Raw genomic sequence first — 114,448 nt, forward strand, 5'->3', positions numbered from 1 at the left:
GGGTCGGGAATGACGCTCACATGGGCCGCCACGACCCGCCAGCCCTCGGGAAAGCGCACCCAGGTCTGCTGCTGGCGACCAATCTTGCCGGGCGCACTCTCGCGCACGAAAAGCGTGGAGGCCACGGCCATGTCATGGCCATAAGCGGTGATGACGGTGCGCTGGCGCTCACGCATGAGCCCCACCGGCGAGCGGGCGCGGCGGAAGGCGCGGATTTCGTCCATGCCGTAGAGGTTCTCTCCCCCGCCATAGCGGATGGTGGCGGAGTGGTCGTGGAAGAGCGCCTCCAGCGTCTCCACGTCATTGGTCACAAGGGCTTGTTCGTATCGCTCGAAGGCGGCCGTGACCTCGGCCACCACGTCGGGAAGGTTGATTTCCACGCTTGTCCTCACAGCTTGGCCACCGGAGCCCGGCAGACACCCGCCTGCCAGAGCGCCTCGGCAACACGCAACACGACATCCTCGCGCCAGGGCGCGCCGATCACCTGCACCCCGAGCGGCAGCCCCTCGTCCAGCCACACCGGCACCGCCGCCACCGGCAGGCCGATGAAGGAGATGGGCTGGGTGAAAATCCCGAGATTGGGACGCACCAGCATGGTCTCGCCATCCAGAACGAACATCCTCTGCCCGAGTTCCGGCGCCCGGCACGGCGTCGAGGGGGCAAGGATCACATCCACCTCCTCGAACAGCTTGAGCACCTGCGCCCGATAGACCCGCCGGAACTTCTGGGCCGCCGTCGTCCAGGCAGCGGGAATGGCAAGGCCCGCAATCAGCCGGTCGCGCACGGCGGGGTCATAGTCGCCCGCGCGCGCGTGAAGACGGCCGGCATGAAGGGCGGCGCCGTCCGCCGCTGTGATCACATAGGCGGCAGCCCGGGCGCGCGCCGCCTCGGCGATCTCCACGGTGCGGGTGGCACCAAGAACGGCCGCCACCGCATCCACGGCGGCAAAGGCTTCCGGCATCCCCTTGGCGCGAAAATAGCCACCGGCCACCGCCACCTTGAGCCCGCCCAGGCCCTCCGAAAGACGCGTGGCGGTGGGCTCGAAGGGCCGGGGCGTGAGGCACGGATCGGCCGGGTCCTCCCCCTGCATGGCATCATAGGCCAGCGCCAGGTCCTGCGGGCAGCGGGCGAAGGGGCCGAGATGATCGAAAGCCGAGACGAAGGGAAAGGTGCGGGCGCGGGAGAGGCGGCCATAGGTGGGCTTCAGCCCGAAGATGCCGCACAGGGCCGAGGGCACCCGGATGGAGCCGTTGGTGTCGGACCCAAGTGCCAGCGGCACTTCGCCCGCCGCCACGGCCGCCCCCGAACCGCCGGAGGAGCCGCCGGACATATGGCCCAGCGAATGCGGATTGCGAGACGGGCCGTCATGGGCATTTTCACCCGTAAAATCATAGGCATATTCGCCCATATTCAAGCCACCAACGAGGATGGCGTCCGCCGCCTCGAGACGCTCCACCAAGGTGGAATCCTGGGTGGCCGGAGCGTGGGTACGGTTGATGAGCGACCCGGCGCGGGTGGGCAGGCCGGCAATGTCGAACAGGTTCTTCACCGCAAAGGGCACGCCCGCGAGGCGCCCCAGTTCGCGACCGGCGGCGCGGGCGGCATCCACAGCATCCGCCTTGGCGCGGGCGCGCTCCATGGTGACGTCGGTGAAGGCATTCACCTGCGGCTCCAGCGCGGCGATGCGCTGGAGGCTCGCCTCCAGCACCGCGCGGGCGCTGACCTGGCCGGATTTCACTGCGGCCGCGATCTCATGGGCGGGCGCGGTGGCGAAGGCGGACGCATCCGTCTGGGGCGGCGCGGGTGCGGCCGCATCGAAAGGCTCAAGCATCAGGGCGCTCCGCTCTCAGGACCGATAAACCGGCGCGGGATCGCACTCATCGCCCACGTCATAGGCCATGACGAAGGCGGCGGCGTCCGCAATGTTGCGCAGATAGGCCATGGCTTCCCGGTGCCATTCCGGCTCCACGGAAAGGGCGAAGACCCCGATGGCGCCATCCAGGAGGCGCTCCAGATCGCGCTCCTCGACGACGCTCTCCTTGGTGGCTGGCACGGGCGTGAGGGGATCGGACATCCGCGTCTCCTTGGGACGGGCGGGAAGGGAAGGCAGGCAAGACGAGGCCCCGGCGTCACACCGGGGGATGGGGAATGGCGGCGATCAGTTCACGGGTATAGGCGTCCTTGGGCGCCTCCAGCACCTGGTCGGAGGTGCCCTCCTCCACCACCCGGCCCTGGCGCATCACGATCACCCGGTCGCAGAGCAGCTTCACCACATGCAGGTCGTGGGACACGAACAGATAGCTCATGCCCAGGGTCTGCTTGAGCTCTTCCAGCAGGTTGAGCACCACCGCCTGCACGGACACGTCAAGCGCGGCCGTGGGCTCGTCGAGGATCACGAGATCGGGCTTCAGGGCAATGGCGCGGGCGATGCCCACGCGCGCCTTCTGGCCGCCGGAAAGCTGGTGGGGAAAGCGGTCCAAGAGGTCGCCCGGCAGGCCGGCCATGGCGGCCAGTTCCTCCACCTTGGCCCGCAACGCCGCCCCGCCGGACATGCCGCCCATGCGCAGCAGGGGATCGGCAATGGCGCGTGCGGCCGTATAGCGGGGATTGAGGCTTTCAGTCGGGTCCTGGAACACCATCTGGATGCGGCGACGCATGGGATGATGGGCAAATTCCCGGGCGGGTATGGCGCCGATATCCTCGCCATCGAAGGTGATGCGCCCGGCGGTGGGGTCGATGAGGCGCATGACGATGGTGGAGGTGGTGGACTTGCCGCAGCCGCTCTCGCCGACGAGGCCGACGCTCTCCCCCTTCTTGACCTCGAAGGAGATGCCATCCACCGCCTTGAAGATCATTTCCTCGCGCGGCGGCTTCTGGCCGATGAGGCCCTTGAGGAAGGCCACCGGTGCACCCTGGCGGGGATATTCCTTGACGAGGCTTTCCACCTTGAGAAGTGGCGGCCCGCTGGCGGCAACGGTGGCGGCGGTGGGCGCTGGAGCAGCACCCGCCTCCCCTTCCGGCAACAGGTCCTTCAGCGTGATGCCCGGCCGCGGCGTCGCCCGCATCAGCTTGCGCGTATAGGGATGCTGAGGATTGCGGAAGATGCGCTCGGCGGGCGCCGTCTCCACCACCTCGCCCTTTTCCATCACCATCACGGTGTCGCAATAGGTGGCGGCCAGGCCGAGGTCATGGGTGATGAGAATCGTGGACATGCCCCGCGCGCGGGTCAGTTCCGTCACCAGGTCCATCACCGCCTTCTGGGTGGTCACGTCGAGGCCGGTGGTGGGCTCGTCGGCGATCATGAGCTGCGGCCGGCAGGCGAGCGCGAGTGCGATGACGATGCGCTGGCACATCCCTCCCGAAAGCTCGAACGGATAGGCGTGGTAGCGCTCCTCCGGCCGGGCGATCCGCACCTGCTTGAGGATGTCGATGACCTTCTCCTCCACGTTGGAGGGCTGCGCCTGGAGATGGTGCAGCAGCACGTCGCCGATCTGGTGCCCCACCTTGCGGATGGGGTTGAGCGCGGCGCGCGGGTTCTGGAAGATCATGGACATTTCGCGCCCGCGCAGGTCGCGCATCTGGCGCTCGGGGGCGTCCGCAATGTCGATGCCCGAGAAGGTGATGGAGCCCTGCGCGATGCGCCCGGCCCGGTCGAGGATGCGCATGACCGTATAGGAGGTGACGGACTTGCCCGAGCCGCTCTCCCCAACGATGCCCAGGGTCTCGCCCTTGGCCACCGTGAGGTTCACGTGCTTGACCGCCTTTACGATGCCCTTGCGGGTGGCAAACTCCACCGTCAGGTCGCGGACTTCCAGCAGCGGGCCCTTGGGGGTCTCTCCGGCAAGCGCCGCGGTGGCAGGATCGATGACGCCATGCATGGTCGCCTCCCTCAGGTGCGGCGCTGGGGATCGACGATGTCGCGCAGACCATCGCCCAGCAGGTTGAAGCAGAAAACGGCGAACATCAGCGCTAGGCCCGGAAACAGGGCGATCCACCATTCGCCGGAAATGATGTAGGTGGCGCCCTCCGCCACCATGATGCCCCACTCCGCCGTGGGTGGGCGCACACCCAAGCCGATGAAGGACAGGCCGGCGGCATTGAGGATGGCGTAGCCCATGGTCAGTGACATCTGCACCATCATGATGGGCATGATGTTGGGCAGGATCTGCGTGAGCATGATCCGCCATTCGCCGTTGCCGGTGAGTCGCGCCGCCTGCACGAAGCCTGCTTGGCGGCGGATCGCCGCCTCGGCGCGGGCGACGCGGGCATAAAGCGGGAAGTTGATGATGGCGGTGGCAATGACGATGTTGGTCACCGTATTGCCCAGCGCCGCCACGATGCCCATGGCCAGCACGAAGAGTGGAAAGGCCATGATGGTGTCGGAGATGCGCCCGACGATCCGGTCGGTCCATCCGCCGAAGAAACCTGCCGCGATGCCGGCTATGCCGCCCACCGCGAACACCAGGGCCACCGAAAAGACGGCGATGGCCAGGTCGAGCCGTGTCGCCACCACCACGCGGGAGAAGATGTCACGGCCCAGTTGGTCCGTCCCAAACCAATGGGCCCAGGAAGGCGCCTGCAAGGCGATCTTGGTGTCGCTGGCCAGCGGATCATAGGGAACCACATAGGGGCCGATGAGCGCGGCAAGGATCAGGACCACCGCCATGCCGAACGCAAGCCCGGTGACCGGATTGTCCGAGATCACATACTGGGCGTGCTTCAGGGTGGCGACGAGCGGGCTCTGGCTGCGGGACGGCCCAGGGGCGTCTGCGGGATTTGCGAGGGTCATGCTTCGCTCCGGGCGCGCGGATCGATGATGCCGTAGGCAATATCGATCACCAGGTTGAGGGCGACATAGAGGATGGCCATGGCGAGCACGAAGCCCTGCACCGGCGCGTAATCGGAGGTGATGAGCGCCTCCACCGCGTAGGAACCGATGCCCGGCCAGGCGAACACCTTCTCCACCAGCACGTTCGCGCCCAGCAGGAAGGAGAACACCATGCCGAGCGTGGTGATGACCGGCAGCAGGGCGTTCCGGAACGCATAGACGATGATGACCTTGTAGGGGGTCAGTCCCGCCGCCCGGGCCGTGCGCACGAATTCGGAGGACAGCACCGAGAGCATGGAGGCGCGGGTCATGCGGGCGATGGGGGCGAGCGCGAAGATGGCCAGCGTCAGCGCCGGGATCACCAATTGGGCCAGGGCGGCACGAAAGGTCTCGAAATCCCCGGCGATCAGGCTGTCGAGGACGAAGAAGCCCGTGACATCGTTCGGCGCCGTGGCAAAGGCATCGAGCCGGCCCAACGGCGCGGGTGCCCATCCAAGCTTGAAATAGAACACATAGACCAGCAGCAGGCCGGTGAAGAAGACCGGCAGCGAGACGCCCGCCGTGGTGATGACGCGGCAGGCATGGTCAATCCATGACCCCTGCTTCACAGCCGCGGCAATGCCGAAGGGTATGGCGATGGCCAGCGCCAGGATGAGGCCGGACAACGTGAGTTCCGCAGACGCCGGCAGGCGGGTGGCGATCTCGTGGGCGACCGGCTGGCCGGTGGAAAGCGAGGTGCCCAGGTCCCCCTTCGCTAGGGCGCCCACATAATCCATGAACTGCTCGGGCAGCGACTTGTCCAGGCCGAGCTTGGTGCGGATCTCGGCGATGGCCTGCGGCGTGGCGGCGGGGCCTGCGAAATAGGCAGCCGTGTCACCCGGCAGCACCCGTGTGAGCAGGAAGGTCACGATCACCACGCCGATGAGGCTTGGGATCGCGGTGGCGAGGCGACTGGCGATCAGCTTGAGCATGACGGCCTTCTCCTGATGGCGCGCGGGGCGCCTCGGTCCGGTGGCGGAAAGAGATGAAGCAAACTTGGCGCCAGCTTGCGCCGGGGCGACGAGGCGAGTGGCCGGTGGGGAGAGGCAAGGTGGCAGGCGCCCCCCGGGGTCGCCCCGGCCTGCACGCCGCGCCCCTCCCCGTCCGCGATCAGCTCTTCTGGAAGGTCGCGTAGTTCAGGCGGCGGTGGAACCAGTACTGGTACCCCGACACATTCTTCTGCATGGCGACGTTCACGTAAGGCTGGAACAGCGGGATGCGCGGCACGTCGGCAAAGGCGAGGTCCACCATGCCCTTGATGTCCGCATCATAGGCGGCCTTGTCGCCGTTTGCTGCGGCGGAACGGGCGCCGTCGATGAAGGCGTCCATGGCCTTGGACTGGTAGCTCATGGTGTTGAACACGGAATTGTTGCCGTGATAACACCAGAAGAAGAAGTATTCTGGATAATCGAGCCAGCCCGAGAAAACGTTCGTGAAGAGCGGCATCACCTTCTTGTTCAACTCGGTGCGCCAGTTGGCGCCCGGGATCTTGTTGATGGTGGTCTTGATGCCGATCTGAGCCAGATTTTCCTGAACCAGAACGCAAAGCGGCTCATTGACGCCAGCAAAGCCGAGGTCGAAGGAAATCTCGGTCTCGAACCCGTCGGGATAACCCGCTTCCGCCAGCAGCGCCTTCGCCTTGGCCAGATCGGTGGTGTACTTGGTGGGCTGCGGCCAGGCGACCTGGGTCTGATAGTCGGCGGGGGCGCCATACATGGGCTTGGAGAGGCCGAACAGCACGGCGTCCATGATCTTCTGGTAGGGCATGGCATAGGCCATGGCCTGGCGCACCTTCACATTGTCGAAGGGCGGCTTGGTGACGTTCATGCCCATATATTGGAGGCCGTTGGAATACGGCGTGGAGATGATGGTGAGCTTGCCGCTCTCCTTCAGCTCGACGAAGTCCTTGTTGGGCAGGTCGTAGGACACGTCCGCATCGCCCCGCTCCAGGAGCGCGCGCCGGTTGCCGGCGGATGGCACCATGCGCCAGATGATGCGCTTCATCTTGGGCACGCCGCCCACCCACTTGTCATTGCGCTCGAAGATGACTTCGGTGCCGGGGGTCCACTTCGTCACCTTGTAGGGGCCGGAGCCCGCCGTGTTCTGCTTGGTATATTCGAGGCCCCAGGGATCCTTCTCCGTGGCGTTCTTCTTCACCAGCTCCGAATTGTAGATGGATGGCACGATCACCGCGAGATCGGGAATGGTGAGCCGATCCTTGCGGATGAAGTCGATCCGCACCGTGCGATCATCCACCACCACGAATTGCTCGGGCTTCTCCAGCGAACCGGCCTTCATCTGGAAGGTGGGGAAGCCGCCCACGGAGACGGCGCGGTCCAGCGACCACTTCACATCCTTGGCTGTGATGGGGGTGCCGTCATGGAAGACGATGTCCTTCTTCAGCTTGAAGGTCACCGACATGTCGCCGAGGATCATCTCCTCGGCCAGCTGGCCCTCGAATTTGTCGCGGTCGTAATAGGGGGTGCCGTTCACGTCCTTCATGGGATGGGTGATCAGCCGGTCATAGGTGTTCCAGGCCACCTCGTACCCCGGCACGTTCGTGCCCACGCCCTGAATGTCCAGATTGTTAGGTCCACTCTCTGAAACGATCAAAAGAGTCTCTGCGCGACCCTGCGCCTCGGCGGGCGAGAACACCGCAGGCGCAGCCACAGACCCGGTGGCAAGCGCAGTGACGGAGGCGGACTTCATGAACTCACGGCGATTCATCGGCAGGTCCCCTTCTGGAAAGGCATGCCCCTCCCCATTCAAGCACCGTGCCAATTGCATACGAATTTTTGATATATGATATTTTTCAGTGACTTAGATTGGATAAGATAACCATCCAAACCGCAGGCGATTGCCGAATTTGCCCATTTTATATTCAAATTTGAGCACATTGCATGCAGAATGACGCAAATCAAAGGGCGCTCGTTTGTGCATCCGCTCTGTCACGCAGCCCAGATCGGGCGCGATTGAAAGGGCGGCCCGACACCCGAAGCGTCGAACCGTCAGACTGAGGGAGTGTCGGCGGGGGTCTTCGCGGCCGCCAGTTCCGCCATATGCTCGGCCATCAGCCGGCGATAACGCGCGGTGGAGATCGGCAGAAGGGCGAGATAGATCAGGCTGCACACGGCCAGCACCACCCACGGGTAACTGGCGAGCAGCCCAGCGAACAGCGCGAAAAGCACGAACAGCGGCAACACCATGTCCTTGCGCACGCGCTTTCCCAGCGTCTTGCCGGACCATGCCGGCACCTTGGAGATCATCAGCACACCGATGCCCAGGCAGTAGATAAGCGCCACTGGCGCGCTCATGACCCCGTGGGGTACGCCGATCAGCTCCAGATACACAGGCAGCAGCACCGTGATGGCGCCGGCCGGCGCTGGCACACCGGTGAAGAAGTCGGCGGTAAAGGCGGGCCGGTTCGGATCATCCAGCATCACGTTGAAGCGGGCCAGGCGCAGTGCCGCGCAGATGGCGAAGATCAGCGCGCCGATCCAGCCGATGGAGCCCACCTGGTCGAGGCCCCACATGTAGAGGATGAGGGCCGGTGCACAGCCGAAATTCACGAAGTCCGCCAGGCTGTCCAGCTCCGCCCCGAACTTGGAGGTGCCCTTCAGCGCCCGTGCCAGCCGCCCGTCCACGCCGTCCAGGATGGCGGCGAAGACGATGGCGGCAAGCGCCAGCTCCATCCGGCTCTCGATGGCCATGCGCACTGCCGTGAGGCCGGAGCACAAGGCAAGAAGCGTGACGAGATTCGGCAGCAACACGCGCAGCGGGATGCGACCGATGCGGCCGAACCGCGGCGGGGGCTCACCTTCGGGATCGAGCGGCTGGAACGGCGTGGTCATGGGCCCCTCAGCTCACGCGATAGGCAGTGTCGCGGGTGGAGCCCGCCAGAAGGTCGGCGATCACCGTCTCGCCCGCCGTGGTCAGCTGGCCTTCGGCCACCTGCACCTTCGTCCCCACCGGCAGATAGACATCGACGCGCGAACCGAAGCGGATCAGGCCGAAGCGCTCGCCCGCGCCCATCTCCTCGCCCTCGCGCACGAAGCAGACAATGCGACGGGCGATAAGGCCGGCAATCTGCACGCAGCCGATGGCCCCGAAGGCGGTGCCGAAGATCAGCCCATTGCGCTCATTGTCCTCGCTCGCCTTGTCGAGATCGGCATTGAGAAAGATGCCCGGCTTATAGGCCACCTTCAGCACCCGCCCGTTCACCGGTGCGCGGTTCACGTGCACGTTGAAGACGTTCATGAAGATGGAGACCCGCAGCAGCGGCGTGTCGGAGAGGTCGAGCTCGCGCGGCGGCACCGCCAGGGCGATCTGCGAGATGCGCCCGTCGGCCGGGGCCACCACGAGGCCCTCCCGGATCGGGGTCACGCGGGGCGGATCGCGGAAGAACAAGGCGGTCCAGATGGCCAGCCCCACGGCAATCATGCCGAAGAAGGTCGACACGGACAGAAGTCCGGCGGCGATCACCACGGCGATGGCGATGAAGGGATAGCCTTCCCGATGGATCGGCACGAGGCTCTTGCGGATCGAGTCGACGATGGACACGCAAATCTCCGAATGGCGCGCGCAAGCGGCGGCGCGCTGGGCAACAGGTAGTCACCCCCTGCCCCGCCGTCAAATGGCGATGCGCCGCGAGGCGGCTGGACCTCAGGCCACATTCCGGCTTTCGCTCTCCGGATCATCCTCGAATGGGTCCTGGCGGGCCGCCTTTGCAGAACCCTCATCGCTCCCGGCGGGGGTGGGGGCCGGCGTGCTGGCGGCGTCCGCCGCGAGCAAGCGCTCGCGGGCCTCATCCGCTTCCCGCTGACGATGCCAGAGCGCGGCGTAAAGCCCGCCGCGCGCGAGCAACTCTGCATGGCTGCCGCGCTCGGCCACCTGCCCCTTGTCCAGCACCAGGATCTCGTCCGCGCCCACCACCGTGGACAGGCGATGGGCGATGACGATGGTGGTCCGGCCCTGGGACACCTTGTCGAGGGCGTCCTGGATCTCGCGCTCGGTGTGACTGTCGAGAGCCGAGGTCGCCTCGTCCAGGATGAGGATGGGCGGTGCCTTCAGGATGGTGCGGGCGATGGCCACCCGCTGCTTCTCGCCACCCGACAGCTTCAGCCCGCGCTCGCCCACCTCGGTGCGATAGCCTTTCGGGGTGGCGCTGATGAAGGCGTCGATCCGGGCGAGGCGCGCGGCCTCTTCCACCTCGGCGTCGCTGGCATCCTGGCGGCCATAGCGGATGTTGTAGGCAATTGTGTCGTTGAACAGGACGGTGTCCTGGGGAACCATGCCGATGGCGGCCCGCAGGCTCTCCTGCGTCACGTCGCGGATGTCCTGGCCATCCACGGTGATGCGGCCGGACGAGACGTCGTAGAAGCGGAACATGAGGCGGGAAATGGTGCTCTTGCCCGCGCCCGACGAACCGACAATGGCGAGCGTCCGCCCCGCCGGCACCTCGAAGGACACCCCCTTCAGGATCTCGCGGTCCCCTTCATAGGAGAAGCGCACATCCTCGAACCGGACCGTCCCGCCATGAATGGCGAGCGGCAGGGCGCCGGGCTTGTCCTCCACCTCGGGCTCGCGCACCAGCACCGCGAACATGGCCTCGATATCCACGATGGCCTGCTTGATCTCGCGATAGATCATGCCGAGGAAGTTCAGGGGCGTGTAAAGCTGGATCATCATGGCATTGACCATGACGAACCCGCCGACGCTCTGGCGTCCGGCGCGCACATCGAAGGCGGCGAGCACCATGGTGCCCGTCAGGCCCAAGGTGAAGATGAAGGCCTGCCCGGCATTCAGCCACGCGAGCGAAGTGAAGGTGCGCACGGTGGCATTCTCATAGCGCGCCACGGACCGGTCATAGCGCGCCGTCTCCCACCGGTCGGCGCCGAAATATTTCACCGTCTCGTAATTGAGCAGGCTATCCACGGCCTTGGTGTTGGCCTCGGTGTCGCTCTCATTCATGTCCCTGCGGATGGAAATGCGCCATTCGCTCGCGACATAGGTGAACCACGTATAGAGCCCCACCGTTGCCGCCACGACCGCCACGTAGCGCCAGTCAAAGGCGAACATAAGCACCACGAGCACCAGCACCATCTCCACGATGGTGGGGGCGAGCTGGAGCACCAGCATGCGCACGATGGTCTCAATGGCGTTGCGCGCCCGCTCCAGAACCCGCGTCAGCCCACCGGTCTTGCGCTCAAGATGGAAGCGCAGCGACAAAGCATGCATGTGGGCGAAGGTCTCGAGCGCAAGCCGCCGCACCGCATTCAGCGCCACCTTGGCGAAAATGCCGTCGCGCAGCTGCGTCACCCCCGCCATGACGATGCGCGAGCCACCATAGGCCACGGTGAGCACCACCGGCGCCGCCAGCAGCCAGGCGATATCCGGCCCGTCCTTCTGGCCGTCCGGAACGGCGGCGAGCGCGTCGGTTGCCCATTTGAAGAAGAAGGGCACGGCAAGGGTGGCGAACTTCGCCAGGAACAGGAGCGCCAGCGTGATCAGAACACGGGCGCGCAGATCCGGCCTGCCCTCCGGCCACAGATAGGGCCACAGGGCACGCAGTGTGCCGGCAAGGGTGCCGCCGGGCAGCACCAGGGACTTCATGCGCGCGGGCGCGCCAGAAACCGGCTGCTTCGGCCGCGAGGACAGATCAGACATGGGCACCTACGGGTGATCGGGCGAAGGAGCGGCCTCTGCGGAAAGGTCGGCCCCGTAAAGGCAAGAGGAAGACGGCAGAAGGCGCTCGAACAGCGCGGAAAGCTCGGCACGCAGCTGCTCGATGGCCTCCCGGTCGGCGCAATAGCAGGAGCGCTGCCCCGCCGGCGCGCTTGTTACGAGCCCCGCCTCCAACAGGATCTTTATATGTTGCGAGACAGTCGATTGCGCCAGGGGCAAGCCGGCGACGATCTCCCCGCAGACACAGCGATCCCGCGCCGCGAGGGTGGCGAGCACCTTCAAGCGCGCGGGATGGGCAAGTGCCCGCAGCCGGGCGGCCAGCGCTTCAAAATCGACGGTTTCATCCATAGATATGGGAGATGACGCATTCATCGTTCATCGGCGATAGACGATGGCCCTGCCGCATGCAAGCCACATCGGGCCGGCGCATGCCTGTCATGCGCTCGTCTTCAGGCTGGGCGAGGAAGAGAAGCGTCGGGCTGTCGCTGGTCTGTTGCGGCCTCGGTGAGCAACCGCGTGAGGACCACGTGACGCACTGCACAATCCTGCTAAAGTGAGGCCATGGCTCGTATCCAAAGCGTCTGTGTCTATTGCGGAGCCGCGCAGGGCTCCGACCCCATCTTCACCGAGGAGGCGCGTCGCCTGGGCGAGGCGATCGCCCGGGAGGGTTTGCGCCTCGTCTATGGCGGCGGCGGCATCGGCCTCATGGGCGAGGTTGCCGCCGCAGTCGCCAAGGCGGGCGGCGCGGTGACCGGCATCATTCCCGAATTCCTGATGTCTCGCGAGCGCGCCTTCGGCTATGCGGCCGAAATGGTCGTGACCCAGGACATGCATGAGCGAAAGCGCCTCATGTTCGAGCGCGCCGACGCTTTCGTCGCCCTGCCCGGGGGCGTTGGGACGTTGGAGGAACTGGTCGAGCAGCTCACCTGGGCCCAGCTCGGCCGCCACCGAAAGCCCATCCTGATCGCCAATATAGCCGGTTTCTGGGATCCGTTCCTGGCGCTGATCGACCACATGCGCGCCAATGCCTTCATCCACGGCAGCAATCCCGTGAAGCTCCTGGTGGCGGAGACGGCGGACGAGATTCTTCCCAAGCTCCAGGCGAGCGTGAAGGACCTGCCCGACGATTTGGAAGGTCCGCAGGCCCGCGCCGTCGTGGAGCGGATGTAGGCCAGCCGCTCACCCTCCCAGAAACGCAAACGGGCGGCCGAAGCCGCCCGCAGCATGAGCCGGCGCCCACAGAGGGCGCCGGAAGCGTTTCATCCTCAGGCGGCCATGGCCTTGCTGAGGTTTTCGGAGATCTTGTCCAGGAAGCCGGTGGTGGACAGCCACTTCTGGTCGGCACCGACCAGCAGGGCGAGGTCCTTGGTCATGTAGCCGGCCTCGACGGTGTCGACGCACACCTTCTCCAGCGTGGTGGCGAACTTCGCCAGTTCCGCATTGTCATCGAGCTTGGCGCGGTGCGAGAGGCCACGGGTCCAGGCGAAGATGGAGGCGATGGAGTTGGTGGAGGTCTCCTTGCCCTTCTGGTGCTCGCGATAGTGGCGGGTCACGGTGCCGTGGGCGGCTTCCGCTTCCACCGTCTTGCCATCGGGGGTCATGAGCACGGAGGTCATGAGGCCGAGCGAGCCGAAGCCCTGGGCCACGATGTCGGACTGCACGTCGCCGTCATAGTTCTTGCAGGCCCAGACATAGCCGCCGGACCACTTGAGGGCCGAGGCCACCATGTCGTCGATCAGGCGGTGCTCGTACCAGATCTTGCGCTTCTCGAACTCTTCCTTGAACTCGGCGTCATACACCTCCTGGAAGATGTCCTTGAAGCGGCCGTCATAGGCCTTCAGGATCGTGTTCTTCGTGGAGAGGTAGACCGGATAGTTCCGGATCAGGCCGTAATTGAGCGAGGCGCGGGCGAAGTCGCGGATCGACTCGTCGAGGTTGTACATGGACAGGGCGACGCCGGCGCCCGGGAAATTGTACACGTCCTTCTCGATCTTGGTGCCGTCCTCACCCACGAAGGTGATGGTCAGCTTGCCCTTGCCGGGCACCTTGAAATCGGTGGCGCGATACTGGTCGCCGAAGGCATGGCGGCCCACCACGATGGGCTGCGTCCAGCCGGGAACGAGGCGCGGCACGTTCTGGCAGATGATGGGCTCGCGGAAGATCACGCCGCCGAGGATGTTGCGGATGGTGCCGTTGGGCGACTTCCACATTTCCTTGAGGTTGAATTCCTTCACGCGGGCTTCGTCAGGCGTGATGGTGGCACACTTCACGCCCACGCCATGCTTCTTGATGGCCTCGGCAGCGTCGATCGTCACCTGGTCGTTGGTGGCGTCACGATTTTCCACCGAGAGGTCGTAATATTCCAGGTCGATATCGAGATAAGGATGGATCAGCTTGTCCTTGATGTACTGCCAGATGATCCGGGTCATCTCGTCGCCGTCGAGTTCGACGACCGGATTAGCCACCTTGATCTTCGCCATGTGGACGACCTTTCGGGCGCTCTGAAAGCGCGTAGGGAGTTTTTCGGGAGGCCGGCGCCCCGAGGGCCGTAACGGAGAACGGGGCGCGCATCCCAGCCCGGCCGCTATAGCATCGCTCTTGTCCGAGAAGAAGCGCGTCGCACCTCGACTTGTGGCCATCCCCGGTGCAAGACGGGCCAAAATGGAGGTCACATGGCGGGATCGGGTACAGACAGTTCCAGGGAATGGGTCGAAGGCGGCCCGGTGGTCATCCTGGTTGAACCCCAACTCGGCGAGAATGTGGGCTCGGCGGCCCGTGCCATGGGCAATTTCGGCCTTTCGCGGCTTCGCCTGGTCAATCCCCGCAATGGCTGGCCGGACGACCGCGCCCGCACCTTCGCCGCCGGCGCCGACCGCATCCTGGATGGCGCGCAGGTCTATCCGGACCTACGCGCGGCCCTGTCCGGCATCGGCTATGCCTTTGCCGCCACCGCTCGCGAGCGGGGCATGGCAAAGACCGTGATGGGCGCCGATGGGGCTGCCGCCGAATGCCACGTCCGTCTTGCCGCTCAGGAGGACGTGGCGCTGGTCTTCGGCCGCGAGCGCACAGGGCTTTATTCGGAAGAGGTGTCTTTGTGCGACGCCATCCTGACGCTTCCGGTCAATCCGGCCTTCGCCTCTTTGAATCTCGCCACCTGCGTCGCCGTCACCGCCTATGAATGGTTCAAGCTGGCGAGCGGCGGTGCCCTGCCCTTCGCCATGCCCGACCGATCGCCGGTGGCCGAGAAGCAGGACCTGTTCGCCTTTTTCGACCATCTGGAACGGGAACTGGAAGAGGCCTCCTTCTTCCGCTCGGCGGACAAGCAGCCCTCCACCACCCGCAACATCCGCAATATCTTTCACCGCATCGGCCTGACCAAGCAGGACCTCGCCACGCTGCACGGCATGGTGACCTCCCTGGTGGAAGGCCGCGCCGGCCGCGAGGCGCGCAAGCTCGCCCACAATGCCAAGGCGGAGGCCAAGCGCGGGGAAAAAAACGAGGCGCCGCAACGGGTTTCGGGCGATGAGATGCCCTGAGTGCAGGCCGTCATCCACAGGCTGAAGCCGCGTGTGACGTTTTTTATGCCGGAGGGGTATCAATCCCCGGGTGAGGTTGCTACATAGACCTCGCCGACGGCCGCTGCGCCGGCTCACTAGTCGGTTCTGACGCGGGGTGGAGCAGCCCGGTAGCTCGTCAGGCTCATAACCTGAAGGTCGCAGGTTCAAATCCTGCCCCCGCAACCAAAGTATCATCTAAGACAAAAGGCCGGACAAATGTCCGGCCTTTTGTTTTTTGTGTTCCTCGTAGCTCGATGGAAGCGACGCCCCGGCATTCAGAAATGGAGGGCGTATGCTTACAGGGGCTTCTTACCCGGGATTTTTCTTCCCAAGCTTGACCCGAGCCATAGGCCACGCGGCAGGGGGTGCCTTCACCTGTTGCATCCCGTCTCCATCGCCAGTTCGCTAGCGCAATTTTCTCCTTTTGCCGCTAGGAAGAAGGACGCTCCGGCGGCATTAAGCCGGAGTGCCGTCACGGCATAACGAATTGGGGCGAGGCCGCCGGACGCTCGTGCGACCGACGATTCCGCAGGATGCGCGCTCGCCTTTGGAAGATGAACGGAGTGCACATGGCTAGCGGGACTGAACCCAGGGTGGAACGCGCCGGGCTGCGCATTGCGACGGTCCTGCAGGATTTCGTGGAGCAGGAGGCCCTGGCGGGCAGCGGCATTTCCCCGGATGCCTTCTGGGCCGGCCTTTCCGCCATCGCCCACGAGCTGGCGCCGCGCAATCGCGAACTTCTGGAACGGCGCGATACTCTGCAGGCCCGGCTCGACCAGTGGTACCGCGAGAACGGCGCGCCCATCGATCTCCAGGCCTACAAGGATTTCCTCGCCAAGATCGGCTATCTCGTGCCCGAAGGCCCGGCCTTCACCGTCACCACGCAGAATGTCGACCCCGAGATCGCCGAGATGGCCGGCCCGCAACTGGTCGTGCCGGTGATGAACGCCCGCTACGCGCTCAATGCGGCGAACGCCCGCTGGGGCTCGCTCTATGATGCGCTTTACGGCACCGACGCCATTTCCGAGGCCGACGGCGCGGAAAAGGGAACGGGCTACAACCCCGTGCGCGGCGCCAAGGTCATTGCCTGGGGACGGGCTTTCCTGGATCGCAGCGCACCGCTGGCTGGTGGCTCGTGGACCCAGGCGGGCGCGCTGTCGGTGAAGGACGGGATTTTGCTGGTGGGCGACACCGGCCTTTCCGATCCTTCCCAATTCGTCGGCTATCGCGGCGATGCGGCGGCGCCCTCCGCGGTGCTCCTGAAGAAGAACGGCCTCCATGTGGAGATCGTCATCGACCGCGCCAGCACCATCGGCAAGGACGATGGGGCGGGCATTTCCGACATCGTCCTGGAAGCCGCCCTGACGACCATCCAGGACTGCGAGGATTCGGTTGCGGCGGTGGATGCCGAGGACAAGGTCGTCGCCTATCGCAACTGGCTCGGCCTGATGGCCGGCGACCTGAAGGAGGAGATCTCCAAGAGTGGCCGCACGTTCACACGTGCCCTGAACGGCGACCGCACCTATACCGCCCCGGAAGGCGGCACACTGGTGCTACCCGGCCGTTCGCTCATGTTGGTGCGCAATGTGGGTCACCTCATGACCAATCCGGCCATCCTGCTGGAAGACGGGTCCGAGATCCCGGAAGGTATTATGGACGCGGCCATCACCGCGCTCATCGCACTGCGCGACATCGGCCCGAAGGGGCGCCGCGCCAACAGCCGGGCGGGCTCCATGTATGTGGTGAAGCCCAAGATGCACGGGCCTGAGGAAGTGGCCTTCGCGGTGGAGATCTTCGACCGGGTGGAAGACCTCCTCGCCCTTCCCCGCAACACCATCAAGGTGGGCATCATGGATGAGGAGCGCCGCACCACGGTGAACCTCAAGGAATGCATCCGCGCCGCCTCGGCCCGGGTGGCCTTCATCAATACCGGCTTCCTCGACCGTACTGGCGACGAGATCCACACCTCCATGGAAGCCGGCCCCATGGTCCGCAAGGGCGACATGAAGCAGGCCACCTGGATCAGCGCCTATGAGAACTGGAACGTAGACACTGGCCTCGAATGCGGCCTCGCCGGCCACGCCCAGATCGGCAAGGGCATGTGGGCCATGCCCGATCTGATGGCGGCCATGCTGGAGCAGAAGATCGCCCACCCCAAGGCCGGCGCCAACACCGCCTGGGTTCCCTCCCCCACCGCCGCGACCTTGCACGCCACCCATTATCACCAGGTGGACGTGAAGGCCGTGCAGGAGGCGCTGCGCAGCCGGCCCAAGGCGAAGCTCGACGACCTGCTCACCATTCCGGTGGCTGTGCGGCCCAACTGGACGCCCGAGGACATCCAGAAGGAACTGGACAACAACGCCCAGGGCATCCTCGGCTATGTGGTGCGGTGGGTGGACCAGGGGGTCGGCTGCTCCAAGGTGCCGGATATCCATGACGTGGGCCTGATGGAGGACCGCGCCACCTTGCGCATCTCCTCCCAGCACATCGCCAACTGGCTGCGCCACGGCGTGTGCAGCGAGGAGCAGGTGATGAAAACCATGAAGCGCATGGCGGCGGTGGTGGACCGGCAGAATGCCGGGGATCCGCTTTATCACCCCATGGCGCCGGACTTCGACGCATCCATCGCCTTCCAAGCCGCCTGCGACCTGGTTTTCAAGGGCCGTGAGCAGCCAAATGGCTACACCGAACCCCTCCTGCATCAGCGTCGTCTGGAGCTGAAGGCCGCCCGCGCCTGAGGGCATCTGCTTGCCATGGGTGCCGTTCCGCGGCGCCCATGGTGGCTGGGGAACCCCCGCGACTTCGCCAAGAGATGTTCAATCCGAGCAGAGGCGAGCGCTTCCCTTGCGGGATGCGTTTTTCGCGAAGAACAGGCCGGTATTTCGCTTGTGCGCGTCCCGGACTATGAAAGGCCAATTGCGCACTCTTCCTTTGGCCGCCTCATGGAACCTGTTACCACTACGTTGATCTTGATCCTGGCTGTCACGATCAGCGGCTCCATTGTTCGCCTTTCCCCCATTCCGCTGCCCCTGCCGCTCGTGCAAATCGCCCTTGGGGCGCTGGTTGCGGCGGTCGCGGACGTGGGCATCGCATTGCGGCCGGAAGTCTTCTTCCTGCTTTTCCTGCCCCCGCTGCTCTTCCTCGATGGCTGGCGCATTCCCAAGGACGGCCTGCGGCGGGACCGGGGAACAGTGTTGGCCATGGCCCTCGGGTTGGTGGTCTTTACCGTCCTGGGGGTGGGCTACTTTGTTCACCTGCTGATCCCCACCATGCCGCTGCCTGTGGCCTTCGCCCTCGCGGCCGTGCTTTCGCCGACCGATCCGGTTGCGGTGTCAGCCATTGCCGAGCGGGTGCCGTTTCCCCGCCGCCTGATGCACATTCTTCAAGGCGAAGCGCTGTTCAATGATGCTTCGGGCCTGGTGTGCATGCGGTTCGCCGTCGCCGCCGCGCTGACAGGGGCCTTCTCCGCCGTAGATGCGTTCGGCGTCTTCCTGTGGCTGGGGCTTGGCGGCATTGTCGTCGGGATCTGCGCCACCCTCGCCATCACCACTGCCAAGAACTGGGTCTCCGGCCACTATGGAGAGGAGCCGGGTTCGCAGATCCTCATCAGCCTGTTGATTCCATTCGGTGCCTATCTCCTGGCCGAGCATCTGGGCTGTTCAGGCATTCTTGCGGCCGTCAGCGCTGGCATCACCATGAGCCATGTGGAACAGAGCGGCCGCGCCCTGGCCCGGACACGGCTCCAACGAACGGCGGTGTGGGACACCATCAGCTTCGCCGCCAACGGCACCATCTTCGTGCTCCTGGGGGAGCAATTGCCGAGACTGGTGGCGAGCGTCGCTCTGGCCGAGCGTGAGGCGGGACGAGACGGCCAATATTGGCTCCTGCTCTACGTGGTCGCCATCAACGCCGCCTTGTTCGCTCTGCGCTTTGTTTGGGTGTGGGTTTCCCTGCGCTACACCATGTTCCGAGCCGCCGGTACGCGGCCGCCCTGGCAACTGGTTGCAGCAACCTCCCTTGCGGGCGCGCGAGGCGCCGTGACGTTGGCCGGCATTCTGACCTTGCCTCTCGCCTTGCCGGACGGATCGCCCTTTCCCGCTCGGGACCTGGCGATCTTCCTGGCGGCGGGCGCTATCATCGTCTCGCTTTTGGCGGCGAGCATCGGGCTGCCGCTCCTCCTCCACCGCCTGACCTTGCCGCCCGAGCCGGTTCGGCGGGCGCGGGAGGACCGGGCGCGGAGCAATGCGGCCGAAGCCGCCATTCGGGCGGTCGCACGGGCTCAGCATGACCTGGGAGAAAACCAGGGCGAGATGGATCTTTATGCGGAGATTGGCACGCGCATCATGTCGCAATACCGCGAGAGGATCGAGCGGCGCACCAAATCGGCAGAGGATGGCGACCGAACCGCCGCCATCGGACAGGTTGAGCGGCAACTCTACCTGGTGGGGATGCGGGCCGAGCGGGACGAGATCTATCGCATGGCGCGGGCCCGCGAGATTCCGGATGAACTGGCCCGCCGGCTGGTGGGCGAAGTGGACCTCCTGGAAACGCGCATGACGTCCTGACGATTACCCACAGGGCCGCCGGACGCACAAATGGCCCGCCCCGAAGGGCAGGCCATCCATGTCGTTATGAGAGGTCAGTGCTGTCCGCCCTTGCGGCCGGCTTCCGAGGCCCGTTCCCGGTCATTGGCGAAATTTCCGCTGCCACCCTGCTGGCGATTGTCGGATCCACCTTGCGACTGCTGTTTCTGGTGACTGTGCTCGCCACCCTTGCGGCCGGCCTCCGCCGCGCGTTCGCGGTCATTGGCGAAGTTGCCGCTGCCGCCCTGCTGGCGATTATCCGCGCCGCCCTGGGATTGCTGGTTCTGGTGACTGTGCTCGCCACCCTTGCGACCGGCCTCCGAGGCGCGCTCGCGATCATTGGCGAAGTTGCCGGATCCACCGCGATGTTCGTTGGACATTGCGTTTCTCCTTGGTCTTTCGCCCCCTTTGCCTTGCTGTTCCAACCCCATGGACACGATCCGGTTCCAGCTTGGCGGCACATGCCGTGGGCTGCCTCAGGCCATGTCCTTGATGAGCGAGCCGCTGCCCGACGTGCGCAGGAAGTGCAGCAGGTCGGACAATCCCTCCCCCAGCAGCGTCACATGGGCCCGCATCTGCTGCGCCGCGGTTGCGCCATCGCCCCGGATGATGGCGTTCATGACATTCTCATGCTCGGGGATGGAGGAATGCATGCGGCCCGGCTGGTAGGTGGTCGTGCGCCGGTAGGGCGAGACCTTCAGCGTCAGGCGGCGCAGTTCCTCTTGCAGGATGGCATTGTGGCTGGCGAGCGCGATGGCCTCGTGAAAGACGAGGTTCGCCGCGTAGAAGGCTTCCACATCCTCCTCCTCCGCCGCCTTGGCGCAGGCCGCTTGTGCGGCCTGCATGCGGGCGCGCTGCTCGGGCTGCATGCGCCGGGCCGCCTGCTGGCACGCCAAGGCTTCAAGCTCGGCCACCACGGAAAAGGCGTCCAGAAGATCCGCGAGGGACAACTGTGAGACCTGGAGCCCCTGCCGTCCCCGCGACACCACGAGACCGCTCGCCGCCAGCCGCTGCAACGCCTCGCGCACGGGGGTGCGGGAGATGTTGAACTGCTCGGCCAGTTGCCGCTCGTCCAGGCGATCCCCCGGCTTTCGGATGCCGTTAAGGATCTCCTGTTCCAGCCGGGCGACCACGCCCACCGCGAGCGAGCCAGTTTCTTCCTTCGGCGGGGCCCCGTTCAAACGCTCCATGCTGATCAGCGCCTCACCGGCTTTCCACCGAGTACAACCTGCTGGTGATCATCTCCGCCAGCGCCACAAGCCCATACAGGAGCAGGCCGCAGATGCAAAGAACCACGATCGCGGCCATGGACACCTCCGTGTCGGCCCGCGCGGTTGCGAAGATGATGAGATAGCCAAGGCCCGCCTGGGCGGTGATGAACTCGCCGATGATCACGCCGATGATGGCCAGCGTGATGGCGATCTTCATGCCGCTGAAGATATGCGGCAGCGCCATGGGAAAGCGGACCGAGGTGAAGATCTGCCACTCGGTGGCGGTCAAAGACCGGCACAGCCGCACGATGCCCCGGTCCACGCTCTGGAAGCCTGCCGTGGTGGCGATCACCACCGGGAAGAAGGCGATGAACACCGAGAAGGCGATGCGCGACTGCGTGCCCACCCCGAGCCAGATGATGAAGAGCGGCGCCAGAGCGATCTTCGGGATCAGCTGAAAGAAGATCAGGTTGGGATAGAGCGCCTGGTGGGCGGTGGGCGAATAGGTCAAGAGGATGGCGATGGCCACGCCGAGGACCAGGGCCAGCAGAAAGCCCGCGGCCGATTCCAGGGTGGTCGGGATCGCATGCATCAGCAGCAGATCATGGCGCTCATAGATGTAGCGCGCGATGGAGACGGGCGAGGGCAGGATCACCGCCGGCACCTGCCAGATGGTGACATAGGCCTGCCAGAGCGCCAGGACGAGAAAGGCCAGACCCAGCGGCAGGACGATGCTGCCAAGCCCGCTGATCGCCGCCGAGCGGCCGGGCGCCGCGGGAAGGGCGACGCCGGTCTCCGTTCCGATTGCCTTTGCCATATTCGCTCTCACTCAATCACGCTTGCGCCGGACGAAGCGGCGGGGACGGCCGACGGGGCGGGACCATGGCCGTGGGCGGCCTCGATGGTCAGGCGCAAATGCCGGCAGACCTGGGAGAATTCGGCCGTCTCCTCGATGTCGAAGCGGCGCGGGCGCGGGAACGGCATCTTCATATCGAGGATGATGGTAGAGGGACGCCCGCCCATCACCACCACCCGGTCCGACAGGAAGGCCGCCTCGCGGATGGAGTGGGTCACGAAGACCACGGTCTTGCGATAGGTCTCCAGGATCTCCGAGAGCGCCACATTCATCTGGTCGCGGGTGATGGCATCGAGCGCGCTGAAGGGCTCGTCCATCAAGAGGATTTCCGGGTCATGGATCAGCGCCCGGCAGATGGCCACGCGCTGGCGCATGCCGCCGGACAGTTCGCCGGGCTTCTTGTGCTCAAAGCCGCTGAGGCCCACCATTTTCAGGAGGCCATGGGCGCGTTCGCGATACTGCTCCATGGGCAGCTTGAGGATGCGGATCGGGAAGAGGACATTGTCCAGCACGCTCTTCCAGGGCAGCAAGGTCGCGTCCTGGAAGATGATGCCGATGTCCCGCCGGGGAGCGGAGATGGGTGCCCCCGCGAGCATGATGGAACCGCCCGTGGGGCGTTCGAGGCCGGCAATCATCATCAGAAGAGTGGACTTGCCGCAGCCCGAAGGGCCGAGCAGCGACACGAACTCGCCCCGCGCCACCTCAAGGGAGGCCGAGGCCACCGCGTGAATGGGCGTGTGCCGGGCGAAATAGGTCTTCTGGACGTCGACGGCCGAGACGATGGGCGGCTCGACGGCCGCCCCCTGCTCCCGTGTTCCCGAATTCAGCATCGATGGGTGGCCTCGTGCGGGCGCCTCAGGCGCCGATATACTTGCGATAGGGGGCTGCGCTCTTCTCGGCGGCCGCCAGGTCGGCGGGCGAGAGCTTCAGCTTGCCGACGAAGTCGTTGGTGAACAGCGTCGCCACATCTGGCTTCTCGGCGCCGGCCCCGGCGGCATATTTCACCACCAGGTCCGCCATGGTGGACACCTTGGCCGGGTCCGCCCAGCCGAAGCCGTGATCCTTAACCTCGGGCACCAGATTGGTCAGGTTGGTGAGGCCGAGGCCGATGCGCGCATATTCCTTGCCGGTGGAGGACATGGCCACTTCCGAATTGGCTTTCAGGAAGATGTCCACGGCTTCGTCGAAATTGGTCATGGAGAAGCGGATCGCTTCCATGGCGCCTTGAACGAACGCCTCCACGAGCCCCTTGTCCTGCTGAAGGCGCGCAGGCTGGGTGGTCAGCGACTGGCCATAGAACTGGATGCCCACCTGCGAGAACAGCATGAAGCGCACATCGGTGCCCAGCGAAGCCAGGGACGGCACCGTGCTGGTGGCGAAGGCGGCGATGGCGTCCACCTGCTTTTCAACCAAAGTGCGCTCGCGCACCTTGCTGTCCACCTGAACGATCTGGACCTTTGAGAGGTCGAAGCCGGCCTTTTCGGCATAAAGCGGCAGGAAGGGATATTCGCCGGAGGAGACACTGGCGCCGAGCTTCTTGCCCTCCAGTTCCTTCGGGCTCTTGATGGGCGAGCTCGCGAGAACGCCGATGCCCATGAGGGCGTCGTAATTGACCTGCCCGATGCAGGTGATGGGCAGCTTCTTGGCCGCCTGAACGATCACCGTCGGGGTGGCCGCCATGCCGAAGTCGAACGTTCCGGCGCTCACCGCCTGGGCCGCCGCGCCAGACCCCGAGCCGCGCGCCACGCTCACATCGAGCCCCAGCTTCTTCCAGAAGCCCTTGTCGCGGGCCACATAGGCGAACAGGTTCGGCCCTTCCGGGATCCAGGACGTGGTGAAGGAAATCTGCCGCGTGCCCTGCGCAATGGCAGGCATGGCAAGACCGCCCGTGGCACCGGCGGCAAGAGCCGCACCCAGGCCCTTCAGGGCGTTACGACGTGAAATCTGCATCCCGATGTCCCCTTTTTATGGTGGCCTTCTGGTTGGCCTTTCGCCGAGTGAGGTCAGCATTCCCGCGTTCGATGCCAGGCGCAAGCGCCAGTATGCCAATTTCTCAAATTTGAATTCAATTTGACCAGATTGCCATTTTTATCGCGCCCGATCGGCGCATTTTTATGCAAAATTCCCGCTTGGAAAGCCAAAACTCTCGCTTCATTATGCCAAAAGTCATTTGGGGTGTACAAATATGCAATCTTTCGAGGTCCGGAACGCCCATTTCGACCGGCTGGTGAACACGCCCGGCCTGCGCTGGATGGGGCAGAACACCAATCACGGCACGCCGCACCCGGCGGTCATCGCGGCCATGGAGAAGTGCATCCGGGACGAGGAATTCCACATCTACGCCCCGCCGGCGGGCCTTGAGGCGCTGCGCCAGGGCGTGGTGGATGATCTCGGGCTGTCCGGCCAGTGCGCCCTGATCTCGGACGGCGCCGTCGCCTCGCTCTACCATATTTGCCACACCCTGCTTGCGCCGGGCGACGAGTTCATCACCACGGACCCCACCTGGAACTGGCCCATGGCCTTTGCCCGCTCCGTGGGTGCCAGCGTCAAGCAGATCCCTATCTATGGCGAGGAATACGGCTACCGCCTTGCGCCGGAGCGCCTGAAGGCGGCCATCACGCCGAAGACCAAGGTCATCTATGTGGTGGATCCCAACAATCCGCTCGGCACGGCCTGCACCGCACAGGAAATCGCCGAGATCGCGGCGGTGGCACGGGAGGCAGGCGCCTACCTGATCCACGATTGCACCTACCGCCACTTTGCCTATGAGCATCACCTGGCGGCCGCAGTCTATCCGGAGCGCACGCTGACCATCTACAGCTTCTCCAAGTGGCTGGGCCTTGCCGGCATGCGGGTGGGCGCGGTGGTCTCCACGCCTGAGATCATCGCGCGCCTTGCCGATGCCCCGCCCAACAATCTCGGCTCCAGCATTCTTTCCCAGCGCGCAGCGCTCGCGGGCCTCGGCATCAAGGCGGAGTGGTTCCCCGGCATCCTCGCCAACCAGCGGGCCAACCAGAAGCTCATCAAGGACGCGGTCGACCGCATCCCCGGCCTCTCCATGCCGGTCTTCCCCTCCAACGGGAATTTCGTGGTGGTGGAATGCGGCGCGGCGGGCATCCGCCCCGATGCGCTGGTGGCCGCCTTCCAGAAGCACGACATCATGATCCGCCAGGGGGCCTACCACACGCCCACCTTCGGCGATCGTTTCATCAAGATCAGCACCACCGTGCCCGCCGCTTGGGTGGAGGAGCTCGTGGACCTGCTCCCGGGCCTCGTCGAGCAGGTGCGGGGCCAGAACGAAGCCGTGAAACTGTTCTGACCGGCATATCGGTTACAGCTTTAGGAAAGACGTCCAACATGGATTTGAAGCTCAAGGGCAAGACGGTGCTCATCACCGGCGCCTCTCAGGGGATCGGCGAGGGTCTGGCCCGGGCCTTTGCGGAAGAGGGCTGCAATTTGCACGTGGTCGCCCGCTCCGGCGATCGGCTGGCTGCGCTGGCGCAGGAGCTCACCTCAGCTCACGGCGTCTGCGTCACCCCGCACGCCCTCGATTTGACGGCGGCCGGCGCCATCGACACGCTGGTGGAAGCGGTCGGCGACATCGACATCCTCGTGAACAATGCCGGCGTCATCCCCAGCGGCACGCTGTGGGACGTGGACGAGGCCAAGTGGCGCGCGGGCTGGGAGCTGAAGGTCTTCGGCTATATCAATCTGACCCGCGCCATCTATCCCCGCATGAAGGCGCGGGGTGGCGGCGTCATCATCAACAATATCGGCAATGGCGGCGAGGTGTTCGACCCCGCTTACGTGGCCGGCACCACCGGTAATGCGAGCCTCATGGCCTTCACCCGCGCCATGGGCGGCCATTCGCTCGACGACAATATCCGCGTGGTGGGCGTCAATCCCGGCCCGGTCGATACCGACCGCATCTACAACATGCTCAAGAAGCGCGCCGCCGACTGGCTGGGCGATGCGGACCGCTACAAGGAATTGCAGACCCGCTATCCCCTCGGCCGCCCGGCCCATGTGCACGAGGTCACGGACCTGATCGTGTTCCTGGCCTCCTACCGCTCCGGCTACACGTCGGGCACCATCTTCACCGTCGATGGCGGCATCGCGTCCCGCCGCTCGGTCATCTGAAGGCACACGCCATGGCATTCGCATCCACCAGCGACGGCTTCAAGCTGTTCTATGAGGAAGCCGGCTCGGGCACGCCCATCATCTTCGTGCACGAGTTCGGCGGCAGCCATTGGAGCTGGGAGCCGCAGCTCAATTTCTTCGCCCGTCGCCATCGGTGCATCACCTTTGCGGCGCGTGGCTATGCACCCTCGGACATTCCGGCGGATGTGGAGGCCTATTCGCAGGCGCGGGCGGCCGATGACATCATCGACGTGCTGAATGCGGCGGGCATCGAGAAGGCCCATGTTGTGGGCCTCTCCATGGGGGGCTTTGCCACCCTCCATGCCGGCCTGCGGCATCCCGGCCGCGTTCTGTCGCTGGTGGCAGCCGGCACGGGCTATGGCGCCGAAAAAGCCCATGAGGACTATTTCAAGGGCATCTCCGAGCAGGTGGCCCATAACTTCGAGACCCGCGGCGCGCCGGACTTCGCCCCCACTTATGCGGAGGGGGCCTCCCGCGTGCAGTTCCAGGACAAGGATCCGCGTGGCTGGGCGCTGTTCGCCGAGCGGCTGGGACGCCACGATGCGAAGGGCGCCGCCAACACAATGCGCGGCGTCCAGATGCGTCGCCCCTCGCTCTATGACCTGGAAGCCGACTTCCGTGCCATGGACGTGCCCCTCCTGGTGATGACGGGGGATGAGGACGACCACTGCATTCAGCCGGGCGTCTATCTGAAGAAAGTGGTGCCCCGCTGCGGCCTGGCCGTGCTGCCCAAGTCCGGCCACACGCTCAATCTGGAAGAGCCGGCTTTGTTCAATCACCTGGTGGGCGAGTTCATCGCCCAGGTGGAAGCGGGCCGCTGGGGGCCGCGTGATCCCCGCGCCAACCCCGCCCAGATCATGCGGACGGAATGAGCATGGCGTCCCGCCTCTCCGACCTCGTGGACGGCGATCGCCTCTGGGCACGGCTGATGGCGCTCGCCGCCTTCGGCGCGCGCCCTGACGGCGGCGTGGACCGGCCGGCCCTCTCCGCCACCGAGGCGCAGGCGCGGGCGCAGCTCATCGCCTGGGGCCGCGCCATCGGCCTACAGCCCTATACTGACCAGGCGGCCAACCTGTTCCTGCGGCTGGAAGGGCGCGATCCCAGATTGCCCCCGGTGCTCGCCGGCTCCCACATCGATTCCCAGCCCACGGGCGGCAAGTTCGACGGGGTCTATGGCGTTCTTGCGGCGCTGGAGGTGGCGGAGGCGGTGGTGAAGCGGGGCGAGGTGCCCGCGCGGGCCATCGAGGTCGTGGCCTGGACCAATGAGGAGGGCTCCCGCTTCGCGCCCGGCATGACAGGATCAGACCTGTTCACCGGCAGCAAGGCGCTGGACGTGGTGCGCGCCATCAAGGATGCCGAAGGCGTGAGTGTTGGGGAGGCCATCGACGCCATCCTGGCGGCCGACGACGACGTGCCCCTTCGCCCCTTCGGCCTGCCTTTGGCGGCCTATGTGGAGCCTCACATCGAGCAGGCTTCAAAGCTGGAGCTGGCCGGCATCCCCGTCGGAATCGTCAGCGGCATCCAAGGCACGCGACGTTATCGTGTCACCGTGAAGGGCGAAGCCGCCCATGCAGGAACGGCCCTGCGCCGCGATCGCCGGGACGCCCTGATGGCCGCCGTGCGCATGATCGCTGCCATGGACGATGCGGCCCTCGAACCCGAAGACACGCTGTTGACCGTGGGCCTGATGCAGGTGACGCCCAACGCACCCTCCGTCGTGCCGGAGGCGGTGCTCTTTTCCATCGACCTGCGCCATCCGGAGAATGCCGTGGTGGATCGAATGGACGCGGCCATCCGCCGCCTTGTGGAGGATCATAAGGGCCCCTGCACCGTGGATTTGCGTCAAATCCAGCATTCACCGTCTCTGACCTTCCCACCGGCCATGCGCAGTGCCCTTGCGGAGGCCGCCCACAGCTTGGGCATCCCCTGTATGGACGTCTATTCGGCAGCCGGCCACGATTCGCGCCAGCTGCATTATGTCTGTCCAACCGGCATGATCTTCGTGCCCTGTCGGGGCGGCATTTCACACAATCCGGCGGAATGGGCGGAACCTGAGCATCTCACCGCCGGCACGAAGGTGCTGGCGGATACGGTGTGGACATTGGCGGCGCAGAGCTGACGCGCACGCCTTCCCATTGCGGAAGCGCGGTGGGCGGGCGATGGTGTCTTCTTTCGGCGCAAATCGCCCGCTGTCCGCAAGCTTGGCTCCGGGCTGCTCCCGAACGGAGACGAACGCATGCATCGCGATCCCCATGCGGATCACGCCCATCACGACCACAGTCATGATCACGATCATCATCACGATGACGACCATGGCAGCGCCCTGTCGCAGAACGAGTTGCGGGTGCGTGCGCTCGAATCGATCCTGGTGGGCAAGGGCTATGTGGACCCCGCTGCCCTTGATGTCATCATCGAGACCTACGAGACCAAGGTCGGGCCGCGCAACGGCGCCCGGGTGGTGGCGCGGGCCTGGGCGGACCCGGATTACCGCGCCCGCCTTCTAAGCGACGCCACCGCGGCCATTGCCGAGTTCGGCTTCACGGGCCGCCAAGGCGAGCACATGGTGGCGGTGGAGAACACGCCCACCGTCCATAACGTCGTCGTATGCACCCTGTGCTCCTGCTACCCCTGGCCCGTTCTCGGCCTGCCGCCCACCTGGTACAAGAGCCCGGCCTACCGCTCCCGCGTGGTGCTGAAGCCTCGCGAGGTGCTGGGGGAGTTCGGCGTTACCCTGCCGCCGGGCGTCGAAGTGCGGGTGTGGGATTCCACCGCCGAGACACGCTACCTGGTGATTCCCCTGCGACCGGAGGGGACTGACGGCCTCGGCGAGGAGCAACTGGCAGACCTTGTGACGCGCAATTCCATGATCGGGACGGGACTGGCCCTCAGCCCGGCGCAGCCATGAACGGCGCGGCGGATCTGGGCGGCATGATGGGCTTTGGCCCGGTGGTGCAGGAGGTGAACGAGCCCCTGTTCCATGCCCCCTGGGAGAGGCGCCTGTTCGCCCTCACCCTCGCGGCAGGGGCTACCGGCGCCTGGACCATCGATGCCATGCGCTATCTGCGCGAAAGTCTGCCACCGGTGGAGTATCTGGGCTCGTCCTATTACGAGATCTGGATGAAGGGCCTCGCCGCCATGCTTGTGGAGAAGGGCCTTGCGACGCCCGCCGAGCTGGCGAGTGGCGAGATCACCTCCCCGCCCCTCCCCGTGCCCCGCGTGCCGGATGGCGCAGCCATCGCGCGGGGCCTTGCGGCCGGCACCAATTATGCCCGTCCCGCCGAAGGCGCCCCGCCCTTCAAGGTCGGCGAGCGGGTGCGTGCGCGTGTGTTCAATCCCGCTGGCCACACCCGCCTGCCCCGCTATGCGCGCGGCAAGACCGGCATGGTCGAGATGGTGCATGGCGTGTTCGTCTTTCCCGACACCAGCGCTCACGGCCTGGGCGAAGCCCCGCAATGGCTGTTCACGATTCGCTTTTCCGGGAACGAGCTTTGGGGGCCGGATGCGGAGCCGGGCACATCGGTGTCCGTCGATGCGTGGGAGAGCTATCTTGAACCCGTTAGCTGACATGCCCGCCCCTCTCTGCCTGGACGGACCAGACGCTGCCCCCGTCTTTTCCGCCCCCTGGGAAGCTCAGGTCTTTGCCATGGTGGTGGCACTTCATTCGTCCGGACTGTTCACCTGGAGCGAATGGGCCGCGCGGCTTGGCGCTGCAGCCACCCGTGGCGACGGCGCCACCGACTACAACGCCTGGCTTGCCGCCCTGGAGGGGCTTCTGGTGGAACGCGCCGTCACCACGCACGGCGCCCTCGCCTCCTGGCAGACCGCCTGGGACCATGCGGCGCGTGCGACGCCTCACGGCAAGCCCATCATTGTGGATCACCCCCCCGCGCTGGGGTGAGTACGCTATCGGGGCGCGCGTGACCTGCCCCCCTGACGCGTTCGGCCGGTGGCGGGCTGCCGGCCCGAAACCGAGCCTTGGATCGGGCATCGCTCGAAGAACTCTCCCCCACCGGCGCTCCGGATCGCTTCTGCCTCTTTCAAGCTGAAGGCACGCTTGTGCGCCTGCGCCGGTGTGGCGCTCATCAGCCCACGACTTGCTCGCTCGGAGACAGGACCGCCCGCCGGAACGGCCTTTGCTCCGCCCGAGAGCCGCAGCCGGTTGCGGTGGACGCGGCGCACACTCCCGCACGGCACAAGTATTCACACGCACTGCACAAGTGAAAAACAGTCTTGACCGACCATCCTACGCACTCTACCGTCTAAATAACAAAACGATGTTTCATTATTCAAAACGAAACATCACCCGGAAGCGCCAATACGAGGATGGGAACGTGCCTCCACGTTCGACGACGCGCGCCCCGCGCGACGCTACATCTGCGCCTTCAGTCACGTCTCTGGGCGCGACTTCAGGCGAAGAGCGCGCCAGCGGCTCCGGGTCGGTTGCCTCGTCCGCCACGGGCACCAGCACGCTCGACCTTGCCCTTCGCATGGTTGAATTCCTCGCGATGCAGAGCCGGCCGCTGGCGTTGGCCCAGATCGCGGCGCACTTCTCAGCTTCCAAGGCCACCGTCTATCGCCACCTCGTCACCCTCCAGCGGCACGGCTTCGTGCGGCAGGACCCGGAAACCGGGCGCTACGATGCGGGCGTCAAGCTCATGGTCCTGGGCGAAGCGTTGCGCGCCCGCTTCGACGTCCTGTCCGCCGCCCGCGCTGAACTGATGGAACTGCGCGACCGCACCGGGCAGGCTGTCACCATCTGCGCCCTGATCGATGGCGAAGTGGTGGTGCTGGAACTGGTGCAAGGCCGCACCCTCATTGAATTTGCCACCAGGCCCGGCACTCGCCTGGATTTTCACGCCAGCGCCCACGGCAAGGTTTGGCTCGCATTTGGCGACGACCACCTCCTGACGCAGGTTCTCTCGACGCCGTTGAAGAACTGGACCCCCCACACCCTCACTGATCCCGACGCGTTGCGGAGCGAAGTCATCCGCGTGCGCCAGAGGGGATGGTCCACCGCTCCGGACGAGGTGTTGACCGGCGTCAACACGCTGGCCGCCCCCATTTTCGACCATCGCGGCACCCTCGTGGGCTCGCTGGCGATCGTCGGCGCCACGCAATTCATTCCCCCCGATCCCCCCGATACGCAGGTTGCAGAGGTCACCGGCACTGCCGCGCGCATCTCCCGCAGCCTCGGATGGAGAAGCTGAGCCATGACCTATTCGCTGGCCGTCGACATTGGCGGCACTTTCACCGACATCGTGCTGCGCCATTCCGATGGCCGCCTGCAAGTGGACAAGACTCTCACCACCCACCACGATCTGCTGGAAGGCTTCTTCCGGGGCGTGGACCAGGTGCTCGCCAAGGCCGGCGTGTCGGCGGAGGCGGTGGACGGCGTGGTGGTGCATGCCACCACCGTGGTCACCAACGCGCTGATCGAGCGCAAAGGCTTTCCCACCGCCCTCGTGGTCACGGACGGCTTCCGCGACGTGCTCGCCATCCGCAACGAGCACCGCTACGACATGTATGACCCGCAAATCGAGTTTCCCGAGCCGCTGGTCCCCGAGCACCTGACCTTCGGCATCAAGGAGCGCGTGCTTGCCGACGGCACGGTGCTCTCCGAGCCCACAGACGCCGACATCGCGGCCCTCGCGGACGCCATCCGCGGCTCGGGCGCGAAGGCCGTCGCCCTCTGCTTCCTCAATTCTTTCGCCAATGGCGCCAATGAGGCAAAAGTGGCGGGCCAATTGCAGCGCCTGCTGAACGACACCTTCATCTGTACGTCATCAGATGTGGCGCCGCAGATCCGCGAATATCAGCGCGCCTCCACCGCGACGGTGAATGCCTACACCATGCCCATCTCCCAGCCCTATCTGCGCCGCCTCTCGGAGCGGTTGCGGGACGAGGGCTTTTCCAACACGCCGCTCATCATGCTGTCCTCCGGCGGCGTGGTGGGCGCGGAGACCGCCGGGCGCAATCCGGTGCGGATGATCGAGAGCGGCCCGGCGGCCGGGGCGCTCGCCGCCTGCCATTATGCCGAGGTGCTGGGCATCGACCGGCTCATGAGCTTCGACATGGGCGGCACCACCGCCAAGGCCTGCCTGATCGAGAACCGCACCCCCCTCGTCACTGGCCTGTTCGAGGTGGACCGCCGCTATCGCTTCAAGGAAGGCTCGGGGCTTCCCGTCACTGTGCCCTCCATCGACCTCATCGAGATCGGCGCGGGCGGCGGCTCCATCGCCCATGTGGATGATCTCGGCCTGCTGAAGGTGGGCCCCGAGAGCGCCGGCTCCAATCCCGGCCCGGCCTGCTATGGGCGCGGCGGGCGCAATGCCACCGTCACCGATGCAGACCTGGTGCTGGGCCTCATCGACGCGGAAAACTTCCTCGGCGGCGACATGCCCCTCGACACCGCCGCCGCCGATGCTGCCATGGGCCGGCTTGGCGCGGACCTGCAGGTGCCGGCCGTGCAGGCCGCGCGCGGCATCTATCGCATCGTCACCGAGGCCATGGCCTCCGCCGCCCGCACCCATGCCACCGACCGGGGCGTGGACTATCGCGGCCTGCCGCTCTTCGCCTTCGGTGGCGCCGGCCCGCTCCATGCCTGCGGGGTAGCGGAACTGCTCCAGAGCACGGCGGTGATCGTCCCGCCGCAATCCAGCGTCCTGTCTGCGTTCGGCACGCTGGTGACGCCCGTGCGGCTCGATCTGGTGCGCTCGGACCTGACGCTTCTGGACGACATCGACTGGAGCCGCGTGGACCGCATCCTGGGCGACCTGGAGGCGGAAGGGCGCGCCGCCCTGCACGAGGCGGGGTGCCTGCCCGCCGACGTGTCGCTCCTGATCGGCGCCGACATGCGCTATCTCGGCCAGCAGCACGAGGTCACCGTTACCTTCGAGGCCGACCCCCGCGAGACCCGCGACACCGCCGCCATCGCCAAGCTGTTCGCCGGCGCCTATCGCCACCTCTATGGCGTGAATCCGGACCATGTGCCGGTGGAGATCGTCACCTGGCGCATCACCGCGCGCGGCCCAGTGGTGCCCTTCCATCCGGCGGCCCGCGTCTCGGAAGGCCTCGGCACCCCCAAGACCCACCGCAAGGTGCATGCCTGGACCGACAACCAGGACGCCGCCGTCTATGAGCGCTCCACCCTCGCCGTCGGCCAGAGCGTCAGCGGCCCCGCCATCATCGAGGAGCGGGAGACCACCACCGCCATCCCGCCCGGCTGGACCGCCACCATCGACCGCTTCGGCTGCATCGTCGCCACGAAGAATTGAGGATTATGTCCATGACAAACGTGAAGATGGACGGCGTCGAGCTGGAAATCCTGTGGTCGAACCTCATCGGGGTGGTGACCGAGCGGGCCAAGGCGCTGCAACGCATCGCCTTCAGCCCCATCGTGCGCGAGGCGGGGGATCTTGCCTGCGCCCTGTTCGACCAGCGCGGCCGCATGGTGGCGCAGGCCAATACCGGCACGCCCGGCCACATCAATTCGCTGGCTTTTGCCGGCGCCCATCTGGTGCGGCTCTTCGCCGGCAAGTGCGCGCCGGGCGACGTGCTCATCACCAATGATCCCTGGCTCTCGGCGGGGCACTTCTTCGACATTACGGTGCTGACGCCCATCTTCAACGGGGAGAAGCTGATCGCCTATATCGGCTCCACCATCCACCACACGGACATTGGCGGCTACGGCATCGGTGCCGGTGCCCGGGACGTGCACGAGGAGGGCCTCTGGATCCCGCCGCTCAAGCTCTATGAAAAGGGCGAGCCGGTGGAGGTGCTGCACACCATGATCCGGCGCAATGTGCGCACGCCGGACGCGGTGTTCGGCGATCTCTCCGCCCAGGTCTCCAGCGGACAGGCGGCGGCCGAGCATCTGATCGCTTTGTGCGAGCGCGCCGGGCTCGAGGATATCGAGACGCTGTCCGACGAGATTATCCAGCGCTCGGAGGACGCCACCCGCAACGCCATCCGCAAGCTGAAGGCCGGCACCTATCATGGCGAAAGCCAGTTCGATGTGCCCGGCGGCGAGATCATCACGCTGAAGACCGCCGTGACGGTGGACACCGACACTGGCACCATCATCGTGGACTTCACCGGCTCCTCCCCGCAGACGGCGACCGGCATCAATGTGGTGCTGAACTACACCCACGCTTACTCCACCTTCGCCATCCGCTCCTGTCTCAATCCGGACCTGCCGAACAATACCGGCTCGCTCGCTCCCATAGAGATCCGGGCACCGGAAGGCTCCATCATCAATTGCGCCTATCCCGCGCCGGTCAATGCGCGCCATGTGGTGGGCATGTATGTGCCCATGCCCATCCTCAAGGCACTGCACCAGGTGATGCCGGACCGGGTTCTGGCGGAAGGCTCGGGCGCGGTGTGGACCATCCAGGTACAGGGCAAGCGCGCCGACGGGCGGCCCTTTACCTCCTCCATGTTCAACTATTCCGGCGGCATGGGTGCCCGCGCCGAGAAGCACGGGCCGAGCGCCACCTGCTATCCCACCGGTGTTGCCGCGGTGCCGCTCGAAATCCTGGAGGCGGCCATGCCCATCGTGTTCGACCGCAAGGAATTGCGGCGCGGCTCGGGGGGCGCCGGTCGCACCCGGGGCGGCGATGGGCAGACCATCCAGTTCCACCTGCGCACGGACTATCCCTGGTTGCTCAACGCGGTGCCGAGCCGGCTGGAAAGCGGGCCGGATGGCATTGGCGGCGGTGGCCCGGGCGCGGCCGGGCGCTTCCTTGTGAACGGCAAGCCGGTGAGCGAAGCCCGCAAGCTCACCATGAATGCCGGCGATGTGGTGGTGCTGGAAACCCCCGGCGGCGGCGGCTTCGGCCCGGCGGCCTGAGCCCCACCTCGAACAACGGCCCGGCCGGTAGAAGCCGGGCCCCCATAAGCAACAAGCTCGTTTCGGGAGGAACATCGTGACGCTTCGCACCCTCGCGGCCACAGCGCTGGTGGCCGCTTCCACACTCCTGGCCGCCCCGGCCGGCGCGCAGGAGACCTATAAGGTCGGCATATCCGCCGGCCTCACCGGCTATGCCGCCACCGTCGACCGCGCCTGGCGCGACGGCGTGGAACTGGCCGCCGCCACCGTAAACGCCCGCGGCGGCGTGATGGGCCGCAAGATCCAGGTGATCGTGGAGGACAACCGTTCGGAACCGCAGGAGGCGGTCACCGTCTATCGCAAGATGCTGTCCTCCGACGGCGCCCAGGTGTTCGTCTCCGGCTGCGTCTCCGCCGGCAATTTCGCCGCTGCCGGCCTGCTGGTGCGGGCCAAGGTGCCGATGATGCTCTGCTCCATCCTGCCCCAGCAGCCGGACCAGCTGAAATGGGCCTTCTCGACCTTGCCGCCGGCCGGCTTCGAGGTGGAGAAGCGGCTCGAATATCTGCGCGACAAGACCCAGATCCGGAAGGTGGGCGTGCTGCACGACCCCACCCCTTATGCCAATCTCCAGAAGAGCGTCGCCGAGAAGGTCGCTGCCAAGTACGGCATCGAGATCGTGGCGGTTGAGCCGTACAAGCAGGATGACGCGGACCTGTCGGTGCAGATCTCCAAGATGCGCTCCGCCGGGGCCGGTGCGGTCATCAAGATCGGCCTTGGCGGCACAACGCTGACCGCTGCAAAGAACATCAAGCAGCTGGGCGCCGACATGCTTCTGCTCACCAGCCTTGAGGACATCGCGGTGTTCCGTCCGGTGGCGGAAGTGCTGGGCGACAAGTTCTTCTTCGTCGCCTCCCCCTCGCAGGTCTACGACGCCTTGCCCGACGGCGCGCTCAAGGCGGAGATCACCAAGTTCCTCAATCCCTGGAAGGAAAAGTATGGCGACCGCGATCCCAACTGGGCCTCGCGGGGCTGGGACGGGCTGATGCTCACCGTTGCCGCCGTCGAAAAGGCCAAGTCCTTCGAAGGTTCGGCCGTGCGCGATGCCTATGAGGCCATCACCGGCTACCAGGGCACGACGGGCGTCTACAACTTCTCGCCCGAGGTCCACCAGGGCATCACCGAGAACCCGTTCGTCATCGCCACCATCGTCGACGGCAAGGTGAAGGTGGTGCAATGAGCATCGCCCTCGCCACGCCCGGCAGCGCGCAGAGCGCGCTGCCCATGCTGGAGACACGGGGTCTTGGCGCCCGCTACGGCCATGTGGAGGCGCTGCACGCCACCGATCTCCAGGTTGGCGAAGGCGAGCTGGTTGCCGTCCTCGGGCCGAACGGGGCGGGCAAGTCCACCTTGCTGCGCGCCATTCTGGGCCTTGTGACCAATTTCGGCACCGTGCACCTGCGCGGCCAGCCCTTGCCCCGGCTCGATCCGGTGGCGGTGGCCGCCCGCGGCGTGGTGCTAGTGCCGGAAGGGCGCGGCATTTTCGGGCCCATGAGCGTGGCCGAGAACCTGGAGCTCGGCGCCTATCGCCTGCGCGACCGCAATGAATTCCAGCGGCGCTGGGAGCGGGTGCTGGAGCTCTTCCCCCGCCTCAAGGAGCGCCTGTCCCAAGTGGCCGGCTCCATGTCCGGCGGTGAGCAGCAGATGCTGGCCATCGGGCGGGCACTCATGGCCGGCCCGACCGTGCTGCTGCTGGACGAACCCTCCCTCGGCCTCGCGCCGCGGGTCACGCAGGAAATCCTGGCCACGCTCGGCCGGCTCAATGCGGAGGGGCTCTCCATCATCCTCGTTGAGCAGAAGGCGCCGCTGGCGCTGGAACTCGCCAACCGCGCCTACCTGCTTTCGGTGGGCCGGATCGTCGCCACTCTCGATCCCCGCGAGATCACATCCTATGACGAGCTCGCTCAGCATTACTTCGCCTGAGGCCAGGCGCCGACCACGCCTGTCCTGGCGTGCGCTGCTGCCCTACGTCCTCGTGGCGGTGGTGGTCGGCTATGCCATCGCGGTGGGCGGCTATCCCGCCACCGTGGTGTCCTTCGCGCTCATCTATGCGGTGTTCGTGATCGGCCTCAACCTCTTCATGGGCTTTGCCAACCAGGTTTCGTTCGGCCAGAACGCCTTTGCAGCCATTGGCGGCTATACATCCGCCGTGCTCACCGCCACCTATGGCTGGGAACCCCTGCCTGCCATGGCGGCTGGGATGGCAGGCGCGCTGGCCGCCGCCTGCGCCATCGGCTATCCGACCTTGCGCCTCAAGGGCCATTATCTGGCGATGGGCACGCTCGCCATCGGCCTCATCGTCTATGAAATCACGGTGGAATGGTCGAGCGTGACCCAGGGCTATATGGGCCTGTCGGGCATTCCGCCGCTGGGCATCGGCAGCTACGAGATCAGCTCCGACCGTGGCCAGCTGGTGGTGCTCACGCTGGTTGTGGCCGCCGCCACCTTCCTGTCCGCGCGGCTGCGCCGTTCCCGCATGGGACGGGCGCTCTCGGCGGTGGCGGGCAGCGAGGAAGCGGCACGGGCGCTGGGCATCCCGGTGGCACGCTACAAGTTGCTGGCCTTCCTGCTTTCCGCGGCGCTTGCCTCCCTCTCTGGCTCGCTATTCGTGCACGTCGTGGGCTTCGTGAGCCCCGAAGTGTTCGGCCTGCACATGGTGATCCTCACCTTCACCATGCTCTATGTGGGCGGCATCGGCACCATCGCCGGCCCGGTGGTGGGCGCGCTCATCATCAGCCTGCTGCCCGAGACCTTCCGGGGCTTCAAGGACTACCAGGACCTTGCTTATGGCGCGGCGCTCATCTTGATGCTGATCTATGCCCCGAAGGGCCTCTCCTCCCTGTTCACCCTGCGGAGGCGCCCATGAGCCGGCTGGTGTTGGAAAACGTCACAAAGCGCTTTGGTGGCCTCGTGGCGGTGGACGGCGTGAGCTTCAAGGTGCCGGAGGCGGGCGTCACCGCCGTCATCGGGCCCAACGGGGCGGGCAAGACCACACTCTTCAGCCTCATCTCCGGCTTCCTGCCGCCCACCGAGGGGCGAATCCTGTTCGATGGACAGGAAATCACTGGACTTGCGCCGGAAAAGGTTGCCCGGCGGGGGCTCGTGCGCACCTTCCAGTTGGTAAAGCTGTTCGAAGACCTGACCACCCTGGAGAATGTGAAGGTGGGCCGCCACCTGCACACCAAGGCGGGCCTCTTCTCCGCCTTCCTGCGCCCGCCTTCTGCGCGGCGTGAGGAAAGGCAAGTGGACGCCCGCGCCCGCGAGCTGCTCGCCTTCGTCGGGCTCCAGCACAAGGCGGACGACGATGCCTCCGGCCTCTCCTATGGCCAGCAGCGACTCCTTGAAATGGCCCGGGCGCTCGCCGCCGACCCGCGCCTCGTGCTGCTGGACGAGCCGGCGGCGGGCCTGAACGGCGAGGAATCCGCCGCCCTCTCCCGCATCATCCGCCGCATCGCGGACGAGGGCACGACCGTGCTTCTCATCGAGCACGACATGACGCTCGTCATGAATACGGCGGACCGGGTGGTGGTGGTGGATTTCGGCCGCAAGATCGCCGAGGGAACGCCGGCTGAGGTGCGCTCCGACCCGGCGGTGATCGCCGCCTATCTCGGCAGCAGTTCCGAGGCCACGACCCCCCGCAGGGAGGCCAAGCATGGCTGACTTTTCCTATATCCCGCAGGTGCTGGTGTCCGGGCTCGGCATCGGTTGCGTCTACGGCCTCATCGGCATCGGCTTTTGTGTCATCTACAACGCCTCAGGCATCGTGAACTTCGCCCAGGGCGCCTTTGTCATGCTGGGCGGCATGATCACGCAGAGCCTGATGGCCGGCCACGGGCTGCCGCTCATTCCAGCGGCCCTGGTGGCGGTGGCGCTGGTGGCGCTGCTGGGCGTCGGCCTGGAGCGGCTGGTGGTTCGCCCGCTCTGGAACCGCAAGGCCACCATGTTCACCATGATCCTGGCGACGCTCGCCGCGCAGATCGTGATCGAGCGGGTGGCGCTTCTCGTTTGGGGCGACCAGCCGCGCTCCATGAAGGTTTTCACCGATCTGCCGCCGCTTCAGTTCGGTGGGGTGGCCGTGAGTTACCAATTGCTGTGGATCGTGGGTGCGTCCCTCATCGCGGTGGGCGGGCTCGCCGCCTTCTTCCGCCTGTCGCGTACGGGCAAGGCCATGCGCGCCTGCGCCATCAATCGGGAGGCGGCGGCGCTCCAGGGCATTCCCGTCTCGCGCATGCTGGCGGCGGCGTTTGCCATCAGTGCGGGGCTTGGCGCCATGGCGGGTATCCTCATCACCCCGACCCAATACACCGCTTTCAATGTGGGCGTGCCCTTCGCCATTTCCGGCTTCATCGCCGCCATCGTGGGCGGCTTCGGCCGACCGTTCGGCGCCTTCCTGGGCGGCCTCATGCTGGGCCTCGTGCAGTCGCTGGCAATCCTGGGCTTTGGCGCAGGTTTGAAGACGGTGGCCGCGCTTTCCGTCCTGCTGGTCTTCCTCTTCATCCGGCCTTCGGGCCTGCTAGGCGCGGCCAAATAGCGCCACTTTTGCTGGGAGTTGCTTCCATGGACATCACCAAGATCAACTGGGACGCGATGGAATGGACGCCGGTGCGCGAGGGCGTCGAGCGCAAAGCCGTGTCCGGCGCGGGCGCGACGCTTGCCTTGCATCGCCTGATGCCCGGCCATGAGCCCAAGCCGCACAGCCATCCCCATGAGCAGATCGCCTACATCGTCTCGGGCACCATCCGCTTCTTCGTGGGCGAAGACGAGCATCTGGTGGGCCCGGGGGGCGTGATCGTGATCCCGCCCAATGTGCGCCACTGGGGCGAGGTGGTGGGCGACGAGCCCGTCATCAATCTCGACGTGTTCACGCCCCGCCGGCCGGAATACGCCTGATCGCCCGGCCAAGATCGCCATCCTGGAGTCGCCCGATGGAGTCCTTCTGCGACCGCCTCGCCCGCCCGCTGCTGGGCACCTTCGTCAAGTCGGCCTCCTATCAGATGATGGAAATCCTGGCGTTGGGAGGCCTCGACTGCGCCATCATCGATGCCGAGCACGCGCCCTTTTCCCCCGGCGACCTCGACCGCATGATCCTGGCCGCCCGTGCCGGCGGCCTGCCTGTCCTGGTGCGGGTGGCGGGGCTTGATCCCGCCCCCATCGCCGCCTGCCTGGACATGGGCGCCACCGGAATTGTCGTGCCTCATGTGCGTTCGGCAGACGAGGCGCGCGCAGCGGTGGCAGCGGCGAAGTATTCCGGACGGCGCGGCTTCTCCCCCTCGCCTCGCGCCGGCGGCTATGGCACACGTGGCGCAGATGCCTATCTGGCGGCGGCGGATGGGGAGACCTCGGTCTGGTGCCAGATCGAGGATGCAGAGGCCCTCGACCAGCTCGATGCCATCGCAACGGTCCCCGGCGTCGATTGCCTGTTTGTTGGCCGCGCTGACCTCTCGCTGTCTCTGGGCGCGTCGGGATCGGGGGATCCGCGCATTGGCGCGGCGGTCAAGGCCGTGGGCATAGCCTGCCTCAAGGCCGGCACCACCGCCGGCCTCTTCATTCCCGGAACGGGGGAGATCCCCGAGCGGACCGCGGAGGGCTACAGCGCCTTCATCTGCGGCTCGGACCAGAGTTGGCTTCTGGAGCAGACACGCGCCCGGGTCCGCGCCTTCGCCGACGGCGAGGCTTGAACGGATCTACCGGAGCGCCCATCGCGCCATGGCGATGAAGGGGTTATACCCCCCGTCGGGATCGATGCCTGCGAATGTTCCGATCCCGACAGCGCGCTTGACGTGGCGGTGGACCTTGCTAGCCTCATCATCGAGTGGTTGCGCTCCCAAACGCCATGCTCCGTGAGAGCTGGCCTCCTGCCGTGAAATCCGCAGGGCGTCGCCGGGTGCATGCCGCTCCTCCCCTCGCAGAAGAACATGCACATGGCATGACAGGACGGCACGCCGCCGTTCGCACGCCAGTGCGGAGGAGCGTCGATGAGCGGCACCACGCCACCCAAGGCGAAGATCGAGCATGCCGACTCCCAGGTGTCCGAAGCCGGGACCTCCGATGTTGGCGACGCGACGCCCTTCGACGCAGGGACCTCGGGCGCCGAGACGATTGAGACCTGGGACGCCGGCCATATGGGCTGCGGCGAGCTCGTCATCCTGCTGCGCGCCCGCCTCAAGGCCATGCCCGGCGGTGTCCTGCGGGTCATCGCCCAAGATGCCGGCGCACCCGAGGACCTGCCTGCCTGGTGCCGCATGACCCGCAACACCCTGCTCCACCATGCCCCCGAAACTCACAGCTTCTGGATCCAGTCGCGAACCGACTGGGCGTGAAGGCAAACACCGAGGAGTGACCCAGGATGCCCGGCAAATTCGTTGTCTCCATCAGCTGCGCCAAGAATGACACGGACAAGGCCACCGTCGGCTTCGTCATCGCCAACGCCGCCGTCGCCTCCGACAAGGAGACCGTCGTGTTCCTGTCCATTGAGGGTACGCGGCTTTCCCAGAAGGGCTATGCGGATGACATCCATGAGGAGGGCTTTGCCCCGCTGAAGGATCTCATGACGAACTTCGCGGCGGCCGGCGGCATCATCTATGTCTGTTCGCCTTGTTTCAAGAAGCGCAGCCTTGACGAGACCAATCTCGTGGACGGCGCGAAGATCGTGGGTGGCGCAAAGCTCGTCGAATTCATGAGCGAGGGCGCGCCCTCCGTCAGCTACTGAGCGCGGGAGGCCCGGCAATGATCCCGGTCCGGATGATGGTGACGGTCTTTCTCGTCGCGGCCCTTGGCTATGCCGGGCTCTCCTTCGCCTTGTTCAAGATGCCTCAGACAGCTCAGGCGGCGGAGGAATGCGGCTTCCTGCCAGACGAGTTCGTCTCCGAAGGCACGCTCACCTATGCGCGCTCGCAAGCCTTCATGGTGAGCTTCGTGCGCAAGGAGGAGTACTTCACCGCTGCCACCCTCGGACTTGCGGCGGCCTTCGCGGCCTTCGCGCTCCGGGTCGGGCGGCGCGCGGGCGGCGCCTCCGCTGGGCTTGCGGCGGGGGGCGGCCTGCTCGCTCTGTCAGCCTTGTGCGTGAGCTGCCTTGCCCCGGTTTTGTCCGTGGTCGGGATCGGTATTGCGGGAAGCCTGCTGGCGGCAGTGCCCAAGGCCCTGCTTTTCCTGAACACACTCCTGTTGACCGGATGGGGCGCGCTTTACCTGTCGCGCCGCGCCACCTCTTGTCCCCTGCCCGCTGTCAGACCAGTTGGCCAATCATAAATCTGGAAGGGAGAACGCCCATGAAGAGGACTGTTGCCGCCGTCGCGTCCGTCATGCTGCTCGCCGCCCCTGCCACAGCGACGGACTACACCACCGTTCTGACACCGGCCAAGCCGGGCTGGCCCCTCGCTCATCCTTTGGCGACGACCGAGATCGCGCCACCGCCCTTCTCGCTTCCCTCCGAACGGGGGGTGAGGCCGGCCTATGTGCCGGGACTTCCCGGCCTGCCCCAAGGCCGCGCGGTAGCCGATGATTTCGGCCGCAAGCCGCTGAAATATGATGGCGTCTTCATCCGCCAGAGCCGGGTCGAGAATGGCGAGGTGGTGATCCCGCCCGGGGGCCTGGCCTATCTGGAGGACACGTGGGGCGGCGAGGTGGCGCTACGGGGCGAGCAGGTGCCCATGCTCGGGCGGCTGCCCACCTATGTGGACTATGACATGACCATTGAGGTGAAGGAAAACGTCACCATTCCGGCCGGCGGAAGCGTCGTCGTCGGCGGGCAGGTCTATCATTACTATGCGACGGTCGGTCACGAGAAGATGGCCAACCACTCGCTCCATGTGCGCACCATCGCGGGCACCGATTGGGAATGGGCCTTCGGCGCGCCGGAGCTCTCCGCCACCGAGACAGGCTGGTGGGGAAACCGCTTCGCACAGCTCTACAATCAAGGTCAGGCGCGGGAGATTTCCGGGCAGAAGCTCGTGTTCGACTGGATGTCCGGCGTCCGCATGGACCGGCTGCTCTTCGCCGAAGAAAAAGTGTTCGCGGGCCTTGCCGGTGCAGGCGAACGCTTCACGGTGGGTGCCCGCACGGTGCAGGTCTCGAACATCGACGAGGCAGCGGGCACGGTGACCCTGGAGCTTCTGGATGGCGGGCAGGTAAAGGCATCCAAGACACTCGGGCCGGTGAAAGCCGACCTCCTCATCGAAGACACGGGCGCCCGCAAGGCTCTGGTGTTCGAGGACGGCGACATGGTGGCCTTCCTCTCACCCTGGCCCAAGGCGTTCGAGGGTGGCAAGGCGAATCTGAAAGTCTATGGCAAGGCGTTCAGTCTCGCCTACGGCACCGACTATGCCGGCGACCCGCGCTATGCGGTCTATCCGGTGGGCTGTCCCACCGGGCACAATTTCGGGTTCATGCTGGTCAACAAGCAGGAAATCCGCCTCAAGCCCGGCATGTCCGTCACCGGCCCAGAAGGCTATTTCAAGGTGGTGGTGGATGCCGTCGATGGCGGCGCCGTAACGGGCTGGCACGTGGAGGACAAGGACGGCAACCGCTCCATCAATCTGGGCGGCCCGCAGGTGGCCAATGTGGACCTGGTGCTGGGCCAGGGCCGTGTTGCGGGGCAAGCCATCCTGAAGGACGTGGGCCGCGCCATGCTCGCGCGCTCCTATGAGACCTCGGCCCGGCTGGAGACTGCTGCGCTTCCCGCCGACCGCAAGGCCCAGGCACCGGCGCCCACTCCCGCGCCCCCTGCCGCTGCCGCGGCGCCCGTCGCCGCGGCCCATCCGGTGGCGGCCAGCCTTTCGCCAGCGCTCACCATCGCCGTCGGCATTCTCGCCCTCGGGGCAGGTGCCGTCGGCTACGAAATCGGCCGGCGCCGCCGCGCCTGACGCTTGAGATTGCATCGGATCTGACATGACCGCACCCGTCGCGCACCACGACCACTCGCCCGACGTCTCGTTTGACGGCGGCGACCTCGATTGCGGCAATGGCTTGCTGCTGCTGATCCGAAAGCACATCGACCCCTTGCCCCGAGGCGGCCTCCTGGAAATCCTCTCGCGCGAGATCTCCGTCGACGAGGACCTCCCCGCCTGGTGCCGTCTCACCGGCAACGAGTTGGTCTCGTGGACCAAGGCAGAGCGCCAGCGCTCCTTCCTGGTCTGCAAGGGCAAGCTGGCCGAGCGGACGCAGGACCATCGGGTCCCGGCGGCGGCCGTCAGCACTCCTGCCGCTCCGGTCGCCCGCGTAAGGATTCCGGTCACGCCACCACAGATCCCCGCCCTGGCGGTGATGGGCATCGGCTCCTGGCCGCGTCCGCGCTGGATGATCGAGGCCATGCACGCCTATGTGGAAGGCCGGCTCTCCGAGGCGGCCTTCCATGAGACCGCGGACGACGCGGTACGCCTCGCCATCGCCGCCCAGGAAAAGGCCGGCGTCGACGTGGTCACCGACGGAGAACAGCGGCGGGACAGCTATGCCAGCTTCGTCGCCAGCCGCCTCGACAATTGTCAGCTCATTCCCCTCACCGACCTCCTGCCGCTGGTCGATCATCCCGAGGAGTTCGAAGCCGAACTGCGCGCCCTTGATATTCCCGCCGGCGACGTGCGCCATCCGGCGGTCTTCGGGCGGCTTGCCCGCTCCCGGCCCCTGGTTGCCCATGAGGTGGACTTCGCCCGCACGGTGACGCAGAAGCCGGTGAAGGTGGCTCTGCCGGGACCCTACCTGCTCACCCGCACCATGTGGATGGAGTGCATCTCCGATCGGGCTTATGAGAGCCGCGAGGCGCTGGCCGAGGACATCGTGCGGGTGCTGCGTGAGGAAGTCGCCGAGCTGATGGACGCCGGCGCAGCGCTGGTCCAGTTCGATGAGCCGGTGCTTTCCGAGGTGGTCTTTTCCGGCGCCAAGAACAAGCGTTCATTCATGTGCGGCGCGCTGTCGGAATCCTTGGGGCCGGACCATGAACTGGGCTTTGCCCGCGACCTGCTGAACGCCGTCCTCGACGGCGCCCCGCGCACCCGCACCGCGCTGCATGTCTGCCGAGGCAACTGGACGCCGGATGAAAGTGTCGCGCTTGCCGGCAGCTATGCACCGCTTGTGGAGATGCTCGCGCAGGTGAAGGTCGGCGCCTATCTCCTGGAAATGTGCACGCCGCGGGCGGGCGAGATGGAGATCCTGAAAGCCCTGCCGGAGGCGGCGCGCATCGGCGTCGGCGTCGTCAACCAGAAGGTCGCGCAGGTGGAAGTTGAAGACGCCATCACCGCGCGCATCGCCCATGCCATCGATCTTTTCGGGCGGGAGCGGGTGCTCCTGCACCCTGATTGCGGCTTCGCCACCTTCGCGGACAATCCCATCTGCTGCACCAGCTCGGCGCAGGACAAGCTCACCGCCATCGCCCGGGCCGTGGAGCGTTTTCGCTGATTCCCATAAGCTGAGCTTTATGCCACTTGAAGGGCAAAGCTGCCCTTCTCTTTAAAGACAATCTCTTGTGAGAGCGGGGTGGTGTTGGGCATATCCAGCTGGGAACCACCGGACCAGGACCGGCAAGGTCAAACGTGGTTCGCGGGTCGACTGGCGATTTCCGAGAACTCAAGTCGCAGGCGTTGGCGCAGCCCGCGATGTCTCAAGAAACTTCACTTTTATCCTGCGAAAATACACGCACGAGAAAGATTGCGTAAATTTTTTGTACTGGTTCCTCGGCATCCGCCCATGCTATTGCGGCGCGCGGGATGCTCTGAACATTGCCTATCACCGCCAATAGCAAGAGCATGACGTAAGAGAGACAGTTACTTTTTCTTTCGAGGCTCAAATGGCGCCGCGACGCGTGTCACCCATCAAGGTCAACATCGCTTCGCTTCTGATTTCGTGCGCCTGGTTCTCGGCCGGAACGGCGGAGGCGCAGAACGTTTCGCTTTTCCGAGTGGAAAAGGGAGCGGATGGGAAGGACTGGTATTGGCAGGCGCGGCCGGACGGCAAGAGCGATCCCGTCGATTCCACAGCCGGCGCGCCCGGCGGCGACCTGACTTTGGTCACCACGGTTTCAAATGCTGGAAATCCGGCCAAGTCCACCATTGTTGAAGTGGGTTCAGTGGGCGGAAAGGGGGCGGTGGGCGAGCTCTTTGCCGCAGGGGGCATCTCCGGCTCCACGACCTATTATACGGTCGGCAAGGATGGCGGACGCGGGGGGAACGTGTCCCTTACCCTGAATGGGTCGCTGGTCGGGGATGCAAACCTTACCACTGACACCGCTCTGCTTTCCGTCTACTCCATCGGCGGGGACGGGTTCGTTGGACGCGATGGACCGTCTGGCCCAGGAGCGCCCGGCCAAGGCGGGGCGGCAGGCGCGGTGCGGCTCGACCTCAGCGCAACGGTCAGCACCACGGGCGATCATTTTGGCGGGGTATGGGCCAAGTCTCAGGGCGGCCAGACCGGGCGGAACGTGGCAGATGCATGGGCCATCGGCGTCTCCACGGCGAATGCGAGCAAATATCCCGGTGCAAATGGCAATATGGTCACCGTCAGCCTGACCAAAGATGCGGTCGTCAGCACGCACGGGAGCTACGCACCTGGCGTTATCGCTGAATCCATCGGCGGCGCCGGCCTCGATGGCGGAACCTACCGGAACATCCTGCCCGGCGCCGGCCAGGGCGGGGCCGTGTCCTTCACCAATGAAGGGAAGATCGTCACAGACGGCACGACCTCCACTGGGGTACTTCTGCAATCCGTCGGCGGGCGAGGCGGCCGGCAAGTGGTCCAGGCCCCCTCGGGTGACTATAGTGGGGAGGCCGGTGGCGGCGCCGGCGGCAATGCCGGCAATGGCGGGACCGTCACCGCGCGCCAGGCGGGATCCATCGAAACCAAGCAGGATTACTCCTTTGGCCTCGCTGCCATGTCCATGGGCGGGGTGGGCGGCGACGCCGCGCGCGCCACCGGCGGCCGCCCCGGCGGAAACGGCGGCGCGGCAGGCAATGGCGGGCGCGTCGACGTTCAGCAGGTTGGCGATATCACCACCCGGGGCGAAGGCTCAGTGGGCGTTCTCGCACAAAGCCTCGGCGGCGGCGGAGCTGTCAGCGCCTTTCAGCGCGCCGACATCAAGCCTGGAGCGGTGAGCGGCGGAGGCGCTGGCGGGGGCAGCTCGTCCGCATTCTGGCCGGCGGGCGAAGGCGGCACGGGCGGCGCGGGCGGTCAGGGCGGTACCGTCACCGTGGTGAATGACGGCACGATCCTGACCGAGGGCAATTCGGCCATCGGAATGCTCATCCAGAGCGTCGGCGGCGGCGGCGGCGCGGGCGGCGGCTCAAAGAGCGTTTTCAGCATTCTGCTCGGCACGGCGGCGGGCGGCGCCGGCGGCGGCGGCGGAGATGGCGGCCTCGTGCAGGTGAACGCGTCGTCCGCGGGCGTCCTGGGTCAGAACGTGCTCCCGTCCATCACCACCAAGGGAAATTCCGCCAGCGGCATTGTTGCGCAAAGCGTGGGCGGCGGCGGCGGCGCGGGTGGCGCTGCCCAGGCCGGCACGGCGGGGCTTGTCGTCTCATTGTCCTATGCCGTGGGCGGAGCAGGCGGCAAGGGAGGCGCCGGCGGTTCCGTCCTGGTGGACAACACGTCCATCATCACCACGTCCGGCAAAGAATCCCACGGCATCGAGGCGCGCAGCGTTGGAGGCGGCGGGGGCCGGGCCGGTGATGCATCCGCGCAGGCCGTCGCGGCTTCGCCTCCCAGCACGGAAGCCTTCAGCATCACCTATGCGGTGGGCGGCAGCGGCGGCGACGGTGGCGCGGGCGGGACGGTCTCGGTCATCAACGCGTCCAACATCACCACGTCCGGGGAAAAGTCCTACGGAATCCTCGCCACCAGCATCGGCGGCGGCGGCGGCAACGCTGGCGCCGCTTCAGCGATCTCCGACGTCGCCGGCGTGTTCCACAATGTCAGCATCGCCGTCGGGGTCGGCGGCAGCGGGGGCGGCGGTGGCCATGGCGATCTGGTGGACGTGGCGAACCTGAAGTCCATCGAGACGAAGGGGGCCTTCTCCGCGGGCATCATGGCGGTGAGCATCGGCGGCGGGGGCGGCGATGGCGGCACAGGCAGTGCCTCCGGCAAGAAGGGGGTGACGACGGACAATCAGATCGCCTCCGTCTGGGCGGAGTCCCTGCCGATCGCGGACGTGGTGGCCTACAAGGTCGCCATTGGCGGGTCCGGCGGGTCCGGGGGCGATGGGGGGCTGGTCCTCGTCAACAATGCCGCCTCAATCCAGACCTGGGCCAACGAGTCCAAGGGCATCGTCGCCCAATCCATCGGCGGCGGCGGCGGCAATGGCGGCGGCTATATCAGCGGTGGCGGCGGCGAGTTCGCTCGCAGCTTGTCGCTCGGCGGGTCTGGCGGCAATGGCGGCGCGGGTGGGAAGGTCGATGTCGCCAACGCCGCCGGTGCGACCATAAGAACCCACGGCGACGGCTCGGCCGCGATCTTTGCCCAGAGCATTGGCGGTGGCGGTGGCAGCGGCGGCTCCATGTCTGGCGCCAAGAAGGCCGTGTCGGTTCCGAAGACCGCGCAGGCCACGACCGATGCGGTGCTGCAAATTGCGGACGAGATCTTCAAGGTCAACAAGACCCTGGTGTCACAGGCGCCCGGCGCCGGGCTTGATCTTGAGTTCTTCCAGAAGAAGGGCACGCAACAGGAGCAGGTCCAGGAGGCCAAGAAGGTCATCGAGGCTTTCAAGGCGGCTTGGGATTCCGTGAAAGCGGATCTGAAGAAGAACGAAGAGATCAGAAAAGAGAACAAGGAGCGGGAGGCGAAAGGCCTTGAGGCCCTGCCTGAAATTCCCGTCCCCCTTACGATCGCGAAGGCCTTCTACGAGTCCAACAAGCAAGCCTTCCTGGAGCGCGTGAAAAGCCAGTTCACCGAGGGGGTGAAATCCGGCATTCAGGAACTGATCGGCAAGGCACCCGATGGAACCAAAAGTCCGGTTTCGGTCAGCCTGAGCATTGGCGGCAGCGGCGGCAAGGGAGGGGCCGGGGGAGACCTGGATGTGCGCAACGCGGGCCTTCTCGCGACGGAGGGCAATGTCTCCTACGGCGTTTTCGCCCAGAGCATCGGCGGGGGTGGTGGCGCCGGCGGCGGTGGCGTGACCAACGGTTCGAACTTCTACAATATTGGCTTGTCGATTGGTGGCAGCGGCGAGGCGGGTGGCACTGGCGGGTCGGTCCAGGTGACGAACTCCGGCGAGATCGTGACGCTGGGTGGCGGTTCCTTTGGCGTCTTCGCGCAGTCCATTGGCGGCGGCGGCGGGGTCGGGGGCGGCGCTGCAAACACCGATGCGGTGGCCTCCGTGACTGCGACGGTCAATGTGGGCGGAGCAACCGCAGCCACCTCCAATGGCGGCAGCGTGACGGTCCGGAACACCGGTCACCTCGCCACCTCGGGACAGGAAGCCCATGCCATCGTGGCGCAGAGCATTGGCGGCGGCGGCGGCGCCTATTTTCTGGACCGCAAGTCCCCGATCTCGGCCGAGCTTCTTGTGACGTCCCAGGACGCTTATGATGCCCTCATCAAGGCCAACGATATTCTGAAAGACTTCGGGCTTGGCGCGATCGGTGAATATAGCCAAGCTGATCGCTCCTGGACCTCGATCCTCCCCCCCGTAACTGCGTCGGCGAATATTGGCGGGCGCGCCCTATCGGGGAGCGAAGGAGAGGGCAAGAATGGCGGAGCGGGCGGGGCCGTGGTCGTGCGCCATTCAGGCACCATAGAGACGTCTGGTCTGGGGGCCTTCGGCATCTTTGCCCAGTCCATCGGGGGCGGCGGCGGCTTTGGCGCTCATGCCATGGCGGCAGAGGAAATCGTGCGCAACACGGTGCTTGGCGGAACTTCCGGCACCACGGGCAATGGTGGGACCGTCACGGTCCAACTGAGCAACAACTCCGTGATCAAGACCTCCGGTGCGGGGGCCACCGCCGTGTTCGCGCAGTCCATCGGCGGAGGTGGCGGCTATGCGGGAGCGGGGACAGGAACCGTGACGCTCGCCAGTCCCACCGAATGGACCAAGTGGCTTCCTCCCCTTCTGAGCTATGGAGATCCCTTCGGCGACTATAGTGACGGCATCTGGATCTCCGGCAAGCACGGTGCCACGGGGGATGGCGGATCGATCTATATCCAGTCCGCCAATGATGTCACCGGGAGCAAGTTCACCATTGCCACCACCGGCGAGCGGGCACACGGCATCTTCGCGCAAAGCTTGGGGGGTGGAGGCGGTGCCTGGTTCAATGTGGATGGCGGCAATCTTCCCACAACCAATTCCAGCGCGAGCCGGGACAGCCTGATGAAAGGGGTCGGCGGAGCCATCCGTCTCGACACCAACGGCTCCATCACCGCCACAGGCAGGGACTCCTACGCCATCTTCACGCAATCCGGCGTGCAGAAGGCGGACGGTTCGATCGATTCCAAGCGGGAGGTCCGGACCGATCTCTACCAATACGGCACCATGATCTTTCACAAAGGGACACTGTGGGGCGGATCCGGCGCGGGAGCGGCCATCCGCATGGATGGCGGCCACCGCAACTATGTCAGGCTTGAATCCCTTGATCCAGAAAGCATGGTGGGAGCCGCCTCAGGAAAGGCCATCATTGGCTCCTTCGGCACGGACATCATCGATAATTACAGCCGTGTGATCGGCGACATTGATCTTGGAACGGCATTGTCCGACCCGAACGAATTTCGCACCCGCGCTGGAGGCACCTACCAGAGCCTGGAGGGCACCGGGACCATCAAGCTCGGGGCGGGTGGCGAGTTCTATAATGATGGCGTTGTGACCATCGGAGGCATCGGCACGTTCGGGACCCTTCTGGTCCAGGCGAAGCAGTTCCGCCAGACCAACAACGGCACCTTGCTCGTGGACGTTACCTCAAGCCCAACGCCAGGGGCATCCAAAAGCGACCTGCTCAGGCTCACGGCTCCCGACGGTGTGAATACCGCTCCCGCCATTCTGCTGGCGGGCGGCATGAAGGTGAATGTGGTGGGCAACCTGAAGCCGGAAGAGTTCAAGGTCATCTCCACCACCGGCACCATTTCCGGACCGGTCTTCGCGGGCAGCGCGAACAGCCTGGCCCCCTTCGCCTGGGAGACGCGGCTGGCCGGTGCGCAGGGACAGTCCAACGGGTCGCAGGACCTCTACATCAAGCCGGTGGCGAGGTTCGGCACACCAGCGGGCGCGTCGATCACGCCGACCGAGCAAGCCGCCATGCGCTCCCTGCAAAACACCTGGAACGCGGGGACCGTCGACGACAAGATGGCCGAGATGTTCGGCAATCTTGCCCGCGTGACTTCCGTCGAAGACTATCTACAGGCCATCGACACCCTGGCGCCGGAGGAATCCTCCAGCTCGCTCACCACCCAAACCTTGAATGCCCGAACCTCCATGCACGCCGCGCTGAGTTGCCCGGTGTTCGAGGGGTCAAGCACCCTCATGCAGGAGACCGACTGTGCCTGGGCCCGCGTCATCGGGACGTGGACGGATCAGGGCAGTTCCGCGGAAGCGGACGGATACAAGCAGAATGCCCTCACCTATCGCGTCGGCGTGCAGCGGGAGGTGGTGGACAATTGGTTCCTGGGGGCGACGGCAGGCTTCACGCAGTCCTGGTTGAACGGTTCGGACAGCCTGTCCTCCGCAACGGGCAACGCCGCGGACGCCGCCATCTCCCTCAAGCATCAGGTTGGACCCTGGCTGTTCGCCTTGTCCGGCCATCTGGGCTTCGGCAATTATCGCACCACCCGGACGATTGATGTGGGCTCGGACCTGGACCAAACGCAAGGCACGGCCAATGTACTCACCGCCGCCGGTCGCTTCCGCGCCAGCTACGAGTTTGCCTTCTCCGATTGGTATGTGAAGCCTTACGCCGACTTCGATCTGCTCTATACCTACATGCCCGCTTATGAGGAGCAGGGTATTGGGACAACACTCGACTTCTCGTCGGCGAGCCAAGTCAACTTTGCCTTCAGTCCGAATCTGGAAGTGGGCGGGCGGGTCGACCTTTCGCCCAGCCTGTGGCTTAGGCCCTATGGGTCGGTCGGCATGACCTTCTTCGCGAAAGACGCCATGCCAGTCTCCGTCAGTCTTTCCGACGCGAGCCATAATGATGATTTCACGACCTATGTCGCGATCCCATCCACGCTCGTCAATCTGGCTGCGGGCATCCAGCTCTTCGACACCCGGGGTTACGAAATCCGCGCCGAATACAAAGCCGACATTGGCAACGACTACCTCTCCCAGGAACTGAGCGCCCGCTTCGCCGTGCGCTTCTGACGGCTTGCGGTGGCTTGGGTGCAGGACGTGGGGTCAAGGCACGACCCAGCCATCGGCGACTGCCATGCAGCACGAAGCGATGCGCTTCCGCGTCTGTGCCAGGACCGCCGCTCAGCTGTGAAGCCGCACCCTGTTTTCCTGCCCAAAAGGGCGAGTTTCCATAACTCACGGCCACGGTGAGGCTGGTGCGCACGTGACCCGGTCTTGAAGGGAAATAGACATTCCCGGGGTCTTGCGGGTCACGAATAAATGTGACACTCATAGTGTCATGAGTATCTCAACAGTGTCACAAACAGGCCGTGTGTCCCTGCGTGACGAGCAGGCGAAGGTCACGCGCGAGCGCATCCTTGAGGCGGTGAGGGCGATCTTCGAAAGGGATCCTGACGCTGCCTTTTCGTTTGACGATCTCTCAAAGGAAGCGGGCGTCAGCAGGCGCACGATCTTCCGCTATTTCAAGGACAAGGACGCGCTTCTCGACGCCTTTCTCTCGCGCACGAACGAGCAGCTGGGTGTCCCCGTCTGGCCGGCCTGCGAGTCCGATCTCGTCGAATTGCCGCCCAACCTGTTCGAGGCCCTCGAGCGCAATAGCGGCACGGTGCACGCGCTGAACGTGTCTGTTGCCGGCCGTGAAGTCCGGCTGAGGGACAACAAGGCGCGCCAAGCTGCATTTCGCAAGAGTCTGAAGAACGTCAGCAAGCATTTGAGCCCAAAGGAGGCGGCCTATCTGGAAGCGGTGGTCCATCTGCTGTTCACGACATCGGCGTGGCAGATCATGAAGGACCACTGGAATCTGGAAGGCCGGGAAGCGGGCGAGGCATCAGCCTGGGCCATCCGCCTTCTGCTGGAAGCGGCACGCCACAAAACGTCGAAGCTGGAACGGGTGAAGACCGATCCTTCGGACCGCTGAACCGGGATTATGACATCTGAAGCGCACTCCGCTCAGACCGAACACATGTAAACAGTAGATCGACGCATCTTTTCAATGAAAGAGGGGCCTACCGAGCATCTTCCATCGCGTTACGACGCTGTGTGCTTGGTTCCCACTTTAAAAGCTCAATGACGCGCAAGTCGTCACGCTTCCGGCCGTACGCGGCCACCCAAAAATACCTTCCAGGAGAACAACATGGCTCTGACACGGCGCTCTGCCCTGAAGATGTTGGCCAGCGGATCCATTGGCCTCGGCGCAGCGGTCCACGGCGAGATGCCGGCCTTCGCGCAGGCAAAGCCCAGCACGATCCGCGTCGCGATGAGTGCCAGCGATATACCGCTCACCACTGGCCAGCCCAGCCAAGGGGTGGAAGGCATCCGCTTCATTGGCCTGACCGTCTATGATGGACTGACACGCTGGGACCTCTCCAGAAGCGATGTCGCCTCTGAAATCGTTCCCTCCCTCGCAGAAAGTTGGGAGATCAATTCGCAAGACAGGCGCGTCTGGACCTTCCGGCTACGCAAGGGAGTGAAATTTCACGACGGTTCTGACTTCAATGCCGATGCGGTGATCTGGAATTTCGAGAAGTTGCTTAACAAGAGCGCCGCCCAATTCGACCCGGCTCAAGCCAGCCAGGGCAGCCTCTACACAGGCAGCCTCGCCTCATGGCGCAAGATTGACGACCTTACTGTGGAGATCACCACCCGCGTCCCCGATGCTGTGCTGCCCTACGGGCTCGCCAATGTGTTTATGTCCAGCCCTGCGCAGTGGGAAGCCGCGGGCAGGAATTGGGGCAAGTTCGCCGAGCAGCCCTCGGGAACCGGGCCTTGGAAGCTCACCTCCTTCAAGCCGCGCGAGCGCGCCGAACTGGTGCGGAATCCGGATTACTGGGACAAGGCGCGCATCCCAAAGGCCGATCGCCTGGTTCTGCTTCCGATGCCTGATGCAAATGCCAGGGTGGCCGCACTGCTGTCCGGGCAAGTGGACTGGGTCGAGGCGCCTCCGCCGGATTCAATCCCCCGCCTGAAGCAGAGCCAGATGCAGATCGTGACGAACGTATATCCTCATGTCTGGCCCTACATGCTGAGCTTTGAAGAGGACTCCCCCTTCAAGGACATTCGCATCCGCAAGGCCGTGAACCTCGCCATCGACCGGGAGGGCCTCGTCACGCTGCTGAGCGGTCTGGCGGCGCCGGCCAAAGGGATGGTCAATCCTGACCATCCCTGGTTCGGCAAGCCCAGCTTCGACATCGTCTATGACCCCGATGCGGCACGCGCGCTGGTCAAGGAGGCCGGCTACAGCCAGTCGATGCCACTCAAGGTCAGGATCATCATCGCCCCCTCGGGGTCTGGGCAGATCCAGCCCATGCCCATGAACGAGTTCATCAAGGAGAACCTGCGCGACGTCGGCATCGATGCGGAGTTCGAGGTGCTGGACTGGGAAGCCCTGCGGACGCGTCGCCGCCTGGGCGCAGGTGCGCCCGAAAACAAGGGGCGTGCCGGCATCAACAATTCCTGGGCCTTCTGGGATCCGGACATCGGCCTGATCGGCCCCTCAACCGAGTTCATGAAGGCCACGGGCTTCAACTGGGGCAACTACCGCAACCCGGAGGCGGAGCGCCTGGGGAAAGCTGCGAAAGAGGAATTCGATCCAGCCAAGCAAAACGCTCTTCTCGCGCGCCTTCACGAAGTCATCGTGAACGATTCCATGTGGATCTGGGTGGTCCATGACCTCAATCCACGCGCCCTGGCGCCGGGGGTCAAGGGCTTCGTGCAGGCGCAAAGCTGGTACCAGGACCTCACGCCGGTGACTGTCAACTAAAGCAGAGGCGAGATCACGCCGATGTTCATCTATGCGCTGCGCCGCATCCTGTTTACCGTTCCGATTGCCCTTGGCGTTTCAATCGTCTGCTTCGGGCTGATCCATATTTCTCCCGGCGATCCGCTCTCGGCTGTCCTGCCCGAGGGCGCGTCCCCTGAGATGATCGCCCAGGTGAGGGAAGCATACGGCTTCGACCAGCCACTGGTGGTGCAGTATCTCAAGTGGCTGGGCCTCGTCCTGCACGGCGACTTCGGCCTTTCCATCGTGAACCGGCGGCCTGTTCTCGACGAGGTGATGACCGCCGCCGGCAACACGTTGATCCTGGGCGGCGCCGCAATTGCGATGGGCTTCGTGGCTGGGACAGCAATGGGGCTCATCGCCGGCTACGCCGCAGGAACGGCGAAGGACAAGGTGGTCACGGCCGTTGCCATTTCAGGAGTCTCGATCCCACACTATTGGCTCGGCATCGTCCTGGTGATCATCTTCGCCGTGAACCTGAACCTGCTGCCCGCTACGGGAATGGGGAGCAGCGGCACCGGCGGATTCACCCTGGACTGGGCTGGCATCCGGCATCTCATCCTGCCAGCCGTGGCCCTGGCGGTCATTCCCGGCAGCATCATCGCGCGGTCCGTGCGTGGCACGGTCGCCGACGTCCGCAAGCAAGAGTTCGTGCAGACACTCACCGCCAAGGGCCTGCCGCCACGGCGCATCTTCGTCCACATCGTGCGGAATGCCCTTCCCTCCGTGCTGGCCATCATGGGGCTTCAGCTCGCCCAACTTCTCGGCGGCTCGATCCTGGTTGAAACCGTATTCGCATGGCCGGGGACCGGATTTCTGCTGAACAATGCAATCTTCAGCCGAGATCTTCCCGTTCTGCAGGGGACCATACTGACCCTCGCCATGATCTTTGTGGTCGTGAATCTTCTCATCGACATCGCGCAAGCGATGGTCGACCCTCGCATCAAGCGGTCCTGAGATGAGCACCCTCGCAAGCGCCAAGGCCGATCTCATCGCCGTGGGCCGGCGGCCTCCCTCCCGGAGCTTCTGGAACAATGTGGGGCGTCGCCTCCTGCGCGATCCCGTCACCATGGTCTGCGCCGCTATTATCCTGGCGATCACCCTGGCCGCGCTTTTCGCCCCCTACATCGCGCCTCATGATCCCTATCGCACCAGCATGGTGCGGCGGCTGCTCCCCATCGGCTCGCCCGGCTACCTGCTCGGCACCGATGAACTGGGACGCGACATCCTCTCCCGGCTGATCTGGGGTGCCCGCCTGTCCCTGGTCATGGGCATATCGCCGGTCGTCATCGCCACGGCAATCGGCGGTCTCCTGGGCGTCATCGCGGGTTATGCGGGCGGTGTCTGGAACATGGTCATCATGCGCGTGATCGATGTATTCTATGCGTTTCCCTCCGTTCTCCTGGCGGTTGCGATTGCTGGGGTGCTCGGGGCGGGCCTTGGCAATACGATCTTCTCGCTCGTCCTGGTCTTTGTGCCCTCGCTCGCGCGTGTGGCGGAAAGCATCACCATACAGATCCGCGGCCAGGACTATGTGGAGGCGGCGCTGGCCACCGGAGCTTCCGATTGGAGGGTGGTGCGCGACCACATCATTCCAAACGTGTCCGCGCCCATCATCTCCTACGCCTCGAGCCTCATCAGCGTCTCCATCGTGCTGGCCTCCGGCCTGTCCTTCCTTGGACTTGGCGTGACGCCCCCGGAACCGGAATGGGGGCTGATGCTCAATGCGCTGCGGCAGGCGATCTATGTCGCGCCGACCAATGCGATCCTCCCCGGTCTGATGATCTTCATTACGTCGATGTGCTTCAACCTCATGAGTGAGGGGCTGCGCGCCGCAATGGATGTCAAGCAATAGAGCCATGGCCATGCGCTTCAATATTCGCAAGACGCTCGAAGATACGCCCATAGAGCAGGACAATTCTCACCGTGATGGCGTTTCGCCTGTCGAGCCGATCCTCGCCGTGCGCGGGCTACGCAAGCATTTTCCCATCAAGGGCGGACTGCTGGGACGACCGCAGGCCTGGGTGCAGGCGGTGGACGGCGTCGACTTCCAGGTCGCGGCCGGCGAGACGCTCAGCATCGTCGGCGAGTCCGGCTGCGGCAAGTCGACGACTGCGCGCCTGCTCATGCACCTGGTCGTGCCCGATAGCGGGCAAGTGGTGCTTGCCAATCATGTCGTCGGGGACCCTACAGGCATCAGCGTGCGCGAGGCGCGGCGCAGGATGCAGATGGTGTTTCAGGATTCCCACGCCTCACTGAACCCGCGCCTGACGATCGAGGATTCCATTGCGTTTGGCCTGAGGGCAACGGGCGCCGCCGGCGCTGAGGCGAAGGCCCAGTCCCGCCGGGCGCTAGACATGGTGGGGCTGACGCCGGCGATGTTCGCGCAGCGCTATCCGCACGAGCTTTCTGGCGGCCAGCGCCAACGGGTCAACATCGCCCGCGCGCTGGCTCTCGAACCCGACATCCTCATCCTCGATGAATCCGTGTCCGCGCTCGATAAGTCACTTGAGGCGCAGATCCTCAACCTGCTTGAGGAATTGAAGGCCCAGCTCGGGCTCACATATATTTTCATTTCGCACGACCTATCGGTTGTTCAGTATATCAGCGACCGCGTCCTCGTAATGTACCTTGGAAAGGTCGTTGAAATCGGTCCGGTTGGCCGATTGTATGAACAGCCCAGCCATCCCTATACGGAGGCGCTGCTCGCCTCGCGGCCGACCCAGAACCCGCGCCTGCGCCGCAGCGCTCCCCCGCTCACGGGCGATCCGCCCAATCCGATCTCACCCCCGAGCGGTTGCCGGTTTCGCACCCGCTGTCCCCTGGCGCGCCGGATCTGCGCCGAACACGTTCCAAAGCTCGCGCCGGTGTCGAACGCCAGCGGCCATGTGGTGGCCTGCCATGCGCGGCAAGCGAACTCCCAGTACGAGGCGAGCGCAGCGTGACAATCCTCTCCACCCCGTCCCTGGCCCCCGTCGTCGTCGTGGACGATCTGTATGTCAGGTTCGTCTCCCGTGATCTCGACCTGCCGGTGGTGAGCGGCGTGTCGTTCACCCTCCATCCGCATGAAACGCTATGCCTCCTGGGCGAGTCGGGATCGGGCAAGAGTGTCACCATGCGCGCCTTGATGCGCCTTCTTCCGGACACGGCGCGACTGACGGGGCGGGTGGTGGTGGATGGTCAGGACGTGCTGCGGCTCGACGAGCCGGGGCTGCGCGGCTTGCGCGGCCGAAGCGTGGCGATGATCTTCCAGGAGCCCATGACGGCGCTGGACCCGGTCTTCACTGTCGGGCGACAAATCGCCGAGACCGTGGTCTGCCACGAGGGCTTGTCCTATGGCGCAGCCGACCGACGTGCGCTGGAGCTCCTGGAAATGGTGCAGGTGCCCTCGGCCCGCCGGAGGCTGGCGGCTTATCCTCATGAACTTTCGGGCGGATTGCGTCAGCGCGTCATGATCGCGATGGCACTGGCCTGCCGCCCGAAGGTGCTGCTTGCCGACGAGCCGACCACGGCGCTCGACGCCACGGTCCAGATCCAGATCCTGCTCCTGCTGCGCGAACTTCAGAAGGAGCTTGGCATGGCGACGATCATCGTCACGCACGATCTCGGCGTCGCGTGCGAAACGGCCGATCGCGTCGCCGTCATGTATGCCGGCCGCTTCGTGGAGACCGGGCCCGTTGAGGCGCTGATGGATGAGCCCCGTCATCCCTACACGCTCGGCCTGCTGAACGCGACGGTGCACGGCCAGCCCAGGGGCACGCGGCTGAAGACCATTGCGGGCGCGCCACCGGATTTGGCCGCCCTTCCACGAGGATGCAGCTTCGCACCCCGGTGCGTAGACGCGTTCGATGTCTGCGCCTCGGACGCCCCGCGCGCGCTGGGTGTGGGGGAGCGTGCCGTCCGGTGCCACAAATATGATGAACGCGTAACACTCGAAGCTCCCATGAGCCACATCCCCCCGCCCTGAAACGCTGTGGCGCCCCACCGCCCGGGGAGGATCGTGTTGGTCCACTCCCAGGGGATCGCCCCCTCGTCCACTCCCCTCATCGCCCCCCCCCTCAAGAACAGACACCTGGCTGGACCTGGAATGCAGGCCAGCGGAACGGGATGCCCCATGACAAATATCGACACCGAGCGCTTCTTGCAGGACCTGGACACGCTGCGCCAGATCGGCCGCTTCAACGAGACCGGCGTGCATCGCCCCACCTTCAGCGACGACGACATGGAAACCCGCCGGTGGCTCGTGCGGGAGATGGAAGCGATCGGGCTTGAAGCCACCCTCGACGGCATCGGCAATGTGCTCGGCCGCAAGACAGGGCCGGGTCCCTTCGTTCTGGTCGGCAGCCACCTGGAGACGCAGAACCATGCCGGTTGGCTCGATGGGGCCCTCGGGGTCGTAGCGGCGCTGGCACTCGCCCGCGCTGGCCTGCCCGTCGATGTCTGTGCCTATTGTGACGAGGAAGGGCATTTCGGCGACTTCATCGGGTCGCGTAGTCTTATCGGTCACTTCGCTGAGGCGGACATGGACGCGGCGCGAAACCGGCATGACGGCTCGCCCCTGCGCGATGCCCTGAAGCGGGTGGGACTGGAGGGGCGTCCCCGCCTTCGCCTCGAAAAGGAGCGCTATAAGGGGGCCTATGAACTGCACATCGAGCAGGGCACGCAACTTGAGCGCGCCCGCGATCGCATCGGGGTCGTCACGGGCATCGTCGGTATCCGCCAGTGGAAGATCATCGTCGAGGGAAAGCAGGATCACACCGGCGGAACCACCATGGCCGAACGCAAGGATGCCGGGCTCACGGCCGTGCGCATCCTTGGGGCCATCGATAACGAATTTCCGCGCGTGTGCGGTCCTCGCAGTGTCTGGACTACCGGCAAGATCGCGCTGGAGCCGAATTCGCCACAGATCATTCCGGGCCGCGCGGAGCTCTACTTCTCGTTTCGCGACCTGGACCCGGCCGTCCTGGAGGCGATGGAAAGGTGCCTACGTGCCATCTGCCAGGAGGCCAACCGGCGAGAACGCTGCACCGTCAGGCTAGAGGCAATCGGGCATTCCGAGCCCTCTCCTTGCGATGCGGACATGCAGGACGCCCTGCGCCAGGCGGCGCAGGAGCTGTGCCCGGGGCAATGGCAGGCGCTGCCCAGCGGGGCCATCCACGACAGCCAGATCCTCGCGCGGCTGATGCCGGTTGGCATGCTGTTCGTGCCGTCCATCGACGGGATCAGCCACCACTATCTGGAAGACACGTCGCCGGACGACCTGTGCCTGGGTCTCCAGGTGCTTGCGCGGGCGGTGGAACGGCTTCTGGCGTCCTGACCGGCACGCCCCGAGATGGCGGGCGGAGGCACCGATCGCCCCCATCGGGCCATGCCATCCAGACCCTGCTGGAGAGTAACATGAACGCAATTGAAGCCAGGCTTGCCGCTCTCGGCATCCACCTGCCCACCGGCCCGGTGCCGGTGGCCAATTATGTGCCCTATGTGGTCACGCGGCACCTCTTGGTCGTCTCCGGCCAGATCTGCTTCGGTCCGGACGGGACGTTGGCTGCTGCCCATACGGGAAAGCTCGGCGCGCAGATTTCTGAGACGACAGGCACGGACGCTGCACGGCTCTGCGCCATCAACGTCCTGGCCCAGGCGAAAGCCGCGCTCGGCGGCGACCTCGGCAGAATCAGCCGCTGCATCCGCCTGGGCGGCTTCATCAACTGCGTGCCGGAGTATCCCGGCCTTGCCGTCATCATGAATGGCGCGTCCGACGTGATGGTCCAGGTCCTCGGGGACCTCGGGCGGCACGCACGCTCGACGGTGGGCGTGGCCGAACTGCCCTTGGATGCCGCTGTGGAAGTGGAAGCAATGTTCGAGATTGATTGAGATTGAGGGAAGCCGCAAAGGGCAGGCGGTTCCTCTCCCCTGGAACAGCGTCCCGCCTGTGCTCAGGCGTGGAGGCCGTGGCCGAGCGCAGTTAACGCCGCTTCGTGGAAGGCTTCGCCGAGGGTCGGGTGGGCGTGTACCATCCCCGCCACATCCTCGAGCCGAGCGCCCATCTCGATGGCATCCACGAAGGCTGAGGCCAGTTCGCTCACATGGGCACCCACCGCCTGCACGCCCACCACCACATGGTCCTGCTTGCGGGCTACCACCCGCACGAATCCGGTCTCCGCGCCCAATGTCATCGCGCGACCATTGGCGAGGAACGGAAAGCTGCCGACCACGGTCTCCCCCGCTCCGCCGGCCTCCTCCGGCGACAGGCCGACGGCGACGATTTCCGGGTCCGTGAAGCAGACGGCAGGGATCGCTGCGGGATCGAAGCGCCGGCGGCGACCGGCGACGATCTCCGCCACCATCTCGCCCTGCGCCATGGCTTTATGCGCGAGCATGGGCTCGCCCACCGCGTCACCAATGGCGAAGACGCCGCGCATGGCGGTGCGGCACTGGTCGTCCACCAGGATGCGCCCGTCTTTGACGTCCACGGCCATCATCTCAAGCCCGAAGCCTTCAAGGCGCGGCCGACGGCCGACGGTGCTCAACACCTTATCGGCGGGGATATCGAGGCGGGTGCCATCCTTCGTCTCCACAAGCAGCGCGCCCCGGTCATGGCCAAGCGCCCGCGCGGAGAGGTGAAGGGCGACGCCGAGGCGCTCCAGCGCGCGGCGCACCGGATCGGTGAGCTTGGCATCATAGAGCGGCAGGATGCGATCCTGCCGCTCCACCACGGTCACGGCGACGCCGAGCTTTGCAAAGGCGATCCCCAGTTCCAGCCCGATATAGCCGGCCCCCACCACCGCCAGCCGGCGCGGCAGCGCGGTGAGCCCAAGCGCCTCGGTTGACGACAGGATATCGCCGCCGAACGGAAGGCCGGGCACCGCCACCGGGACGGAGCCGGTGGCGAGAACAACGGTGTCAGCCGTGATCCTCACGCCCCCCTCGGCCGTCTCGACGGTGCAGGTCTTGGCATCGGTGAACACTGCGCGGCCGGCGAGCACGCGCACCTTCGCCTTGCGCAACAGGGCGCCGACGCCACCAGACAGGCGCGTGACGATGCCATCTTTCCAGGCCACCGCCTTGGGGAAGTCGATGCTGGGCGCACCGGTTCGGATGCCGGCGGGGTCGGTCCCCTCTGCGCCGGCGGTGAACTGGGCGAAACGCGAGGCCGTCTCGATCAGCGCCTTGGAGGGAATGCAGCCGCGCTGAAGGCAGGTGCCGCCGAGCCCCTCTTCGTCCACCAAGAGGGTCTCGATGCCAAGCTGGCCCGCCCGGATGGCGGCCACATAGCCCCCTGGCCCGCCCCCGACGACGAGCAGGCGGGTGGTCAATGCTGTCGTCATATCTCACTCCACAAAGAGGGTGGCGGGCTGCTCGAGAAAGCCCCTCAGCCGCTGCACGAATTCCGCCGCCACGAAGCCGTCCACCACGCGATGGTCGAAGGAGGAGGAGAGGTTCATGATCTTGCGCGGCACGAAGCCGCCAGAGGCGCCGTCCAGATAGACGGGCCGGACCGCGATCTTGTTGACGCCCACGATGGCCACTTCCGGCGCATTGATGACGGGCGTGGTGGCGAGGCCGCCAAGCGCGCCAAGGCTGGTGATGGTGAGGGTGGAGCCGGACAGGTCCTCCCGCGCGCTCCGCCCTTCCCGCGCCGCCTCCGCAAGGGCGGCGATGGCGGACGCGCAGGCCCATAGGTCCAGGTCCTGCGCGTGCCGCAGCACGGGCACAACGAGGCCGGCGGGTGTCTGGGTTGCGATGCCCACATGCAGCGCCGCGTGACGCCGGACGATGCCGGCCTCGTCATCGAAACGGGCATTGAGGCCGGGAAAGTCGGGCAGCGCCTTCGCCAAGGCGCGCACCAGGAAGGGCAGCACCGTCAGGCGCGGACGGGACTTGCCATGGCGGGCATTGAGGGCGGCGCGTAGGTCTTCCAGCGCGGTGACATCCACCTCCTCGATATAAGAGAAGTGGGGAATGCGCCGCTTGGTGTCCTGCATCCGCTCGGCGATGCGCCGGCGCAGGCCGATGACGGGGACTTCTTCCACCTCGTCCTGCGGCGCCGCGAGGGGACGGCGCTCGCCGCCCGCAAGGGCCCGGTCGAGATCGGCATGGGTGATGCGCCCGTCCGGTCCCGTGCCGGCGACGAACTGGAGCGGCAGGCCAACCTCATAGGCCCGCCGCCGCACCGCCGGGGACGCCAGCGGCCGCAGGCCCGGCGCACGGGCGTGTGAAACCGCGGACGGCCCGGGCAAGCCAGCCGGCGCTGGGGCGGATGCGCGCGCGGTGCCGGGGGAGGCGCGGCTCGGGTCCCGGGCGGCATCGGCGGTAGGCTTTGCCGCCGCTGTGGTTGGCGCTTCCAGGGTTTCAGGACGCTCCACAGGCGCGGACGCGGGCGCGGGAGATGGCGCCTCGGCTGGCGCGTCCCCCGGCTGGTCCGTCTCGAACAGCATGAGATCGCAGCCGATGGCCACGGTCTCCCCGGGCGTGGCGTTCAAGGCGACCACGCGGGCGGTGAAGGGGGCTGAGATTTCCACCGTCGCCTTGTCGGTCATCACGTCCACGAGGGGGGCGTCCTCGTGCACGAGATCGCCGGCTTTCACATGCCAGGCGGTGACTTCCGCCGTCGCGATGCCCTCGCCGATGTCTGGCAACTTGAAGGTGATGCGGGCCATGGCTCAGTCCTCCATCACGCGGGCGAGCGCCTCGGCGACGCGGGCGGGGCCGGGGAAATAGTGCCATTCCAAGGCATGGGGATAGGGCGTATCCCATCCGGTGACGCGCACCACCGGCGCCTCCAGGTGGTGGAAGCAATTTTCCTGAACGAGCGCCGACAATTCGCTGCCGAAGCCGCAGGTGCGCGTTGCCTCGTGGACGATGACGCAGCGCCCGGTCTTCTTCACCGAGGCGACGATGGTCTCCAGGTCCACCGGCATGATGGTGCGCAGGTCGATCACCTCGCCATCCAGGCCGCTCATCGCCACAGCGGTGAGCGCCACATGCACCATGGTGCCATAGGCGAGCACCGTGACATCTGCCCCCGGCCGCACCACGGAGGCCTGGCCGAGGGGCACGCGATAGTGGCCCTCCGGTACGTTCGCACGCGGATCGTCAGCCCAGGGCGTCACCGGCTGGTCGTGGCGGCCGTCGAAGGGGCCGTGATAGAGGCGCTTGGGCTCCAGGAAAATGACGGGATCATCATCCTCGATGGCGCTGATGAGCAGGCCCTTGGCGTCGTAGGGATTGGAGGGGATGACAGTCTTCAGCCCACACACATGGGCGAAGATGGCCTCGGGGCTCTGGCTGTGGGTCTGGCCGCCGAAGATGCCGCCGCCATAGGGGGTGCGCACGGTGAGCGGGGCGGTGAACTCGCCGCCGGAGCGATAGCGCAGCCGCGCCGCCTCGGAGATGAGCTGGTCGGTGGCGGGATAGATGTAGTCCGCGAACTGGATCTCCACCACGGGCCGCAGGCCATAGGCGCCCATGCCCACGGCAGCGGCCACGATGCCGCCTTCCGCGATGGGGGTGTCGAACACCCGCTTTCTCCCATGCTTGCCCTGGAGGCCCTGCGTGCAGCGGAAGACGCCGCCGAAAAATCCCACGTCCTCGCCGAACACCAGCACGTCCGGATCCTCGCCCAGCATCACGTCGAGGGCGGAATTGATGGCCTGCACCATGGTCATCGCGCTCATGTCACACCCCAAGCTCCTGGCGCTGGCGCCGCAGGTGCCAGGGCATGTCCTTGAAAACGTCGTCGAACATGGTGGCCGGGCTGTGCATGGGCCCGGATCCCAGCGTGCCCAGCGCCTCGGCCTCCTGCCCGGCGCGGCGCACCTCCTCGCGCGTCTCCTCCACCAGCGCGGCGTGCCGCTCGTCCGACCATTCGCCCAGGCGCGTCAGATGCTGGCGCAGCCGGTCGATGGGGTCGCCCAGCGGCCAGAGGCTTTCCTCGCCCGAAGGCCGGTATTTGCTTGGATCATCACTGGTGGAATGGGCCGAGGCCCGGTAGGTGAAGAGCTCGATAAGCGTCGCCCCCAGATTGGTCCGCGCCCGGTCGGCGGCCCAGCGGGTGGCGGCATAGACGGCGAGGAAATCGTTGCCGTCCACGCGCAGCGCGGGCAGGCCATAGCCATGGCCGCGCGCTGCGAAGGTGGTCGCCTCGCCGCCTGCAATGCCCTGGAAGCTGGAAATGGCCCACTGGTTGTTGACGATGTTCAGCACCACGGGCGCCCGGTAGACCGAGGCGAAGGTAAGCGCATGGTGGAAGTCGGCTTCCGCTGTCGCGCCATCCCCCACCCAGGCGGCGGCGATGCGGTCATCGCCCTTATAGGCCGAGGCCATGGCCCAGCCCACCGCCTGGCTATACTGGGTGCCAAGATTGCCGGAGATGGAGAAGAATCCGGCCTCCTTGCTGGAGTAGAAGACCGGCATCTGCCGGCCCTTGAGGCGGTCTCCGGCATTGGAATAGACTTGGCACATCATGTCGGCGAGCGGCCAGTCGCGCGCCACCAGAAGGCCTTGCTGCCGGTAGGTGGGAAAGCACATGTCGCCGCGGCTGAGGGCAAAGGCCTGCGCCACCGCAACCGCCTCCTCGCCGGTGCATTTCATGTAAAAGGAGGTCTTACCCTGCCTCTGGGCGCGCACCATGCGTTCGTCATAGGCCCGGGTGAGCACCATGGCCCGCAGGCCGCGCCGGAGCGTCTGCGCGTCTAAATGCGGGTTCCAGGCACCGACCGCCCGCCCCTCTTCGTCGAGCACGCGGATGAGGCCGAAGGCAAAGTCGCGAATTTCATGGGCATCCACCGAAATGTCGGGCCTGGGCAGGGCGCCTGCCTCGGGAATGACGACGCCACTGAAGTCCGGCGCCTCGCCGGGACGCCGACGGGGCTCGGGAATGTGAAGGTCAAGGCGGGGAAGATTGCGCGGGGGTTCGTTCATGGGCGACCTCGGAGCGACGGACCTGCGGGGTCAGCAGCGGGGTGGAAGCGCGGGGGCGAGACAGGCGGGTCGATCGCGGGCCGGAAGGCCGCCTGGTTCCGGCCCTTCCGCCTCCGTGGGCACCATCTCGGCCGCCGTGACGCCCACCAATTGGGCGATGCGCACGCCGATGTGCCGCGCTGCCTGGATGCTGGGCGCCTCGAAGGCGAGATGGACGAGAAAGCCGTGCGGCTGCCGCGCAGTCTCCAGTTCCAGCATGGGCACGTCGAGCCGGTTGAGAAGGTCGAGGGCGCGGATCGCGGCGTCCACGCTTTGCACCTCGAGACGGAGACGATATGTCATGGGGCCATCCTCCCGCCCGCATTATCGGTATCGGGAGAGCGTACCGGCTTCTCGCGATAATTTTCTCCTGTTCTTCGGCTCATAAGGTATTTGTTCAGAAAAATTGTCTGCCTTATCAGGAAAAGGCGGATTATTCTCTTCACCCACTCCGGCGCGCAAAAGGCATCCCATGCAGAAGGACAGAGGCCTCGACGAGACCGACCGGCGCATCCTGCGGGCCCTGCGCAAGCAGGCGCGGCTTACCAATAACGAGCTGGCGGAGAAGGTCGGCCTTTCGCCAAGCCCGTGCTGGACCCGCGTCCGCCGGCTGGAAGAGGCGGGCTATATCGAGAATTATGTGGCGGTGCTGAATCAGGCCCAGCTCGGCCTCGGTGATACCGTCATCATCGAGGTGACGCTGGACCGGCATGACGAGGATCTGCTGCAGAAGTTCGGCAAGGCCCTCGCTGACCTGCCAGAGGTTCTGGAGGCATACCTGACCACCGGAGAATACGACTATTTCATCAAGGTGGCCGTGGACGGAACCGCCGGCTATGAACGCTTCCTTCGAGAGCGGCTCTACAAGGTGCCGGGCATCCGCCACAGCCGCTCCTCCTTCGCGCTGAAATGCCTCAAGCGCGAGTTCTCTCCCGCGCCATGAGGGATGGATTGGTGCAGCGGCGGGCCGGGGCCCTATCGCGACGGGGCCACGGTCCCCTCCGGTCCGGCCGATTTCAGCGCCTCGCTTGAGCCGAACTTTCCCCGATATTCCTGAGGGTTCACGCCCAACCGCCGGCGGAAGGCGCGCCGCATGCGCTCCTCGTCGGCAAAGCCGCACCGCACAGCGATTTCCTTGATGGATTGCCGCGTCTCCTCCAAGGCGCGGCGGGCGGCATCGAGGCGCAGTTCCTCCACCACCTTGGCCGGCGTGCGGCCGGTGCGCGCCGCATAGAGGCGGGCGAAGGTGCGCGGACTCATGGAGACGCGTTGCGCCAGCGCTTCCACGCGCAGGTCTCGGTCGAGGTGATCGCTGATCCAGCTGTGCAGCGCCTCGAAGCTCTTGTCGTCCGCCTCTTGCAAGGCGAGCGGCACGGAGAACTGCGTCTGCCCCCCTGCCCTCTTGAGGAAGACGACGAGCCGCTTGGCGACCCGGATGGCTTCCGCATGGCCCCGGTCGTCCTCGATCAATGCGAGCGCCAGATCAATACCCGCGGTGACGCCAGCGGAGGTCCAGATGGGGCCGTCATGCTCGTAGATGGCATCGGGCGAGACGGTCAGTTCGGGAAAGCGATCCTGCAGGAGCCGGCAGGAGCCCCAGTGCGTGACCACCCGCCTCCGATCCAGGAGCCCGGCGGCGGCCAGCACGAAAGTGCCCGTGCACACCGAGCACAGGCGGCGGATTCCGCCGGCCTGGCTGGCGAGCCAGGCGAGAAGCCGCGGCTCGCGGGCCGCCTCATGGACGCCGGGCCCTCCGACAATGACAAGCGTGTCCACCGCGCCCACGTCGGACAGCGGCGCGCTCATCACCTCCAGGCCGCAGGACGTGCGCACAAGCCCGCCCTCGGCGGAGGCCACCGTCAGCCGATAGGGCGGTGCCCCGGCGTCGGGCGTCTCACACGACAGCTCGAACACCGCCAGTGGGCCGGACAGGTCGAGCAGAAGGGCCTGGGGGAAGACGACGAAGACCACGTGTCGCTGCTGCAAGGCGCCCTCCGTGCATGGCCGGCCGCTGGCAGGAAAGGTGGGCAGAATGTCGTTTCCGCCGCTCCCTGTCATGCACAAACTCATGCCACCACACAAAAGGGGAACGACATGAGTCAGAAAACGCTTGAAATTGGGCTGCTCTTCTTTCCCGGCATGACCCAGCTGGACGTGACCGGGCCGTTCGAGGTGTTGGCCCGGCTTCCGGGCGCCCGGATCCACCTTTTGTGGAAGTCCATTGAACCCATCACCAGCGATGTGGGACTCACCTTAATGCCCACAACCACCTTCGCGGATTGCCCGAAGCTGGATGTGCTGTGCGTCGGCGGCGGGCCGGGCCAGATGGCGCTCATGGACGATCCCGAAGTGATGGCCTTCGTCGCCTCCGCCGGGGCGAGCGCGCGCTATGTCACCTCCGTGTGCGCGGGCTGCTTCATCCTGGCCGGCGCCGGCCTTCTGGACGGCTACAAGTCCGCCTGCCATTGGCTGTCGCGCGACCAGCTCGCCATTCTCGGCGCCATCCCGGTGAAGGAACGTATCGTGGTGGATCGCAACCGGATCTCCGGCGGCGGGGTGACGGCCGGGATCGATTTTGCCTTCCAGGTGGCCGCGGAACTGTGCGGCGACGAGGTGGCCAAGCGGCTCCAGCTGATGCTGGAATACGATCCCAAGCCGCCCTTCGACATCAGCGAGGACAACGCCCCCGCCGCGCTGCTCGCCGAGGTGCGCGCGGCCGCCAGCCCGATGCTGGAGGAACGTCGCCGGTCCAGTGAGCGGGCGGTGGCACGGCTGCGCGAAACAGCCGCCGCCCCTGTCTCCGGAGCGGCATGATGACCGCCCGGATCACCGCGCTGGAGGAGGACGGCCAGCGCATCTTCCGGTTCGCGGACCCGACGGCTGGCCTGTCGGGTGTCATCGTGGTGGACTCGCTGGCGCTCGGCCCGGCCACGGGCGGATGCCGCTTCTGGCACTATGACGATCCGGCCGACATGCTTTCGGACGCGCGCCGCCTCGCCCGGGGGATGAGCTACAAGAATGCCATGGCGGGGCTCCCGCTCGGCGGCGGCAAGTCGGTGCTCCACCGGCCCGAAGGGCCGTTCGACCGCACCGCCTTGTTCCAGGCCTTCGGCCGGGTGCTTGATGAGATCGGCGGCGACTATCTGGCTGCCGAGGACGTGGGCACCACGCCGGGCGACATGGAGGTGGTGCGCGGGGAGACGCCTTATGTGTTCGGCCTCCCAAGCCAAGGCGGCCGCGCGGGAGGCGATCCCTCGCCCTGGACCGCGCTCGGCGTGTTCCTGTGCATTGCCCATGTGTGCGCCCGGCAGGGCTTGGCCCTGTCGCAGACGCGCGTGGCGGTGCAGGGACTCGGGCATGTAGGGGCAGATCTCTGCCGCCAATTGCACGCAGCCGGCGCCAAGCTCGTTGTCTCCGACATCCAGCCCGAGGCGGTGGAGCGCATCCGCGTGGAGATGCCGGTGGACGTGATGGCACCGAACGAGATTCACACTGCGCAAGCCCATATTTTCGCCCCCTGCGCGCTGGGCGGGGGCCTCAACCCCATCACCATTCCCGACATGCGCGCGCGCTGCGTCGTGGGCGCGGCCAACAACCAGCTGGCGAGCGAGGCGGATGCCGGGCGCCTGCATGAGCTGGGCATCCTCTATGTTCCCGACTTCGTGGCGAATGCCGGGGGCATTATCAATGTGGCCGCCGAATATCTGGGCCACGGCGAAGACCAGGTCCGCGCCGCCGTGAACCGCATTCCGCTGCGCCTCGCAGAGGTGCTTGACCGCGCCGATGCGGCGCAGTGCCCCCCCGCCTCTGTGGCCGATGACATGGCGAGGACGCTCATCGAACAGGCCAGCCGAACGGTGGCCGAAAACGAGGGAAAACGGCCATTGTAGCCAACGCCCCCAGGGCGCAGGATTTTGCCAAGAACAAGCGGTGGCGGCGGACCCGCGGTCACGTTCGCCACCCATCCTTCATCCAGGAAGCCGCGAAGACGGCTCGCAGGGGAACAGCAGACATGACACCCATTGACGACGTAAAAAGACGCCGACGCGGCTTGAACTTCACATGGTCCTCGGGCGTGGCCGCCCTCATGGTGCTCGCCGTCATGGCGAGCCCGGCCACCGCCGAGATTTCCGACGGTGTCGTAAAGATCGGCATCCTCAACGACCAATCGGGTCCCTTTTCGGATCTGGCCGGCAAGGGCTCCGTCGTCGCCGCCAAGCTGGCGGTGGAGGACTTCAAGAAGCTCTCCCCGGAGGTGAAGGTGGAGCTGCTGGTGGCGGACCACCAGAACAAGGCGGACGTGGGCGCACAGATCGTCCGGCGCTGGTTCGCCGAAGGGGTCGACATGGTGGCCGATGTCACCAATTCGGCCGTCGCGCTCGCCGTCCAGTCTCTGGCGCGCGAAAAGAACAAGGTGGTCATGTATTCGGCGGTGGGCACGGTGGACATCACCGGCAAGCAGTGCGCGCCGACGGGATTTGCCTGGCTTCACGACAATTACAACTTGGTCGCCGGCCCCATCCGCAAGCTGGTCAGCCAGGGCCAGGACAAGTGGTTCTTCATCGCCGCCGACTATGCCTTCGGACGGAACATGGTGGCCGAATCCGAGCGGATGCTGAAATCGGTGGGGGGAAAGTCCCTCGGCGCGGTTTTCCACCCGATCGGCAATGCTGATTATTCCTCCTTCCTGCTGCAGGCGCAGGGTTCGGGAGCCAAGGTGGTCGCCCTCGCCAATGCCGGCGAGCAACTCGTCTCCTCCATCAAGCAGTGGAACGAGTTCAACATGAGCGCCGGCGGCCAGACGCCAGTGGCATTGCTGATGTTCCTCACCGACATCCACGGCATGGGCCTGCAGACGGCCCGCGGGCTCACCGGCATGACGGCCTGGTACTGGGATCTCAATGACGACACCCGCGCCTTCGCCAAGCGCTTCTTTGCCCTGCACGGCGCGATGCCGACGGCGCCGCAGGCGGCGGTCTATTCCGCCGTTTTCCACTATCTGAAGGCGGTGGCGGCCATCAAATCCGACGACACCGACCGGGTCGCCGAGAAGATGCGCGCGACGCCGGTGGAGGATTTCTACGCCCCCGGCGCGAAGCTCCGGCCGGACAACAAGCTCGCCCATGATTTCTATCTGGTCCAGGTGCGCGAGCCGAAGGAACTGGAGAAGCCCTGGGCCTACTACAAGGTGCTGGAGGTGGTTCCCGCCGATGTCGCCTTCCGCCCCCTGAGCGAGAGCGACTGCCCGATGGTCACGGGCGCGGCGAAGTAGGGCAACGCGCCGCTCCCCCGCCGGTCGCGATGCCGGCGGCAGGGAGCGGATTGCCTTAGAGGCGGAGGCATGGCGTCGTGGCGAGCAAAACGTTCGATTGCATCATTTCCGGCGGCCGGGTGGTGGATCCCGAGACCGGGCGCGACGAGATCGCCGATGTGGGGGTGAAGGACGGCCGCATCGCCCGTGTGGGGCACATCCCAGCGCGGGAGGGCGGGCATGTGGTCCAGGCCGCCGGACAGGTGGTCTGCCCGGGCTTCATCGACCTGCACGCCCACGGCCAGTCGGTGGCGGCGGACTGGATGCAGGCCTTCGACGGCGTGACGACCGCGCTGGAGCTGGAGGTGGGAGTCCTGCCGGTGAAAGCCTGGTATGAACGCCAGCAGACCGCCGGGCGGGTGCTCAATTATGGCGCCTCCGCAAGCTGGATCTTCGCCCGCAAGCAGGTGATGGCCGGCCTCGTGCCAGATCCCGCCCGCCACCCCATGGACCTGATGGGCGACGGCGCCGATGACCGCGGCGGATGGTCGAGCGGCATCGCTCCTGCGGCAGACGTGGACCGCATCTGCACGCTCGTGGCGGACGGGCTGCGCGAGGGCGGCATCGGCGTCGGCATCGCCCATGGCTATGCGCCCGGGGCCGGCATGAAGGAGATGACGCGCATTTGCGAGCTCGCCGCCCGCGTCCACGCCCCGACTTTCACCCACATCGCTCATATGGCCAATGCGGATCCGCAAAGCTCCGAGGAGTCCTATGTCCGCATCCTCGGGCTCGCCGCAGCCACCGGCGCGCACATGCACATCTGCCACCTCAACTCCACCTCCCTGCACGACATCGAACGCTGTCGCGCGCTCATCAGGGAAGCGCAGGCGCGCGGGCTTCCGGTCACGGTGGAAGCCTATCCGTACGGCACCGGCGCAACGGTGATCTCAGCGCGCTTTTTCGCCGCCCCCGACTTTCCCGAGCGGACCGGCTCCGACTATTCCAGCATCGAGCTCATCCACAGCCGCCACCATGTGAAGGACCGGGCGGAGCTGCTGGCCACCCGCGCGCAGAATCCGTCCGCGCTCGTGGCCTGGCACTTCCTCGACCTGGAGCGCGAACCCGCCTTCGAGGGCCTGCTGGACCTCTCCGTCCTCTATCCCGGCGGCATCATCGCTTCCGATGGCATGCCCTGGGTGGAACCGGGTGGCGAGATCTATGAGGGGGAGGACTGGCCGCTGCCGGAGCGCCTGTCCTCTCATCCGCGCTCGGCCGGAACCTTCACGAAATTCATCGCCACTTATCATCGCGACCGCGCCTGCATCGACCTCATGGAGGCTCTGTCCAAATGCACCCTCCTGCCGGCGCGTCTGCTTGAACCCTGCCTGCCCGCCATGAAGCGGAAGGGCCGGCTCCAGGAAGGCTGCGACGCCGACATCCTGGTGTTCGATCCTCGGACCATCGACGCGAAGGCGAGCTTTTCCCGCATGACAGCGCCGGCCACCGGGGTCGATGTGCTGCTGGTGGGAGGATGCCCTGTCATCCGGGATGGCCAGCTCGACACCGGCCCGCGGCCGGGACAGGCGCTGCGTACCGAATGGGCCGCGCATGCCTGACGCCGCCGCCGCCATCCCGGTTCCAGTCCTTTTGATCGCGGGCGCGCTGGGCGCGGGAAAGACAAGCCTTATCAACAGTATGTTGCGCGCGGACCACGGCCTGGCGCTGGCTGTGATTGTCAACGATTTCGGCGCCATCGGCATCGACGAGGCCATCCTCTCCGCCGCCGGCCGGCCAGTGGTCGGCCTGAAGAATGGCTGCATCTGCTGTTCGCTCCAGGGCGATCTGCTGCGGACCCTGGCGACGGTGCTCTCGCTTGGCCGGCCGGTGGATGCCGTCGTGATCGAGGCCAGCGGCGTGTCAGATCCGCACGGCATCATCGCGGCGCTGTATGACCCGGTCTTGCGCGCCGCCGTGCGGCTGGACGCGGTTGTCACCGTGGTGGACGGCGAGGCGCACGCCCCCGACGACGAACTCTGGCTGGCGCAGTTGCAGGCGGCGGACATGGTGGTCCTCAGCAAGACCGCATCCCTGGACGCCGCCGGCCGCGAGCGGCTGCAGGCGATGATGGAGGCTCTGGGCAAGGCTTTGGTGTTCGAGGCGGACGCCACCGGCAGCGTGCCCCTGGCGGTCCTGCTGGGGGGAACGCTCCGTCCCAGCAAAGAGAGGGCAGACGACGCCGCGGTGATCCGCGATACGCGCTTCGCCCATATGGAATGGACCTCCCCTCGCCCGCTCGCCCTCTCCCGCTTCACGACTGCGCTCGAGCACCTCGCGCCCGTCCTGGTGCGGGCTAAGGGCTTGCTCCACGTACACGAACGGCCGGGACAGACGTTGCTCTTCCAGATGGTGGGCCGTCGCGCGAGCCTTGCCCCGGCGAACCTGCCCACGGACGGCGCGCGGCTCGTGCTGATCGGCCGCGCGGACCTGTTCGATCCCATCGCCGCCGCCCGTGAACTGGACGCCATGGCTGCCACCTAGAGCCGGATCCAGCCGCACGCCTTCAGGAGACCATCATGGCAGAGATTGCAGTTCTGGGCGCCGGCATGGTGGGCATCGCCACCGCCCTTGCCCTCCAGGCCCGCGGGCATTCCTGCGTGGTCGTCGATCGCGCCCCTCCGGGTTCGGAAACGAGCTATGGCAATGCGGGGATCATCCAGGCGGAGGCGGTTGAGCCTTATGCCCTGCCCGCGAGCCCCTGGGCGCTCGCCCGGCTGGCGCTTGGCGCCCGGAACGCCGTCGCTTTGCACTGGCCCTCCTTGCCCGGCCAGGCGCCCGGCCTCTTCGGCTATTGGCGGGCGTCCCGCCCCGGCCGGCTGCGCGCGGCCATCCCGCTTTGGCGCGAGCTTGTGCGCGAGGCGCTGCCCGGGCATGCGGCGCTGGTCGCGGCGTCTGGAGCCGAGGATCTCGTGCGCCGACAGGGCTATTGGGAAGTGCACGAGACCGCGCGGGGACTGGCCGCAGCCGCTGGGGAAGCGGAGCGCAAAAGGGCCGAGCACGGAGTGTCCTTCTCGCTGGTGGACGGCAGGGCGTTGGCGCATGCCGAACCTGCGCTGCGGCGGGCGCCAGCGGGTGCCATTCACTGGACCGACCCGTGGACATGCCTGTCGCCCGGGCGCCTGGCGGGCGCCTATGCCCGCCTCTTCGAGGCACGGGGCGGACGCATCCTCCAAGGCGATGCACGCACGCTCCAGCAGGCCGGCCCCAGATGGCGGGTGGCGGGGGAGAGCGCGGAGCACGTGGTGGTGGCGCTGGGACCGTGGTCTGCGGAATTGCTGCGGCCGCTGGGCTATCATGTCCCCATGGTGCGCAAACGCGGCTACCACCGGCATTATGGCAGCTGGGCGGGACTTCTGCGCCCCATGCTGCTGGCCGACCATTCGGTGGTGCTGTCGCCCATGCTGGACGGCCTGCGGATCGCGACAGCGGCCGAGCTCTCCGCCCGCGCGCCGGGCCTCGAGCCGCGCCAACTGGCGAAGGGGGAGGCGGCGGCGCGCACCCTGCTCGACATCGGGGCACCCGTCGAATCGGTCCCCTGGTCGGGCACCCGTCCCTGCTTGCCGGGCCTGCTGCCGCTGGTGTGCCGCGCGCCCCGCCATAAGGGCCTGTGGCTGCATTTCGGACACGGGCACCAGGGGCTGACCCTGGGACCCGCGACCGCCGAGCGGCTGGCCCGCGCCATGGACGGGGACCTCGCCGCCATCGCCGGCCTCGACCGTGGCCTGTAGGGCGGTGACGGGGGAAAGACTTCGCGTGACGGGGCATGGCCCTGCCGCGCGTGGCTTACTGCGCCCGTGCTGCGGCGGCGCGCGCCAGGGCCAGGCGCCGCTCCTTCGCGGGCCTCATGCGATCCTGCAGCATGGCCAATACTTCGGCCGGAGCCGTCTCCGGGGAACCGGCATCGAACGGGGGAGCAGGGTTATATTCCATACGCAGCTGGATGGCCTCGGCGGTGCGGCGGTCCACCAGTTCCGAGACCACGGTGAGGCCGAGATCAATGCCGGCGGTGATGCCGCCGCCGGTGATCCTATTCCCGTCCACGCACACGCGCTCGCGCGAGGCGGTGACGCCGAAGACAGGCAGGACGTCGATGGCGCTCCAATGGGTGGCGGCCTTGCGGCCCTTCAGCAATCCCGCCGCCGCCAGGACCAGGGAGCCCGTGCACACGGAGGTCACGAAGGTCGCGCCCTCGGCCTGCTTGCGCAGGAAGTCCAGGACCTCGGCATCCACCATCAGCGCATCCGTGCCATATCCGCCAGGCACGCAGATCACGTCCAGTTGCGGACATTGCGCAAAGGTGGTGGTGGGGGTGATGGATAGGACCGTGTCGCTCTCGACCGGTGCCAGGCTCTTCCACACCAGATGGACCTGAGCGCCCGGAAGGCTGGAAAAGACCTGCAGCGGCCCCGTCATGTCCAGTTGCGTGATACGCGGGAAGACAAGCAAGCCGAACGTTGGAGATGACGACATTCTGCAGCTCTCGGATCAGATATTGACGCTGGGAGGATGACATGATGGCATCATATCTTGAATGTCATGGCTCCCTCGTTTTCGGACACGGCAATGATCGGCATCCTGATCTTCCCTGATTTTCAGCTGCTGGATGCGTCGGGCCCGGCGTCAGTGTTCGAGATCACGCGGCGTTTCGTTCCAGCCGCGCCGGGCCTCCAGATGATCGCAGCGACGGCGGGGCCGGTGCGCAGTTCCTGCGGCGTGGAGGTGCTGGCCTCCAGCCTCGCGGCTGCCCCTGCCCTCTCCACCCTCGTCATCGCCGGCGGGCTGGGCGTAGAGGCCGCGACCGATTGCAGGTCCACCCTCGCCTTCGTCCGCCGGCTCGCCCGGCGCGGCACCCGCGTGGCGAGCGTGTGCTCCGGCGCCTATGTGCTCGCGGCCGCCGGCCTGCTGGACGGGCGCAAGGCGACCACCCACTGGTGCCGCACCCAGGACTTCGTCTCCCGCTACCCGAAGGTGAAGCTCGATCCGGACCGCATCTTCCTGCGCGACGGAAACGTATGGACCTCGGCCGGCATCACAGCGGGGATCGACCTCGCACTGGCCATCGCCGCCGAGGATCATGGGGATGCGGTGGCCAAGGACGTCGCCTGCCAACTGGTGCTCTATCACCGGCGCAGCGGAGGGCAGTCGCAATTCTCCTCGCTGCTGGAGTTGAAGACGCCCAATGGCCGCTTCGGGCCCTTGCTCACCTGGGCTCGCGAGCATCTGCACAAGCCGCTCACCGTGGAAATTCTCGCGGACCGTGCCGGCCTGAGCCCCCGGCATTTCGCGCGCATCTTCACGGCCGAGACCGGCACGACCCCCTCCAAGGCGATCGAGCGCCTGCGCCTGGAAGCGGCGCGGGAATATGTGCAGTCCTCCAGCGAGCCGATTGAACACGTGGCCGAGACCACCGGCTTCCGCGACCCGGAGCGCATGCGCCGTGCCTTCGTCCGCGCCTTCGGCCAGCCACCCCAGGCCCTGCGCCGCACCGCCCGACGAGGCTAGTCGGCACTGCCGCCCTCACGAAGGCACATATTTCACGCTGGTATGTGCCCGCAGCCCATGGAACCGTTCATTGACACCGCCACGTCGATTGAGCCCAACTTTGGACCTCGACGAAATGGCTCGCCCCCCTGACGCACTTCCCGCAAACGCCAGTTGATCAACCGAAGCGGTTCGATTTCGACCGCCGCAGAACATTGAAGCAGGACCACAATGCTTCGGCAAATAGGCACCGGAGCCCGCAAAGCGGCTCCGGTGCCGGGGCGTGGTCTTATGGCTTCGCACCAGCGGCCATGGCGGCCCGCGCCTGGTCAACTAGATCAAGCCCGATCTTCTTGCTGTATTCTGTGACGACTGGTGCAACGCGCTCGCTCATGGCTGCCAGCGCTTCGGGCGTGGGGCGGGTAATCTTGAAGCCCTTCGCCTGGAGTTCGGCTTCCAACTGTTCTGACGCCTTGCGAGAAAGGTCGCGTTGGAAGGCTGCCGATTCCTTGGCCGCCTCCATGACCAGCGCCTTGTCCTGTTCAGAAAGACTTCCGAACCATTTACGGCTGGCGAGAAGGACGAACGGCGTATAAACGTGCCCCGTCTTGGCGAGATTGTTCTGCACCTCATACAATCTCGCAGTATAGATCAGCGCATATGGCGATTCCTGCGCGTCTACGGCTCGATTTTCCAAGGCGCTGTAAAGCTCAGGCCAAGGAAGTGGGGTCGGATTTGTACCCAGTGCCTTCCAGGTCGCGATGAACAGAGGGTTGGGTATGACCCGGATATTGAGTCCCGCCATATCCTGCACCGTGTTGACGGGGCGCTTGTTGTTCGTCATGTGACGGAAGCCGTTGTCCCACCAAGCCAGCCCAACGATGCCGGTCTTTTCCTTCAGCTGCGCGAACAGCTTTTCGCCCACCGCGCCGTCCATGACGGCATCCGCCGCAGCAAAGTCTTTATAGAAGAACGGAAGGTCGAAGATCATGAACTGAGGAACGACACCGACAAGGTTCGGTGTAGGTCCAACCATAATATCGATGAAGCCCGCCTGAACCGACGCCTGCATCTCGGGCTCGCTCCCGAGCAGGCCGTTGCCGAAGGTTTCGATCTTGATGCGGCCGCCGGTCTTCTCCGCCACGAGCTTCGCGAAATGGCGTGAAGCTTGTCCAACGGGATGATCGTCTACGGGCACGTATCCCAGGCGGGGATTCTGAGCCATCGCCGGAGAGGCGACCATAAACGCTCCCAACACTGCCGCCGCTAGAATTTTCAATTTCATATTTTATCCTCCCACCGGATTTTTTATTAGGACACAAAGGGCCACGACTATCATCAGGAAGGGAGCATGGCTGGCATTTGTTACCAGACAGGACGAGATGACTTGCGCCCTTCACACTGAATCGACGGCCCGTTAGTTGCAGAGACCTCCAAGTTGATGATGGCGCAGACGATCGTGGAACCTCGAATGTCTGGACTTGCGATGGACGGCACCCGCGAACCACTCGGCTGACGCCCGCCCGTCTCGACCAATGTGATCAAAACTCACGGCCCTACACGCGGCGGAGCGGCCATCGGCAACACAGCTCGAAGGATGCCCCAGAGCAGATACAAGCCCGGAAACCAGAACGATGACCACTATGTGGACATCCTGTCCAATAAGTTATGATGGCCAGACCAGAAACCGCTTGTCAACGCTTCATCGCCGCTTTGGCAGACCTGGGACCGGCGGCTGCGCTCTGAATAAAGATCTTTGCTGCCCAGCGTCACCTGCGAAGAAGCCACGGCGCTAAGCGGCGGCTGATGGCAGAGACCCGGAGCCGATGGCTTGACAAGGCCAGGCTTCCATATGCACATATATGGACACTATGTCCATATAGTGGGCATACCATGCTGAGAACCTTGCGTATGTACCCGTCGGATAAACGATGAAGTGCCGCCTGCCACGATGGCTGTAGCGATGCAGATGGGCGGAATATCAATGGAGAGCGGCAGCGTGCACACCATAACCTATCTTACAAATATCAGTTTCGGGATGGGAGCGTCGGACGCGCTCGCGGAAACACTGCGCGAACTCGGTGTATCGCGTCCGCTGGTGATCAGTGATCATGGCATTAAAGCCGCTGGTCTGCTCGACCGCCCGGGCTTTGCGTTTCTAAGTTCGGCTCCTCTCTTCCTGGACGTCCCCACCAACCCGACGGAAAGCGCCGTTGCTGCGGGCCTGGACCTGTATAGGCAAGGCGGCTGCGATGGCGTCGTCGCCATCGGTGGGGGGTCTCCCATCGACCTTGCGAAGGGCGTGGCTCTGCTTGCCACACATGATGGCGAACTGGAGCGTTACGCGGCTATACTGGGCGGGTTGGCTCGCATCACCAGCGCGGTGGCGCCGCTCGTCGCCATCCCGACAACGGCTGGCACGGGCTCAGAGGTAGGCCGCGCGGCGCTGATCACGTTGGATGATGGCCGGAAGCTCGGCTTCATCAGCCCGTTCCTGATCCCGCGCAGAGCGGTTTGTGACCCGGCCCTGACACTGGGGCTTCCTCCTGGCCTGACGGCCTCGACAGGCCTTGATGCACTCTCGCACTGTATCGAAACGTACCTGTCCCCCCGCTTCAACCCACCGGCCGAGGCCATCGCCACGGACGGCTTCAAGCGCATCTGGAAGGCTTTGCCTGTGGCATATGCCGATGGCGCGAACGCGGAGGCGCGGACCGAGCTCATGATGGGCGCGCTGGAAGGCGGGCTGACATTCCAGAAAGGCCTGGGCGCCGTCCATGCGCTGAGCCATGCCCTCGGCGGCCTCAAGGAGGCGAAGCTGCATCATGGAACGCTCAACGCCATCCTGATGCCGATCGTCCTGCGGTGGAATGTGGAAGTCGAAGCCGTGGCCGAGAAGGTCCGCACCCTTGAAAGCCTGGCGGGGCTCGAAGCCACAAGCCTTGCCGACGCACTGGACGATTTGAACCGTCGCTTGAACATCACGCCGAGACTGTCCGAACTTGGGGTGCCTCGCCACGTCCTTGATTGGGTGTGTGACCGCGCCCTTGCAGACCACAGTCATCCGACCAATCCCCGTCCCTTGGCCAAGGAAGACTATGCCGCGATCCTGGAGGCCGTCTTCTAAGCTCAGAACGCCCGGAGAAGAACCAAGGAGGTGGTTCCGTGAGACCGATCGTGATCGTGACGGGCGCCAGCCATGGCATCGGTGCGGCTACGGCGAGGCTGTTCGCCGCTGAGGGTTATGATGTTTGCATAAACTACCTCTCGGACAGCGCCGCCGCGTCAGAGGTCATTCAGGCTTGCCGGGCCACGGGCGCACGGGCCATCGCGGTTCAAGGAGACGTGGGCAGGAGGGAGGACATACAGGCTCTGTTCAAGGCCTGTGACGATGAACTTGGGAGAGTGACGTGCCTGATCAACAATGCCGGGATCATCGGGAAAGCCGGCAGGATTGAAGAGTTGCAGCCTGCAGTGCTTGAAGCCGCCTTCAGGGTCAACGTCTTCGGCGTCATGTACTGTATCCAGGAGGCCGCCAAACGCATGTCCACCCGCAAGGGCGGCCAAGGCGGAACCATCGTGAACATGTCCTCTCTGGCCGCCTTGCTCGGCAGCCCCAACGAATATGTCCACTATGCCGCCACCAAGGGGGCCGTGGAATCCCTCACTTTCGGCGCGGGCAAGGAGCTGGCCCCCGATGGCATTCGCGTCAACGCCATCCGCGTCGGGACCACCAACACACGGATCCACACGCAAGGCGGAAATCCGGAGCGCCCGGCCAGGATCGCCGCGATCACACCCATGGGGCGCATTGCGGAGCCCGAGGACATCGCGCGCGCTGCCCTGATGCTCGCGTCTCCCGGCTCCGGGTTCATGACGGGCACCTTGATCACGGTCGCCGGAGGCCTCTGAGGCCCGACGGTCGACAAACTGCAAAGAGGCGTGCGGAGCCCCCCACGCCTGCTGAGACAGAAGTCGCCGCCCAAGGACGTGCGCGACCCCAGACTTGAGGTGCGCCAGCGCCCGCACTTCCGGTGTCAGGACCCCCGCGGTCCCTGTGGGGACCGCGGAAGTGGTCGCGGATGACCCCTTCAACTCCTGGACATTTCCACCCTCAATGGAGCCAGCTCGCCGGCACGGTCACCAATGCCGGGAACAGAACCAGCAGCAAAATCAAGAGCATCTGGACCACAAGGTAGGGCATGGCGCCCTTTGTGGCTGCCTCCATCGAAACGCCGCTGATGCCGCACACCGTGTTGAGGACTGTTCCGACGGGCGGTGTGATCAGGCCGACCGCGTTGACCATCATGAAGATCACCCCGAAATAGACGGGGTCGATGCCAGCCGCCTTGACCACAGGCATAAGGATGGGCGCCAGAATTGTGATGGAAGGTGCGAAGTCCAGCGCCGTGCCGACGAGGAAGACCGCAAGGACGATCATACTCATCAACAGGACCGGCGAGTTGATGAACGGCTGCAGTGTACTGACGAGCTGGGCAGGCATATTGGAGATGGTCAGCATGAAACCGGAAATCGCGGAGGCTGCGACCAGCAGCATGATCACCGCCGTCAGGCGCCCGGCCGCGAGCAGTGCATCATAGAGCGCCCGCGGTGTCAGCTCGCGATAAACAAACAGCCCCACAAACAGGGCATAGGCGGCAGCAACGACCCCCGCCTCCGTTGGAGTAAAGACGCCGAACCGCAGTCCCGCCAGGATGATCACCGGCATGATCAATGCCCAACCGGCGGTCATGATGGTTTTGGGGAGATCCCTGCGTGGCAGCTTGGGCCGAACCGCCGCCGTCTCCTTTTTCGAGAGGAACCACCAGGCGATCATGAGGCTGAGCCCCATCATGACCCCCGGCACGATTCCGGCGAAGAACAGCCCGACGATGGAAATATTTGCGGTGACGCCGAGGATGATGAACCCCACAGACGGGGGGATAATGGGCGCGATAATGCCTGTCGCCGCCATCAGGCCCGAGGCTCGGCCCATGTGGTAGCCGGCATTGCGCATCAGCGGGACCAGCATGACCGCGAGCGTCGCCGTATCGGCGATTGCCGAGCCTGAGACGCTGGCAAGGACCAGACCCGTTCCAATGACCACATAGCCGAGGCCGCCTCGGATGTGACCAACGAGCGCCAACGCCACGTTTACGATGCGGCGGGAGAGGCCGCCGGCGTTCATCAACTCGCCGGCGATGAGAAAGAAAGGGATCGCCATCAGCGGATAGCTGTCCGCACCATTGACCAAGCGTTGGGCCAAGATGTTCGCATCCAGATTTCCCATCAAAAGCATCATCGCGACGGCCGACAGCATCAGCGCGAAAGCTATGGGAATTCCGATGCCCATGGCACCGAGGAGGGAGGTGATAAAGACCAGGCCGCTCACGGTGTGTCCTCCGAAGCGCGTGAGGGGAGCACCACGGGTAGCGGCTCAACATGCTCTACGCCCGACCAAGGCGCAGGCAAGAGGCCGCGCAGCGAGCGCCACAGATCGAGAAGGAGAACAAGGGCCATGAGGATCGCGGCGACGAACCCGGCGGCATAGATAGCCCCGACGGGAATTCCCGATAGGGCCAGGACGTTGTCCCATTCTATGAGCGTGAGCGCCCAACTGCCTTCTCCCAGAAGCCAGCAGCACCACAACATCAAGCCGTATGACACAAAAAAGCAGACGAAACGGGCCGCTCGAGGCAAACGGACGACCAGAGAGTCGACACCAAGGTGCGCACCCTTGGCCAGGGCAACCACGGATCCCATGAAGATGACCCAGACGAGGACCACACGGGAGACCTCGACGGCAAACGGAATGCCCGAGCTGAAGCCGTAGCGCAGCACGACGTTTGTGAAGATTAGGAGGCTGATAATGGCCATCCCGATGACGACGAAGACATCAAACGCTTTGAATAGCCGATTCAATGCTGAAGACATGGCCGCTCACAAAAGTTGTGCGCGCATGCGACTTTCGCCGCATTCCAACGAAGATCCGCATATTTTGAGCCGGGCACTTCCCGCAAGATGGATGGGTCACGCCCACATAGCGGTCCCAGTCGGACTGCGCGCAAGATAAAGGCGACTATTCCCCCAGCCGGGATGACAGGGGGCCCCAGGCAATTCGTCCCGTGTCAGACACCTTCCACCACGGCCAAATGCACAGTGGCGTGCTTCTCCCGCGCCTTGATGGCCTTTTGATACTCGGCAGAGTTGTAGCAGGCGAGCGCCGTCTCGTAGTCCTTGAACTCGATGACTGCCAGACGGTTTGCGTCAGGGCCTTCCATAACCTGGCTCTGCCCAGCGCGAACAACAAACGAAGCGCCGTATTTGTCGAAGGCAGCCTTATTCAAAGCAATGTATTCTTTGTATCCATCATGATTTGCAATGTCGACCATTGCAACCCAGTAGCCTTTCTTGGACATTTGCTTCCTCCCACAATGAACTCCCCGCCTTCTCTAGCGGAAGGCTCGGAAGGCCCTATCCATTCACGTTCGGCTTTTGAGAGTTTGCCGTTGATCCGCCTCGATCACGCGGCTAGAACCGAGAAGAGTATTGACTACAATGTGGACAACTTGCCCAAGTTTTGTAGTGCCGTCATGTCCGGATGTCAAGCTGGCGAGGTATTTCCGTGACCCAAAGGGAATCGCAGGACGAGAGCGATGCAGCGCCTCACCACGTGCAAGGAGCGGCCTCGTTCTCGAAATTCATGGCGGTGCTGCAAATCATTGCCGAGGCTCCCGGCGCGCTGAACATTGCGCAGCTTACAAAGCGCGCGCCGTTTCCCCGGGGTACGGTCTACCGCCTTGTTTCAGCGCTCATGGCGGAGGGTCTCGTTACCCAGACGGGAGAGAATGGAACGTTTCGCCTTGGGCCGCGACTTCTCCAGTTTGCAGCAAAAACGTGGGAAGATTCCGACCTGCGGACGATCGCAAGGGATTTCCTTGTATCGCTCCGCGACGCCACGGACGAGGCCGTGCATCTTGCTGTGCCCAGCAACAACCGGATGGTCTACATAGACAAGCTGGTGGGCTCCAACCGGGTGCAGATGAAAACCAGTATTGGTGGCCAGGTCGAACTTCACTCCACGTCCGTCGGAAAGGCGTGGCTGTCCGGGCTTCCAGATCAACGGCTCCAGGACGTTCTCAAGAACCTTGAGCTGACGCGCCACACCGCCAAGACGTTCACGACTCCCGCGGCGCTGCTCGCTGAGTTGAAGCGCACGCGTGAGCAGGGGTTCGCGTTCGATGACGAGGAAAACGAACCGGACATTCGCTGTTTCGGCAGCCCGATCTTCAATCGGTCGCGGGAGCCGGTCGGAGCAGTAAGCATCAGCATGCCGGTGTACCGGCACGACGAGCGCCGGCACGAACTGTGCGGAAGATTGGTGCGCGAAACGGCCCAGCGGATCAGCGCCGAATTGTCCCGGATGCTTTAGCGTCTGGGCAGATCCCTCCACGTCACTGGAACAAGAATCTTCTTAAAAGCTGGCGGAAGGGGTGTCCGTCGAACTCCCGTCCAGAGAAGTTCGCACCCGTCCGAGATTTCCCTTCATTCATAGCGATATAGAATGCCACCTATCCGATAGTGTTCAGCGCTGTCCGCACCTATCCACGTTTTCAGGTGGGGTTGGCGATGGGGTTGGGCTATGGTGGCGGAGGGTGGGGTTGGGCCTTCCTGGAGGGGTATATGGCGCAGGCATTGAACAGGCTGACGGCTCGTACGGTGGCCAATCTGAAGGAGGCCGGCCGGTATGCTGACGGGGGAGGCCTGTATCTCCAGATCGGGCCGACCGGCACCAAGGCATGGCTCTTCATGTACAAGGTGGACGGCAAGCGGCGAGAAATGGGGCTGGGCAGCCTCGCCGATGTGAGCCTGTCGGAGGCCCGCCAGAAGGCGGCAGATGCCCGCCGCACGCTTGCTGAGGGACAGGACCCGCTCGGGGCAAAGCGGGCCGCTCAGGACGCGCGGAAGGCCCAGGAGGCCCACCCAACGTTCGGCGCGTTCGCCGACCAGATGCTCGCCAGCAAGGAGCACGGCTGGTCCAACGACAAGCACCGGGCGCAATGGCGCATGACCTTGTCGGTTGAGAAGGCGGAGGATGGAAGCTTCAAGAACAGCGGATATTGCCTGCCATTGCGCCAACTGCGCCTGGACCAGATCAGCACAGACGACGTGCTCGCCATTCTCCAGCCCATCTGGCTGGTGAAGAGCGAGACGGCCTCGCGGGTGCGTGGTCGCATCGAGGCTGTGCTGGATGCCGCCAAGGCGAGAGGGCTGCGCTCCGGGGAGAACCCCGCCCGATGGCGCGGCCACCTGGACACCCTCCTCCCCAAGCGCCCGAAGCTCCAACGCGGCCACCATGCCGCCCTGCCCTACGCTGAGACGCCGGCCTTCATGGCCGAGCTGCGCACGCGGGAGGCCTTGGCCGCCCGTGCGCTGGAGTTCTGCATCCTGACCGCTGCGAGATCTGGCGAGGTGTTAGGCGCCACCTGGGCCGAGATCGATCTGGACGCCAAGGTGTGGAGCGTACCGGCCCACCGAATGAAGGCAGGTCGAGACCACCGCGCGCCGCTTTCCGATGCTGCCATGACGATCTTGAAGGCCATAGCTCCCCTTCAACCGGAAGGCGATGGTTTGGCCTTCCTCTTCCCTGGCCAGCGCCCCAACCGCCCCTTGAGCGCCATGGCCATGGAGATGCTTCTGCGGCGTCAGGGCAAGGACATCACCGTCCACGGCTTTCGCTCCTCCTTTCGGGACTGGGCCGCGGAAGAGACGAGCTACCCACGGGAGGTGGCGGAGGCTGCACTTGCCCATGTGGTGGGGGATGCCACCGAACGGGCCTATCGGCGCGGTGACGCCCTGGAAAAGCGCCGCGCCCTCATGGAGGCTTGGGCCTCTTACTGCCTCTCAGGCGCCGTATAATGCACTGAAATATAACAATATTCATGATTTGTTCTCTTATATCTTTAAAGACACATAAGAACAAATAGTGAATATTTATATATTTCAATTAGTTAAGCGGGTTATCCATCGCCTCAGAGGGAGAGGAGGGTGGCGCTCGGAACGGGATGTGAGCCGGTGGGGTGGCAGGCTCCCAAATCGGCGGTCGGGGCTTCCTGATCTCCGATGCCGTGCCCAAAAATCCCAAAATCCCCGAAAATAAAAACTCACCTATATTCAATAGGTTGACCTTCGCATTTTCGGGGCATCTCCTGTTCCGAAAATGACCGGAGCGGTCCCCGAATTAAAATCCGGCACTCCCAGGCCCCGCTTGCCCCCTCCATCCCGCCCATCACTCGGCCACCGTGAGGGCTGGGATGCCACTCACATCCACGTCGCGCTCCGCGTACCACAGGTCATCGGCGGCCTGCATGCGCACCCATAGGCCAGCCCCGTTGCCGAACAACTTGCCCAGGCGGACGGCCACTGCTGGCGTGACCGGCTTCTTCTCGTCGAGGATGTCGTACAAGTGCTGACCCGAGATGCCGAGCAACGGGCGATCTCCGCCTTGGGGCGGCCGACCGATGGGAGGATGTCCTCGCGCAGCAGCGCACCGGGATGGGTCGGGCAGCGCTTGGGAGCGCGGGAGGTGGGATGCGCGTTTGACTGGGAGGTGGCAGGCTCATCGACTTGCCTGTCGCCCCGTCGGGAGCCTCGCCTATCTTTGACTGCCCTTTCAGCGACGTCCGCTTTGCGCGCCATCTCGGCCATTGATCTGTTAACCGCCGCGGCCCAAAAACGGAAATTAGCGAGCTGGGGCACGTCGGCACTGACGTGCTCCCCTGAAGTCTAGCCACGGATAAGTTTGGTCCTTCGATCAGGAGAAGGACCAGGGCGTCCCCCCCTGGCCGTGATCGGCCGCCATTCGGTCCTCGTGAGGACAGAGTCAGGCGCCGTTACGTTCGCGCTTTCCAATCATAGCGCCTGACATAATCGAGAAAGGCGCGCATGGCAGCGCTCGGGAGGCGGCGGCTCGGATAGTACAGGAACCAGTGCGGCAATGCCGCACTCCAGTCGAGGAGGAGCTCGACGAGCCCGCCGTTTTGGATATGGGGTTTGGCATAGTCATCAAAGACATGCGCGATCCCTCTGCCGGCCAGCGCTGCCTGCAACTCGTTATGCGGGGAGCTGACCAATAGACGGCCGGCAGGGGTGACTTCAATCTCGTCATGTCCATCGGAAAACCGCCATGTGACCAGTGTGCCGCCGGGAAATCTGCGCTTGATGCAGTCGTGGTCGACGAGATCTTGTGGTGTCTGTGGACGACCATGCCTTTCGATGTAATCCGGTGAGGCCACAATCGCATAGCGGAGGGCGGGGCCTAGCGGCAGCGCGATCATGTCCTGCGCCAGTTGATTGCCGAACCTAACGCCGGCATCGAAGCCCTGCTCCACAATGTCAATGACCGCCGCGTCGCTGATGATGTCGATGCTCACCTTGCGATAGGCCTCCATGAAATCGAACGCCAACGGGCAAAGAAAATGATCGACCGCCGGCGCCGGGGCATTGATCCGAAGCGTCCCGGACGGTGTGTCCCTCAACTCGTCGACTTCCGCGATTGCCAGCCTGATGTCACTCAACGCAGGGGCCAATCGTTCGAGGAGGCGCTGTCCGGCTTCCGTGGGCGACACGCTCCTCGTCGTGCGATTGAGGAGCCGGATCCCGAGTGTCTCTTCCAACGCGTTCATCGTTTGGCTCAAGGCCGATGAGGACACGCCGCGCTCGAGCGCCGCGGCGCGGAAGCCACCACAGCGGACGATCGAGACGAACACATCGAAGCTGTCGAGCCGGATCTGATTCATTGCAAAGCTGAGCTAATCAAGCTGATAGCGACTGCGCATCTTATCGGCTCAATGGGGTCATGTCATGGTTTCCGTAAGGGCAATCGACGCGCGCCGCTGGCCTGTTTCTTCTCGCCAGCTTCCCCGGCCCTGACGTTTGAATGAAGCACGTGCGTCCAACCGAAAGGGAAGACCGATGAATGCCTTCGCCCTGAACCGACGCGCCATCATGCTATCCGCCATCGCAGGTGCATCGAGCTTGGTCGTCCCTGTCATTGGCGGATCCGATGGCGCGAAGGCCCAAGCCGCCCCGGCGCTGAACGGCAATTCCGGCTCCTACCGCTTCCGCATCGGAGACATCCGGGCAACCGTCTTGAGCGACGGTGTCATCGGCGGCCCGCCGCGCATCTATGCGAGCGATGCGCCCGAGGCGGAGCTTCAGGAGGTGCTGCGCCGCGCATTTCTGCCCACGGACCACATGACGCTCAACCTCAACACGCTGCTGATCGAAACCGGCGGGCGGCGGATCCTGATCGAGGCGGGCGCGGGCAAGACCATGGGACCCAATGGCGGCCGCCTCTTCGAGAACCTAGCGGCTCTGGGGCTCGGACCCGCAGATATTGACATGATCGTCATCTCGCACACCCATCCCGATCATGTGGGCAATCTGAGAACGCCAGACGGCAACAAGGCCTTCCCTCGCGCCACGGTGTTCGTCCCCAAGGCGGACTGGGATTTCTTCGTCCGCGCCGACCCGGATCTTTCCTACATGCCGGTGCCGCAGGATTTCCGCGTTCGCTTTGCGGCCGCCATCAAGGCCAGCCTTGAGCCGGTGAAGAATGACCTCACGCTCTATGAAGCCGGCACCGAGATCGTGCCCGGGCTCACCTCGATTGTCGCATCCGGCCACACGCCGGGCATGGCGACGTTTCTCGTTCATTCCGGCAACGATCAGCTCCTGCTGACGGCTGACCTTGCCTATCACCCGGTGGTCAATGTGGACCGGCCCTGGGTTCCAGGCCCGGATCGCGACAAGGAAACCGCCCTTGCCTCCCGCCGGCGCATCTTCGACCGAGCGGCGACCGATGGCATCCCCGTGCTTGGCTTCCACTTTCCGTTCCCAGGTCTCGGGCGACTGCTCAAGACCGATGGCGCCTATGTCTGGGTCCCGGCCAACTGGCAGTTCTGACGCGCGGAATAGAGGAGGATCTCATGAACCACTCGACGATCAACCGGCGCGGCTTCTTCGGCGCGATGGGGGCGGCGGCAACGGGCCTCGGCCTTGCCACGCAGGCGGTGGCACAGCCCCAAGCGACGGCACAGACTCAAGGGGCAGCGGCGGCCGCGCCCACTTCCGGCGCCACCCCAGATGTGCACACCCGCACCTTGCCGCGTACCGGCGAGCGGCTCACGGCGCTGGGCCTTGGCACCTTCCTCACCTTCGACCTCAAGCCCGGCATGCGCCGTGACGCGCTCCGGCAGGTCTTCGAGCGCTATGTCGCCGCGGGCGGCCGCGTCGTCGACACCTCCCCGCTCTATGGCTCGGCCGAGGTCAGCATCGGCCAGTTCATGGGGGAGTATCAGGGATCGGGCGAGATGTTCCTCGCCAACAAGGTGTGGGCCACCGGGGAATATCTCGGTGATGAAAGCCATGCCGTGGAAAGCTTGCGGCAGTCCCGGCTGCGCACCTGGCGCGACACGATCAATCTCATGCAATGCCACAGCATCACCAATGCGCCGGTCATCATCCCGTTGATGAAAGCCTGGAAGCGGGAGGGGCTGATCCGCCACGTGGGTGTGACCCATCACGAGTCGGCGGCGCAGGACCAGTTGACGACCATCGTGGAACGCGAGGGCGTGGACTTCGTCCAGACCAACTATTCCATCTTCAACCGCACCGCCGAGCGCCGGCTGCTCCCTGCGGCGGCCGACAAGGGCGTCGGCGTCCTCATCAACCTGCCGCTCGAAAAGGCGCGCTTGATGAAGGTGGTCGAGGGACAGAAGCTGCCGGCCTTCGCGCAGGAATTCGGCGCCACCAGCTGGGCGCAGTTCTTCCTGAAATGGGTCATGGCGCACCCCGCCGTCACCACGGTGCTGTGCGGCACCTCCAATCCCGACCATATGAGCGACAATGTCCAAGCCCTGACCGGCCCGCTTCCCGACCCTCGCATGCGCGCCCGCATGGTCGCGCACATGGAGACAATCCCGGGCTTCGGGTCTATCGGCACAATGCCTTGGTATCCCGGCAAGGAGAACATGTATCCCGGCCTGATCCGGGAGGCTCAGGCCAATGCCATCCGGCGCCTCCAATAAGCCTCGGCTCCCATCCGGGCCAGTTGAAGGACAGAGGGCACCGCCTCGTGCGCGAGGCGGTGCCGGGCTCGGCGTGTCAGGGACTGCCCACGGCCGCGTCTTGGACACGCAGGTGCTTGCGCCGCTGAATGCGGTAGACGGCGGCCGGGGGCAGGTTTGCGAAAGTACCGCCCAAATAGGTGGCCTTGAGGCCCAGCCGGTCGAGCAACGTACGCGATACGGGACAGCGCGGGCCGTAGGTAAATTGATAGAACGCACCGTTGGCGCGCAGATGCATGAAGGCGCCTTCCAGGATCGAATAGACCGCGCGCGGCGACATGGACAAAAGCGGCAGGCCACTGATGACAGCTCCCGCGGGCCTGCCATCGAATAGCACCACATCGCGCACGCGTGCGGCGTTCATCCACAACGTTTTCGCACGCGGGAAATCGGCGTTCAGCTTCGCGGCAAATTCCGATCCGAATTCAATGAGCGCGAGATTCTCCTCGGCCACGCCCCGCGCCAGCAGAGCGCGGGTGAACACGCCCGTTCCGGGTCCCAGTTCGAGGATGGGCCCGGCTTCGGGCGAAACCTCCGACACGATCAAATCCGCCAGGGCTTGTCCGGATGGCGTCACGGACGCCACCCTGAGTGGTTCGGAGATCCAGGCACGAAAGAACTGGAGGGTCTCTGACGACTTGTTCAGCATGCTCGATCCTCCGCGAAGAGATGGCGCCAATGGAATTGCCCAAGTCGCATCCCTCAGCCCTCCGCAACACGCAGAGAGCCACTCGGCTGGGTGCGGAGAGGCGTTGCCGCCGCGGCGATGAAGTCGACGTTCGCCAGTTTTTCGGAGACGTCCCAAAGCCGGCGGGCAACGTTCAGCTCCAACGCGCTTGGCGGGATTGCCGCCTCGCACGGATGGCCGCGAGTCTCCGAGAGCCGGTCGGGACCGTAATATCCGCCGCCCCGCGCCGCCGGTGAGGTTGCCGCGAACAGTGTGGGCAGGGCGCCCTGCGCCGCCGGTTGGAAGAGAAACCACAGGATCGACCGAGAAAGTCCCTGGGCGCTGTATCGTCCTGGGGCGTTGTGCAGAAGGTCGGTTCGCGAAATGCCGGGATGGGCCGCAATGCTCGTCAGGCCCCAGCCGGCTTCGTCGCTGCGGCGCTGAAGTTCGAGCGCGAACATCAGACAGGCGAGCTTGGATTGCGCATAGACCGGCATCGGCTCATAGGCCTTTTGGGCCTGCAGATCGTCGAAATGGATCGCCGCATTCCTGCGCGCGGCGATGCTCGACAGCGTGACCACTCGCGGGTCTTGCCCATGCATGAGCAAAGGCATCAGATGGGCCGTCAGCGCGAAGTGGCCGAGATAGTTGGTTCCGAACTGCAATTCGAAGCCATCCGCTGTCGTCCTGCGCTGCGGCGGTGTCATGACCGCAGCGTTGTTGATCAATGTGTCGACCCGCTCCCGGCGCTCGCGCAACCGCTGCCCGAAGGCGGCCACAGAGGCTAAGCTTGCGAGATCAACGGGCTCGAAGCTGACATGGGCGCCGGGCACCGACTGCTTGATACGGGCGACGGCATCGCTTCCTTTGCGGGCATTTCGGCCGGCGATGATCACGTCGCCGCCGGCGCGCGAAAGCGCAAGCGCATCGTGAAACCCGAGGCCGCCAGTGCCTGTGACGACAATCGTCCTACCGTGCTGGGACGGCATATCCTTGGTGGTCCAATTGTTTGGCATGCGGAAGTTCTTTCCTGACCGTCAGGAGGAAGCTGCCTGGAGCGGCTGCAACACGGCTTCAATCAGCGCCGCCTCCCGCAAGGGGGCGGCCTTGTCCCGGTGGTCGGCATCCGCCACCATATGAGCGAACGCCTGGCGGCTGGGGTAGCGCACGAGCGCCACCGCGTCCCAGGTCTGCCCTTGCTCGGCCGAGAGAGCCGGGAGGCCATGGCCCACATAGACGAGCTGCGCCCCGAAGCGGGCTCCGATGGGCGTGGCGGCAGCGAGATAGTCGGCATATCGCTCCCGACCACCATCCTCATGGAACCGCAGGAGGTTCAGCATGACGACGGGTTGCCCGTCATCATCCGCCAGGAATTTCTCAAAGACATCTTCAATGAGCGAAAGCATACAGACCTCGGATCTGGGGGCATTGAGAGGTTCGGCCCGACGCGGATCTTCCGGCGGCCATCCTTGTTCGAAGGAGACCGGCAACGCGCAGGCGGACGACCTGAGATCCAAGCTAAATGGAGGGCCCAAGGATCAGAATGCCCGAACCTTCAGGAAATGTGCCTGATCCTGCAGATGGCGATGCCTGCAGGGGCCCACACCCGGTGCGTCCCTCCCAAAGCATGGCGAGGCAGCTACGCACTCTGCATCCTGCGGCCCACATATTCGCTGTAGAGGCGCTGCTGGTTCATCACGTCGCGCTTCGGCGCGACGCCGAACATCCGGGAATACTCGCGGCTGAACTGGGAGGCGCTTTCATAGCCCACCTGATAGGCTGCCTCGGTCACATTCGCGTCTTCCATCACCATCAGGCGCCGGGCCTCAAGGAGGCGCAGCTGCTTCTGAAACTGCAGCGGCGTCATCGAAGTCATGGCCTTGAAGTGCTGATGGAACGAGGAAAGGCTCATGCGCGCCACGTCCGCCAATTCCTCCATCCGCAGCGTCCGGGCCATATCCTCATGGATGAGATGGAGGGCCTTGCCGATCCGGGCGGCATTCGATTCCGGTTCAGCCAGCTTGCAGAGTTCGCCGCCATTCGGGCCGGTCAAAAGCCAGTAGCAGATCTCGCGCATGATGGAGGGGAACAGGATGGGGAAAGCCTTGGGCGTTTCACACATCCGCAGCAGGCGCAGAACGCACTCCGCCAAAGGATCGTCGACCTGCCGCACGAACAGGCATGGTCCGGAAACGGCGGGCACCGGGGGCACTTCGAGCTGCTCAAGCACGTCGCGGATCATCGCCACGTCCAGCTCCAGCATTAGGCCGGCATAGGGCGCATCCGGGCTTGCCTCGATGATGTGGCCGGTCGCCGGCAGCGTCATGCCGACAGCCAGACACTCCATCGCTCCGTAGCGAAGCGTGTCCTCCCCAACGATGATTTCCTTCGCCCCCTGGAGCACGACGCAAAGCGACGGCTTGTAGACCTGTCGCATCCGCATCCTCTCCTTGAAGGAGCGGACGATATTGAAGCTGCCGATGGGCGTCGGGAACACGCCCTGTCCCCCGCCCTGGCCCTCGATATAGGCGGTCACTGCCCCGAGAAGCGATGACGGCACACGCACCTCCGGCGGGTTGAGAGGCCAGCGCAGCACGCGACCGTTAAGAGGCAGCCTATCGGCGCCTGCAGGATCAGGCAAGTTTTTTGCGGCTTCCGGCATTCTGATCATCAGAAACTCCATCTAGCTTGAGATTGCGAACCAAGCGAGGAGTGCGTCAAACATGACAGAATCCGACGCGAGGTCAATAGAGATACAAAAAACATCACAAATCTCATCAGGTACTAAATGTCACGAATACGTGCACGGATGGCGTTATTTGGCGATCTGTGCGACTCTTATTCTGATCAATTCATTCTCCCAGATCGATAGAATACTCCCCTTCATTCTGGCCGAGTCCATCAAGGCCGACCTCGGATTGAGCGACACCCAGATGGGCTTGCTGACAGGGCTCGCCTTCGCGGTCTGCTATTCGCTCCTCTCCTTGCCTCTGGCCCGGGCGTCAGATCGCGGCTCTCCCCGCATCGTCCTCGTTTCGTGCATTCTACTCTGGAGCGCGATGACGGCGCTCGGGGGCTTTGCCGCAAGCTTCCTGCTGCTGGCGCTCGCGCGGTTTGGCGTCGCGTTCGGAGAAGCCGGCGCAGTGCCCGCCGGACACGCCCTGATCGCCCGCAAGATCCGGCCTGAGCGTCGCGGCCTGGCGATCGGACTTTTCGCTATGGGCATCCCGCTCGGCACTATGGTCGGTTTCGCGGCCGGGGGCGCAATTGGAGACACTTTGGGGTGGCGCACCGCGATGATCGGCGCCGGCGCCATCGGCGGTCTGGTGGGGCTGTTGGCCTTTCTCGTCCCGGGGCCGACCCCGACGCTTCAGCGCACCGCCGCCCATAGCGAACCGTTCCTGCGATCCTGCCGGCGATTGCTGGCCTCCCCGGCGTTTCGCTGGCTGTTCATCGCAGCAATCTGCGTCGGCTTCGCCGCAGCTCCCTTCTACGCCTTCTCCGCTCCGTTTCTCATCCGCACGCATGGCTTCAGCGCCAGCGAGGTGGGACTGGCCTTTGGTCTCCTGCAAGGCCTGATGGGCATTGTCGGCACGCTCCTGGGGGGACGCTGGTTCGACCGCGCGGTGAGCTCAGGCACCGGGAGAGTGCTCGGACCGCCCGCCATTCTCTTCCTGATGGCCAGCACGACCACGAGCGCGGCCTTGTTCGCACCGGTCGGCTGGTTGTCCGTCGCCCTGTTGGTGCCGGGGATGCTGTCCTTCTCGTTCATGCTGCCATGGGCTTTCGGCGCGGCCCATCTCGTGGCCGGCGAAGGCCGGCAGGCGCAGGCCTCCAGCCTCGTGATGATCGGCTCCGGGCTCCTTGGCCCCGCGCTCGGTCCTCTCATCGTCGGCATGGTCAGCGATGCGGTAACCGCGGCGCAGGCCCCCAATGGCCTTGGCTTCGGGCTGCTGGTTGTCCCGTGCGCGAGCCTCCTCACGGGTGGCGCCTTGCTGATCGCAAACGGGCGCATCGCGGCTTCGCTGCGACGGCACTGACGTCACCGGCTCGATCAGCCGCCGTTCGGCCCAGGCACGCCAATCGTTCGGAAGGCCGCGCCCCAACCACAGCCCCGTATGGAAAAAAGGATCATCGAATGTCCGATACCGACACCTCACGCCGCACCTTCCTGACCCTTGCGGCCGCCGCTCCCGCAACTCTCGCCATGGGCAGCACGGCTTCAGCCCAGTCGGGCGCTACCCGGCCAACCGCTCTGCCTGGCGCCGGCAAGGTGGCCGTCATCACTGGCTCGTCGCGGGGCATCGGCGCCGCGACCGCCAAGCGTCTGGCGCGCGAGGGCTTTGCCGTGACCGTGAACTACCTCACAAACCGAGATCTCGCCGCCCGTGTGGTGGCCGACATCGAGGCGGCCGGGGGGCGCGCCATTGTTCGGCAGGCCGACGTCGCCGATCCCGCAGCGGTCAAGGCCCTGTTCGACGCCAACGAGCGGGCTTTCGGGGGCGTGGACGTGGTGGTCAACAATGCTGGCATCATGAATGTCGGCCCCTTCGCCCAGATGACCGACGCGGCCTTCGATCGCATGATGGCCACCAATGTCAAAGGCAGCTTCAACGTCTTGCGCGAGGCAGCGCGACGCACCCGTGACGGCGGCCGCATCATCAGCCTGGCCTCGAGCATCATTAAGACGCCCCCACCTGCGACGGGTGCCTATGCGGCCACAAAAAGCGCCCAGGTGCTCTTTTCCAGCGTCCTTGCGAAGGAGTTGGCCGGCCGCAACATCTCGGTCAACGCCGTGGCGCCCGGTGCCGTGGACACGCAACTCCTCCGGCAGCACGGCGAGGAAGCACTTCGCGGAATTCCCGAACAGACGCCCCTCGGCCGCCTGGGCCGGCCGGATGACATCGCCGGCGTCATTGCCCTTCTGTGTTCGCAGGACGGGGCCTGGATCGACGCTCAAACGGTCTTCGCGAACGGTGGGCTGGGCTGACATACAAGCTTCAGCTGATGGCAAGCGGGTGCATCGCCGCGCCTCGGGACGCCAGTGACAAGCGGACTTGTGCCTCGGCGATAAAACGCAGGGGGCGGCTGAGGGAACTCTGAACCGCCCCTAGTTTCCTGGACGCCTTCTTCCCTAAATTTTGAGGCAAATACCTGACGAGGCCTGGGTGATCGACATCACCTATATCCGCACCCACAAGGGGTTCGCCGATCTGGCGGTCGTGATCGACCCCTTCTCCCGCCGCGTCGTCGGCTGCTCCATGCAGGCCCGGCAGACGACCAATGCTTCAGGCGCTGCTGGCCGCCGTCTGGCGACGCAAGCCGAAGGGGCGCGTTCTGGTGCATTCGCATCAGGGGAGCCGGTTCACCGCCATGGAGCGGGCTTCGTTCCTGAAACACCACGATCGGCAGCCCTCAATGAGCCGTCGTAGCAACTGCCATGACAACGCGGTGGCCGAGAGCTTCTTCAACCTGCTCAAGCGCGAACGCATCCGCCGCAAGGTCTACCGCACGCGCGGCGAGGCACGCGGGGACGTGTTCGATTACATCGAGATGTTCCACAACCCCACCCGCAAGCACGCACGTATCGGGACGCTGTCACTCATCGAGTTCGAACGAGAGCACAAAGCCAAAGCCGAGGGCGTCTAGAAATTTCGGGGCGGTTCAAAGCCCACGTGCTGTTTGACGGCATCCCCCCATCTGAAAGGCGGCGGACGCCCCGATTGGATATGAGGCGGCGGCACTCATCCAACCTGGGGGGACGCCCGCTTCGACACACGGAACACCGTGCCGCTCCGGCGCTGGGGCTGAGAGTGGATATTCGGCTTTCAGGTCGGCCGCGGAATGGCAGCCACAGCCAAGGCTGCAGCTAAAAGCCGACAGTCAGCAGACGGCCCCGGAGCCGCCTGTCAGCAAAGCGCCGCCCAGGCCGGCCACTGATCTGGTGACAACTGCGGCCTGAAAGCGGACACTCGCGAGATGGAGGGTAAGTCCCACGGCTACGGCTCGCTCGACGAGGCCCCGGCCATAGTGATGCGCTTCTGTGCATTCAGGGTGCGTTTCCTCGCCCAGTCCGCTCGTCGCAGCATGCGGCGCCTCCCCCAGCGGATGCGTTCGAGCGAACACTAGCCGCTGTAAGGTGAAAAAAGCGCTCTGCTCATCCTAAGCGATCTCTGGATTGAATGAGGAACAAGGCCCCCGCTGATACGGATTGCTGGCGCGTCGTCCATTGGCCAAACTGAGGCATTCGGCAAGGCCAAGCCGCCGAGGACATATCGGTGCTGAATGCAGTATCTATGGTTTGACGCCCCCGACAGCGCCCCTACGAACGGCGGCACGCGTGCGCCCGGCGCGACGCAGGCGGGAGCGGCGATAGGGGATGGTCCAATTCAGCCTCAGGCGGCCCCCGACGCCCGCTTGGCGCTGGTGATCGGAAATGGACGCTACCATCGTCAGCCATTGGCAAATCCGGTACGCGATGCCGAAGAAATCACCTGGGGCCTGGAAGGGCTCGGCTTCACGGTGCGCCTTCTGAAGAATGCGGACCTCGCCCATATGCAGGAGGCGATCATCGCTTTCGCCGACGACGTGGACGCGGCTGGACCGTCTGCTGTCGCTTTCGTCTATTATGCGGGGCACGGCCTCCAGGCCGACGGTGTCAATTTCCTGATCCCCGTCGGCGCGGACATCTCGTCCGCCCGCCATCTTTCCGTACGGGCGGTGCCACTTGACACGATCGCCCGGGAGCTCGGCCGCTGCGCCCACAAGGCAACCGTCATCGTCCTTGATGCGTGCCGCAACACCTATGTGGGGGACCTGGCGGACGCGGTCTCGGCGACCGAAGGGCTCGCCGCGGCCAAGCTGCCCCGTCCCTCCGAGCTTATCTATTCCACCGCCGCCATGGCTTCTGCGCAGGATGGCTGGGGCGGGCACAGCCCGTTCGCCATCGCTTTGACGGAGGAACTGCCGCAGCTGCTGAAACCCGGCACGCGGATTCAGGATGTGTTCGACACGGTGGCGGCGAAGGTGGCGCTGTGGACCGGAAATACCCAGACCGTCGCCCTCTATCGCGAAGGCCTGCTGCCGCCTTTTACCCTGACCGCGGAGGACGAGGCGCGGCTACAGGATTGGAGCAAGCGGCCCTACCGCCTCAGCCGCCGGCAAATCCTGCTGAGGACTCTTGCCGGCGCGGCGGCGGCCGTGATGCTGGGGGCCGTGGCGCTGTGGTTCTCGCTCTATCCGGAGACGCGGACCGGCCTGCTGCTGCGGGCGAACCTGCTCGATCCAGCCCTGTATGACTTCACCTGTGCCCCGCCATGGGACGGGCCGGCCGACAAATATGGCCTGACACGGCGCGACTGGTGCCTGGAACTGGACGATGAAGGCAACATCGAGAAGGTACGGAACGCGGGCAAGTGGAGCGTCGTGGAGGCGGGTTTCCGGGACGGAGATCCCAAGGCCCTTGCCCTGAAGGCCGTGGAGGCGAACCTTGAAGCCTCGAAGGTCCAAGGCGCGGAGCGCCAGCACCTGATGGCGCAAGCGCGCAGCCTCGGCGGGCGGGCGGGCACCACGGATCTGCCGCGCGGACAATTGCTCGCCTGGACCCTCGGGGATCGTCTCGCGGACCTGAACGTCAATTTTGCCGATATGGTGCGCGACCTCGAATCCGCCGGCGCCAAGGGGGTGCTGGCGGCGAAGATCGTCGCACGCATCATCGCCCGGCAGTTCAACTCCACACGGCCGGGTCGGGTGCCGGCGGCGAGCGATGACGGCGTGGAGGCGGCACTGCGGGAAGCGGACCTGTCCGATCCCAGCGGGAAGACGGCCTATGGTGCTGCGGCCGCCTATCGGGGCGGCGGCGGATTGCTGACGGGCATCGAAGACCTGGCGCGCTACCGGGCATGGCTGCGCAAGGCGGCCTTCGCCGGCGTCCCGGCGGCAGCGGACGAACTGCTGACGCAGGCGGCCTCTGATCCCGAGCTCCAGCTTTCGGATGCCGAGCGCCTTCAGCTCATGACCATTGCTGCGAAGGATGACGGAACGCCCGGACTCTATTGGAAGGCGCGGTTGCAGATGCAGTCGGACGGGCGGGGCGATCCCGCAGGGCCGCCGTCGCCACGCGCCCTCGACCTCCTGTCCCAGGCCGCCGCCCAGGGCTTTCCGCCGGCGGTGGCGGACATGGCGCGCTATTATCTCTCCGACCGGGGTGGTCCGGGACCGGACTCGGAGGCGGCCATCTCGCTGCTGCGCCGTCTGAGCGCCGATGGCGATCCCCGCGCGACCCTCACCCTTGCGCACCTCTTTGCCTTCGGGAGGGGATCTGCCACGGATGCGGCGCACATCAAGCCCGACCTGGAGGAGGCTTTGAAGCTGCTGAAGACTCCGCAGCTGGCGAACGATCCGGTGGCCCTGGATCTGCGCGCGCAGATCCTGCGCTATGGTCCCGCCGCGACTCGCGACCCCTCCGGCGCGGTCGCGCTCTGGCAGATCGTGGAGCAGCGGCTTCCCTTCCCGCAAATCTCACAGAGGGCCGGCTTTGAGCTGAGCCGCGCCTGGACCGAGGCGAAGCTGGAGGCAGGCGCGGCGCCCGCTTTCACCTTTCTGAACGGTGACGCCGATGCGCCGGTGCATGTGACCGCGCTCCTCGCCGCCGACTGCGCCGACTGCCGGTTGTTCCTCAACAACACGTTGCGCCCCTTGCTGCGCGCGTTTCCCGAACGGGCGAAGGTCCGCTTCGAGATCCGCCCCATCTGGCGCGATGGAGACGATGGGACCTTCCAGGCCGCGCAGGTGGCCGCCTGCGCGGCGGATCCGGAGGTACGGTTTCGGATCTTTGGCTTCCTTCTCAGTGGCATGGAGGACTGGCTTCACCTCTCTGCCACAGCGGATCGGCTCGCCGCCTTCTCGCGCCTCATCGATCCCATCAAGGGGCGCCCGGACGACCTGCAGGCCTGCATCGCCAACTCCTCCGTTCGCGCCGCCCTGCTGCGCCAGCGCAATGCAGCCGTGCGGGATTTCGGCCCGGCTCTGCCGCAGGTCTATGTATCCGGCACGCTGGGCGACCCGGGCTCTCCGGCACAGATCGACGACCTGATCACCGGGGAGTTGAAGGCCTTCGACGCCTTTGCCGCGAAGTGATGCTCAGCCCGGCGGCACCTCGGAGCATGCGGGCCGGCGCAGCGTCGCATAGCGCCCGAGCCCGGCGACAAGCGGGATTTCACCGACACTGCGGGTCCACGTCCCATCCTTCAGAACGAGAGAGACGGTGTAGACCGCGCCCACCGGCTGCCAGTCGCTCCATTTGCCCCGAGTCCCATCCTTGCCCACCGAGATCTGGCGGCCCGCCGCCGCGCTGTAGGTCAGCACGCCCTTCCATTCGATGCCGTTGCGGCGGTCCATGTCGGAGGTCGCTTCCCGCCCATCCAGGCGCACATCGGAATACATGACGTAGATGGTGTGGCCGGACGATCGTGCTGCGGGCGCCGGGGAAAGGCTCTGGGTGAAGCCGCCAGCTGGCGGCGGCGCCACGTCGATGGCCACCACATAGTCCGATCCACACTTGGCGCGAAACGTCTCGAACGCGGCATTGGCCTGCTGCCGGGCCTCCTCCTTGGGGGAGGCCGCCGACAAGGGCGGGAGGAAGAAGCACCCGAGACCGAAAGCAAAGGTCAAGGCGGTGGCGAGATGCGGGATCATTTTCACGGCGATGGTCCTTTCCACGTTCGAGTTTCGATCTCAGCCCTTCAGGACGGCGAGATATTTGTTCCAGAAGGCGAGGAGCGGTCCGGTGAGATTGAACCGCTGGAGCGCCTGGCAGTCGTACCGCGTGAGCAGGGCGGCGGTGTCGGAGGCGCCATTGTCCAGCTCGCTCACCACCATCACCTGCATGGCGGCCGCGAGTTCGTCCTTGACCTTCTCCGCCCGGTAGGCCTGGTCCAGCCGGTCCAGGGCGGCGCTGTCCGTGGCCGAGAGAACGCCGCACGCACGGTGCACGCTGCGCGTCATGCCGATGATGTAAGCAAGGTTGCTCTTCTGAATGATGGCCGGCCGGCCCACGATCTCGTCCTCCAGCTTGCCGCTGGTGATGGCGACGATCATCTGGCGGTTCTTGACGACGATCTTCTTCCCGGCGTCTTCCGCCTGGGCGCCGGTGCCCGAAACCAGGACGAGGGCGGCGAAAGCTGCGGCGGCGAAGGTCTTCATGGCTTCATCTCCCGGTGCGGTGGATCCGCGGCGGATCCGATGGGAGAGGTGTACCGGCGCCTTCGCCTGGACGGCATTGCGGGGCGTTGCGCGATGTTGCAGGCGGTCCGTTGGCTGGACATGGCCGCGCGTTCGTCGCACTTTTGCGCCGGTTTCAATGCGAGCCGGTCAGACCATGGCGACCATACCCAACCTGTACCTGAAATGGCGGCTGTTCCGGGAACTGATCGGCGTGCCGCAATCCGACGCGCAGATCGGCTCCGTCATCTTCGGCGAGGGGCGCGACGGGGCGCAGAAATTCTCCAAGCTGCTGTATGGGGATTATGGCTGCTCGGCCGAGATCGCCGACGTGCTGGCGGATTTCATCAACCGGCGCCTGGACCTCTCGCGCAAGAGCCGGGGTCTTGCACCGCTTGGCACGGAGGGGCTTTCGCCCGCCGACCTGTCCGGCAACGTGTACGATTTTGCGCGCAGGATCGCCGAGGCAGGCGCGGTGACGGACGCCACAGCCCTCGACCGCGCGCAGGACGCCCTGCTCCAGGAGATCACCCCTGCGCCGGCCTCAACCAGCATGCCCCGCCTGGTGGTGGAGCAGTATGCGATGGGCCGGTTCTTCGAGCCGTTCGTGTCGTCGGACGATGAGGGCCCCGTGGTGTTCGTGCCCGGCAAGCATAAGGGCCGCCTCGCTGTCGTCGGCATCGATCGCGAACCCGCCATGGCCTACACCTTCCTGGTCCGCGATCCGCGCCCGGCCGGGCAGCGCAGCTGGGATCTCACGTGGGGAGAAACCCTGCGCTGGATGCCGGCGCCATCCCAGCCGCGTCTGGAGGACGGAACCCTGCCGCTCATGGCGGATGCCTTCCCCGTCTTGCCGGTGAAGGGGCGCTTCATCGCCACCTCCATCCTCGTGTGGGACCCCGCCATCCAGCCGCTGCTGGACCCGCGCGGCGCCAATCCCGCGCCCGCCGGTCTGACCGAGGAGGAAACGAGTCGCTTCCTCACCAATCTCCGGCGCCTGCAAAAGCGCCGCCCGGACAGTCTCACCGCTTGGGGCGCGGAATATTCCGTCGAGGTCCCGTGAGCGGGCCGATCATTTGACGTACCTATTGATGTCCCGCACATAATCGACCAGCAATTCCCGGGCGTTCTTCACCCCGGAATTGCTGTCCGAGCAGCCGTAAATTTCCGAGAAGGCCTTGCCATCAAGCATGCCGGGCCGGATCTGCGTGGCGACAATCTGCTGCTTTGTGGGATCGTTCACGAGCCGGTTCATGCGCTCGCCGAAGGCGTCCTCCTCGGCCTTTGTGAGGCCCGGACAACGCAGGAAGAAGGACGTGGCGAAGCCGAGGAGATAGTCGGCGCGCCGGTTGCTCTCCTCCGGCGTTATTCCGCTGAGGTCACCCGCAACCCCCATGGTGAGGCGCATCACCATGCGCAGATCCTGGAAATTGCCCTTGACCTCCTGGGCCTGCACGCCCGATGCGGCGGCGAGCAGCAGCAGTGTGGCGGGAATGATGCGCTTCATGGGACGATCTCCGTTCGTGTGACGTGACACTCGCGGCTCCGTGCTTTTGCAGCCATTGCCGCCCGTTGCCGGCGCTTGCTTCGCAAACCTAATGGAGCCACCGGCGTCTGCGCTGCTGAGACGCGGTCTTGGACACCAACCATGGCTCCAGGCGTCCATTACGGGCGACATAATCAACATTCGGCGCGATGCCGTCCTGCCCCACGAGACCACAAACCCATTGCCCGCTGCGCTCATCCCGCGCAACCAGCAAGGCATACTTATCGCCTCTGACGCGCCCATGCCGGGCCACCACCACGGACATCCTGCCACCTTGGGCCTGGACCGAACCCTTGCCGGCGCCGATGGCGACGCCCGCACCGCCGCATACCGCGACACCCGCGGCCATCACCACCGAAACCCCTCTGAGTCCGGTGGCGGTCGCCGAACCGCCGTCCCGGCTTGCGACGGCGACGCCGCGCGGCCCGGCAACAGCCTGCCCGCCTGTGATACCCCCGTGAATGCCGACCTCGTCGCCGGGGACCAATCTGCTCCAGGCGATACTACTGTAGTGATCCGAAACAGCGCGGCCGCTTTCGCAGATGGCAACGCCCTTCACGTACGCGTACGCCACACCGTGCCCGAAGGCACAAGCCATGCCCCCCCATGCCGCATGCGCTTCTCCACCGCAGATGGCCCAGCCGTACTCTCGCGCGATGGCAAGGGAGGGTTGCGCCCCAATGGCCCGGTCCCCCCGCAACACAACGACGTCCGGCTTATCGAGGGGAGGGCGTTCCGTTTCGTCCACCATCTCGGGAGGCTTGGGGACCTCCACGAAGCCGACCGGAATTCGGGCGGTTTCGCCCCGTTTAGCCAACGCCACGCGAGATCCCCATTGCGGGTCCTTGCCAAGGGCACAGAGGACGGCGAGCGCGCCGCGCAAGGTGCCACGGTAGAGCGTCGTACCCGAGCGGAATGCGACGACACCGCCCTGTTCCTGGCACACCTCGTGGGCGCCCTCCACCCGGACAAGCGCGCACGGCGCGCCAGGTTGCAAGCCGGCGTCTCCCTGGCCCCAGGGCGCGCCGAGCCACCAGCCGCCATCGGTGCGCCCCGCCTTCAGGTCGGCATCCGGAATGGCGCGGGTGAGGACGACAAGGTCCGCCTCTCCGATTGCTTCCTTGAGAATGAATGCTTCGGAATCATGGGAGAACGCCTCGTCCCACCAGGGACGTTGCGTGCCGAAGAAGGGGAAGTCCTTCGTCTCTACGGAGGGCTTTGGGCTGTCATCCGGCGGTAAATACTCCGTCTCAAGCTCGTCAACGCTATCGAAATAGCTGCGCGTGAGATCCGGGATAAGGCGAAAACCGCGCTCGGTATATTCGTAAACCGCGCCGGCGCGGACCTCTTCGGACTCTGTCGAAATGGACCTGGCGCCCCTCCATTGGCCCGCGAAGCGCTCCCGGAAGATCAGGGTGGCATTTCGCCCGAGCCATATAAGTGTGCCGGGCTCAAGCGGAGGGCGATGGATCGCGAGAGCGTCATCGCTCACGACGACAGTCTTGACGGGCATGATCGCCACCCCAATCCCCTCCGGCCCGACGAACATCTGGCCGCCAACCTGCAAGACCACCACCGATCCGCGGCCCCCTTTGACGGCACATTCGGCCTCCTGGGCTATGGCAACCCCGCTGTCCCCAACCTCTGCCATGCCGCCGCTGTCCCCAACCTCTGCCATGCCGCCGCTGCCAGCCCGCCTGACCGCCACGCCCCCATTTCCTGCTTTAGCGACACCGCCATCTCCCGCAACGGCAAGCCCATGGGACCCGGCCAGCGCGGTACCTCGTTCCCCCGCCATCGCCACGCCGAACGCACCGCATTCGGCGCTTCCATAGCGTCCCGCCTCGGCAAATCCCTCGTCCCCCGCCATGGCGACCCCGTAATCACCAGTCCGGGCCACCCCCGTCTTGTCCTGCAGGCTGCGCAGGGGCGACGATGCGGCGGCGCCTGATGTCATGGTTGTGAAGACATCAAGGGCGGTGCGCCGGTCGCCGCGATAGACCACGAAGCCGGAGCGGAAACGAACGATCCGCTCCGAAAGGGTCCCATCCTTGATGAGATCGAGCTTGGCATGATCATCCACATCCAGCTCGATCACCGCCCACAAAGGGCAGGTGAGATGAGCGAGGTAGGCCGGCCCGGACGCCTCAAGAAGTCCAGTCAGCCAGACCGGAACGGTCCCCTTGGCCGGCACAACCTCGAACCGGCCGAAGGGCGGGATCCGGAGCCACCACCCCTGGGTCACGCCGCACAGCACGTAAAAGGGGAATGTCTTTAATTCGGGCACGGAAACCTCCAGGCAAGACGATCGGACAGAGGCACGCGCATAATACTGGCTGAAAGGCTGATACTCACCTGTCATGGCCCTCCCGTGCAAAGATGGAAGTGATGGACGCAATGGCGGCGCTGACCTCCTCGCTCTCCCTGCCGCGAGAGGAGAGCCGCATGGCGGCCTCGGTGCCGGTCCGCCGAGAGGCGCGCAGCGTCTTCGCACGCACCTCGACGAAGCCGGGCCGTGCGAGCGCATCGTCCGCCCAGGCCAGGGTGGAGCGCATGCGCGTTTCCACATCGGCCGGGAAAAGCCGCCAGGCCTTCTGAAGCCCGAGCCCCAGTTCTGCGGCATAGACAAGAGGCGCAAGCGCATCGAGATGCGCCGAGAGCGGCGCGGCTGGCAGGCGCGGCCGCACGATGAGCGCGGCCGGCAGGGACGGTTTGCTGTCGGCGTTCGCCGTGTTGTAAGCTCCCGACAGGATAAGAAAAGACAGGATCAGGCGACGGGAGAACATGTTCGGCCTCGCGTTGACGATGCCGCTCTTCTCCCTGCCACCGGCCAAAGCCGATATTGCGCGACCTTACCTTTTCTTGATGCCTCTCCCCGCCAGCCTTCATCCGCAACACGGCGCAACGGCGCGCAATAGTGCGACGAAGGGCACTTGAGCCATTCCTGTCTCCAGCAAACAGCGCATCCCGCGTCGATACAGGAGACACACCATGATCCGCTCCGACACCCTTTTCCGCCTCGGCGTCGTTGCCCTCCTTGTGGGATCGGCCGCCTGGCTCCGGTGGGAGCCGCAAGAAAAGGCCCACGTAACGTCGGAGAGCGTCGTCGGGCGCACGCTCCAGGGGCAGTCCGCGCCGGACACCGCACTGAAGACACCGGACACCATCGGCGGAGGGCTCGGGAACCGCTACCTCAACGACTTCCTGGTGAAGGGGGCGGGTGGCGCGGAGGCGGCCAAGCCGGCGCAGTGACGCCCCCGCGGAATAGAAACCAGACAGAAGCCATCGCACAGGGCTCGCCGACGCCTTGAGCAGCTCAATGTCATCCCCGCCGCCAGGCACGCACGCACGGCTATGGCGGCTGCGCCGGCCGTTTGACCGAGGGATCCAATGTCGATCACCGGACCAGGAAATCGAAGTCTCAACCGATTGATCGCCCAATCCGGACTTGCAGTGTGCCTCCTTTGCGCGACGACAGCGGCCCAGAGCACAGTGCTGCGCCTCGACGGCGCGGGAGGCTTTTCCTGCCGCGTCCTGGATTCTCCCTCAAAGGCGCGCCTGGCCAATGGACGCGCGGCGCTACAATGGAGCCTCGGCTACCTCACCGGCCGTGTCCAGTCGGGCACCGGACAGTCTCATCGACGTTTCACCGGCCCGGACGGCATCGCCGCCGAGATCATCGCCTATTGCCGAGCGCATCCCGAGCGACAGATCGCCGATGCGGCGGCGGAGTACTTCGAGCCCTGACGACCTCTCGTCCGGCGGCTCGGGTTTCAGGATTTCACAGGGGGATTGTCCGCGATGTCCATGATCACCCGGTTTCATATCGCTGGTGCGGCTGCTGCCGTAGCGGTGCTCCTGTCCCTTCCAGCGGCCGCCCAGAACACTCACTGCGCGATGACGTGCAACAGCACCGACAACGAATGCTACCGGTCCTGTGCCGGACCGAATTACGCGCCCAGGCCCGGTGGCACTTATGCGCCTGGTAGCGATACCGGGCGTTCCGGAGGCGGATATGGAGCCATCGCGGTCTCCGACAGCGACAAGGGCGCCCTGAGCTGGGGAAAATCTTACGGCTATAACTCTCGCTCCCGCGCAGAGGCCGTAGCGGTGCAATTTTGTAAGGCCGAGGGACTTCCGGGCTGCAAGGTGAGGGTCTGGTTCTCCAACGCTTGCGCCGCCCTCGTGACGACGGGCGATGGCAACTGGTGGGCGTATTGGCGCGGTTCGCTCGCGGCCGCACGGAGTGCGGCACTCGCGGAGTGCCAGCATGACGCTAAGGGCCGCTGCATGGTGAGGGAGGCGTTCTGCTCACAGTAAAGCTGGAGCGCGGTCGCGTAAGCCATCGCAACGCCTGGCAATTCCTTAACCCCGGTCCGCTTGGTCAGGCTGGACACGATGCAACCGGCACCTCCATGCAATAGGAACGTTCGATGCGACATCATTCAGCGTATGTCTTGCTCATCGCCTCGACCCTTTTCGTTCCGACTTTGCCGGCCAGCGCCCAGTCCGGCTCGCCGCTCGCCGCCGGCGGCTGCTGGATGGTGTTGCCCAAGGGCGAAAAGCCCGAACGCACCAATGCCGCCGAAATCCTCTGTCTTCAACGGGACGGCTCCGGCCGTGTCCGCGAAAGCCAGTTCTATGGCGACGTCGCTGCCTGTGCCCGCGTGACGTACCGCACGAGCAACGGTCCTACCCTGGTCGGGATCGATTTCAGCGCCTGCACCAATGGCGCACCAAGTCATAACCTGCTCTGCGCGAGCAGCGCCGGACGCAAGCCGGTGCCGTGCCTCCAACGGGTGCCTGGCGACGACGAGCCGGTGGAGATGGAGCTCTACCCGATCGAGGGGGCGGGGTCGTGAGGCCTCTTCTCCTACTCTCTGCCGTGCTGGGCGCGATGCTCGCGCAGCCTGCGTCGGCGGGCGCCTCCGCGTGCCCGGAGGGCGTCGCCCGGCCGCCTCCGGTGACGGCTGCGATCGAGCGCCCTTTCGGGTTTCGCCTGCACCCCGTCATGGGCATCGCGGTCTTCCAGCCGAGCACGGTGTTCCGAACCCGTAGCGGCCAAGTGGTCAGGACCGTGTTGGGCGGCCGGGTCGTGCTGCGCGAAACGAAGCCGGGCATCGGCCGGTTCGTCTGGATCCGGCAGCGGGACGGGAGCGAGCTGCGATATGGGCCGCTGGCACGTGCGCGCGTTGTCGTCGGGCGATGCGTTCTGCCAGGCGCCCTCCTTGGGAGGACGACCACGTCCACGTTCACACTCGCTTTGCGGCGGAACGGCGCGTGGATCGATCCCGCGCCCTTGTTCAAAGACGGCCGATGACTGACGAAGAACGGCCGACGATCATGCGCCGGCCTTTTTGCTGACCACGGTGAAGGCGTCACGGCGCTAACAAGCGCATCCGACCGGGAATTTCGGCGGAAATCTCGAAGAGGAAGGCGGCAGCTTCGCCTGGTAACAGATGGGGCATCGGGCCGCCAATTGAAGGCGAGGACGCATTCGTAAGTCGCCTGGCGCCATCCGCTGCGCCTGACTGCCGGCTTAGGTGACGTTGGAGAATGGCCGAATCCCAAACCCGGCTCTCGCCGAGACGTCGCCGGTACGGCGCAACGCGAGCTGAGTCGAGAAACGAGGCAGCAGCCGGCTTAAACGAAGCCGACCGGGCCGCCCGGCGTCACGGGCGGCCATTTGAGATCGAAGATCAGGAACATCGCAGTCTGGACGGCATCCGGAAAATCACGAACCGCCCCCCCGGCGGCGGGGCAAGGCAGGTCGCCGATGGCGGGATCGTCGCGCGAGCGCAGCAGGGCGAGACAGCCGAGCAACAGCGTATGGGTCGGCAGAGCCACACCGAGTTCGTAAAGGAGCGTCGCATTTGATCGCGCACGCGCCTGCTCGACCAGCTCGCGCAGCGCCTCGGGCGGCGTCCAGACCTGATCGACCAGCCCTCGTCGCAGCTCCGGATCGCTCCAGTCGAGCTGGGGGGCGAGGGTTAGCAGAAGCAAGCCGGGGGATGAGGCCGGCTCGACGCTTTCCTTCGGCTGGGCGAAATCCGCCCAGCCCAGGCCGAGAATGGGAAACAGTCTCTCCGGCAGTCCGAAGACGGCGGCCCCATGCAAGGCATCCGGAACCCTGCCTAGGGCGACCATATGCAGCGCGCTGAGAAGAAGCTGCGAGGGGCTGAGGCGATGTTGGTAGCAAGCCTCGAGAAACCCTTCAGAGCGTTTCGCGCGCTCACAGAGCGCTAGGAACGAAGCCGGCGCCTTGTCCCAGTCCACGCCGCGCAGGGCCGCCTGCAAGTCCGGGGTTCGCCAATCGAGGGTGGAGGCGAGCGCAACGATGTCCGGCCCGAGGGGCGGATCGTATGGTTCCGGCGGGTAACGGTCGGGCGCCGGCATGCCCGTGGGCCTCGGATGCCTCAGATTCTGGACGATGGTGTGCAGCGGGGCCAACCAGGTGCTCCAAATGCTCATAGCCGCCTCCTTGATTGGCCATCCTGCCGTGCCGGTGCCGATGGGCAATTGCCGAACCTTGCATTGGCTTGTTGGCGTTGGCGTTAGGCCTCGCCAGACGCGCGGCGGCCGGCCTTAATCGCTCTGCTGGTCCGCCCTATCTGGAGGGCCTCAGGGGCTGGCTTGCGGCGGAAGGTGAACCACTACCGTACAGCGCCGGACACGGCCTCGGATATTAATCAGCGATATGTCCGCCTGTCGTTTGAAGTTCCCAAAAGCGGACAGTCTGCCACCGGCCCCACACTTGCCACCCGTTGCAGCCGCAGCGAACTTCAGCTTATGGTGTGACCCCGCCGGACGATCTGCCACTTGATGGGGATGTGAAGCCAATACAAAGCTGCCGCTTTGGGGAAGGGCGCAGTCCAACCTAGCCGTTTCCGGCTCCCCTAGCGCGATCTCGGGCCAAAGCGACGCGATTTTTATACGTCAGCGATAAGGAAGACGCCATCCGACAATGCTTCCCACCAGCCGGCGGGACGGCAAAGAGTCAGCCCCGCTGTGTCGCTGATAATCAGTCCGACGGGATTGCAGCGTGACGCGGAAGGGAGGCGATGCAACAGTGCTGGAAACCTCCGCTTGATCTATATATAGTGGAATGCGATATTTTTTACCACGACATCTGGCTCATCGTTATGGAAAAGGATCGCCCGCCTGCAGAGCATCTGACGCTGGTTTATAACCGGCGCGATGATCTGCTGGCCTGGGCGGCGGAGAAGATGGGGAGCCCGAACATGCAATGGGCTCCGGACACGGCAACCATCGGCGTCGAGCGTGGCGATGCTCTCCGGGCCGTGGCCGCCTACAACATCTTCTCCGGCTCTGGCTGTTGCGCGCACATCGCGACGGACGGGTCTCGCACCTGGGCAAGTCGCGGCATCCTGGCGGCCTTGTTCGCCGATCCGTTCATCCAGTGCGGTCTGGACCGGATCACGCTGCCGATCTCGCGCAAGAACATCCGGTCCCAGATCCTCGCGCTCAAACTTGGTTTCTCGTTCGAGGGGCGGCTCGCCCGCAACCACGATGGCGAGGACGAAATTCTACTCGGCATGCTGCGGGAAGAGTGCCCGTGGCTGCATCGGAGGTGATCATGGGCAAGGGTTCCAGTAGCGCACCGAAGCCGGATCCCATGATCGGCATTGCGGCCATGAAGAGCGCCGAGACCGGCGAGAAGTGGCTGGAGGTTGCGAAGGAGCAATTCGGCATTGCCAATGAGCGGCAGGCCAAGCTCGACGATCTCACCTCGAAGGTCACGACCTCCCAGCTGACGGCCCAGAACAACGCCAACACCTGGGCGGCCGAGGACCGAGACCGCTACAAGACCGTCTTCCAGCCCATGGAAGACGCCTTCATCGACAAGGCCAAGAACTGGGACAGCCCGGAAAAGCAGGCCCAGGCGGCGGCCGAGGCCAAGGGCGACGTGATGACTGCCTCGGCGCAGGCCGAGCAGGCGCGCCAGCGTCAGATGAGCGGCATGGGCATCAACCCCGCCAGCGGGCGCTTCGCGGCGACCGAGCGTTCCGCCGACACCGCCACGGCGCTCGCCTCGGCTGGAGCCCAGAACAACGCCCGCACCACGCTGAAGAACCAGGCCGTCGCCCTCCAGGCCGACGCCGCCAACATGGGGCGCGGCCTGCCCTCGCAGGCGACGCAAGCTCTGGGCCTTGGCGTCCAGACCGGGAATTCCATCGTCGGAAACAATGTTTCGACCAACAGCGCCCGAAACCAAGGTGTCGGCATCCTTCAGTCCGGATACTCGACCGCCATGCAGGGGTATGGCCAGCAGGCCAACATCCTGAACAACCTCTACCAGAACCAGCTATCGGGGTGGAAAGCCGAGCAGAGCCTCGCTTCGAGCAACGCTGCGGGCCTTGGTCAGGCGGCGGGCTCCCTCGCGGGCCTGCTCTTCCAGTCCGACGCCGACGCCAAGGAGGACAAGAAGCCGGCCAAGGGGATGCTCCAGGCCGTGCGCGGCCTGCCGGTGCAGGAATGGAGCTACAAGCCCGGTGAGGGCGATGGCGGGCGCCATATCGGCACCTATGCCCAGGACTTCCAGCGCGAGACCGGCAAGGGCGACGGGCGGTCTATCCCTGTGATCGACGCCATTGGCGTGACCATGGGGGCCATCAAGGAACTGGACAAGAAGGTGGACCGGCTGGCCAAGGGGCGAGGCATTGGGCCTATGCCGAGGGGTGGGTGATGGGCGGGGCGGTGGAGATAGGCCCCTGTGATCACTGGGCACGGCGGATCGGCATTCATGAGCGCCGACAGGGATTATTGCTGAGGGTGCGGCGACATTCAGGTGTCTGGCGCACCGGTATCCGTCATTCGTTTGATCCACTCCGTCGCCCAGCCAATTTGTCTATCGAAAGAGATATCCATATTTTTCTGGCTGTAACTTTTAAATCGCAGCCCCTCCTCCCTGTAAAACAGGAGAATACTAAGTAAAATGGATTGAGCTAGCTGCTCGGCTTCATAGGCGTCAGCCGCTAATCCTGGCTCCAACGGCGAGCGGTCTCCATGCACAAGGCGAGATCGTAAATCGTAAATGACCTTGAGGCGCCGTTTTAATGCTTGTGGGCGATCCCAGTCCATTCGTAATAAAATCGCAGCGCCCCGCTCTGAAAAAATCTCGGAGAGATTGTCGTCGTTCCGGGTGATGAGGATACGCTCCATCGCCGTGACGTATTTAATCAGCCTAGAGGCATCCGAGAGGTCACGGACAGCCTCGCCAAACCATGTCGCGCCATCGAGAAAGCGCTGCGCCAGCGGGGTGGGTTTCGGAAGGTCGTGGCCGATCTCGACCGCGATTCCCATAAGGCGAACGAATTCATCACCACCATCTGCATTGACATGGTCCCACCAACCTTCGTCCAGGCCGTGAGCCTGCCAATCTACGGAGTTCGAGATTTGCGCGCGCCCATCGCCAGCGATACGTATACCGCCCCTTCGGTCCAATCCGAACGGCGGTCCGCCGACACGCATGTGCTTGGAATGGGTCGCACCAAGAAGCACGTGCAGGCAATTCAGAGCGCTTTGAACCATGCGCTCCGCCCTATTTTGAGACGTGGTCGCGTCGCACCCTTGTATTTTAACTTCTGAAATCCACCCGAATGATGCGTAGTACTTCTTTGCTAGCGATATTGCTCTGGAATCCAGGTTCTTTGAGCTTTCAGAGGCCCCCTCACTGGCCTCTTCCAAGAGGGCCGTCAAGGCCGGCTCAATCACTTCAAATGCAAGTTCTTTGCGTTTAAATTGCACCGGACCAATGGAGAAGTAATTTGGGCTTTCGGCGTACCCCAAATGGCAAGGCATAAAATGTGTCAGATCTTCGATATTTTTAGCTGCAGACCTTACTGCAGAACTTACAACTCGCTCGGCCTGCTTTTGATCAAGCCTGCGCCTTTCTCTAAAGAAGCGTTGAACAATGCCCTCTTTCAGATTTTTGACGACAGCGCCGCTCGCGATTCGTCCCGCGTAAACGCTGCGCGAAAGCGCCAAATTGGCGATATCGAGAAGGCGCCGATTAGCCTCGGCGCCGCACATCATGTTTCCGTTGCCAGATGGATGGGGTAGTGAGGAAAAAAGGTCGGCCGTAGGTAGCTTGGATATTTCGTCACGAGATAGGCTAGCCATTCGGGTGCATTCTGAAAATACAAACGCAATGTCGTCTGCGTAGGCCATATGAACTAGCCCCTTGGCTGCCGGGTCCGGCGTCTCACGTAGTGAAATCTCGTCGGGCCGAGCCGATCATGCCACCGTTATGGGTCGGGTCTGACGGGAAAAAGACTTGGCGTAGCTGACTTTCAAGAGGTGCCCGGCGATCATACCAAGTCGTCTATCGCGACGCCAAGGGCTTGAGCCAATCGCTTAATGGTCTGGATACCGCCATCCCTCTTCCCGCTTTCAATCTGCGAAAGGTAGGGCTGCTTAATGCCCGCCCGCTTGGCTAATTCTGCGGTCGACAGTCCCCGATGCTCCCGCCACACCCTTACCGGGCTTTCGCCTGTAAGGATGCGATCTGCCATGGCGGCGGGGAGCAGATCTTCCACGCACGACCCAATGTGCGCTCTAAACTCGCGCGCGCTCAGTGCGTCCACCCTATCTTGCAAGTCATCCTCAACGGAAGTCGCAAGTTTACCTAGGAACGATTTAGATTCATCAAGCGAGCTATCGTCGGGATGCTCTGGATCAACGGCTTCTTCTATCTGGTTGACATTTCCATTGTCGATCGCGAGGTGCTCTTCGAATACTCGCTGATAGCGAATGTAACTTTCCGGCCACCCGCCGCTCCAGGCCGCCTGTCCTTCGCCAAGGCATGGGAGATCGATAGCGGCAGCTTCCATGAATGTTTTAAGAAAATCGCAAAGCGCGTGTGGTTTTATTGTCGTATCGCCGGTGAGAGCAGCCTCTCGGCTCTTTAGTTTCGATTTGATCTCGCTTCTCTCGGTATCAACCGATACAACTGGATATGGCTCGCCGTCTATAACGCCCTTTAGTGCTTCCCTTCCGTGATAGCCGAAAGCATAGGGGAACTTTTTCTTGGTCGCAGCGCGCGCGAGAACATAGGCCAACTGAACGGATGTCGCAAAGCGATCTTCTGAAGCGTTCTTTGCGATGCGAAATCCGGTATCAATGCCCTTTCCGAGGAAATCAAATCGGCTTGGAGTAGTGTCCGCTTCACATTCGAAGTCTTCGGTATTCTCGCTCGGTACGGCAGAGTATCCCGCAGGGCCGGATACTGATTCGGTCATTATAGAAATGCTGATGTTAGGTGCCGGAAAGGCCGCTAGCCATCCTGCGCCCTTGAGTCGCAAGGGTTTTTCTTCTTTTTCGAGGCGCCTGGAGTAGCATTCCAGAGCTTTCAAAAAGGCAGCAACAGACGCTGCAGTGTGCTCTATACTGCTCACTCGGCTACAAAATATAATCTCATCTCCTATAGTCTTCCACACGCGGGGAGTGCTATTTTTATCTGAAATCAGGTCGTCCTCGAAGGCATCTATCATCAAACGATAAGACTTGCCGAGTTCTATTGGAAAATCTTTGTAGAAGGTGCGAAATTCATCGACCCACCGGGGCAAGGGGCTTCCGCTTTGAAGTTCGGAATGCGCCTTACTCGCCTTGAAGGCGGTAGACCCAACCAGGTCAACCGACATAAACAGGCGCATTCTGTATTCGGGGCAGCTCGCCAAGATCAGAGGCCCAGAGTGCGTGCACGTACTTCAGCGGCAACGTGGCTGACGCCAAACTTCGTCGCGGCCGATCCAATGCCATGTTGACGACAGTGGTCTCGGAAGCTCTCTGCAGGCATCAAGAAGGCAGCAGCAAACCAGTTGGCCTCCCATTCGGCTCGCTGCTGATCCGGGTCGCCGGGCTTGATCTTTCTTGTAGCGACCATCGCGCAACCCGGATGATCGCGCTTCACTTTAGGGAAGTGCAGAAATAGATGCCCAAGTTCATGTGCAATGGTGAAGCGGTCTCGTTCGACAGTCGTGACTGTCGGCAGAAAGATCTGGAACTCGCCGTTTGGCTGTACGATTATCGATTCTGGAAGATCGTCGTCCGGGCGAACGTCCTCGTGAAACGAGATCCTGCCACCCATGCGGGACACAAATGCCCACATGTCCTCGCCGATCTCATACTTCACGCGTTTGGCGACGTCCTCGGCAAAGCTGAAAACAGCTGCCTTGCTTGCCCCAAGGGGGCTGGGATGTATGTCGTTCACGCCACCCTCCTTCAGACCCGATTCACCGTTGCGCGTATATATGGATAGTTGCCCATATGTTCCAGCCC

General features: G+C 65.0%; 102 protein-coding genes, 1 tRNA gene and 2 pseudogenes (1 of these 105 cut by a window edge). 62 read left to right on the forward strand and 43 right to left on the reverse strand.

Annotated features, from left to right (window positions below):
- From hpxZ to PV781_RS02390, 11 genes are all read right to left on the reverse strand, one after another.
- Positions 1–380: the 5' portion of an oxalurate catabolism protein HpxZ gene (gene hpxZ / locus PV781_RS02340; protein WP_274774012.1), read on the reverse strand. 7 nt of this gene lie to the left of the window's left edge; the window shows 380 of its 387 coding nt (coding positions 1–380); its start codon is at positions 378–380; the stop codon falls past the left edge of the window.
- Between the two features lie 8 nt (positions 381–388).
- Positions 389–1,831, reverse strand: a complete 1,443-nt coding sequence (locus tag PV781_RS02345) for an AtzE family amidohydrolase (protein ID WP_274774013.1) — start codon at positions 1,829–1,831, stop codon at positions 389–391.
- Positions 1,832–1,846: 15 nt separating this feature from the next.
- Entirely contained in the window at positions 1,847–2,074 is a 228-nt protein-coding gene (locus PV781_RS02350) for an AtzG-like protein (RefSeq protein ID WP_274774014.1), read from the reverse strand.
- Positions 2,075–2,129: 55 nt separating this feature from the next.
- Positions 2,130–3,878: a dipeptide ABC transporter ATP-binding protein gene (locus tag PV781_RS02355; RefSeq protein WP_274774015.1), complete on the reverse strand. Its 1,749-nt coding sequence runs from the start codon at positions 3,876–3,878 to the stop codon at positions 2,130–2,132.
- Between the two features lie 11 nt (positions 3,879–3,889).
- A complete protein-coding gene (locus PV781_RS02360) occupies positions 3,890–4,789 on the reverse strand; it encodes an ABC transporter permease (RefSeq protein WP_274774016.1) in 900 nt (299 codons plus the stop codon).
- Entirely contained in the window at positions 4,786–5,799 is a 1,014-nt protein-coding gene (locus PV781_RS02365) for an ABC transporter permease (RefSeq protein ID WP_274774017.1), read from the reverse strand. The genes PV781_RS02360 and PV781_RS02365 overlap by 4 nt, the downstream gene beginning before the upstream one ends.
- Positions 5,800–5,977: 178 nt before the next feature.
- Positions 5,978–7,594, reverse strand: coding sequence for an ABC transporter substrate-binding protein (locus PV781_RS02370; protein ID WP_274774018.1), 1,617 nt, complete (start codon positions 7,592–7,594; stop codon positions 5,978–5,980).
- A gap of 281 nt (positions 7,595–7,875) precedes the next feature.
- Positions 7,876–8,718, reverse strand: coding sequence for a CDP-diacylglycerol--serine O-phosphatidyltransferase (gene pssA / locus PV781_RS02375; protein WP_274774019.1), 843 nt, complete (start codon positions 8,716–8,718; stop codon positions 7,876–7,878).
- A 7-nt stretch (positions 8,719–8,725) separates the two neighbouring features.
- Positions 8,726–9,427, reverse strand: coding sequence for a phosphatidylserine decarboxylase (locus PV781_RS02380; RefSeq protein ID WP_274774020.1), 702 nt, complete (start codon positions 9,425–9,427; stop codon positions 8,726–8,728).
- A gap of 102 nt (positions 9,428–9,529) precedes the next feature.
- On the reverse strand, positions 9,530–11,533 hold the full coding sequence (locus PV781_RS02385) for an ABCB family ABC transporter ATP-binding protein/permease (RefSeq protein WP_425532342.1): 2,004 nt from the start codon (positions 11,531–11,533) through the stop codon (positions 9,530–9,532).
- 6 nt (positions 11,534–11,539) lie between these two features.
- A complete protein-coding gene (locus tag PV781_RS02390) occupies positions 11,540–11,899 on the reverse strand; it encodes an ArsR/SmtB family transcription factor (protein WP_274774021.1) in 360 nt (119 codons plus the stop codon).
- 213 nt (positions 11,900–12,112) lie between these two features.
- Between PV781_RS02390 and PV781_RS02395 the strand changes: the two genes are divergently transcribed.
- The gene (locus PV781_RS02395; protein ID WP_274774022.1) at positions 12,113–12,721 is read left to right on the forward strand and encodes an LOG family protein; all 609 of its coding nucleotides are present in this window, start codon (positions 12,113–12,115) and stop codon (positions 12,719–12,721) included.
- A gap of 95 nt (positions 12,722–12,816) precedes the next feature.
- Here the strand turns inward: PV781_RS02395 and PV781_RS02400 are convergent, their stop codons facing one another.
- The gene (locus tag PV781_RS02400) at positions 12,817–14,031 is read right to left on the reverse strand and encodes an NADP-dependent isocitrate dehydrogenase (RefSeq protein WP_274774023.1); all 1,215 of its coding nucleotides are present in this window, start codon (positions 14,029–14,031) and stop codon (positions 12,817–12,819) included.
- A 192-nt stretch (positions 14,032–14,223) separates the two neighbouring features.
- On the opposite strand from PV781_RS02400, the gene PV781_RS02405 reads away from it, so the two are divergent.
- From PV781_RS02405 to PV781_RS02420, 4 genes are all read left to right on the forward strand, one after another.
- Positions 14,224–15,087, forward strand: a complete 864-nt coding sequence (locus PV781_RS02405) for an RNA methyltransferase (protein WP_274774024.1) — start codon at positions 14,224–14,226, stop codon at positions 15,085–15,087.
- Positions 15,088–15,217: 130 nt separating this feature from the next.
- Positions 15,218–15,294, forward strand: a tRNA-Met gene (locus PV781_RS02410).
- A 383-nt stretch (positions 15,295–15,677) separates the two neighbouring features.
- Positions 15,678–17,846 (forward strand): malate synthase G, encoded by a 2,169-nt coding sequence (locus tag PV781_RS02415; RefSeq protein WP_274774025.1) that lies wholly within the window; start codon positions 15,678–15,680, stop codon positions 17,844–17,846.
- Between the two features lie 204 nt (positions 17,847–18,050).
- Complete coding sequence (locus PV781_RS02420; RefSeq protein ID WP_274774026.1) at positions 18,051–19,673, forward strand: Na+/H+ antiporter; 1,623 nt, start codon at positions 18,051–18,053, stop codon at positions 19,671–19,673.
- A gap of 74 nt (positions 19,674–19,747) precedes the next feature.
- Here PV781_RS02420 and PV781_RS24090 read toward each other — a convergent pair whose 3' ends face one another.
- From PV781_RS24090 to PV781_RS02450, 5 genes are all read right to left on the reverse strand, one after another.
- Positions 19,748–20,071 carry a con-10 family general stress protein gene (locus tag PV781_RS24090; RefSeq protein WP_425532343.1) on the reverse strand — a complete coding sequence of 108 codons (324 nt, stop codon included), beginning with the start codon at positions 20,069–20,071 and terminating at the stop codon, positions 19,748–19,750.
- A gap of 96 nt (positions 20,072–20,167) precedes the next feature.
- The gene (locus PV781_RS02435) at positions 20,168–20,881 is read right to left on the reverse strand and encodes a GntR family transcriptional regulator (protein ID WP_274774027.1); all 714 of its coding nucleotides are present in this window, start codon (positions 20,879–20,881) and stop codon (positions 20,168–20,170) included.
- 13 nt (positions 20,882–20,894) lie between these two features.
- Positions 20,895–21,719, reverse strand: a complete 825-nt coding sequence (locus PV781_RS02440; protein WP_274774028.1) for an ABC transporter permease — start codon at positions 21,717–21,719, stop codon at positions 20,895–20,897.
- Between the two features lie 8 nt (positions 21,720–21,727).
- Complete coding sequence (locus PV781_RS02445) at positions 21,728–22,588, reverse strand: ABC transporter ATP-binding protein (protein WP_274774029.1); 861 nt, start codon at positions 22,586–22,588, stop codon at positions 21,728–21,730.
- Positions 22,589–22,613: 25 nt separating this feature from the next.
- The gene (locus PV781_RS02450; protein WP_274774030.1) at positions 22,614–23,708 is read right to left on the reverse strand and encodes an ABC transporter substrate-binding protein; all 1,095 of its coding nucleotides are present in this window, start codon (positions 23,706–23,708) and stop codon (positions 22,614–22,616) included.
- Positions 23,709–23,943: 235 nt separating this feature from the next.
- Between PV781_RS02450 and PV781_RS02455 the strand changes: the two genes are divergently transcribed.
- The 31 genes from PV781_RS02455 to PV781_RS02605 all read left to right on the forward strand — a co-directional run bounded on the left by PV781_RS02455 (position 23,944) and on the right by PV781_RS02605 (position 60,704).
- Complete coding sequence (locus tag PV781_RS02455; RefSeq protein ID WP_274774031.1) at positions 23,944–25,077, forward strand: pyridoxal phosphate-dependent aminotransferase; 1,134 nt, start codon at positions 23,944–23,946, stop codon at positions 25,075–25,077.
- 38 nt (positions 25,078–25,115) lie between these two features.
- Positions 25,116–25,898, forward strand: coding sequence for an SDR family oxidoreductase (locus PV781_RS02460; RefSeq protein WP_274774032.1), 783 nt, complete (start codon positions 25,116–25,118; stop codon positions 25,896–25,898).
- Positions 25,899–25,909: 11 nt separating this feature from the next.
- Positions 25,910–26,791, forward strand: coding sequence for an alpha/beta fold hydrolase (locus PV781_RS02465; RefSeq protein ID WP_274774033.1), 882 nt, complete (start codon positions 25,910–25,912; stop codon positions 26,789–26,791).
- Positions 26,788–28,038 (forward strand): M20 family metallo-hydrolase, encoded by a 1,251-nt coding sequence (locus tag PV781_RS02470; RefSeq protein WP_274774034.1) that lies wholly within the window; start codon positions 26,788–26,790, stop codon positions 28,036–28,038. The genes PV781_RS02465 and PV781_RS02470 overlap by 4 nt, the downstream gene beginning before the upstream one ends.
- A 117-nt stretch (positions 28,039–28,155) precedes the next feature.
- Positions 28,156–28,824, forward strand: a complete 669-nt coding sequence (nthA, locus tag PV781_RS02475; RefSeq protein WP_274774035.1) for a nitrile hydratase subunit alpha — start codon at positions 28,156–28,158, stop codon at positions 28,822–28,824.
- Positions 28,821–29,483 (forward strand): nitrile hydratase subunit beta, encoded by a 663-nt coding sequence (gene nthB, locus PV781_RS02480; RefSeq protein ID WP_274774036.1) that lies wholly within the window; start codon positions 28,821–28,823, stop codon positions 29,481–29,483. The genes nthA and nthB overlap by 4 nt, the downstream gene beginning before the upstream one ends.
- Before the next feature lies 1 nt (position 29,484).
- On the forward strand, positions 29,485–29,817 hold the full coding sequence (locus PV781_RS02485; RefSeq protein ID WP_274774037.1) for a nitrile hydratase accessory protein: 333 nt from the start codon (positions 29,485–29,487) through the stop codon (positions 29,815–29,817).
- Between the two features lie 376 nt (positions 29,818–30,193).
- The gene (locus PV781_RS02490; RefSeq protein WP_274774156.1) at positions 30,194–31,126 is read left to right on the forward strand and encodes an IclR family transcriptional regulator; all 933 of its coding nucleotides are present in this window, start codon (positions 30,194–30,196) and stop codon (positions 31,124–31,126) included.
- 3 nt (positions 31,127–31,129) lie between these two features.
- Complete coding sequence (locus PV781_RS02495) at positions 31,130–33,193, forward strand: hydantoinase/oxoprolinase family protein (protein ID WP_274774038.1); 2,064 nt, start codon at positions 31,130–31,132, stop codon at positions 33,191–33,193.
- 11 nt (positions 33,194–33,204) lie between these two features.
- Complete coding sequence (locus PV781_RS02500; RefSeq protein WP_274774039.1) at positions 33,205–34,767, forward strand: hydantoinase B/oxoprolinase family protein; 1,563 nt, start codon at positions 33,205–33,207, stop codon at positions 34,765–34,767.
- Positions 34,768–34,843: 76 nt separating this feature from the next.
- Positions 34,844–35,983 (forward strand): ABC transporter substrate-binding protein, encoded by a 1,140-nt coding sequence (locus PV781_RS02505; protein ID WP_274774040.1) that lies wholly within the window; start codon positions 34,844–34,846, stop codon positions 35,981–35,983.
- Complete coding sequence (locus PV781_RS02510) at positions 35,980–36,726, forward strand: ABC transporter ATP-binding protein (protein ID WP_274774041.1); 747 nt, start codon at positions 35,980–35,982, stop codon at positions 36,724–36,726. The genes PV781_RS02505 and PV781_RS02510 overlap by 4 nt, the downstream gene beginning before the upstream one ends.
- Positions 36,695–37,669: a branched-chain amino acid ABC transporter permease gene (locus tag PV781_RS02515; protein ID WP_274774042.1), complete on the forward strand. Its 975-nt coding sequence runs from the start codon at positions 36,695–36,697 to the stop codon at positions 37,667–37,669. Before PV781_RS02510 ends, PV781_RS02515 begins: the two co-directional genes overlap by 32 nt.
- Positions 37,666–38,463 carry an ABC transporter ATP-binding protein gene (locus PV781_RS02520; RefSeq protein WP_274774043.1) on the forward strand — a complete coding sequence of 266 codons (798 nt, stop codon included), beginning with the start codon at positions 37,666–37,668 and terminating at the stop codon, positions 38,461–38,463. Before PV781_RS02515 ends, PV781_RS02520 begins: the two co-directional genes overlap by 4 nt.
- The gene (locus PV781_RS02525; protein ID WP_274774044.1) at positions 38,456–39,334 is read left to right on the forward strand and encodes a branched-chain amino acid ABC transporter permease; all 879 of its coding nucleotides are present in this window, start codon (positions 38,456–38,458) and stop codon (positions 39,332–39,334) included. The genes PV781_RS02520 and PV781_RS02525 overlap by 8 nt, the downstream gene beginning before the upstream one ends.
- A gap of 26 nt (positions 39,335–39,360) precedes the next feature.
- Entirely contained in the window at positions 39,361–39,693 is a 333-nt protein-coding gene (locus PV781_RS02530) for a cupin domain-containing protein (RefSeq protein ID WP_274774045.1), read from the forward strand.
- 35 nt (positions 39,694–39,728) lie between these two features.
- On the forward strand, positions 39,729–40,481 hold the full coding sequence (locus tag PV781_RS02535) for an HpcH/HpaI aldolase family protein (protein WP_274774046.1): 753 nt from the start codon (positions 39,729–39,731) through the stop codon (positions 40,479–40,481).
- 297 nt (positions 40,482–40,778) lie between these two features.
- Positions 40,779–41,123: a sulfurtransferase TusA family protein gene (locus PV781_RS02540; protein WP_274774047.1), complete on the forward strand. Its 345-nt coding sequence runs from the start codon at positions 40,779–40,781 to the stop codon at positions 41,121–41,123.
- Positions 41,124–41,149: 26 nt separating this feature from the next.
- The gene (locus tag PV781_RS02545; RefSeq protein ID WP_274774048.1) at positions 41,150–41,512 is read left to right on the forward strand and encodes a DsrE family protein; all 363 of its coding nucleotides are present in this window, start codon (positions 41,150–41,152) and stop codon (positions 41,510–41,512) included.
- A 17-nt stretch (positions 41,513–41,529) separates the two neighbouring features.
- Positions 41,530–42,051 carry a hypothetical protein gene (locus tag PV781_RS02550; RefSeq protein ID WP_274774049.1) on the forward strand — a complete coding sequence of 174 codons (522 nt, stop codon included), beginning with the start codon at positions 41,530–41,532 and terminating at the stop codon, positions 42,049–42,051.
- A gap of 20 nt (positions 42,052–42,071) precedes the next feature.
- Complete coding sequence (locus PV781_RS02555) at positions 42,072–43,664, forward strand: hypothetical protein (protein WP_274774050.1); 1,593 nt, start codon at positions 42,072–42,074, stop codon at positions 43,662–43,664.
- Between the two features lie 25 nt (positions 43,665–43,689).
- A complete protein-coding gene (locus PV781_RS02560; RefSeq protein ID WP_274774051.1) occupies positions 43,690–45,192 on the forward strand; it encodes a 5-methyltetrahydropteroyltriglutamate--homocysteine methyltransferase in 1,503 nt (500 codons plus the stop codon).
- A 388-nt stretch (positions 45,193–45,580) separates the two neighbouring features.
- Positions 45,581–52,066 (forward strand): autotransporter outer membrane beta-barrel domain-containing protein, encoded by a 6,486-nt coding sequence (locus PV781_RS02565; protein ID WP_274774052.1) that lies wholly within the window; start codon positions 45,581–45,583, stop codon positions 52,064–52,066.
- Positions 52,067–52,367: 301 nt separating this feature from the next.
- Complete coding sequence (locus tag PV781_RS02570) at positions 52,368–52,973, forward strand: TetR/AcrR family transcriptional regulator (protein WP_274774053.1); 606 nt, start codon at positions 52,368–52,370, stop codon at positions 52,971–52,973.
- A gap of 216 nt (positions 52,974–53,189) precedes the next feature.
- Positions 53,190–54,815 (forward strand): ABC transporter substrate-binding protein, encoded by a 1,626-nt coding sequence (locus PV781_RS02575; protein ID WP_274774054.1) that lies wholly within the window; start codon positions 53,190–53,192, stop codon positions 54,813–54,815.
- A gap of 21 nt (positions 54,816–54,836) precedes the next feature.
- Positions 54,837–55,790 (forward strand): ABC transporter permease, encoded by a 954-nt coding sequence (locus PV781_RS02580; RefSeq protein ID WP_274774055.1) that lies wholly within the window; start codon positions 54,837–54,839, stop codon positions 55,788–55,790.
- Position 55,791: 1 nt separating this feature from the next.
- Positions 55,792–56,688, forward strand: coding sequence for an ABC transporter permease (locus PV781_RS02585; protein ID WP_274774056.1), 897 nt, complete (start codon positions 55,792–55,794; stop codon positions 56,686–56,688).
- Between the two features lie 4 nt (positions 56,689–56,692).
- Complete coding sequence (locus PV781_RS02590; RefSeq protein ID WP_274774057.1) at positions 56,693–57,778, forward strand: ABC transporter ATP-binding protein; 1,086 nt, start codon at positions 56,693–56,695, stop codon at positions 57,776–57,778.
- A gap of 20 nt (positions 57,779–57,798) precedes the next feature.
- A complete protein-coding gene (locus PV781_RS02595) occupies positions 57,799–58,800 on the forward strand; it encodes an ABC transporter ATP-binding protein (RefSeq protein ID WP_274774157.1) in 1,002 nt (333 codons plus the stop codon).
- Between the two features lie 147 nt (positions 58,801–58,947).
- Positions 58,948–60,150 (forward strand): Zn-dependent hydrolase, encoded by a 1,203-nt coding sequence (locus PV781_RS02600; protein WP_274774058.1) that lies wholly within the window; start codon positions 58,948–58,950, stop codon positions 60,148–60,150.
- Positions 60,151–60,230: 80 nt separating this feature from the next.
- Positions 60,231–60,704: a RidA family protein gene (locus PV781_RS02605; RefSeq protein ID WP_274774059.1), complete on the forward strand. Its 474-nt coding sequence runs from the start codon at positions 60,231–60,233 to the stop codon at positions 60,702–60,704.
- A gap of 62 nt (positions 60,705–60,766) precedes the next feature.
- On the opposite strand, the gene lpdA is transcribed toward PV781_RS02605, so the two are convergent.
- From lpdA to PV781_RS02630, 5 genes are read right to left on the reverse strand one after another with little or no spacing between them, the layout of a single operon-like run.
- Positions 60,767–62,158 (reverse strand): dihydrolipoyl dehydrogenase, encoded by a 1,392-nt coding sequence (gene lpdA, locus PV781_RS02610; RefSeq protein ID WP_274774060.1) that lies wholly within the window; start codon positions 62,156–62,158, stop codon positions 60,767–60,769.
- A gap of 3 nt (positions 62,159–62,161) precedes the next feature.
- Positions 62,162–63,490 (reverse strand): dihydrolipoamide acetyltransferase family protein, encoded by a 1,329-nt coding sequence (locus PV781_RS02615; protein WP_274774061.1) that lies wholly within the window; start codon positions 63,488–63,490, stop codon positions 62,162–62,164.
- 3 nt (positions 63,491–63,493) lie between these two features.
- Positions 63,494–64,507 carry an alpha-ketoacid dehydrogenase subunit beta gene (locus PV781_RS02620; RefSeq protein WP_274774062.1) on the reverse strand — a complete coding sequence of 338 codons (1,014 nt, stop codon included), beginning with the start codon at positions 64,505–64,507 and terminating at the stop codon, positions 63,494–63,496.
- A gap of 1 nt (position 64,508) precedes the next feature.
- Complete coding sequence (locus tag PV781_RS02625; protein WP_274774063.1) at positions 64,509–65,753, reverse strand: thiamine pyrophosphate-dependent enzyme; 1,245 nt, start codon at positions 65,751–65,753, stop codon at positions 64,509–64,511.
- 30 nt (positions 65,754–65,783) lie between these two features.
- The gene (locus PV781_RS02630; RefSeq protein ID WP_274774064.1) at positions 65,784–66,095 is read right to left on the reverse strand and encodes a hypothetical protein; all 312 of its coding nucleotides are present in this window, start codon (positions 66,093–66,095) and stop codon (positions 65,784–65,786) included.
- Positions 66,096–66,264: 169 nt separating this feature from the next.
- On the opposite strand from PV781_RS02630, the gene PV781_RS02635 reads away from it, so the two are divergent.
- On the forward strand, positions 66,265–66,735 hold the full coding sequence (locus tag PV781_RS02635; RefSeq protein WP_274774065.1) for an Lrp/AsnC family transcriptional regulator: 471 nt from the start codon (positions 66,265–66,267) through the stop codon (positions 66,733–66,735).
- A 32-nt stretch (positions 66,736–66,767) separates the two neighbouring features.
- On the opposite strand, the gene PV781_RS02640 is transcribed toward PV781_RS02635, so the two are convergent.
- The gene (locus tag PV781_RS02640; protein WP_274774066.1) at positions 66,768–67,778 is read right to left on the reverse strand and encodes a GlxA family transcriptional regulator; all 1,011 of its coding nucleotides are present in this window, start codon (positions 67,776–67,778) and stop codon (positions 66,768–66,770) included.
- Positions 67,779–67,886: 108 nt separating this feature from the next.
- Here PV781_RS02640 and PV781_RS02645 point away from each other — a divergent pair, with 108 nt between their 5' ends.
- From PV781_RS02645 to PV781_RS02670, 6 genes are all read left to right on the forward strand, one after another.
- Positions 67,887–68,606, forward strand: a complete 720-nt coding sequence (locus tag PV781_RS02645) for a DJ-1/PfpI family protein (protein WP_274774067.1) — start codon at positions 67,887–67,889, stop codon at positions 68,604–68,606.
- Entirely contained in the window at positions 68,603–69,682 is a 1,080-nt protein-coding gene (locus PV781_RS02650; protein WP_274774068.1) for a Leu/Phe/Val dehydrogenase, read from the forward strand. The genes PV781_RS02645 and PV781_RS02650 overlap by 4 nt, the downstream gene beginning before the upstream one ends.
- 122 nt (positions 69,683–69,804) lie before the next feature.
- A complete protein-coding gene (locus PV781_RS02655; RefSeq protein ID WP_274774069.1) occupies positions 69,805–71,064 on the forward strand; it encodes an ABC transporter substrate-binding protein in 1,260 nt (419 codons plus the stop codon).
- 77 nt (positions 71,065–71,141) lie between these two features.
- Positions 71,142–72,662: an amidohydrolase family protein gene (locus PV781_RS02660; protein WP_274774070.1), complete on the forward strand. Its 1,521-nt coding sequence runs from the start codon at positions 71,142–71,144 to the stop codon at positions 72,660–72,662.
- A complete protein-coding gene (locus PV781_RS02665) occupies positions 72,655–73,584 on the forward strand; it encodes a CobW family GTP-binding protein (RefSeq protein ID WP_274774071.1) in 930 nt (309 codons plus the stop codon). The genes PV781_RS02660 and PV781_RS02665 overlap by 8 nt, the downstream gene beginning before the upstream one ends.
- 35 nt (positions 73,585–73,619) lie before the next feature.
- Complete coding sequence (locus tag PV781_RS02670; RefSeq protein WP_274774072.1) at positions 73,620–74,831, forward strand: NAD(P)/FAD-dependent oxidoreductase; 1,212 nt, start codon at positions 73,620–73,622, stop codon at positions 74,829–74,831.
- Positions 74,832–74,886: 55 nt separating this feature from the next.
- Here the strand turns inward: PV781_RS02670 and PV781_RS02675 are convergent, their stop codons facing one another.
- Positions 74,887–75,573 (reverse strand): DJ-1/PfpI family protein, encoded by a 687-nt coding sequence (locus PV781_RS02675; RefSeq protein WP_274774073.1) that lies wholly within the window; start codon positions 75,571–75,573, stop codon positions 74,887–74,889.
- A gap of 93 nt (positions 75,574–75,666) precedes the next feature.
- Between PV781_RS02675 and PV781_RS02680 the strand changes: the two genes are divergently transcribed.
- On the forward strand, positions 75,667–76,605 hold the full coding sequence (locus tag PV781_RS02680) for a GlxA family transcriptional regulator (protein WP_274774074.1): 939 nt from the start codon (positions 75,667–75,669) through the stop codon (positions 76,603–76,605).
- Positions 76,606–76,873: 268 nt separating this feature from the next.
- Here the strand turns inward: PV781_RS02680 and PV781_RS02685 are convergent, their stop codons facing one another.
- Positions 76,874–77,869: a TRAP transporter substrate-binding protein gene (locus tag PV781_RS02685; protein ID WP_274774075.1), complete on the reverse strand. Its 996-nt coding sequence runs from the start codon at positions 77,867–77,869 to the stop codon at positions 76,874–76,876.
- A gap of 714 nt (positions 77,870–78,583) precedes the next feature.
- On the opposite strand from PV781_RS02685, the gene PV781_RS02690 reads away from it, so the two are divergent.
- Together PV781_RS02690 and PV781_RS02695 are read left to right on the forward strand one after the other, a co-directional pair.
- On the forward strand, positions 78,584–79,711 hold the full coding sequence (locus tag PV781_RS02690) for an iron-containing alcohol dehydrogenase (RefSeq protein WP_274774158.1): 1,128 nt from the start codon (positions 78,584–78,586) through the stop codon (positions 79,709–79,711).
- A 38-nt stretch (positions 79,712–79,749) separates the two neighbouring features.
- Positions 79,750–80,496 carry an SDR family oxidoreductase gene (locus tag PV781_RS02695; RefSeq protein ID WP_274774076.1) on the forward strand — a complete coding sequence of 249 codons (747 nt, stop codon included), beginning with the start codon at positions 79,750–79,752 and terminating at the stop codon, positions 80,494–80,496.
- 202 nt (positions 80,497–80,698) lie between these two features.
- Here PV781_RS02695 and PV781_RS02700 read toward each other — a convergent pair whose 3' ends face one another.
- The 3 genes from PV781_RS02700 to PV781_RS02710 all read right to left on the reverse strand — a co-directional run bounded on the left by PV781_RS02700 (position 80,699) and on the right by PV781_RS02710 (position 83,003).
- Complete coding sequence (locus PV781_RS02700; protein WP_274774077.1) at positions 80,699–81,976, reverse strand: TRAP transporter large permease; 1,278 nt, start codon at positions 81,974–81,976, stop codon at positions 80,699–80,701.
- The gene (locus tag PV781_RS02705) at positions 81,973–82,518 is read right to left on the reverse strand and encodes a TRAP transporter small permease (RefSeq protein ID WP_274774078.1); all 546 of its coding nucleotides are present in this window, start codon (positions 82,516–82,518) and stop codon (positions 81,973–81,975) included. The genes PV781_RS02700 and PV781_RS02705 overlap by 4 nt, the downstream gene beginning before the upstream one ends.
- 194 nt (positions 82,519–82,712) lie before the next feature.
- Entirely contained in the window at positions 82,713–83,003 is a 291-nt protein-coding gene (locus tag PV781_RS02710; protein WP_274774079.1) for a DUF1330 domain-containing protein, read from the reverse strand.
- Positions 83,004–83,209: 206 nt separating this feature from the next.
- Here PV781_RS02710 and PV781_RS02715 point away from each other — a divergent pair, with 206 nt between their 5' ends.
- Both PV781_RS02715 and PV781_RS02720 read left to right on the forward strand, forming a co-directional pair.
- Entirely contained in the window at positions 83,210–84,016 is an 807-nt protein-coding gene (locus PV781_RS02715) for an IclR family transcriptional regulator (RefSeq protein ID WP_274774080.1), read from the forward strand.
- Between the two features lie 251 nt (positions 84,017–84,267).
- Positions 84,268–85,503: a tyrosine-type recombinase/integrase gene (locus PV781_RS02720; protein WP_274774081.1), complete on the forward strand. Its 1,236-nt coding sequence runs from the start codon at positions 84,268–84,270 to the stop codon at positions 85,501–85,503.
- Between the two features lie 370 nt (positions 85,504–85,873).
- Here PV781_RS02720 and PV781_RS02725 read toward each other — a convergent pair.
- Positions 85,874–86,130: pseudogene (locus PV781_RS02725) on the reverse strand (HigA family addiction module antitoxin).
- Between the two features lie 347 nt (positions 86,131–86,477).
- The gene (locus PV781_RS02730) at positions 86,478–87,383 is read right to left on the reverse strand and encodes a LysR family transcriptional regulator (protein WP_274774082.1); all 906 of its coding nucleotides are present in this window, start codon (positions 87,381–87,383) and stop codon (positions 86,478–86,480) included.
- 175 nt (positions 87,384–87,558) lie between these two features.
- Between PV781_RS02730 and PV781_RS02735 the strand changes: the two genes are divergently transcribed.
- Together PV781_RS02735 and PV781_RS02740 are read left to right on the forward strand one after the other, a co-directional pair.
- Positions 87,559–88,551 carry an MBL fold metallo-hydrolase gene (locus PV781_RS02735; protein ID WP_274774083.1) on the forward strand — a complete coding sequence of 331 codons (993 nt, stop codon included), beginning with the start codon at positions 87,559–87,561 and terminating at the stop codon, positions 88,549–88,551.
- 23 nt (positions 88,552–88,574) lie between these two features.
- Positions 88,575–89,675, forward strand: coding sequence for an aldo/keto reductase (locus tag PV781_RS02740; protein ID WP_274774084.1), 1,101 nt, complete (start codon positions 88,575–88,577; stop codon positions 89,673–89,675).
- Positions 89,676–89,751: 76 nt separating this feature from the next.
- Here the strand turns inward: PV781_RS02740 and PV781_RS02745 are convergent, their stop codons facing one another.
- From PV781_RS02745 to PV781_RS02760, 4 genes are all read right to left on the reverse strand, one after another.
- Complete coding sequence (locus PV781_RS02745) at positions 89,752–90,363, reverse strand: class I SAM-dependent methyltransferase (protein ID WP_274774085.1); 612 nt, start codon at positions 90,361–90,363, stop codon at positions 89,752–89,754.
- Positions 90,364–90,416: 53 nt separating this feature from the next.
- A complete protein-coding gene (locus PV781_RS02750) occupies positions 90,417–91,397 on the reverse strand; it encodes an SDR family oxidoreductase (protein ID WP_274774086.1) in 981 nt (326 codons plus the stop codon).
- Positions 91,398–91,418: 21 nt separating this feature from the next.
- Entirely contained in the window at positions 91,419–91,787 is a 369-nt protein-coding gene (locus tag PV781_RS02755) for a DUF1330 domain-containing protein (protein WP_274774087.1), read from the reverse strand.
- A 233-nt stretch (positions 91,788–92,020) separates the two neighbouring features.
- A complete protein-coding gene (locus PV781_RS02760) occupies positions 92,021–92,941 on the reverse strand; it encodes an AraC family transcriptional regulator (RefSeq protein ID WP_274774159.1) in 921 nt (306 codons plus the stop codon).
- A 163-nt stretch (positions 92,942–93,104) separates the two neighbouring features.
- Between PV781_RS02760 and PV781_RS02765 the strand changes: the two genes are divergently transcribed.
- The 4 genes and pseudogenes from PV781_RS02765 (at position 93,105) to PV781_RS02780 (ending at position 99,519) form a co-directional block, all read left to right on the forward strand.
- On the forward strand, positions 93,105–94,421 hold the full coding sequence (locus PV781_RS02765) for an MFS transporter (protein ID WP_274774088.1): 1,317 nt from the start codon (positions 93,105–93,107) through the stop codon (positions 94,419–94,421).
- Positions 94,422–94,519: 98 nt separating this feature from the next.
- Positions 94,520–95,371 carry an SDR family oxidoreductase gene (locus PV781_RS02770; RefSeq protein ID WP_274774089.1) on the forward strand — a complete coding sequence of 284 codons (852 nt, stop codon included), beginning with the start codon at positions 94,520–94,522 and terminating at the stop codon, positions 95,369–95,371.
- Between the two features lie 157 nt (positions 95,372–95,528).
- Positions 95,529–96,030: pseudogene (locus PV781_RS02775) on the forward strand (IS3 family transposase); the annotation flags it as partial.
- Positions 96,031–96,807: 777 nt separating this feature from the next.
- Complete coding sequence (locus PV781_RS02780) at positions 96,808–99,519, forward strand: caspase family protein (RefSeq protein WP_274774160.1); 2,712 nt, start codon at positions 96,808–96,810, stop codon at positions 99,517–99,519.
- Positions 99,520–99,522: 3 nt separating this feature from the next.
- Here PV781_RS02780 and PV781_RS02785 read toward each other — a convergent pair whose 3' ends face one another.
- Positions 99,523–100,083: a hypothetical protein gene (locus PV781_RS02785; protein WP_274774090.1), complete on the reverse strand. Its 561-nt coding sequence runs from the start codon at positions 100,081–100,083 to the stop codon at positions 99,523–99,525.
- Positions 100,084–100,116: 33 nt separating this feature from the next.
- Positions 100,117–100,584, reverse strand: a complete 468-nt coding sequence (locus tag PV781_RS02790; RefSeq protein WP_274774091.1) for a hypothetical protein — start codon at positions 100,582–100,584, stop codon at positions 100,117–100,119.
- Between the two features lie 175 nt (positions 100,585–100,759).
- Here PV781_RS02790 and PV781_RS02795 point away from each other — a divergent pair, with 175 nt between their 5' ends.
- A complete protein-coding gene (locus PV781_RS02795; RefSeq protein ID WP_274774092.1) occupies positions 100,760–101,665 on the forward strand; it encodes a hypothetical protein in 906 nt (301 codons plus the stop codon).
- Between the two features lie 9 nt (positions 101,666–101,674).
- Here PV781_RS02795 and PV781_RS02800 read toward each other — a convergent pair whose 3' ends face one another.
- The 3 genes from PV781_RS02800 to PV781_RS02810 form a co-directional block, all read right to left on the reverse strand.
- Positions 101,675–102,109, reverse strand: a complete 435-nt coding sequence (locus PV781_RS02800) for a hypothetical protein (protein WP_274774093.1) — start codon at positions 102,107–102,109, stop codon at positions 101,675–101,677.
- Between the two features lie 88 nt (positions 102,110–102,197).
- The gene (locus PV781_RS02805; RefSeq protein ID WP_274774094.1) at positions 102,198–104,510 is read right to left on the reverse strand and encodes a hypothetical protein; all 2,313 of its coding nucleotides are present in this window, start codon (positions 104,508–104,510) and stop codon (positions 102,198–102,200) included.
- Positions 104,500–104,934: a hypothetical protein gene (locus PV781_RS02810; protein ID WP_274774095.1), complete on the reverse strand. Its 435-nt coding sequence runs from the start codon at positions 104,932–104,934 to the stop codon at positions 104,500–104,502. The genes PV781_RS02805 and PV781_RS02810 overlap by 11 nt, the downstream gene beginning before the upstream one ends.
- A gap of 205 nt (positions 104,935–105,139) precedes the next feature.
- Here PV781_RS02810 and PV781_RS02815 point away from each other — a divergent pair, with 205 nt between their 5' ends.
- From PV781_RS02815 to PV781_RS24100, 5 genes are all read left to right on the forward strand, one after another.
- Positions 105,140–105,400, forward strand: coding sequence for a hypothetical protein (locus PV781_RS02815; protein WP_274774096.1), 261 nt, complete (start codon positions 105,140–105,142; stop codon positions 105,398–105,400).
- A gap of 138 nt (positions 105,401–105,538) precedes the next feature.
- Complete coding sequence (locus PV781_RS02820; protein WP_274774097.1) at positions 105,539–105,895, forward strand: hypothetical protein; 357 nt, start codon at positions 105,539–105,541, stop codon at positions 105,893–105,895.
- A gap of 150 nt (positions 105,896–106,045) precedes the next feature.
- Complete coding sequence (locus tag PV781_RS24095; RefSeq protein ID WP_425532351.1) at positions 106,046–106,468, forward strand: DUF4189 domain-containing protein; 423 nt, start codon at positions 106,046–106,048, stop codon at positions 106,466–106,468.
- Positions 106,469–106,581: 113 nt separating this feature from the next.
- Positions 106,582–107,010: a hypothetical protein gene (locus PV781_RS02825; protein WP_274774098.1), complete on the forward strand. Its 429-nt coding sequence runs from the start codon at positions 106,582–106,584 to the stop codon at positions 107,008–107,010.
- A 149-nt stretch (positions 107,011–107,159) separates the two neighbouring features.
- Positions 107,160–107,468 (forward strand): peptidoglycan DD-metalloendopeptidase family protein, encoded by a 309-nt coding sequence (locus tag PV781_RS24100; RefSeq protein ID WP_425532352.1) that lies wholly within the window; start codon positions 107,160–107,162, stop codon positions 107,466–107,468.
- Positions 107,469–107,791: 323 nt separating this feature from the next.
- Here the strand turns inward: PV781_RS24100 and PV781_RS02830 are convergent, their stop codons facing one another.
- Positions 107,792–108,619 carry a hypothetical protein gene (locus tag PV781_RS02830; protein WP_274774099.1) on the reverse strand — a complete coding sequence of 276 codons (828 nt, stop codon included), beginning with the start codon at positions 108,617–108,619 and terminating at the stop codon, positions 107,792–107,794.
- Between the two features lie 671 nt (positions 108,620–109,290).
- On the opposite strand from PV781_RS02830, the gene PV781_RS02835 reads away from it, so the two are divergent.
- Together PV781_RS02835 and PV781_RS02840 are read left to right on the forward strand one after the other, a co-directional pair.
- The gene (locus PV781_RS02835) at positions 109,291–109,743 is read left to right on the forward strand and encodes a GNAT family N-acetyltransferase (RefSeq protein WP_274774100.1); all 453 of its coding nucleotides are present in this window, start codon (positions 109,291–109,293) and stop codon (positions 109,741–109,743) included.
- 2 nt (positions 109,744–109,745) lie between these two features.
- Positions 109,746–110,855, forward strand: coding sequence for a tail fiber domain-containing protein (locus PV781_RS02840; protein ID WP_274774101.1), 1,110 nt, complete (start codon positions 109,746–109,748; stop codon positions 110,853–110,855).
- Between the two features lie 98 nt (positions 110,856–110,953).
- Here PV781_RS02840 and PV781_RS02845 read toward each other — a convergent pair whose 3' ends face one another.
- The 3 genes from PV781_RS02845 to PV781_RS02855 form a co-directional block, all read right to left on the reverse strand.
- Positions 110,954–112,339: a HEPN domain-containing protein gene (locus tag PV781_RS02845; protein ID WP_274774102.1), complete on the reverse strand. Its 1,386-nt coding sequence runs from the start codon at positions 112,337–112,339 to the stop codon at positions 110,954–110,956.
- Positions 112,340–112,479: 140 nt separating this feature from the next.
- Positions 112,480–113,823 carry a helix-turn-helix domain-containing protein gene (locus tag PV781_RS02850; RefSeq protein WP_274774103.1) on the reverse strand — a complete coding sequence of 448 codons (1,344 nt, stop codon included), beginning with the start codon at positions 113,821–113,823 and terminating at the stop codon, positions 112,480–112,482.
- A gap of 26 nt (positions 113,824–113,849) precedes the next feature.
- Positions 113,850–114,380, reverse strand: coding sequence for an ImmA/IrrE family metallo-endopeptidase (locus PV781_RS02855; RefSeq protein WP_274774104.1), 531 nt, complete (start codon positions 114,378–114,380; stop codon positions 113,850–113,852).
- Positions 114,381–114,448 lie beyond the last annotated feature (68 nt).

Origin of the sequence: Aquabacter sediminis, assembly GCF_028863665.1 — a bacterium.
Lineage (GTDB): Bacteria > Pseudomonadota > Alphaproteobacteria > Rhizobiales > Xanthobacteraceae > L1I39.

Bases quoted from the DNA above. Each gene is read 5' to 3' on its own strand.
- PV781_RS02345 (WP_274774013.1), bottom strand. From the start codon at position 1,831: ATGCTTGAGCCTTTCGATGCGGCCGCACCCGCGCCGCCCCAGACGGAT.
- PV781_RS02350 (WP_274774014.1), bottom strand. From the start codon at position 2,074: ATGTCCGATCCCCTCACGCCCGTGCCAGCCACCAAGGAGAGCGTCGTC.
- PV781_RS02355 (WP_274774015.1), bottom strand. From the start codon at position 3,878: ATGCATGGCGTCATCGATCCTGCCACCGCGGCGCTTGCCGGAGAGACC.
- PV781_RS02360 (WP_274774016.1), bottom strand. From the start codon at position 4,789: ATGACCCTCGCAAATCCCGCAGACGCCCCTGGGCCGTCCCGCAGCCAG.
- PV781_RS02365 (WP_274774017.1), bottom strand. From the start codon at position 5,799: ATGCTCAAGCTGATCGCCAGTCGCCTCGCCACCGCGATCCCAAGCCTC.
- PV781_RS02370 (WP_274774018.1), bottom strand. From the start codon at position 7,594: ATGAATCGCCGTGAGTTCATGAAGTCCGCCTCCGTCACTGCGCTTGCC.
- pssA (WP_274774019.1), bottom strand. From the start codon at position 8,718: ATGACCACGCCGTTCCAGCCGCTCGATCCCGAAGGTGAGCCCCCGCCG.
- PV781_RS02385 (WP_425532342.1), bottom strand. From the start codon at position 11,533: ATGTCTGATCTGTCCTCGCGGCCGAAGCAGCCGGTTTCTGGCGCGCCC.
- PV781_RS02390 (WP_274774021.1), bottom strand. From the start codon at position 11,899: ATGGATGAAACCGTCGATTTTGAAGCGCTGGCCGCCCGGCTGCGGGCA.
- PV781_RS02395 (WP_274774022.1), top strand. From the start codon at position 12,113: ATGGCTCGTATCCAAAGCGTCTGTGTCTATTGCGGAGCCGCGCAGGGC.
- PV781_RS02400 (WP_274774023.1), bottom strand. From the start codon at position 14,031: ATGGCGAAGATCAAGGTGGCTAATCCGGTCGTCGAACTCGACGGCGAC.
- PV781_RS02405 (WP_274774024.1), top strand. From the start codon at position 14,224: ATGGCGGGATCGGGTACAGACAGTTCCAGGGAATGGGTCGAAGGCGGC.
- PV781_RS02415 (WP_274774025.1), top strand. From the start codon at position 15,678: ATGGCTAGCGGGACTGAACCCAGGGTGGAACGCGCCGGGCTGCGCATT.
- PV781_RS02420 (WP_274774026.1), top strand. From the start codon at position 18,051: ATGGAACCTGTTACCACTACGTTGATCTTGATCCTGGCTGTCACGATC.
- PV781_RS24090 (WP_425532343.1), bottom strand. From the start codon at position 20,071: ATGTCCAACGAACATCGCGGTGGATCCGGCAACTTCGCCAATGATCGC.
- PV781_RS02435 (WP_274774027.1), bottom strand. From the start codon at position 20,881: ATGGAGCGTTTGAACGGGGCCCCGCCGAAGGAAGAAACTGGCTCGCTC.
- PV781_RS02440 (WP_274774028.1), bottom strand. From the start codon at position 21,719: ATGGCAAAGGCAATCGGAACGGAGACCGGCGTCGCCCTTCCCGCGGCG.
- PV781_RS02445 (WP_274774029.1), bottom strand. From the start codon at position 22,588: ATGCTGAATTCGGGAACACGGGAGCAGGGGGCGGCCGTCGAGCCGCCC.
- PV781_RS02450 (WP_274774030.1), bottom strand. From the start codon at position 23,708: ATGCAGATTTCACGTCGTAACGCCCTGAAGGGCCTGGGTGCGGCTCTT.
- PV781_RS02455 (WP_274774031.1), top strand. From the start codon at position 23,944: ATGCAATCTTTCGAGGTCCGGAACGCCCATTTCGACCGGCTGGTGAAC.
- PV781_RS02460 (WP_274774032.1), top strand. From the start codon at position 25,116: ATGGATTTGAAGCTCAAGGGCAAGACGGTGCTCATCACCGGCGCCTCT.
- PV781_RS02465 (WP_274774033.1), top strand. From the start codon at position 25,910: ATGGCATTCGCATCCACCAGCGACGGCTTCAAGCTGTTCTATGAGGAA.
- PV781_RS02470 (WP_274774034.1), top strand. From the start codon at position 26,788: ATGAGCATGGCGTCCCGCCTCTCCGACCTCGTGGACGGCGATCGCCTC.
- nthA (WP_274774035.1), top strand. From the start codon at position 28,156: ATGCATCGCGATCCCCATGCGGATCACGCCCATCACGACCACAGTCAT.
- nthB (WP_274774036.1), top strand. From the start codon at position 28,821: ATGAACGGCGCGGCGGATCTGGGCGGCATGATGGGCTTTGGCCCGGTG.
- PV781_RS02485 (WP_274774037.1), top strand. From the start codon at position 29,485: ATGCCCGCCCCTCTCTGCCTGGACGGACCAGACGCTGCCCCCGTCTTT.
- PV781_RS02490 (WP_274774156.1), top strand. From the start codon at position 30,194: ATGTTTCATTATTCAAAACGAAACATCACCCGGAAGCGCCAATACGAG.
- PV781_RS02495 (WP_274774038.1), top strand. From the start codon at position 31,130: ATGACCTATTCGCTGGCCGTCGACATTGGCGGCACTTTCACCGACATC.
- PV781_RS02500 (WP_274774039.1), top strand. From the start codon at position 33,205: ATGACAAACGTGAAGATGGACGGCGTCGAGCTGGAAATCCTGTGGTCG.
- PV781_RS02510 (WP_274774041.1), top strand. From the start codon at position 35,980: ATGAGCATCGCCCTCGCCACGCCCGGCAGCGCGCAGAGCGCGCTGCCC.
- PV781_RS02515 (WP_274774042.1), top strand. From the start codon at position 36,695: ATGACGAGCTCGCTCAGCATTACTTCGCCTGAGGCCAGGCGCCGACCA.
- PV781_RS02520 (WP_274774043.1), top strand. From the start codon at position 37,666: ATGAGCCGGCTGGTGTTGGAAAACGTCACAAAGCGCTTTGGTGGCCTC.
- PV781_RS02525 (WP_274774044.1), top strand. From the start codon at position 38,456: ATGGCTGACTTTTCCTATATCCCGCAGGTGCTGGTGTCCGGGCTCGGC.
- PV781_RS02530 (WP_274774045.1), top strand. From the start codon at position 39,361: ATGGACATCACCAAGATCAACTGGGACGCGATGGAATGGACGCCGGTG.
- PV781_RS02535 (WP_274774046.1), top strand. From the start codon at position 39,729: ATGGAGTCCTTCTGCGACCGCCTCGCCCGCCCGCTGCTGGGCACCTTC.
- PV781_RS02540 (WP_274774047.1), top strand. From the start codon at position 40,779: ATGAGCGGCACCACGCCACCCAAGGCGAAGATCGAGCATGCCGACTCC.
- PV781_RS02545 (WP_274774048.1), top strand. From the start codon at position 41,150: ATGCCCGGCAAATTCGTTGTCTCCATCAGCTGCGCCAAGAATGACACG.
- PV781_RS02550 (WP_274774049.1), top strand. From the start codon at position 41,530: ATGATCCCGGTCCGGATGATGGTGACGGTCTTTCTCGTCGCGGCCCTT.
- PV781_RS02555 (WP_274774050.1), top strand. From the start codon at position 42,072: ATGAAGAGGACTGTTGCCGCCGTCGCGTCCGTCATGCTGCTCGCCGCC.
- PV781_RS02560 (WP_274774051.1), top strand. From the start codon at position 43,690: ATGACCGCACCCGTCGCGCACCACGACCACTCGCCCGACGTCTCGTTT.
- PV781_RS02565 (WP_274774052.1), top strand. From the start codon at position 45,581: ATGGCGCCGCGACGCGTGTCACCCATCAAGGTCAACATCGCTTCGCTT.
- PV781_RS02575 (WP_274774054.1), top strand. From the start codon at position 53,190: ATGGCTCTGACACGGCGCTCTGCCCTGAAGATGTTGGCCAGCGGATCC.
- PV781_RS02580 (WP_274774055.1), top strand. From the start codon at position 54,837: ATGTTCATCTATGCGCTGCGCCGCATCCTGTTTACCGTTCCGATTGCC.
- PV781_RS02585 (WP_274774056.1), top strand. From the start codon at position 55,792: ATGAGCACCCTCGCAAGCGCCAAGGCCGATCTCATCGCCGTGGGCCGG.
- PV781_RS02590 (WP_274774057.1), top strand. From the start codon at position 56,693: ATGGCCATGCGCTTCAATATTCGCAAGACGCTCGAAGATACGCCCATA.
- PV781_RS02600 (WP_274774058.1), top strand. From the start codon at position 58,948: ATGACAAATATCGACACCGAGCGCTTCTTGCAGGACCTGGACACGCTG.
- PV781_RS02605 (WP_274774059.1), top strand. From the start codon at position 60,231: ATGAACGCAATTGAAGCCAGGCTTGCCGCTCTCGGCATCCACCTGCCC.
- lpdA (WP_274774060.1), bottom strand. From the start codon at position 62,158: ATGACGACAGCATTGACCACCCGCCTGCTCGTCGTCGGGGGCGGGCCA.
- PV781_RS02615 (WP_274774061.1), bottom strand. From the start codon at position 63,490: ATGGCCCGCATCACCTTCAAGTTGCCAGACATCGGCGAGGGCATCGCG.
- PV781_RS02620 (WP_274774062.1), bottom strand. From the start codon at position 64,507: ATGAGCGCGATGACCATGGTGCAGGCCATCAATTCCGCCCTCGACGTG.
- PV781_RS02625 (WP_274774063.1), bottom strand. From the start codon at position 65,753: ATGAACGAACCCCCGCGCAATCTTCCCCGCCTTGACCTTCACATTCCC.
- PV781_RS02630 (WP_274774064.1), bottom strand. From the start codon at position 66,095: ATGACATATCGTCTCCGTCTCGAGGTGCAAAGCGTGGACGCCGCGATC.
- PV781_RS02635 (WP_274774065.1), top strand. From the start codon at position 66,265: ATGCAGAAGGACAGAGGCCTCGACGAGACCGACCGGCGCATCCTGCGG.
- PV781_RS02645 (WP_274774067.1), top strand. From the start codon at position 67,887: ATGAGTCAGAAAACGCTTGAAATTGGGCTGCTCTTCTTTCCCGGCATG.
- PV781_RS02650 (WP_274774068.1), top strand. From the start codon at position 68,603: ATGATGACCGCCCGGATCACCGCGCTGGAGGAGGACGGCCAGCGCATC.
- PV781_RS02655 (WP_274774069.1), top strand. From the start codon at position 69,805: ATGACACCCATTGACGACGTAAAAAGACGCCGACGCGGCTTGAACTTC.
- PV781_RS02665 (WP_274774071.1), top strand. From the start codon at position 72,655: ATGCCTGACGCCGCCGCCGCCATCCCGGTTCCAGTCCTTTTGATCGCG.
- PV781_RS02670 (WP_274774072.1), top strand. From the start codon at position 73,620: ATGGCAGAGATTGCAGTTCTGGGCGCCGGCATGGTGGGCATCGCCACC.
- PV781_RS02675 (WP_274774073.1), bottom strand. From the start codon at position 75,573: ATGTCGTCATCTCCAACGTTCGGCTTGCTTGTCTTCCCGCGTATCACG.
- PV781_RS02680 (WP_274774074.1), top strand. From the start codon at position 75,667: ATGATCGGCATCCTGATCTTCCCTGATTTTCAGCTGCTGGATGCGTCG.
- PV781_RS02685 (WP_274774075.1), bottom strand. From the start codon at position 77,869: ATGAAATTGAAAATTCTAGCGGCGGCAGTGTTGGGAGCGTTTATGGTC.
- PV781_RS02705 (WP_274774078.1), bottom strand. From the start codon at position 82,518: ATGTCTTCAGCATTGAATCGGCTATTCAAAGCGTTTGATGTCTTCGTC.
- PV781_RS02710 (WP_274774079.1), bottom strand. From the start codon at position 83,003: ATGTCCAAGAAAGGCTACTGGGTTGCAATGGTCGACATTGCAAATCAT.
- PV781_RS02720 (WP_274774081.1), top strand. From the start codon at position 84,268: ATGGCGCAGGCATTGAACAGGCTGACGGCTCGTACGGTGGCCAATCTG.
- PV781_RS02730 (WP_274774082.1), bottom strand. From the start codon at position 87,383: ATGAATCAGATCCGGCTCGACAGCTTCGATGTGTTCGTCTCGATCGTC.
- PV781_RS02735 (WP_274774083.1), top strand. From the start codon at position 87,559: ATGAATGCCTTCGCCCTGAACCGACGCGCCATCATGCTATCCGCCATC.
- PV781_RS02740 (WP_274774084.1), top strand. From the start codon at position 88,575: ATGAACCACTCGACGATCAACCGGCGCGGCTTCTTCGGCGCGATGGGG.
- PV781_RS02745 (WP_274774085.1), bottom strand. From the start codon at position 90,363: ATGCTGAACAAGTCGTCAGAGACCCTCCAGTTCTTTCGTGCCTGGATC.
- PV781_RS02750 (WP_274774086.1), bottom strand. From the start codon at position 91,397: ATGCCAAACAATTGGACCACCAAGGATATGCCGTCCCAGCACGGTAGG.
- PV781_RS02755 (WP_274774087.1), bottom strand. From the start codon at position 91,787: ATGCTTTCGCTCATTGAAGATGTCTTTGAGAAATTCCTGGCGGATGAT.
- PV781_RS02765 (WP_274774088.1), top strand. From the start codon at position 93,105: ATGACAGAATCCGACGCGAGGTCAATAGAGATACAAAAAACATCACAA.
- PV781_RS02770 (WP_274774089.1), top strand. From the start codon at position 94,520: ATGTCCGATACCGACACCTCACGCCGCACCTTCCTGACCCTTGCGGCC.
- PV781_RS02790 (WP_274774091.1), bottom strand. From the start codon at position 100,584: ATGAAGACCTTCGCCGCCGCAGCTTTCGCCGCCCTCGTCCTGGTTTCG.
- PV781_RS02795 (WP_274774092.1), top strand. From the start codon at position 100,760: ATGGCGACCATACCCAACCTGTACCTGAAATGGCGGCTGTTCCGGGAA.
- PV781_RS02800 (WP_274774093.1), bottom strand. From the start codon at position 102,109: ATGAAGCGCATCATTCCCGCCACACTGCTGCTGCTCGCCGCCGCATCG.
- PV781_RS02805 (WP_274774094.1), bottom strand. From the start codon at position 104,510: ATGACAGGTGAGTATCAGCCTTTCAGCCAGTATTATGCGCGTGCCTCT.
- PV781_RS02810 (WP_274774095.1), bottom strand. From the start codon at position 104,934: ATGTTCTCCCGTCGCCTGATCCTGTCTTTTCTTATCCTGTCGGGAGCT.
- PV781_RS02815 (WP_274774096.1), top strand. From the start codon at position 105,140: ATGATCCGCTCCGACACCCTTTTCCGCCTCGGCGTCGTTGCCCTCCTT.
- PV781_RS02820 (WP_274774097.1), top strand. From the start codon at position 105,539: ATGTCGATCACCGGACCAGGAAATCGAAGTCTCAACCGATTGATCGCC.
- PV781_RS24095 (WP_425532351.1), top strand. From the start codon at position 106,046: ATGACGTGCAACAGCACCGACAACGAATGCTACCGGTCCTGTGCCGGA.
- PV781_RS02825 (WP_274774098.1), top strand. From the start codon at position 106,582: ATGCGACATCATTCAGCGTATGTCTTGCTCATCGCCTCGACCCTTTTC.
- PV781_RS24100 (WP_425532352.1), top strand. From the start codon at position 107,160: ATGGGCATCGCGGTCTTCCAGCCGAGCACGGTGTTCCGAACCCGTAGC.
- PV781_RS02830 (WP_274774099.1), bottom strand. From the start codon at position 108,619: ATGAGCATTTGGAGCACCTGGTTGGCCCCGCTGCACACCATCGTCCAG.
- PV781_RS02835 (WP_274774100.1), top strand. From the start codon at position 109,291: ATGGAAAAGGATCGCCCGCCTGCAGAGCATCTGACGCTGGTTTATAAC.
- PV781_RS02840 (WP_274774101.1), top strand. From the start codon at position 109,746: ATGGGCAAGGGTTCCAGTAGCGCACCGAAGCCGGATCCCATGATCGGC.
- PV781_RS02845 (WP_274774102.1), bottom strand. From the start codon at position 112,339: ATGGCCTACGCAGACGACATTGCGTTTGTATTTTCAGAATGCACCCGA.
- PV781_RS02850 (WP_274774103.1), bottom strand. From the start codon at position 113,823: ATGCGCCTGTTTATGTCGGTTGACCTGGTTGGGTCTACCGCCTTCAAG.